The sequence below is a fragment of the Chryseobacterium sp. SIMBA_029 genome (assembly GCF_046535275.1).
Classification (GTDB): domain Bacteria; phylum Bacteroidota; class Bacteroidia; order Flavobacteriales; family Weeksellaceae; genus Chryseobacterium.
In genome coordinates, this window is record NZ_JAWRXA010000008.1 from 173,014 (window position 1) to 288,356 (window position 115,343).

107 protein-coding genes and 1 tRNA gene (2 of these 108 only partly in view) are annotated in these 115,343 nt (G+C 34.4%); 41 read left to right on the forward strand and 67 right to left on the reverse strand.

Translation table 11 applies throughout. From position 1 onward, the window contains the following. Positions 1-704, reverse strand: partial view of a polyribonucleotide nucleotidyltransferase gene (locus SB679_RS15865; RefSeq protein WP_410703257.1) — the beginning only. The gene continues 1,594 nt to the left of window position 1, outside the view; the window shows 704 of its 2,298 coding nt (coding positions 1-704); it begins with the start codon at positions 702-704; the stop codon falls past the left edge of the window. 487 nt (positions 705-1,191) lie between these two features. Here SB679_RS15865 and SB679_RS15870 point away from each other — a divergent pair, with 487 nt between their 5' ends. Continuing rightward, positions 1,192-2,616 (forward strand): sugar MFS transporter, encoded by a 1,425-nt coding sequence (locus SB679_RS15870; protein WP_410703258.1) that lies wholly within the window; start codon positions 1,192-1,194, stop codon positions 2,614-2,616. Positions 2,617-3,159: 543 nt separating this feature from the next. Here the strand turns inward: SB679_RS15870 and rpsO are convergent. Beyond that, complete coding sequence (gene rpsO / locus SB679_RS15875; RefSeq protein WP_034710791.1) at positions 3,160-3,429, reverse strand: 30S ribosomal protein S15; 270 nt, start codon at positions 3,427-3,429, stop codon at positions 3,160-3,162. A 174-nt stretch (positions 3,430-3,603) separates the two neighbouring features. Here rpsO and SB679_RS15880 point away from each other — a divergent pair, with 174 nt between their 5' ends. The 5 genes from SB679_RS15880 (at position 3,604) to SB679_RS15900 (ending at position 7,507) form a co-directional block, all read left to right on the forward strand. Beyond that, a complete protein-coding gene (locus SB679_RS15880) occupies positions 3,604-4,155 on the forward strand; it encodes a pyruvate decarboxylase (protein WP_410703259.1) in 552 nt (183 codons plus the stop codon). Between the two features lie 169 nt (positions 4,156-4,324). Next, on the forward strand, positions 4,325-4,474 hold the full coding sequence (locus tag SB679_RS15885; RefSeq protein ID WP_410703260.1) for a bacteriocin-like protein: 150 nt from the start codon (positions 4,325-4,327) through the stop codon (positions 4,472-4,474). A gap of 605 nt (positions 4,475-5,079) precedes the next feature. Continuing rightward, entirely contained in the window at positions 5,080-5,250 is a 171-nt protein-coding gene (locus SB679_RS15890; RefSeq protein ID WP_410703261.1) for a bacteriocin-like protein, read from the forward strand. A gap of 153 nt (positions 5,251-5,403) precedes the next feature. Continuing rightward, the gene (mgtE, locus tag SB679_RS15895; RefSeq protein ID WP_410703262.1) at positions 5,404-6,750 is read left to right on the forward strand and encodes a magnesium transporter; all 1,347 of its coding nucleotides are present in this window, start codon (positions 5,404-5,406) and stop codon (positions 6,748-6,750) included. A gap of 22 nt (positions 6,751-6,772) precedes the next feature. After that, complete coding sequence (locus tag SB679_RS15900) at positions 6,773-7,507, forward strand: ABC transporter substrate-binding protein (RefSeq protein WP_410703263.1); 735 nt, start codon at positions 6,773-6,775, stop codon at positions 7,505-7,507. A 156-nt stretch (positions 7,508-7,663) separates the two neighbouring features. Here the strand turns inward: SB679_RS15900 and SB679_RS15905 are convergent, their stop codons facing one another. Both SB679_RS15905 and SB679_RS15910 read right to left on the reverse strand, forming a co-directional pair. Beyond that, positions 7,664-8,113, reverse strand: coding sequence for a GAF domain-containing protein (locus SB679_RS15905; RefSeq protein WP_410703264.1), 450 nt, complete (start codon positions 8,111-8,113; stop codon positions 7,664-7,666). Between the two features lie 15 nt (positions 8,114-8,128). Beyond that, positions 8,129-9,556 carry a nicotinate-nucleotide adenylyltransferase gene (locus SB679_RS15910; protein ID WP_034710785.1) on the reverse strand — a complete coding sequence of 476 codons (1,428 nt, stop codon included), beginning with the start codon at positions 9,554-9,556 and terminating at the stop codon, positions 8,129-8,131. A gap of 54 nt (positions 9,557-9,610) precedes the next feature. On the opposite strand from SB679_RS15910, the gene SB679_RS15915 reads away from it, so the two are divergent. The 5 genes from SB679_RS15915 to SB679_RS15935 all read left to right on the forward strand — a co-directional run bounded on the left by SB679_RS15915 (position 9,611) and on the right by SB679_RS15935 (position 17,301). Next, positions 9,611-10,378: an MBL fold metallo-hydrolase gene (locus SB679_RS15915; RefSeq protein ID WP_410703265.1), complete on the forward strand. Its 768-nt coding sequence runs from the start codon at positions 9,611-9,613 to the stop codon at positions 10,376-10,378. A 67-nt stretch (positions 10,379-10,445) separates the two neighbouring features. Beyond that, positions 10,446-10,527: transfer RNA gene (locus SB679_RS15920), tRNA-Leu, on the forward strand. Between the two features lie 533 nt (positions 10,528-11,060). Continuing rightward, positions 11,061-14,939 carry a hypothetical protein gene (locus SB679_RS15925; protein ID WP_410703267.1) on the forward strand — a complete coding sequence of 1,293 codons (3,879 nt, stop codon included), beginning with the start codon at positions 11,061-11,063 and terminating at the stop codon, positions 14,937-14,939. Between the two features lie 384 nt (positions 14,940-15,323). Then, a complete protein-coding gene (locus SB679_RS15930) occupies positions 15,324-16,652 on the forward strand; it encodes an AAA family ATPase (protein ID WP_410703268.1) in 1,329 nt (442 codons plus the stop codon). Then, positions 16,645-17,301 carry an HNH endonuclease gene (locus tag SB679_RS15935; protein WP_410703269.1) on the forward strand — a complete coding sequence of 219 codons (657 nt, stop codon included), beginning with the start codon at positions 16,645-16,647 and terminating at the stop codon, positions 17,299-17,301. The genes SB679_RS15930 and SB679_RS15935 overlap by 8 nt, the downstream gene beginning before the upstream one ends. A gap of 182 nt (positions 17,302-17,483) precedes the next feature. Here the strand turns inward: SB679_RS15935 and SB679_RS15940 are convergent, their stop codons facing one another. The 16 genes from SB679_RS15940 to SB679_RS16015 form a co-directional block, all read right to left on the reverse strand. Further along, positions 17,484-18,623, reverse strand: a complete 1,140-nt coding sequence (locus SB679_RS15940) for a hypothetical protein (RefSeq protein WP_410703271.1) — start codon at positions 18,621-18,623, stop codon at positions 17,484-17,486. 46 nt (positions 18,624-18,669) lie between these two features. Then, positions 18,670-19,725, reverse strand: a complete 1,056-nt coding sequence (locus tag SB679_RS15945) for a hypothetical protein (RefSeq protein ID WP_410703272.1) — start codon at positions 19,723-19,725, stop codon at positions 18,670-18,672. 28 nt (positions 19,726-19,753) lie between these two features. Then, the gene (locus tag SB679_RS15950) at positions 19,754-20,389 is read right to left on the reverse strand and encodes a hypothetical protein (protein WP_410703273.1); all 636 of its coding nucleotides are present in this window, start codon (positions 20,387-20,389) and stop codon (positions 19,754-19,756) included. A gap of 155 nt (positions 20,390-20,544) precedes the next feature. Beyond that, complete coding sequence (locus tag SB679_RS15955; protein ID WP_062676316.1) at positions 20,545-20,781, reverse strand: hypothetical protein; 237 nt, start codon at positions 20,779-20,781, stop codon at positions 20,545-20,547. Between the two features lie 132 nt (positions 20,782-20,913). Continuing rightward, positions 20,914-21,861: a hypothetical protein gene (locus SB679_RS15960; protein WP_410703274.1), complete on the reverse strand. Its 948-nt coding sequence runs from the start codon at positions 21,859-21,861 to the stop codon at positions 20,914-20,916. Between the two features lie 705 nt (positions 21,862-22,566). Next, the gene (locus tag SB679_RS15965; RefSeq protein WP_410703275.1) at positions 22,567-23,778 is read right to left on the reverse strand and encodes a hypothetical protein; all 1,212 of its coding nucleotides are present in this window, start codon (positions 23,776-23,778) and stop codon (positions 22,567-22,569) included. A 62-nt stretch (positions 23,779-23,840) separates the two neighbouring features. Beyond that, positions 23,841-24,017 carry a hypothetical protein gene (locus SB679_RS15970; RefSeq protein WP_410703276.1) on the reverse strand — a complete coding sequence of 59 codons (177 nt, stop codon included), beginning with the start codon at positions 24,015-24,017 and terminating at the stop codon, positions 23,841-23,843. 40 nt (positions 24,018-24,057) lie between these two features. Beyond that, on the reverse strand, positions 24,058-25,962 hold the full coding sequence (locus SB679_RS15975) for a type IV secretory system conjugative DNA transfer family protein (RefSeq protein WP_410703277.1): 1,905 nt from the start codon (positions 25,960-25,962) through the stop codon (positions 24,058-24,060). A gap of 12 nt (positions 25,963-25,974) precedes the next feature. Further along, entirely contained in the window at positions 25,975-26,736 is a 762-nt protein-coding gene (locus SB679_RS15980) for a DUF5712 family protein (protein WP_410703278.1), read from the reverse strand. Then, positions 26,726-27,142 (reverse strand): BfmA/BtgA family mobilization protein, encoded by a 417-nt coding sequence (locus SB679_RS15985; protein ID WP_410703279.1) that lies wholly within the window; start codon positions 27,140-27,142, stop codon positions 26,726-26,728. The genes SB679_RS15980 and SB679_RS15985 overlap by 11 nt, the downstream gene beginning before the upstream one ends. Positions 27,143-27,248: 106 nt before the next feature. Beyond that, a complete protein-coding gene (locus SB679_RS15990; RefSeq protein ID WP_410703280.1) occupies positions 27,249-28,139 on the reverse strand; it encodes a toprim domain-containing protein in 891 nt (296 codons plus the stop codon). A gap of 413 nt (positions 28,140-28,552) precedes the next feature. Further along, positions 28,553-29,641 carry a hypothetical protein gene (locus SB679_RS15995; RefSeq protein WP_410703281.1) on the reverse strand — a complete coding sequence of 363 codons (1,089 nt, stop codon included), beginning with the start codon at positions 29,639-29,641 and terminating at the stop codon, positions 28,553-28,555. 22 nt (positions 29,642-29,663) lie between these two features. Further along, positions 29,664-29,909 (reverse strand): hypothetical protein, encoded by a 246-nt coding sequence (locus SB679_RS16000; RefSeq protein ID WP_410703282.1) that lies wholly within the window; start codon positions 29,907-29,909, stop codon positions 29,664-29,666. 11 nt (positions 29,910-29,920) lie between these two features. After that, a complete protein-coding gene (locus SB679_RS16005; RefSeq protein WP_410703284.1) occupies positions 29,921-30,199 on the reverse strand; it encodes a helix-turn-helix domain-containing protein in 279 nt (92 codons plus the stop codon). 139 nt (positions 30,200-30,338) lie between these two features. Then, positions 30,339-31,763 (reverse strand): hypothetical protein, encoded by a 1,425-nt coding sequence (locus SB679_RS16010; protein ID WP_410703285.1) that lies wholly within the window; start codon positions 31,761-31,763, stop codon positions 30,339-30,341. After that, a complete protein-coding gene (locus SB679_RS16015) occupies positions 31,754-32,977 on the reverse strand; it encodes a phage integrase SAM-like domain-containing protein (protein WP_410703286.1) in 1,224 nt (407 codons plus the stop codon). The genes SB679_RS16010 and SB679_RS16015 overlap by 10 nt, the downstream gene beginning before the upstream one ends. 665 nt (positions 32,978-33,642) lie before the next feature. On the opposite strand from SB679_RS16015, the gene SB679_RS16020 reads away from it, so the two are divergent. Both SB679_RS16020 and SB679_RS16025 read left to right on the forward strand, forming a co-directional pair. Then, a complete protein-coding gene (locus SB679_RS16020) occupies positions 33,643-34,080 on the forward strand; it encodes a transposase (RefSeq protein WP_410703287.1) in 438 nt (145 codons plus the stop codon). Continuing rightward, positions 34,056-34,391 (forward strand): helix-turn-helix domain-containing protein, encoded by a 336-nt coding sequence (locus SB679_RS16025; protein WP_410703288.1) that lies wholly within the window; start codon positions 34,056-34,058, stop codon positions 34,389-34,391. Before SB679_RS16020 ends, SB679_RS16025 begins: the two co-directional genes overlap by 25 nt. A gap of 179 nt (positions 34,392-34,570) precedes the next feature. On the opposite strand, the gene SB679_RS16030 is transcribed toward SB679_RS16025, so the two are convergent. The 3 genes from SB679_RS16030 to SB679_RS16040 all read right to left on the reverse strand — a co-directional run bounded on the left by SB679_RS16030 (position 34,571) and on the right by SB679_RS16040 (position 40,342). Beyond that, on the reverse strand, positions 34,571-35,398 hold the full coding sequence (locus SB679_RS16030) for a glycosyltransferase family 2 protein (RefSeq protein ID WP_410703289.1): 828 nt from the start codon (positions 35,396-35,398) through the stop codon (positions 34,571-34,573). A gap of 730 nt (positions 35,399-36,128) precedes the next feature. After that, positions 36,129-37,628, reverse strand: coding sequence for a tetratricopeptide repeat protein (locus SB679_RS16035; RefSeq protein ID WP_410703290.1), 1,500 nt, complete (start codon positions 37,626-37,628; stop codon positions 36,129-36,131). Positions 37,629-38,131: 503 nt separating this feature from the next. Next, positions 38,132-40,342 carry a fibrinogen-like YCDxxxxGGGW domain-containing protein gene (locus tag SB679_RS16040; protein ID WP_410703291.1) on the reverse strand — a complete coding sequence of 737 codons (2,211 nt, stop codon included), beginning with the start codon at positions 40,340-40,342 and terminating at the stop codon, positions 38,132-38,134. 696 nt (positions 40,343-41,038) lie between these two features. On the opposite strand from SB679_RS16040, the gene SB679_RS16045 reads away from it, so the two are divergent. Beyond that, positions 41,039-41,203 (forward strand): bacteriocin-like protein, encoded by a 165-nt coding sequence (locus SB679_RS16045; protein WP_410703292.1) that lies wholly within the window; start codon positions 41,039-41,041, stop codon positions 41,201-41,203. 130 nt (positions 41,204-41,333) lie between these two features. Here SB679_RS16045 and SB679_RS16050 read toward each other — a convergent pair whose 3' ends face one another. From SB679_RS16050 to msrB, 9 genes are all read right to left on the reverse strand, one after another. Then, entirely contained in the window at positions 41,334-42,536 is a 1,203-nt protein-coding gene (locus SB679_RS16050) for an MFS transporter (protein ID WP_410703293.1), read from the reverse strand. Positions 42,537-42,675: 139 nt separating this feature from the next. After that, positions 42,676-43,251 carry a TetR/AcrR family transcriptional regulator gene (locus SB679_RS16055; protein ID WP_410703294.1) on the reverse strand — a complete coding sequence of 192 codons (576 nt, stop codon included), beginning with the start codon at positions 43,249-43,251 and terminating at the stop codon, positions 42,676-42,678. A gap of 106 nt (positions 43,252-43,357) precedes the next feature. Then, positions 43,358-43,678 carry a hypothetical protein gene (locus SB679_RS16060; RefSeq protein ID WP_410703295.1) on the reverse strand — a complete coding sequence of 107 codons (321 nt, stop codon included), beginning with the start codon at positions 43,676-43,678 and terminating at the stop codon, positions 43,358-43,360. Between the two features lie 52 nt (positions 43,679-43,730). Continuing rightward, the gene (locus SB679_RS16065; RefSeq protein WP_410703297.1) at positions 43,731-44,090 is read right to left on the reverse strand and encodes a hypothetical protein; all 360 of its coding nucleotides are present in this window, start codon (positions 44,088-44,090) and stop codon (positions 43,731-43,733) included. An 86-nt stretch (positions 44,091-44,176) separates the two neighbouring features. Next, positions 44,177-44,932, reverse strand: coding sequence for an SDR family oxidoreductase (locus SB679_RS16070; RefSeq protein WP_410703298.1), 756 nt, complete (start codon positions 44,930-44,932; stop codon positions 44,177-44,179). A gap of 424 nt (positions 44,933-45,356) precedes the next feature. Then, positions 45,357-46,169: a ferritin-like domain-containing protein gene (locus SB679_RS16075; RefSeq protein ID WP_410703299.1), complete on the reverse strand. Its 813-nt coding sequence runs from the start codon at positions 46,167-46,169 to the stop codon at positions 45,357-45,359. A gap of 29 nt (positions 46,170-46,198) precedes the next feature. Beyond that, positions 46,199-46,906, reverse strand: a complete 708-nt coding sequence (locus SB679_RS16080) for a ferritin-like domain-containing protein (protein ID WP_410703300.1) — start codon at positions 46,904-46,906, stop codon at positions 46,199-46,201. Between the two features lie 137 nt (positions 46,907-47,043). Further along, on the reverse strand, positions 47,044-47,613 hold the full coding sequence (locus SB679_RS16085) for a fasciclin domain-containing protein (RefSeq protein WP_034710767.1): 570 nt from the start codon (positions 47,611-47,613) through the stop codon (positions 47,044-47,046). Between the two features lie 117 nt (positions 47,614-47,730). Next, positions 47,731-48,252, reverse strand: a complete 522-nt coding sequence (gene msrB / locus SB679_RS16090) for a peptide-methionine (R)-S-oxide reductase MsrB (RefSeq protein WP_410703301.1) — start codon at positions 48,250-48,252, stop codon at positions 47,731-47,733. Positions 48,253-48,435: 183 nt separating this feature from the next. Between msrB and SB679_RS16095 the strand changes: the two genes are divergently transcribed. From SB679_RS16095 to SB679_RS16120, 6 genes are all read left to right on the forward strand, one after another. Continuing rightward, entirely contained in the window at positions 48,436-48,912 is a 477-nt protein-coding gene (locus tag SB679_RS16095; protein WP_410703302.1) for an RNA polymerase sigma factor, read from the forward strand. A 1-nt stretch (position 48,913) separates the two neighbouring features. Continuing rightward, the gene (locus SB679_RS16100; protein ID WP_410703303.1) at positions 48,914-49,735 is read left to right on the forward strand and encodes an anti-sigma factor domain-containing protein; all 822 of its coding nucleotides are present in this window, start codon (positions 48,914-48,916) and stop codon (positions 49,733-49,735) included. Between the two features lie 583 nt (positions 49,736-50,318). Further along, a complete protein-coding gene (locus tag SB679_RS16105; RefSeq protein WP_410703304.1) occupies positions 50,319-51,830 on the forward strand; it encodes an acyl-CoA dehydrogenase family protein in 1,512 nt (503 codons plus the stop codon). Positions 51,831-52,366: 536 nt separating this feature from the next. Continuing rightward, entirely contained in the window at positions 52,367-53,071 is a 705-nt protein-coding gene (locus SB679_RS16110; RefSeq protein ID WP_410703306.1) for a DEAD/DEAH box helicase, read from the forward strand. Positions 53,072-53,161: 90 nt separating this feature from the next. After that, on the forward strand, positions 53,162-53,590 hold the full coding sequence (locus SB679_RS16115; protein ID WP_034710761.1) for a cold shock domain-containing protein: 429 nt from the start codon (positions 53,162-53,164) through the stop codon (positions 53,588-53,590). A gap of 24 nt (positions 53,591-53,614) precedes the next feature. Further along, positions 53,615-53,812, forward strand: a complete 198-nt coding sequence (locus SB679_RS16120; protein ID WP_034710760.1) for a cold-shock protein — start codon at positions 53,615-53,617, stop codon at positions 53,810-53,812. A gap of 154 nt (positions 53,813-53,966) precedes the next feature. Here the strand turns inward: SB679_RS16120 and SB679_RS16125 are convergent, their stop codons facing one another. The 3 genes from SB679_RS16125 to queG all read right to left on the reverse strand — a co-directional run bounded on the left by SB679_RS16125 (position 53,967) and on the right by queG (position 56,604). Further along, positions 53,967-54,617, reverse strand: a complete 651-nt coding sequence (locus SB679_RS16125; RefSeq protein WP_410703307.1) for a murein L,D-transpeptidase catalytic domain-containing protein — start codon at positions 54,615-54,617, stop codon at positions 53,967-53,969. Between the two features lie 6 nt (positions 54,618-54,623). Further along, the gene (locus tag SB679_RS16130; protein WP_410703308.1) at positions 54,624-55,301 is read right to left on the reverse strand and encodes a TIGR02117 family protein; all 678 of its coding nucleotides are present in this window, start codon (positions 55,299-55,301) and stop codon (positions 54,624-54,626) included. A 358-nt stretch (positions 55,302-55,659) separates the two neighbouring features. Beyond that, positions 55,660-56,604 (reverse strand): tRNA epoxyqueuosine(34) reductase QueG, encoded by a 945-nt coding sequence (queG, locus tag SB679_RS16135; RefSeq protein WP_410703309.1) that lies wholly within the window; start codon positions 56,602-56,604, stop codon positions 55,660-55,662. Positions 56,605-56,706: 102 nt separating this feature from the next. Between queG and SB679_RS16140 the strand changes: the two genes are divergently transcribed. The 3 genes from SB679_RS16140 (at position 56,707) to SB679_RS16150 (ending at position 58,941) form a co-directional block, all read left to right on the forward strand. Beyond that, positions 56,707-57,918, forward strand: coding sequence for a tRNA modification GTPase (locus SB679_RS16140; RefSeq protein ID WP_410703310.1), 1,212 nt, complete (start codon positions 56,707-56,709; stop codon positions 57,916-57,918). A gap of 79 nt (positions 57,919-57,997) precedes the next feature. Continuing rightward, a complete protein-coding gene (locus SB679_RS16145) occupies positions 57,998-58,297 on the forward strand; it encodes a rhodanese-like domain-containing protein (protein ID WP_410703311.1) in 300 nt (99 codons plus the stop codon). A 26-nt stretch (positions 58,298-58,323) separates the two neighbouring features. Further along, a complete protein-coding gene (locus tag SB679_RS16150; protein ID WP_410703313.1) occupies positions 58,324-58,941 on the forward strand; it encodes a hypothetical protein in 618 nt (205 codons plus the stop codon). 160 nt (positions 58,942-59,101) lie between these two features. Here SB679_RS16150 and SB679_RS16155 read toward each other — a convergent pair whose 3' ends face one another. From SB679_RS16155 to SB679_RS16240, 18 genes are all read right to left on the reverse strand, one after another. Beyond that, the gene (locus tag SB679_RS16155) at positions 59,102-59,911 is read right to left on the reverse strand and encodes a GLPGLI family protein (protein ID WP_410703314.1); all 810 of its coding nucleotides are present in this window, start codon (positions 59,909-59,911) and stop codon (positions 59,102-59,104) included. A gap of 97 nt (positions 59,912-60,008) precedes the next feature. After that, positions 60,009-61,097, reverse strand: coding sequence for a peroxiredoxin family protein (locus tag SB679_RS16160; RefSeq protein ID WP_410703315.1), 1,089 nt, complete (start codon positions 61,095-61,097; stop codon positions 60,009-60,011). Positions 61,098-61,217: 120 nt separating this feature from the next. Continuing rightward, positions 61,218-61,415, reverse strand: coding sequence for a bacteriocin-like protein (locus SB679_RS16165; RefSeq protein WP_410703316.1), 198 nt, complete (start codon positions 61,413-61,415; stop codon positions 61,218-61,220). A 455-nt stretch (positions 61,416-61,870) separates the two neighbouring features. Continuing rightward, on the reverse strand, positions 61,871-62,647 hold the full coding sequence (locus SB679_RS16170) for an alpha/beta fold hydrolase (RefSeq protein ID WP_410703317.1): 777 nt from the start codon (positions 62,645-62,647) through the stop codon (positions 61,871-61,873). A gap of 14 nt (positions 62,648-62,661) precedes the next feature. Then, positions 62,662-63,606 (reverse strand): NAD(P)H-dependent flavin oxidoreductase, encoded by a 945-nt coding sequence (locus SB679_RS16175; RefSeq protein WP_410703318.1) that lies wholly within the window; start codon positions 63,604-63,606, stop codon positions 62,662-62,664. A gap of 106 nt (positions 63,607-63,712) precedes the next feature. Continuing rightward, positions 63,713-64,213, reverse strand: coding sequence for a hypothetical protein (locus SB679_RS16180; protein ID WP_410703319.1), 501 nt, complete (start codon positions 64,211-64,213; stop codon positions 63,713-63,715). 149 nt (positions 64,214-64,362) lie between these two features. Beyond that, the gene (locus SB679_RS16185) at positions 64,363-65,730 is read right to left on the reverse strand and encodes a peptidylprolyl isomerase (RefSeq protein ID WP_410703320.1); all 1,368 of its coding nucleotides are present in this window, start codon (positions 65,728-65,730) and stop codon (positions 64,363-64,365) included. An 87-nt stretch (positions 65,731-65,817) separates the two neighbouring features. Next, on the reverse strand, positions 65,818-66,741 hold the full coding sequence (locus tag SB679_RS16190; protein ID WP_034710746.1) for a PfkB family carbohydrate kinase: 924 nt from the start codon (positions 66,739-66,741) through the stop codon (positions 65,818-65,820). Between the two features lie 28 nt (positions 66,742-66,769). Then, positions 66,770-67,327, reverse strand: coding sequence for a gliding motility lipoprotein GldD (gldD, locus tag SB679_RS16195; RefSeq protein WP_410703321.1), 558 nt, complete (start codon positions 67,325-67,327; stop codon positions 66,770-66,772). Between the two features lie 44 nt (positions 67,328-67,371). Then, positions 67,372-68,406 (reverse strand): A/G-specific adenine glycosylase, encoded by a 1,035-nt coding sequence (mutY, locus tag SB679_RS16200; protein ID WP_410703322.1) that lies wholly within the window; start codon positions 68,404-68,406, stop codon positions 67,372-67,374. Between the two features lie 91 nt (positions 68,407-68,497). Further along, the gene (locus SB679_RS16205) at positions 68,498-68,971 is read right to left on the reverse strand and encodes a hypothetical protein (protein WP_410703323.1); all 474 of its coding nucleotides are present in this window, start codon (positions 68,969-68,971) and stop codon (positions 68,498-68,500) included. A gap of 62 nt (positions 68,972-69,033) precedes the next feature. Continuing rightward, entirely contained in the window at positions 69,034-70,380 is a 1,347-nt protein-coding gene (locus tag SB679_RS16210) for a DUF5458 family protein (protein ID WP_410703324.1), read from the reverse strand. Positions 70,381-70,402: 22 nt separating this feature from the next. After that, the gene (locus SB679_RS16215; RefSeq protein WP_410703325.1) at positions 70,403-70,849 is read right to left on the reverse strand and encodes a type VI secretion system contractile sheath small subunit; all 447 of its coding nucleotides are present in this window, start codon (positions 70,847-70,849) and stop codon (positions 70,403-70,405) included. 269 nt (positions 70,850-71,118) lie between these two features. Then, positions 71,119-73,212, reverse strand: a complete 2,094-nt coding sequence (locus SB679_RS16220; protein WP_410703326.1) for a M13 family metallopeptidase — start codon at positions 73,210-73,212, stop codon at positions 71,119-71,121. Positions 73,213-73,380: 168 nt separating this feature from the next. Further along, on the reverse strand, positions 73,381-74,949 hold the full coding sequence (locus tag SB679_RS16225) for a hypothetical protein (RefSeq protein WP_410703327.1): 1,569 nt from the start codon (positions 74,947-74,949) through the stop codon (positions 73,381-73,383). Positions 74,950-75,128: 179 nt separating this feature from the next. Then, entirely contained in the window at positions 75,129-77,186 is a 2,058-nt protein-coding gene (locus SB679_RS16230; protein WP_317741603.1) for a M13 family metallopeptidase, read from the reverse strand. A gap of 76 nt (positions 77,187-77,262) precedes the next feature. Continuing rightward, positions 77,263-80,661 (reverse strand): polysaccharide deacetylase family protein, encoded by a 3,399-nt coding sequence (locus SB679_RS16235; RefSeq protein ID WP_410703328.1) that lies wholly within the window; start codon positions 80,659-80,661, stop codon positions 77,263-77,265. An 83-nt stretch (positions 80,662-80,744) separates the two neighbouring features. Beyond that, positions 80,745-81,995 carry a CinA family nicotinamide mononucleotide deamidase-related protein gene (locus SB679_RS16240; RefSeq protein ID WP_410703329.1) on the reverse strand — a complete coding sequence of 417 codons (1,251 nt, stop codon included), beginning with the start codon at positions 81,993-81,995 and terminating at the stop codon, positions 80,745-80,747. 207 nt (positions 81,996-82,202) lie between these two features. On the opposite strand from SB679_RS16240, the gene SB679_RS16245 reads away from it, so the two are divergent. Beyond that, on the forward strand, positions 82,203-82,589 hold the full coding sequence (locus SB679_RS16245; protein ID WP_410703330.1) for a hypothetical protein: 387 nt from the start codon (positions 82,203-82,205) through the stop codon (positions 82,587-82,589). A gap of 57 nt (positions 82,590-82,646) precedes the next feature. On the opposite strand, the gene SB679_RS16250 is transcribed toward SB679_RS16245, so the two are convergent. From SB679_RS16250 to SB679_RS16265, 4 genes are all read right to left on the reverse strand, one after another. Beyond that, positions 82,647-83,192: a lipocalin family protein gene (locus SB679_RS16250; RefSeq protein ID WP_410703331.1), complete on the reverse strand. Its 546-nt coding sequence runs from the start codon at positions 83,190-83,192 to the stop codon at positions 82,647-82,649. A 73-nt stretch (positions 83,193-83,265) separates the two neighbouring features. Then, positions 83,266-84,000 carry a LytR/AlgR family response regulator transcription factor gene (locus SB679_RS16255; RefSeq protein ID WP_410703332.1) on the reverse strand — a complete coding sequence of 245 codons (735 nt, stop codon included), beginning with the start codon at positions 83,998-84,000 and terminating at the stop codon, positions 83,266-83,268. 36 nt (positions 84,001-84,036) lie between these two features. Beyond that, a complete protein-coding gene (locus tag SB679_RS16260; protein ID WP_410703333.1) occupies positions 84,037-84,759 on the reverse strand; it encodes a hypothetical protein in 723 nt (240 codons plus the stop codon). Position 84,760: 1 nt separating this feature from the next. Then, on the reverse strand, positions 84,761-86,554 hold the full coding sequence (locus SB679_RS16265) for a histidine kinase (protein WP_410703334.1): 1,794 nt from the start codon (positions 86,552-86,554) through the stop codon (positions 84,761-84,763). A 143-nt stretch (positions 86,555-86,697) separates the two neighbouring features. Between SB679_RS16265 and SB679_RS16270 the strand changes: the two genes are divergently transcribed. The 4 genes from SB679_RS16270 to SB679_RS16285 all read left to right on the forward strand — a co-directional run bounded on the left by SB679_RS16270 (position 86,698) and on the right by SB679_RS16285 (position 92,338). After that, the gene (locus SB679_RS16270; RefSeq protein ID WP_410703335.1) at positions 86,698-88,515 is read left to right on the forward strand and encodes an amidohydrolase family protein; all 1,818 of its coding nucleotides are present in this window, start codon (positions 86,698-86,700) and stop codon (positions 88,513-88,515) included. 177 nt (positions 88,516-88,692) lie between these two features. After that, positions 88,693-89,370, forward strand: coding sequence for an SIMPL domain-containing protein (locus tag SB679_RS16275; RefSeq protein ID WP_410703336.1), 678 nt, complete (start codon positions 88,693-88,695; stop codon positions 89,368-89,370). A 149-nt stretch (positions 89,371-89,519) separates the two neighbouring features. Then, positions 89,520-91,124, forward strand: coding sequence for a DUF4139 domain-containing protein (locus SB679_RS16280; RefSeq protein ID WP_410703337.1), 1,605 nt, complete (start codon positions 89,520-89,522; stop codon positions 91,122-91,124). 17 nt (positions 91,125-91,141) lie between these two features. After that, positions 91,142-92,338: a vWA domain-containing protein gene (locus SB679_RS16285; protein WP_410703339.1), complete on the forward strand. Its 1,197-nt coding sequence runs from the start codon at positions 91,142-91,144 to the stop codon at positions 92,336-92,338. A 51-nt stretch (positions 92,339-92,389) separates the two neighbouring features. Here SB679_RS16285 and SB679_RS16290 read toward each other — a convergent pair whose 3' ends face one another. Then, positions 92,390-93,070 carry a C1q-like domain-containing protein gene (locus SB679_RS16290; protein WP_410703340.1) on the reverse strand — a complete coding sequence of 227 codons (681 nt, stop codon included), beginning with the start codon at positions 93,068-93,070 and terminating at the stop codon, positions 92,390-92,392. A 190-nt stretch (positions 93,071-93,260) separates the two neighbouring features. On the opposite strand from SB679_RS16290, the gene SB679_RS16295 reads away from it, so the two are divergent. After that, complete coding sequence (locus SB679_RS16295; RefSeq protein WP_410703341.1) at positions 93,261-93,845, forward strand: Crp/Fnr family transcriptional regulator; 585 nt, start codon at positions 93,261-93,263, stop codon at positions 93,843-93,845. A 12-nt stretch (positions 93,846-93,857) separates the two neighbouring features. Here SB679_RS16295 and SB679_RS16300 read toward each other — a convergent pair whose 3' ends face one another. After that, positions 93,858-95,069, reverse strand: coding sequence for an NAD(P)/FAD-dependent oxidoreductase (locus tag SB679_RS16300; protein WP_410703342.1), 1,212 nt, complete (start codon positions 95,067-95,069; stop codon positions 93,858-93,860). 110 nt (positions 95,070-95,179) lie between these two features. Between SB679_RS16300 and SB679_RS16305 the strand changes: the two genes are divergently transcribed. Both SB679_RS16305 and SB679_RS16310 read left to right on the forward strand, forming a co-directional pair. After that, positions 95,180-95,560: an STAS/SEC14 domain-containing protein gene (locus SB679_RS16305; protein WP_034710729.1), complete on the forward strand. Its 381-nt coding sequence runs from the start codon at positions 95,180-95,182 to the stop codon at positions 95,558-95,560. 42 nt (positions 95,561-95,602) lie between these two features. After that, positions 95,603-96,079, forward strand: a complete 477-nt coding sequence (locus SB679_RS16310) for a Dps family protein (RefSeq protein WP_410703343.1) — start codon at positions 95,603-95,605, stop codon at positions 96,077-96,079. Positions 96,080-96,112: 33 nt separating this feature from the next. Here the strand turns inward: SB679_RS16310 and SB679_RS16315 are convergent, their stop codons facing one another. Further along, positions 96,113-97,309: an MFS transporter gene (locus SB679_RS16315; protein ID WP_410703344.1), complete on the reverse strand. Its 1,197-nt coding sequence runs from the start codon at positions 97,307-97,309 to the stop codon at positions 96,113-96,115. Positions 97,310-97,446: 137 nt separating this feature from the next. Between SB679_RS16315 and SB679_RS16320 the strand changes: the two genes are divergently transcribed. Continuing rightward, positions 97,447-98,307 carry an AraC family transcriptional regulator gene (locus SB679_RS16320; RefSeq protein WP_410703345.1) on the forward strand — a complete coding sequence of 287 codons (861 nt, stop codon included), beginning with the start codon at positions 97,447-97,449 and terminating at the stop codon, positions 98,305-98,307. Positions 98,308-98,600: 293 nt separating this feature from the next. Here SB679_RS16320 and lipA read toward each other — a convergent pair whose 3' ends face one another. Continuing rightward, positions 98,601-99,467, reverse strand: a complete 867-nt coding sequence (lipA, locus tag SB679_RS16325) for a lipoyl synthase (protein WP_034710726.1) — start codon at positions 99,465-99,467, stop codon at positions 98,601-98,603. A 114-nt stretch (positions 99,468-99,581) separates the two neighbouring features. Here lipA and SB679_RS16330 point away from each other — a divergent pair, with 114 nt between their 5' ends. Next, the gene (locus SB679_RS16330) at positions 99,582-100,220 is read left to right on the forward strand and encodes a hypothetical protein (RefSeq protein WP_410703346.1); all 639 of its coding nucleotides are present in this window, start codon (positions 99,582-99,584) and stop codon (positions 100,218-100,220) included. Between the two features lie 36 nt (positions 100,221-100,256). Here SB679_RS16330 and SB679_RS16335 read toward each other — a convergent pair whose 3' ends face one another. Then, positions 100,257-100,817: an RNA polymerase sigma factor gene (locus tag SB679_RS16335; protein WP_034710724.1), complete on the reverse strand. Its 561-nt coding sequence runs from the start codon at positions 100,815-100,817 to the stop codon at positions 100,257-100,259. A 176-nt stretch (positions 100,818-100,993) separates the two neighbouring features. Between SB679_RS16335 and tyrS the strand changes: the two genes are divergently transcribed. Further along, positions 100,994-102,292 (forward strand): tyrosine--tRNA ligase, encoded by a 1,299-nt coding sequence (gene tyrS, locus SB679_RS16340; RefSeq protein ID WP_410703348.1) that lies wholly within the window; start codon positions 100,994-100,996, stop codon positions 102,290-102,292. A gap of 151 nt (positions 102,293-102,443) precedes the next feature. On the opposite strand, the gene SB679_RS16345 is transcribed toward tyrS, so the two are convergent. Continuing rightward, positions 102,444-102,866 (reverse strand): hypothetical protein, encoded by a 423-nt coding sequence (locus tag SB679_RS16345; RefSeq protein WP_410703349.1) that lies wholly within the window; start codon positions 102,864-102,866, stop codon positions 102,444-102,446. Positions 102,867-103,076: 210 nt separating this feature from the next. Between SB679_RS16345 and SB679_RS16350 the strand changes: the two genes are divergently transcribed. Further along, entirely contained in the window at positions 103,077-105,071 is a 1,995-nt protein-coding gene (locus SB679_RS16350) for an ATP-binding protein (RefSeq protein ID WP_410703350.1), read from the forward strand. Continuing rightward, on the forward strand, positions 105,061-105,699 hold the full coding sequence (locus SB679_RS16355) for a response regulator (RefSeq protein ID WP_410703351.1): 639 nt from the start codon (positions 105,061-105,063) through the stop codon (positions 105,697-105,699). The genes SB679_RS16350 and SB679_RS16355 overlap by 11 nt, the downstream gene beginning before the upstream one ends. A gap of 51 nt (positions 105,700-105,750) precedes the next feature. On the opposite strand, the gene SB679_RS16360 is transcribed toward SB679_RS16355, so the two are convergent. Next, on the reverse strand, positions 105,751-106,170 hold the full coding sequence (locus SB679_RS16360) for a hypothetical protein (RefSeq protein ID WP_228384333.1): 420 nt from the start codon (positions 106,168-106,170) through the stop codon (positions 105,751-105,753). A gap of 271 nt (positions 106,171-106,441) precedes the next feature. Between SB679_RS16360 and SB679_RS16365 the strand changes: the two genes are divergently transcribed. The 3 genes from SB679_RS16365 (at position 106,442) to SB679_RS16375 (ending at position 109,064) form a co-directional block, all read left to right on the forward strand. Continuing rightward, positions 106,442-107,080, forward strand: coding sequence for an alpha/beta hydrolase (locus SB679_RS16365; protein ID WP_410703352.1), 639 nt, complete (start codon positions 106,442-106,444; stop codon positions 107,078-107,080). 121 nt (positions 107,081-107,201) lie between these two features. Further along, complete coding sequence (locus SB679_RS16370) at positions 107,202-108,533, forward strand: PDZ domain-containing protein (RefSeq protein WP_410703353.1); 1,332 nt, start codon at positions 107,202-107,204, stop codon at positions 108,531-108,533. A gap of 3 nt (positions 108,534-108,536) precedes the next feature. Further along, positions 108,537-109,064, forward strand: coding sequence for a hypothetical protein (locus SB679_RS16375; protein WP_034710715.1), 528 nt, complete (start codon positions 108,537-108,539; stop codon positions 109,062-109,064). Here the strand turns inward: SB679_RS16375 and SB679_RS16380 are convergent. Together SB679_RS16380 and SB679_RS16385 are read right to left on the reverse strand one after the other, a co-directional pair. Then, complete coding sequence (locus tag SB679_RS16380) at positions 109,057-110,085, reverse strand: L,D-transpeptidase (protein WP_410703354.1); 1,029 nt, start codon at positions 110,083-110,085, stop codon at positions 109,057-109,059. The genes SB679_RS16375 and SB679_RS16380 overlap by 8 nt on opposite strands. Positions 110,086-110,278: 193 nt before the next feature. Beyond that, on the reverse strand, positions 110,279-111,037 hold the full coding sequence (locus SB679_RS16385; protein WP_410703355.1) for a response regulator transcription factor: 759 nt from the start codon (positions 111,035-111,037) through the stop codon (positions 110,279-110,281). Between the two features lie 142 nt (positions 111,038-111,179). Here SB679_RS16385 and SB679_RS16390 point away from each other — a divergent pair, with 142 nt between their 5' ends. Then, on the forward strand, positions 111,180-111,569 hold the full coding sequence (locus SB679_RS16390; RefSeq protein WP_410703356.1) for a hypothetical protein: 390 nt from the start codon (positions 111,180-111,182) through the stop codon (positions 111,567-111,569). Between the two features lie 152 nt (positions 111,570-111,721). On the opposite strand, the gene SB679_RS16395 is transcribed toward SB679_RS16390, so the two are convergent. After that, entirely contained in the window at positions 111,722-112,048 is a 327-nt protein-coding gene (locus SB679_RS16395) for a winged helix-turn-helix transcriptional regulator (protein ID WP_410703357.1), read from the reverse strand. 229 nt (positions 112,049-112,277) lie between these two features. On the opposite strand from SB679_RS16395, the gene SB679_RS16400 reads away from it, so the two are divergent. Continuing rightward, positions 112,278-115,343: the 5' portion of a T9SS type A sorting domain-containing protein gene (locus tag SB679_RS16400; protein ID WP_410703358.1), read on the forward strand. The gene runs 1,587 nt beyond the window's last position; 3,066 of the gene's 4,653 nt are visible here — the first part of the coding sequence; the start codon lies at positions 112,278-112,280; the stop codon falls past the right edge of the window.

Genomic DNA, 115,343 nt, shown 5'->3' on the forward strand with positions numbered 1-115,343 from the left:
TTTGGAAGTGATTTACCTACTTTTTCGGCTAATCTTTCCTGAGCTTCAACTTGTTTTTTGATTTCTACATGAGCGAACTGGATCGCTTCAAGCATTTCCTGCTCAGAAATTTCTTTCATCTCACCTTCTACCATTACGATAGAATCTTTAGTTGCTCCCACCATGATGTCAAGGTCAGCAATTTTAAGATCTTCAAATTTAGGGTTGATAGAAAGTTCACCGTTGATTCTTACTACTCTTACTTCAGACATTGGTCCGTTGAAAGGAATATCTGTAATAGCAATGGCTGCAGATGCTGCAAGACCTGCTAAATCATCAGGAATTGACTGCCCGTCATAAGAAATCAATGAAATCATTACCTGAACTTCAGCGTGGAAATCTTCAGGGAATAATGGTCTAAGAACTCTGTCTACCAAACGCATGGTCAGGATCTCCTGATCTGATGGTCTGGCTTCTCTTCTGAAAAAGTTTCCAGGAATCTTACCTCCTGCGTAGAATTTCTCTCTGTAGTCTACCGTTAAAGGTAGAAAATCTACTCCTTCTTTTGCTTCTTTGCTGGCTACAACAGTTGCTAAAAGCATTGTTCCACCCATTTTTACGACTACAGAACCATCAGCTTGTTTTGCTAATTTTCCTGTTTCAATTGTAATTTCTCTGCCATCTGCTAGAGTAATCGTTTCTGTAATTGCTTGAGGTATACTCATAAATTGTTTTGTGTTGCACTCCGTATTGAGTGCTTTAATTATTGATAGTTCGTCTAAATTTTCGTCTGCAAATATAGCGTATAATAATGATATATTAAATTTTCAAATAAATAAATAATCCGTCAGGTTTTAATACTATAATTAAATATTTCCGGTTAAGGCCTGAAATGTTGACAAAGAATATTAAAGTTTACCCATGAAACGTCTAAAAACAAAAAGACTCTCTTTTAAGATCAATTTAATCACAATAATTTTCGCAGGCTTATCATTATTGTCCCATAAGTAGGCAATAATCTGTAAAAATGAAAAATTATCATAAAAAATGGTGTAAAAAACCTCCGAAAAGTTGCAGAAAAAAAGGTTGTTCCCCTATATTTGCCCTGCTTCTCAAAATATAAATGCAGCTGGCAAAAAAGTTTGAGGATTTCATTAGAAAACCAACTGAAAGAGTCTAATCAATCTCTTTCCTTTTAATAAATAAATGTTTATGAATAATAAAGAAGTAAAACCGCAGAGCAGGAATTATACCATTCCGCTGATCACCATCACTCTTCTATTTTTTATGTGGGGATTCATTACGTGTATGAATGATATTTTAATCCCTTATCTGAAACAACTTTTTAAACTCACATTCTTTGAATCGATGCTGGTACAGTTCTGTTTCTTCGGAGCATACTTTATTGGTTCACTAATTTATTTTTTCATTTCTATTTCCAAAGGAGATCCTATTAATAAGGTAGGATACAAAAAAGGAATTTTATTCGGTATTTTTCTGGCAGCCTTTGGATGTATTCTATTCTATCCGGCAGCTACTTTTTCTTATTATCCGCTGTTCTTAGGAGCTTTGTTTATTTTGGGACTCGGCTTTACCGTTCTGCAGATTACGGCCAATGCTTATGTTTCCTTGCTTGGAAGTGAAGAATCTGCTTCCAGCCGTCTGAACATGACCCAGGCATTCAATGCATTCGGAACAACGATTGCACCGGTACTTGGAGGACATTTGATTTTTGAATTTTTCTCTGCTCCGGACGGATCTTTCAGTGCTGTAGCAACGAGGATTCCTTATCTTATTTTTGCAGGAATACTTTTGTTGGTCGCTTTATTGATCTCCAGAGTAAAACTTCCTTCTTTCCAGACTTCAGAAGAAGAGAAAATCGTGAAAGGTTGGGGCGCATTACAGTTCAGCCATCTGAAATTCGGTGTTTTTGCCATGTTCTGTTATGTAGGTGGAGAAGTAGCCGTAGGAAGTTTTATCATCAGCTTCCTGGAGCAGCCGCAGGTAATGGGCTTTAATGAAATCATCAGTAAAAATTATCTTGCCTTATATTGGGGAGGTGCCATGATTGGCCGTTTCCTGGGGGCTATATCATTAAACCAGTCTTTAAGCCAAGGGAAAAAAGCTTTATATATGCTAGGCGCAGCAAGTGTTGTCTTCCTTGTTATTTTCAGTATTGTAGATCTTACTTTCGCACAGATCAGCTTTTTCCTTGTATTCATTGTTCTTAATTTTGTGGCTTTCTTTATTGGAAAAGCAGCTCCTGCAAGAACCCTGTCTATTTTTGCAGCGGTGAATGCTGTGTTACTGATCTCTGCCATGCTTAATCATGGGGAACTGGCGATGTACAGTATTTTAGGAATAGGAATTTTCAACTCTATTATGTTCTCTAATATTTATACACTGGCGATTTCAGGATTAGGTAAATACACCAGCCAAGGATCATCTTTAGTGGTAATGGCGATCTTAGGAGGTGCTATCGTCCCTATTTTCCAGGGATATCTTGCGGATCAGTTTGGAGTACAGCATTCCTTTATTATCCCGGTATTCTGCTATTTGGTTATTCTGATCTTCGGAGCATACTGTACCAAGTATCTTGCTCATGTAAAGACTACAGAAGCTAAATCAGGACATTAAAATTTTTAATATTCAACTATATAATGAATGAGATACTTACACAGTATCTCATTTTTTTTGTTTTTATTATCCTAGAATTAAGAACTTTTTGCTTGATCTCTCTCGCAGATTAAGCGAATTGAGCAGATTAATAATATAAGCACATAACAACAACGCACAATCAAATCCATCTTACAAAAACCTTTGATTTTTTTACTATGTGAACTTCTCTATGCAGCATCATTTAAACTTTGAAAAGCTAAAGTATCTAAAAACTTTTGTGACTTTTGTGGTTTATTTTTTTGACCACTGATTTCTCAGATTCACACAGATGATTATGCTAAACTCTCGCAGATTGGTCGAATTGAGCATATTTTTTCTCTTATGCTCAATAAAATGCTTAATTTTTCAAGCCTGTATGATCTTAACTTAGACAGTATCATCCACACTTAAAAAATAAAGTGTTTAAAACTTTTGTGACTTTTGTAGTTTAATAACCATCATTATATTCCACAAAAAAAGCAGTCTCTTTCGAAACTGCTCTTATTTGAAAATCTTTGTAGATTATTTTCTTAAACCTAGTTCAGCAATAATTGCTCTATATCTTGCGATATCTTTATTTTTAAGGTAATCTAATAAACTTTTTCTTTTACCTACTAATTTTACCAAAGATCTTTCCGTTGCGAAATCGTGACGGTTAGCCTTTAAGTGTTGAGATAGGTGGTTGATTCTGAAAGTGAAAAGAGCTACTTGTCCTTCAGCACTTCCTGTGTCTGTTGCAGATTTTCCATGTTGTCCGAAAATTTCCTGCTTTTTTTCTTTTGTTAAGTACATTCCAATATTGTTTAATGATTATTATGTAACGGGTGCAAAATTACAACTATTTTCTAACCCGGCAAAACATTATTGATTCCATGTATCAAAATTGATAGAAAAAAATGTTAAAAATTTCTTAATAAATTTTATGTCATCCCATTAAAAGACAGTAATTTTGCATACGAATTACAAATGAGAAGAATACTATTTTTTACAGCATTCAGCACTTTTTTATTGATTGGCGCAACTTCGGTAAAAGCTCAGAAAAATGTCGACAACAAAATAAAAAAAGTCCTATACTTCAATCCTGAGGTAGAACCCGACATTGAAGAAATAAAAGAACCTACTAACCATGCATTCTTCAGCGCTGTTTCTGATAATGTAAGCGGAAGAAAAAACAAAATGCTTAAAACAGAAACCCAGATTTCGTTTGACAGCATAGACAAGCAAACCATTTCCGACTATTGTCTCAATAATGACGCAGACTTTGCTATCGTTCCTAAAGTCCGATATTTCAAAGTAGGAATCGGAAAATATGTTTTTTCCAATCAGGTAGTGGTAAGTATGAAACTTTTCGACGCTGCAGGAAACTTTATTACGGAATCCGACTATGATACGTACCGTAAAAATATGCGTCTTTTAGGTTCTGCTGAAAATTCTATTAAAATTGGGACAAATGGGGCTATAAAAGGTATTCTGAAAAAATTAAAGAAAATAAGACCTTCCTCTGAAACAGAACTTTAATTTCTCTATTCTTTTGGGCGATGAATCTACGTCTACTCCATTGCTATATCGTTAAATGTTATTCACCATATCAATTAAAATCAGTTTTAAAAGTAACAAATACTCATCATGTGGTGAATAATTTAAATATTTTCAGTAATTTAGTGAATACCATTAAAACAGTATTGCTATGAAAAATTCAAACCTGAAAAAGCTCACCAGAAATGAACAAAAAACAGTAAACGGCGGAGCAATCAAAAGATGTACAAACAACTCCCAATGCTTTGGCGGATGGTGTTGCGACATGGTATGCGTAATTTATGCATGCATGGAACTTTAATATTGGGTGGTAAATTTAGCATCCATTTTTAATCTTGTTACCCGCTTTGTGCGGGTATTTTTATATAAAATGTAATTTTTTATCAATAATCTTTTTAAACTTAAAAAACTAGAGTGGTTTAAAATTTTACAATCACAGATTCGCACAGATTCGCACAGATGATTATTTTAAGCTCACGCAGATGAAGCTAATTAAGCAGATTGTTTTCTGTATGATGGATAACAATCTTTCATTTTTTAAATTTAAATGAACTTACTATACGCAACCATTTAACCTTAAAAAACTAAAATGTGTAAAAGCTTTTGTGGCTTTGTGGTTAAAATTAAAAGTTTAAAAAAGTTGAATAAATCAATCCTTAAAAATCACTTCTAAATGAATTATTAAAATATTTTTATTAATTTAGGCTTCACTAAAATCCAAATACTATGAAAAATTCAAATCTCAAAAAACTGAGCCGAATCCTGCTTAAAGAAATTCATGGAGGCAGTTTAGGAATTAAAAAATGTAATTATCATTTTGAGTGCCCAGGTGGTGCATGCTGCCAAAATGTATGCATGTACAATCCTTGTGCTGAAGTTTAATACCAATTCCTAAAACTAAATATCATGAAAAACTCAAATTTCAAAAAAATAAGCAGAAACGAGCAAAAAGAAATCAACGGTGGCGGTCCTATCAAAAAGTGCAGTGTACAAGCGCAGTGCTGGCCTGGCGAATGCTGTGATGGCGGAATGTGCATCCTATCACCGATCATTGAATGCAGACCTGGTATTGAATAAAATATACTCGGATTTATCCTTTTTTAAATTTAATTTTTAGACATCCGTTTTTGCGGATGTTTTTTATTCCAGGATATTGCAAAAGATATAAAAACTTTAATTAATCCTTAAATTTCCCAGTTTACTACCCAGTCTTAAAAATTTGAATTATTTTTGCATAGCCAAAAATTTCATGCTTTGAATTCTAGAGACGAACTTATCTTCAACCCTGCCGATATTGCCGAAACCCTCAGCGAACTTCACGCTGATGAACGGCTTCTGGCATTCTTGAAAGTTCCGAAAGAGTATAAAGCAGAAGTTTTCTCGCATCTCGATCCCGACTTTCAGGAAGAAACCATCAGAAGTATCGGAAGCGACGAGGTTTCCGAAATATTGAATGCAATGACTCCGGATGACAGGACTGCCCTGTTTGAAGATTTTCCGGATGAGCTTATCAAATACTCAATAAACCATCTTAATCCGCAGGAAAGAAGAATTGCTCTGAAGCTTTTAGGGTACAATTCTGATTCTATTGCCCGTCTGATGACTCCTTATTATATCCAGATCCGTAAGGAATGGACAGTAAAAAGATGTCTTCAGCAGATCAAAAAGGTGGGAAAAAGAGTGGAGACCATGAACCACCTGTATGTAGTGGATGAAAGAAACCGTTTGGTGGATGATATTGCGCTAGGAAGCCTTCTTCTGGCTGAAGAGGATACACTGATCTCTGAAATTACCGACAATCATTTTGTGGCCATTACTACGATGACCTCAAAAGAAGATGCGGTTACCTACTTCGAAAAATACGACAGAACTGCTCTTCCTATTATTACGGAAGCTGGAGTTTTGGTAGGAATTGTAACGATTGATGACATTCTTGACCAGATAGAACAGCAGAATACTGAAGATATCCAGAAATTTGGGGGATTGGAAGCATTAGATCTTCCTTATACCCAGACTTCTCTGATGGAAATGGTAAAAAAGAGAGGGATGTGGCTGGTCATATTATTTTTCTCTGAAATGCTTACCGCTTCTGCGATGGGCTTCTTTGAAGATGAAATTCAGAAAGCAGTAGTACTGGCTTTATTCGTACCCCTTATCATTTCCAGTGGCGGAAACTCCGGATCCCAGGCCGCAACGCTGATCATCCGTGCAATGGCCCTGCAGGAAATAGGATTGAAAGACTGGTGGTATGTGATGAAGAAAGAAATATTTACCGGATTATCTCTTGGAAGTATTCTTGGGGTCATCGGTTTTTTAAGAATCATGATCTGGCATAAAATAGGTCTATTCAATTATGGGATTCACTGGGTATATGTAGGCTTAAGTGTTGCCGTTTCCCTAGTGTTAATCGTCCTTTGGGGAACTCTTTCCGGTTCTATGGTTCCGTTTATTCTTAAAAAATTAAAACTCGACCCCGCGACTTCTTCTGCTCCGTTTGTAGCCACTTTGGTAGACGTTACCGGACTTATCATTTATTTTTCCATTGCCGGACTTTTCCTTACGGGAAAACTTTTGTAATTTAGGCTGACAAAGTCTGCATATGAAAGTTATTTCTCTGGTACCCTCAATTACTGAGGCTTTATTCGATTTGGGTTTAACCGAAAATGAAGTGATTGGAAGAACAAAATTCTGTATTCATCCCCAAGAAAAGGTAAAAAATGTTCCTATTATCGGCGGAACAAAAAATATCAATATTGAAAAGATTAAAAGCCTGAAACCGGATCTTATTCTTGCCAATAAGGAAGAAAATATCAAAGAACAGGTGGAAGCATTGATGGACGATTGTAAAGTGGTTGTAACCAATGTAGAAACCATTGAAGACAATTATTATCTCCTGAAACAGCTGGGACATCTTTTTCATAAGGAAGAAAAGGCCCAGATATTTAATCTTAAAACCTATGAGGTATTGAATCAGGCTAAAATTGATTCTGCCATCAAAGTAGCCTACCTGATCTGGAACAATCCTTATATGACCATTGGGTCAGATACTTTTATCCACCGCATCCTGTCAGAAATCGGTTTTGAAAATATTTTCAACCATACTACCCGTTATCCGGAAATTAAAACTGAAGATCTGGCAGCAGCAGATGTTATTATGCTCTCTTCTGAACCTTTTCCATTTAAAGAAAAACATATTGCGGAACTCAAAGAAGTGTATCCTGATAAAAGGATCATGATTGTAGATGGTGAGGCCTTTTCATGGTATGGAACCCATATCGCCAAGTGTGAACATTACTTTAAGGAATTGCTTTCAGAAATGCATTCGTTCAAATAGTTTCAAACTTAAAAATAACGAAGTACTTTACATTCATCAAGGTAAAAATTCGTCGGATCAAAATTCCCCTCCCTTGGAGGGGTGGCAAATCTATGATTTGACGGGGTGGTTCAAAAAAAACTCCAATCTTTCGATCGGAGTCATTATATTTTCAAATTATATAATCTTAGAAACCTCTTTGCAAAGCCATTCTAATAATTCTCTATCTTCATTTGTGAAAGGATCCACTTTATGAGAATCGATATCAATCTGGCCAACGTTTTTTCCGTCTTTAAAGATCGGAACTACAATTTCAGCCTTTGTATCGATGGAACAGCTCAGGTAATTGCTTTCCTGGTTAACATCAGGAACCATAAACGTCTCGTTAGAAACAGCAACCTGACCGCAAATTCCTTTTCCGTAAGGAATAATAGTGTGATCTGTAGGAGCTCCTACGTATGGGCCTAAAATCAACTCATCCTTATCTCCGTTTTTAAAGTAAAAACCGGTCCAGTTGAAATAGGAAATCTCCTGATCCAATAGATGACAAACTTTTTCAAGTTTTTCTTCTGTATTATGTTTTGGGCTTTCAAGAATAGAAGAAAGCCTTTTCTTTAATTCTGACATTGTATATTGTTTTATTTAAGAAAATTGTTTTAACGAAAGTTCTTCTTTAAATCCGAACATTCCGCGCTCTTTTATCATTTCTGCGACACCATCCGGAACCTGGTTTTCCCACCCCTTGATATTGCACGCGATTTTTCTTAATATTTCTCTGGAATAAATTTCCAAAAACTCCGGGTTATAACTGGTAATATCTACAATACGATTGTTATGTTTGAAATATTTATACAGTTCTTTCAAGTTTTCTTCTACTTTAAGGTTTGAAGAATCCAGTAATTCATGGGTTTCCGGATCTTTATAAGGATACAGATACACTCTCATTCCGTTACGGAAGAATTTACCGAATGCTTCCAGAATTCCCCCTGATAAGTTGGTGTAGTATTTCTCATCAAATACCATCAGCATATTATTCACACCCATGGCTACCCCTATATTTCCAGATGTATAGGATGCAAAGTAATCGATCAATCGGTAATATTCTGAGAAGTTGGATACAATAACGGTGTATCCCAGCTTGCCGAGAACATCTACCCTGTCGAGAAAATCCCTTTCATCAATATCTCCGTCTGCCCTAAGGTTTGAGATGGTGATTTCAATTAAAATCTCTGTTTCTTCATGGGTACAAATGGCATCCTTCATAAACATGTCTATACCGTTTTGAAGCATATCAATATTTACTTTGGTAACCGGTCTGAAACTTCCCCTTACAGCAAAAATATTTTTTTTGTATAAAATATCAGCCGGAAGCATGTTGTTCCCCTGAGAATTGAAAATAACCGCATCGGTCATATTATTTTTAACCAGTTGCAATGACATCAGCCTGTTGTCTACATAGGCAAAAGCCGGCCCGCTGAAATCGATCATATCAATTTCAAGGTTATCGGTCGCTACGTCATCATATAAAGATTCGATCAATCGTCTTGGATTGTCATAATACGTAAAAGCTCCAAAAATAAGATTAACCCCTAAATATCCCAGCGTTTCCTGCTGTAGGGTTGCATCATTTTCTTTAAATTTTACGTGAATTACAATTTCGTTATAATCTTCATTTTCTTTTACCTGAAAGCGGATTCCTACCCAGCCGTGGCCTTTTACTGTTTTGTCGAAATTAATGGTGGTAACGGTATTGGCATAAGAAAAAAACTTTCTGTTGGGATTGTTTTCTCTGGAAATCCTCTCTTCAATTAATGCCACTTCGTATCGAAGCATTTTGCGGAGCCTGTTTTGGGTAACATATCTGTTTTTTACCTCTTTTCCGTAGATGGCATCACTAAAATCTTTGTCGTAAGCAGACATCGCTTTGGCAATTGTACCCGAAGCACCTCCTGCTCTAAAAAAATGTCGAACAGTCTCCTGCCCTGCTCCAATTTCTGCGAAAGTACCATAAATAGTAGGATCTAGATTAATTGTTAATGCTTTTTGTTTAGGAGTTAGTTTCTGATACATTATGACATTAAATTTTTCGTAAATTTACCAAAATTAAACCAACCTCAAAAGAAAATGAAGTTGAAATTTTTAGGAACGGGAACTTCCCAGGGTGTACCCGTTATAGGCTGCACATGTGAGGTATGTACTTCGAAAAATCCAAAGGACAGTCGACTTCGGTCTTCTGTGATGGTTACAACTGAAGAAAACAGGAAAATATTGATCGACTGCGGCCCTGATTTCAGGCAGCAGATGCTGGCACATCACGAAAACACAGTAGATGTAGCCCTTATTACGCATGAGCACAACGATCATGTGATCGGTCTTGATGATATGCGTCCGCTTATTTTTAAAAGTGGAAAAAATATGCCGATCTATTGTTACCAGAGGGTTGGCCATGAAATTAAAAACCGTTTTCCATATGCTTTTGCTGATGTACGGTATCCGGGAGCTCCGGCTTTCGACCTGCATGAAATAGAAAATAAACCTTTTTCTGTTTTGGATACAGAAATTACTCCTGTAGAGGTTATTCATTATCAGATTACTGTTTTCGGATATAAATTTAAAAACCTTGCCTACATCACTGATGCCGGCTTTATTTCTGAAACCGAGAAGGAAAAGCTCAAGAACCTGGATGTGCTTATTTTAAACTGCATCAGAAAATTTGATCCGCACCCTGCCCATTTTATCCTTCCGGATGTGATCAGGCTCTTTGAAGAGCTGAAACCTAAAAAATTATTTCTCACTCATATCAGTCATCATTTAGGAATGCATGACATTGAAGATAAGCTGCTTCCCGCCGGAATGCACCTTGCCCACGATGGTTTAGAGATAGAATTTTAAAAAAATTAAGGCAAAAACTTTTGAATAATAAAAAAAGTTCCTATATTTGCACACCAATTTAAAACAAGCCCAGTTGGCGGAATTGGTAGACGCGCTAGACTCAAACTCTAGTATCGAAAGATGTACCAGTTCGATTCTGGTACTGGGTACTAAAAGCCTCTGAAATCATTTGATTTTCAGAGGCTTTTATTTTTTAGGGTGGTCAAAAGGGTGGCTATTATTTTATACATAAAATGATCTTGATCCTTTTCTTTATGCATTATATGGGCTCACGCTATCTCATCAAATAAAATTTCAATTATATTATAAGAATGAAATAAATTACATGTATCTTATTTCCTGATTTTTTTTATTTCTTAAAATAATTTTTTCATTAATATTTTACTCGGTATAAGATAGCAAGGACTTGAAATCAGCCGACTTTGCGGGTCATAAAAAAATATAAACTGTGAAATGAACTTGCAACTATTTTGAGGAAAAATTTATATACTCTTTTATGTTTAAAATCTATATCATTAGTCATTAATTTATTTTTACTGTAGACAAAGACCAATAAACTGATAAAAATATCTTTGAAATCAACTTAAGTTTATTTCAATTACGGATTCCCATAAAAAGTTTATATAAATTCATTTATTTTTGTGTAGATACTATCTCAAATTAACCTTAACTAATACTCAGTATGAACACTTCACAAAAACCACCTACTTTAAATAAATTTACCGAAGAATTAGAAAACTTGTTAAAAAAAAGAATTGGTGGTTCAATAAATTTTAGAGGTATTTATTATCAAATATTATATGCATCTTATTTAATTCTTAACGAGCTTAAAGGAACTTCTGAAAAATCAATAACAATGGAGGGCATTGAGGATATTGACTTAAATACCTCTCAAAATATTCTTAATGGTCAACTATATACTCAGGTTAAATCATCTGTAAATAAAATGGACGCCGGAAGTTTTTGGGATTTAGGAGTATTACAAAATTTCGCTGAAACTTTTGAAATCAATCCTAACAGCAAGTTTAAATTAGTGTATAATATGGAAATCGCTAAAGGCAACCTTCACTCTTTAATTCATAAAAAGGATGTATCTGATTTCTGGCAGACAAAATTCACCACATTAAAATACAATATAAACTATAATGATCTATTATCAAATATCTCATTTGAATATAAAACATCGACAGAATTGTTCAATGATATTCTGATTTCATTATTTAAGGACTGGGGGATAAACAAAGGAACAGAACTTCAATTTTTAAGATCATTATTTTACAATGTATTTATTTGGTCAAAAAATAGGATTACAGTAACCAATACAGATATCACTACCCTATTTCAGGATATAAAAGATTCATACTCCAAAGCACCTGTTAATAATGCAATATTAAATAATTGGATCACCAAAGTTTCATATGATATTACTGAAAGTCATAATGAAGAAGATTTTTATGATGGAAAAGCAGCAAGACCCGCTCATATAAAATTAGGATTACCCGTAAAAAGAAAGATTTGGCAAAAAAAAGTTTATGATAGCGTATTTGAATCAGATGTTACTGTGGTTAGATCTTCAAGCGGGCAAGGAAAATCTACCTTGGCGTGGCAAACGGGATATGATCTAAAAGAAAAAAACAACTATTCTATCTATGAATTACGAAGCTGTAAGGAATACAGTGAAGCCAATTCTATAGCAGAATTTTTGGAATCCCGAATTCAAATTGGTGAAAAACCTCTCTTAATTATAGATGGATTAAATACTTTAGTAGAATCGTGGTTTGAAATAGTTTCGACAACAAGAGATTTTTCCGTAAAATATCTACTTACAACTAGACAGGAAGATTGGTTTAGATTTGGAGCTGACATTTCACGAATTAATCTAGCTACCGTTGATATTTCATTATCAATGATTGAAGCCAGAGAAATATTTGAAGAATTAAAAAGAAAGCACAAAATACATCCGGACATTCAAAAATGGCAACCCGTGTGGGAGCAGATTCACCCTAAAGGTTTATTGATTGAATATACATATTTGCTTACAAGAGGTCAAATGATTGAAGAGCGACTTTCGGCACAAATAAACTACTTAGCAAATTCAGGAGCAAAGTTAGAAATATTACGAATGATTTCTCTTGCGGATTGTTTAAATATTAAATTAAAGACAGCAAAATTACTTAGTTATGTAAAGACGGAAATAGGATTCGAACAAGACCGAGGTGAACTATTAAATGAATTAGAAAAAGAATATTTCCTAAATTTTGATGGTCATTTTGTAGAAGGCTTACATCCTGTTAGATCTCAACATTTAAAAGATTTATTGCACAAAAACATACCTGTCGAGGAATCTCTTAAAAACCTATTCAAGATTATTACTGATGATTATAAACAGGATTTTTTTAATAATATTCCTTTTCTGCTTGATCAAAACTATAAGAATGAATTTTACGAAACATTAGCAGAAATAGTTTCAGAAGACTCATTAGAAAATATTGTAGTCGCTGTTGATGGTATTATGCACGCTGAACCGCATCGATATTTGAATGAAAACAGATTAGAATTTGATGAAGCTTATAATATTGGAGGTATAGAATTATTTTCCGTAGCATCTACTCCATTTTCCGAACTTAATACTTTAGAGGAAATGTCAAATATTCTTGGTGAGCAAGGAGGTAACTTTAGACTATTAGCTGATCTAAAGAAAAGATTACCTAAATATCAATTTGAAAATTCTGACGTAGTCATATTTGCAAACGCTTTAAAATTAAATTTACAGAAACGTACTTCAGCCATTATTTCCTATAAAGGTCTTGGCTTTTTGGTAAAATGGTTTAGCCATTTAAAAATAGCCTTTAATATTCCATCAATAAACAATAATATCAGTATCGGTGAGCTAATAAAAATGGATTTTAGCGAGGCGAAAGAATTAATGTCTTTTTTAAAATTAACTGATCCTATTGGATATAAGGATTTCATAACAAAAAACAAAGAGGCGCTCTTCAGTTATCTTAAAGTCAGCACTAATTCAATTATTGTAGAAGACTCTGGGGATAAGATTAATATTAAATATCTTCTATTTGATCAAGATTCAAAACACGCTAATAATTTGAGTGTATCTAAGATTGAGGATATTTTTGAATTCTTTCCATTTTATGAAGAGTATTGTACTGACGGAATAATGTTCCCGTTTCCTTCCGAAGAAATGACTACTACAGTTAGAAATGATGCACGTAAACAAATGACCCCGGCCTCAATTGGGAATTCTTTTGATATTCACCTCAACCAGATCTGGTATAACGAAATACAGAAAATGTATTTAGATTCTTCTGCTTACAGTTGGCAAGAGAGAATAATAAACATTAGGAAATTAGCTTTGGAATGGATTAAAATTGTTACAAGGATGATCGACGGATTATTAGAAGGCAACAAGAATAAAATCCAAAAAAATATCACTGAATTACAGCAGAAAGGAGAACTTCTTAACAACACTATAAAGCTTAAGAAAAAATATCCTATTTATAAAAAGTATAATGAAAAGAATAATGCTGTTGAAGGCGAAAAAGAAATAGGCTCGTGGATTAGCTCCCTTACAAATATTAATAATCAAATATTCAATATTTTCCTACCAAAAAAAGAACAAGACAGAAGATTGGCATTAATTAATTTCAAAGGTGTTTATTTTGATTTAGAGACACTGCAAAATGCGTTTAGAGTTATTGAAAATAAAACAATTGCTTATTTTGACTCCGAGAGCATATGCTTAGAGGAAAATATATATTATGAAAGATTATATGCTTCAATCTTATATTATTTATCGCAAATACCGTTAGAAGATAAAATGCCTGTTCCGGTTGGGAGAAAGGCTGTTGAAGAATGGTGGATGAAAGCTAAAAACGCTAAGCTTGATGATCTCAATCATTCTTTAGCAATAATTGAGGCTAGTTCTGATTTTAAATTCATTTATCCTAATGGAATAGAAGAAACTGACACTATTACTTATTTGACAATTGGAGTAATCGATTTTGATTTTTCTGATACCCAGAGCTTGGAAAGTTTATTATTCTCATTAGGTATTTTGAGAAATTTGGATTATCAATTAATTACGATTATTAGTATAAAAGATAATATAGCAGTTAGTGGCTTTAGAATAAATAAAGAACTCATTAATGCTTATGATGACCTAATAACCGGCGCTGAAAATATCAATATCAATTTTCCGGCACTTCCTGTTACAATTGAAGAAAAAATAATAAAATATTTGCCTGGAGTTTTACTTCCGGAAAAATTTGTGAACGGCGATCTGGATAAAAAATTTGAAATTTTGATTACGCTATGGAAGTTATCAGAATTTAAAAGACATCTAAACAAAAATTCCTCTATTGAAATGGAATGGTTAAAAGATCTCAACATCGAGTCGGAAATTATAAACAGTTTAAATTCTTTAAACGCCTCATCCGAAAGCTTTACAAAATTCGTTGAGAGAGGCTTACAGCCAAACCATATTTATGAAGTTGAAAACATAATTAACGAATTATATAAACAAATACTTCGCATGCATAATTAAAATTTAAAAGGTTCTAAATACAAGGTGAAGCTAACTATCTTCAAATTCAATAAACATGATTAAATGTCATATCGAAGCTAAAGAAGAAAGCTACAAAGGTTTGCATCAAGAAGATTTAACCTAATCGTGTGTTTAAAGAAAAAATAAGAGCAATATCATGTTAGAACTTTATGAATTTGCAGGAATTTTCTTTAATCAATAATTGTTTTTAAAAGCAATAATACAATCAAAATGAAGAAAATAAACAATAGAAACATATTTTAATTATTTGGTATAAAATATAAATAATTAACATTATTTCTTTTCAATTGCGTAATTTGGATACTAATATTCAATTGAGTAATATTATTTTTTATCAGCATTAACCACGAAAATATCAAATCTATGATTATAAGTTATACTAAAGGAAGTAAAACATATCAATTCTGTAAACCATCCGCTGATTCTAAAAATATCTATACTATAATCGTGGGAAAAAATGGAAGCGGAAAGAGTCGCTTGTTAAATGAGATAATAAGCAATTTCATTCCATCTGATCTTACCAAAAAAATATCTAAGGCAAAAGACGTTTTTTTAATGCGTTCATCTGAACCAACTAAAGTTATAGCTGTTTCAACTAGCCCTTATGATAAATTTCCGCTGACTCGTTCGCTTTTCGGTATACGATTCCACGAGGGAATTTATTCTTATATTGGAATAAGAGAGATTCGTTCATCAGATTTTTCTTTGGGGTTTATTTCAAAAATTATTAAAGAACTTTTACAAGTTAGATTAAGTAATCCCGAGCAGTTTGGTAAAATTATAGAAGTACTGGGCTATTTAGGTTATTATGGAGAGTTACAAATTAAATTTGAAGCTATTATATCATCAGTACAAATTCGCCGGTTTTTAGATAGTCAAAAAACTGAAGATGACTTTAGATATATCTTTTTCAAAAACAATACGGGACGTATAAATTCAACCTTCTTTGAAACAGGTGAAAAACTGGACTTTGAAAAGCTACAATATCTACAGAATATATTTAGGAAATATGATTTTTCTAAATACATGCGATCACCAACAGTTACAATCAACGCTTATTCTATTGAATTACGAATGGATTTAGAGGATTTATTATTTCTTCTTGAAGCTGGTGTACTTCGATTAAAAGATGTTTACATTAGGAAGATTGAAAATAAACAAGCTTATCCCATTAATGAAGCTAGTTCTGGAGAGCAATGTATATTCAATACTTTTTTAGGAATCGCCTGCAAGATTACTGACAATAGTTTAATTGTCATTGATGAACCTGAAATTTCTTTACATCCAGCTTGGCAAGAACGATATCTAACGCTCCTGATGGATACATTTCAACATTATAATGGTTGTCATTTTATCATTGCGACGCACTCTCCACAATTAGTATCTAAATTATCCAATGAGAATTGTTATGTTTTGAAGATGGATGATGGTGAGTTGATGGATGGAGAGTTAATAGCAAACAATTCGGCAGATTTTCAACTCGCAAATGTTTTTAATACCCCAGGCTTTAAAAACGAATATTTAGGTAGGATAGCTTTTTCTATTATTTCCAAAGTGGGTAAAACTAATAAGTTTGACAGTGAGGATCTAGAGAATTTCGCAATTATCCGATCTCAGATCAAGCATATGGAGCATAATGATCCTATAAGAAAATTATTTGATTTAATTAAAGACTTAAAAAGAAATGCCTGATATCGATCAACCAATAGTTTATACTCCAGCAATCAAAAAACGTATTTTAGATTTTCTTAGTAGGTCTGATTTAAAAAGTTCAGATTGGTCTATTGATGACATTAAAGATATAAGAAAGTTCATTCGTGATTATTATAGAAATATAACAAGAAAATGCTTTTATTGCAGAAAGGATATTTCGCTTCGATCTGTAGATAACTGCCATGTAGAGCATATAATCCCCAAAAGTGTACAAATACAATTTATGTTTGAACCAAAAAATCTTTGTATTGTATGTAGTGACTGTAATATTATAAAAAGCAAAAAAGAAGTTTCTGGTCAAATTGAGACAGTGACAAAAAATGGGAAACTCTATACAATGTATCCTAGATCATCAAATGCATTTATAGTTGTGCACCCACATTTTGATAATTATGATGATCATATTCATCATAGTGGTGATATTTATATTTCAAAGTCAAAAAAAGGATCTTATACCATCCATATTTGCGAACTTAACAGAAAAGTACATCAATATGGAATAGATTCAAACCCATTAACACAATCTGAATTATTTGACATTTTTCATAATATAATGAATTCGAATGATATTGTACAACAATCGAAATATATGAATAAGCTAAGAGAACATTTTATTAAAGCGGGATAAATAATTAAGAATTTCATCTCCCTTTGGAAGCCTATAAATGCCAAATTCTCTCTGTTCATTTACTGCCCTGTAAAAATCAGTGAACTCAAAAATATTATACGTGAAAAATTCATGTAGATACTGCTCTACCCTCTCAATTTTTGTCATTGGTTTATTAGTTAGTTTATTTGTAAATTTAGATTTTACCAGTCCATATTTACTGCATTATCAAAGATTCCCTGCAAATGATGACAAAATTTTTCCATTGTGTCATTATCATGCATAGCAGATTCATACATCCCATTGCTTGCATAAGGTAAAATTGTGACCAACCCGTGACCTTGTGTATAGGTGAGAGCCGGTTTTAAATTGGAGCTATTCATATCAGAGATAAAAGACTCTATCAAACTTATTACTTCATTGTCTTTAAATTCCAGTGTGCCTCTAAAAGAAAACCTATTTTTGGTCTTGTTAAAATCCATTCTTACAGGTACATCACCGGCACCTGAATGAAAATAGAATGCATTGCCTTCTTTTCCAAATGCACCGTGAGCCACAAAGTTTCTAACTTGATTTCTAATTAAAAGTAATTCATCATAATATTCTTTTAACATATCGTCAGATATGACAGTATTAAATTTAGCTTTCCATTCAGCATCAATTAATTTTGTAACCTCTTCACCCGTTTTTATTTTTTGTGTAATGACTGCAAGATGAATGAACAAATGTTCTGTCCAACTAAAAAAGGATTCAATTGTGGAAATTGCTAACCATCTGACATTAGGTCTTATTTTATGATATTCTTTCGAGGCAAGTATCAAACGATCATCTTTCCAAATACTTTCCTTCGATAATTTACTCAGCTTTTTATTTGCTACTTTATAAAGCTTCAAAAAATAATTAAACCTTTCAAATAAATATCCATTGTTATTTACAATATTTATCGCAGAACTCATGATAGCCTCTTGAGCTAAATAATTAAAGTATGGTCTGGAAGATTTTATAGCGCCATTAATTTTCTTAGTAATGATTTGGGCATCCTCTTCATCTTCTTTACTTTGAATAAAAATACCCACTCCCATTTTCCTATGCTCAATTAAAAATGCTTTTCCATTGAAATCAATTGGAATAGACCAAGCAAGCTTCTCGAAGCTTCCTGTATCTCTGAAACCTAATAAATTTACAAATAAAAAATAAACTAAGTAATAATCCTGGATATCTCTTCCTGCATCACTTCTTTCAGCAAAAAATAAAAGTTCTTCGTTTGCTTTTGTATTTGCATCGACTGGCTTTATGGGAGATAAAATCTTTAGGGCATTTTCTTTGTATTTTTCAATATCCATATTCTATATTATGTGTAATTAGGTATTTTCAGCTTTCTGCGATTTTTTATTCTATTGCTACATTCATATAATCAAATTCAAGTTTCAAATTCTGTTTTAAAAATTCGATATACTTTATATCATTATCGTTTGCCGGATACTGTCCCACGATAATATGCTTCCTAGGTCTTTCATCTCTATCATTGAGTGAATAAAGTAATATCTGCCCCAGTGCTTCCTTTACGCATTGAGAAGCATATGATGATGACTTGACCTCATAAAAAGAAACATAATCCGGCTGAATAAGTTTTACATCAATGAAATTTTCCTCCATTAGAACATTTTTCCTACCATACGTGTCAGAGAGTAATTTTACTAATGCTTCCTGAATTTTGTTATGCTTTTGCTGTGCCACGTACGAAGCTCCTCCCTTTCTTATCTGCGCTTCAATATTCCTTGATCCTGCTGCCCTCCTCTTTGTCCTCATTTCTTTTATTCGAATGGTTCTTCCTACAATTTCAATTTTATCATCATCAGTACCAAACTCGTCGTATAACTTTCTCATAAAACTATATACATCAAGATCTGCTGGTTTATTCAACATCATTACATTTTGGATGTCTGAAATTTTGGTATTACGATCTACTTTTAGACCAAAACGATGTGCTATTTTAAGCAAAACATCACGTTTAAATATTGGAATAAGCCTTTCATTAGAGTACAAAAACGCGACTTTCCATTTAAACAGATCAGGTAAAAGGATATCATCAATCAGATCAAATTTCCCACTTTCCGAAAATTTGATAATACTAATCAAGTCACTTCTAGTATTCTCAAATGCAGTTTTTCTGCTAACCCCATATCCCTTCAGCCAGGAATATTTTTCATCATTTTTATAGTTTTTTGGTCTTTTAGTTAAATCTTTCCTTTCATATATTCCGAATTTAATAGAAGTCATTCCTTTAATGCTTCCAAGTATTCTCGTTCTTGTTTCTATCCACTGACAAAATGTGTCTTTATTTCCAAGCCCTACATATTCTTCCAAAGTCATATCTAAGACATTTTCAACAGTCCATCTTGCTAAAAAGAGATCAAGAAGTTCTTTACATTCCTCTATGTTCATGTTTCTAATTTTAAAATAATGCATTGCTTTAAAACCTAAGAACGTTCCAATCTAAAGTTATATCTTTGTTTTTATTCAATTTTTCTACCTTATTAATAATTGATTTTCGATGGGCAACGCCACACATAAACACTGCCTTGTCAAATTGGTTGGTTTTACAGTATGAATAAATATTGTCAAGCATCTCATCTTCATACAAATCAATAGAATTGATTGCATCTTTGTTTAATGCGGTATCACTTAAAATAATGTTTTCCAATTTGCGCATATCTTCCTGAAGCTGTATACTTACATCACTATTAAGGAACTGAAAACCATATTTTGCCGATAATACATTAAAGTTTTCTATTTTTCTTTGTAACTCTATATTTTGAGTTGCTATTTCATATTTTTCATTAAATACGTCGGACATTCCACTATCCAGCACAGGAACATATTTAAAGGTAGATTTGTACTGATATTTTTGGATTGCTTCGATCTCAAGTTTATTATGCAAAATCCCAAAGTCGGAAAATAAATGTTCTTGATAGTTCGAATAAGTTTCTCTTAAGGCTTCTAAAAAAATAACTTCAGGATGTATTTGTTCAACTATTTTACAAAGTTCATCCGCATTACACTGTCCATTTTGTTTATGTGTGGTACTGATGTAAGTAATTTCATACATATTCTCCAAGGTTTTAATAATGTAAATTATATTCTAATTAATAAAAAAAGGCCTCGAATGTCTCGAAGCACTAAAAAGCTACTACTTATGAAAGCTATTGCCAACAAAAAGTTAATTTAAAAGAAACTATTTAAAAATATCAGAATTTGATTTGTTTACTTAGAATTCAACAGATTACTGTAAAGATCATTATCAATTGTATATCCTAAATCTTCAAAATGTTTTACATAGTTTTTCGCAGTATCAATTGTATGCATATTCACTTCTGGAAATTTCTTTTGTATTTCTGCAACATTCATTGTAATGTCGTTTTCATAATCTCCCGAAATTCCGATAAAGAATTGGCAGATTTTATTCTTGTTGTCTCTAACGACAATATCATAATTTGGCATATGGATATTTTTTTAGTTATATATCAAACTTAAGAAATATTACAATAAGTCAATTGCGGTTTTCCGTAAAAGAGAAAATGTTTAACATGAATTTTTTAAAAATCACAGTTTAGCCGAAGGCAAGAATCTTTATTATTCCAAGCCTAGTAACGCAAGAAAATCGGTCAACTTTATAGCCTTACCGTCAAAACCACACTTATTGAAAGAATCAATTATATTTTGATCTTCTGTTACTAAAACAACATCCTCACCCTGTGGATTATAAAGAGTTCCAAATATTAAAGAAATATCTAGGATAGTATTCCAGCGTTTATCTTTCAAATCACTAATTGCAATAACTCCGTTTCCGATGTTGTCCAATAATAATTCATTCATTACAAGAGCCGGACAAAAATCCTTCATGAACTTAACAACCGTTCGAAAAAACCCTTCATCTTTTTGATAGGTTTCTTTTGCATTAAAATATGCTCGATCAATCATACTTTGTGCAACTAAAAATGACAATTCCCCTTTTCTCAAACTAGCCAAAAATTTTCGCCTTTGTTCTTTCTTGACTTTGCCTTCAAAGTAAGCCCAATCCACATTTCCTTCATTGATAGATTTGATGTAGTTTTCGTAGTTTTGTCTAATCATCTCTTTTTCAAAATCTAATTGATCGCCAACCGCTTCAATGGCATCATCAATATTATCTTCAGATGAAATCGGATAATTTCCTACCAGTTTTTGTGCTAATGTTATCGCTTCGGAATACATTTCTAAAAAATCTTCTTCTTTACCGAACAGATAGTTCCCTAGAATTACATCCATTGGTGGCGTAAATTTAACATGTAAATTATTGTTTGCTTTTTCCGTAGACAAATTAACTAATAGTGTCAAACCTTTTCTACATTCATCTTTTTCAATTGGATGAGCATCATTATAATGATTTATAAGTTCCATTGCTGGAATAATAGGAAATGTTATAATTATTGATTTAGCTTTAGCTGCGTCGATTATTTCTTTTTGTAATGCCTCAATTTCCTCTGGGGTTTTATCTCTAATCAAGTTTCGATAAATGTTTGTATCTAGTATAATTCTCATAGTATATTACTTGTTTTGTTAATTCTAAAATTACAAAATATTACTTTATAACGAGCATACAATGAAAGCATTAAATAAATGGAGAAGAAGTTATCTTTTACGAATTTACCAAACTTGCGAAAGAAGAACAATATCACTTGGCATTTACTTAAGAATTATTAGTACTCCAAACAAAAATTACATAAAATTTGTATTGAATAAATGTTGATGAAGCCGAAAATTTAGTTAAGATCAGAGCTGTCATCTGAATTTAAATAATAGAAAATCAATTATCCCTTAAATCATCCATAACTTTTTTTAATTCAGGTTTAAATAATGGCTTACTGTCTTTAATTTTAAAAAAAATTCTTATAGCAATATAATTGTAACATTCTAATTTATTTTCAGTTAAAGATAGATATGTTTTGTTTAAGATTTATAACTGGATTTTTTAAAAGTAGCTCTATCATTAATTATAAAGAGATAAATTTTGAACAAAGAAGCAACGAATGACAAGCGTTTTGAAAAAACGAGAAGTCTGAGGAAGTGACAACTGAAAAATTTATTAATAGTTTTAAACCGTCAAAATTATTTTTAAAAGAAAATATACTTATTTTTATCAACGAAAAAACAGGGTAAAAAATCTGAACAGTTTTTTCATTTGAGTTAAAATAAACTCGTAAAAATCCATCTCTAAATTATTTGAGATGGATTTTTTGAATCAGCCTATTTTTCTAGTTGATATCTCTTATTGTCTAAATCTGATAAATAATACAGTTTTCTTTTATTTCCAAGTAATAATTTTTTTAACCTCATTCTCTTCTTTACAATTATAGGAATGTAGTTTATTCTGTAAACATTTAAAAAATTATAATAGTTTTTAAATGAGTGCTCTTGATTATTGATTTTGGTAATAGCATCATCTATTAGGCTTTCCATATTATCATATTCTTTAAAAGGAATTCTCAAGATATTTATTCTATTTTTCAACGCATATCTATTTTTAATCCAGTCACATTTTATTGTTTTTTTAAAGCTTTTAAATCCTTTAAAATAGTCAACCGGATAATAATGCTGATGTCCGTCAAACTCAATTATTAAATTCAGTTTTGGAATAAAAAAATCACATTTTAGTTCCTTTTCATTTTTCAATCCAGGGAATTTTTTTTGCTTTTTAAAAGCTACTTTTAGAAAGTTTAAATATTCTATAACTCTACTTTCACCTGTAGTATCATTTGGATAACAAACTTTACACTTTACTGACGAAACATACTTTTCCCTTTCCCATTCGGAACAGCCACAATTTCTACAAATTAATTCATAGAAAATGATACTTTTATCATTTCGATCTATGGAACCGAAGAATGAGAAAGAATTTTTCTTTTCGCTTAAAACACCATTTATTTTATTGATAAGATCTTCACCATTCTTTTTTTTGTAATCTCTTGTTTTACAACATTCGGGACAGATATTGTTTTTCCCAATCGAGACTGCTGTTTGAGGAAATGTTTCTTTATGGTGACCAAATAAATTACATTTCACTATAACCATACTATTTTTGTCATTATGAAGATGATCTTCATATCTGATCACAATTTGCTTGTCTCGGATAACAGGGTTTTTAGAATTTTTTATTCTGTTATTTAGTTCTGAAACAGGAATACGGTTGTTCCCACTTTGAATGATAGAAAGACACTCAGGACATCTTTTAGAACGTCTTAATATCATTGCATCTTGAAAATCCTGCTCAAAAGGTTCACAATCATGATCATTACAAGTAAGCAAAGCCCATTTTTTAAATTGATCACCTGAAGGCTTATAGTAAACATCTACAGGAGTGTAAAAATGTTGATTTTCAAGGTGTAAAATCTTCAACTCTTCAAGAGAATTTTTACAAATATTTATTTGTTTTTCGGTCATTAGGAATTTATTTTCCATATTAAAAATTTTTATAAAATTATTTCTTTAAATAAATTTTTTAATTTTTGTCAAAAAAGATTTCAATTATTTTCTGTAGTTCCAAACAAAGCCTTGTCAAGTTCTTTATAATCTACTTTCGGCTTTTCTATTGTTGTTTTAACTGAATCTTTTCTTATAGCAATTGAGATCAAAAAGATCATTACTATTAATAGGGTTACAATACCCCAAACTGAAATTTTGCTCTGTAGTATTTTCATAACTTTTTTTGTTTTTATAATTATTTAATGATTGTTTGATTTATAGACTCCTGCTTGAAAACTTAAAGTTTCTTTCATTCTCTTCAAGCTCAGCGGATGAATTAGTTTCTTCATCTTCAATTATATTGATTCCGCTAAACTCTTCAGAACTATTATCGGGAGCCGGATTCATTTGCTTGGATCGGTTTTGCTTGCTTTCTTTTTTATTAATTTCTCCCTTAAAAAGAGAAATAATTTCATTGACTTCATCCCGAACTTTTTCATAATAATCAGTAATAACGAAATCAGGCTGATTTTTAAACTGACTGTCTATCTGATACGCTAACTGTTTTCTTTTAACTGGTAAAAATTTCTCATGAATATAAGCTTCAGAACTTTCGGCAACTCTTCCAATGAACTCACCAACAGGTAGCTCCATAAAAACTGAATTTCTGAAAACGTCTCTTTCCTGTACAGATCGGCCTTGACCAACATTTCTTTTAAATGGATTTAGAAAATGGCGTGAAGTATTATTACTTTCAAAATATTGATCTTTCTTACCAAACTGTTTACTGAGAATATCTGCAGTATGACTACTGGAAACCTGACCGTAAAAATGATTCAAGCAACTTGCAAATAGCACATCTGCTTTTTCTTTCGTGTAACCATCCGTAAGTTGTGAAAGATCCTGACAGAAAAACATACTTGCGATTTTATTACTTCTTCCTGTATTTGGAAGAGTTTGGATATCGTTAATAAAAACAGTTGGAAATTCATCCAGTAATACAAAAGAATGGTGTTTACGAGGTTGATTCAATTGTTTTGCAGCAACTGATATAACCAAACTACACAAAGGAGCTAACGTAGTTGCAATTGAAGGATTATTTCCTACCGTTAAAACAATCGGATTATCCGGATTATTAATATTCAAATCAAAATCCTCTCCTCCGAAAATATACATGAACTCCGGAGTATTAATTTGTGCTACTGCGCCCTGTAATGATCCAACGACTCCCGCCAATTGTGAATTTGCTTCGCTCTCTAGAGCTGTAGCAAGTGACAATATCATTGCCTTGGTTTCGGAATTTGAAGATAGTAAAGCGATTAAATCAGTGTGATTTGTCGCAATCAATGCTAATGTATGTGGAAGATCACAATATTTAGGATATTCTTTCTTCAGAAACCAAATGCAGGCTGTCAGAAGATCTGTTGCAGAACGTGACCAAAAATCCTCTTTTTTGATAGATTCTTTCATTAAATTTTTAGTGATGGCAGAAGCATATTCCCTTGCATACGCTGAATGAGGTAGATATTTTGGATTTAAAGGATTACATCTATGGCTTTTAAGTGAATCATTAAAGTTCAAAACATAATGCTTAATATTCGAATCTGAATAAAAAAGTTCTATATCATTTGCCAGTGCCGGATATTTAAAATCATAACAGATACCTGAAAACTGTTTTTGTGCTAATTCTCGTATAAATGGGACTGCAAAACTTTCAGATTTTCCTGCTCCGGGACCACCTATTACTAAAATTCCACGAAAAGGATTAGGAATTTGAACGGTTCTTTTTTTGGTTTGAAGAGTTAATCCCTGAAATTTTTTCTTTGAATCTGTTAATAATGAAAAACCCGTAAATTGTTTATTAATAAACCCAAAAGGATAAAAAACTAGTTTTCTATAAAAATTGAAAGGTGTTTTCAGTGGTGGGATTAAAGATTTTACAATCCAGAATTGAATCAGAATGTATAAAAGTTCTGCATATCCGAAACAAATTCCCACTACTAAAAATTTTAATCTTGCCAATAAACTTGCTTCAGGAGATACCACTACTGAAAATCCGTGCTGAGATATATTGTAGAAGAATGAATTAATACCTATAATCTTCACTCCCAGCATGTACAATAAAAATAGAGACATTGCGACAATGATAAGTTTTATCATTAAAATTGGATCTTTTTCCATATTTATTATTTTTTATAGGCTTAAGCCCTGGTTATTTTTTTTATTTTGTTCAACAGTTTTTTTAATTTCATATCGTTTTGCAGATTCCTGCTTTATAGCTGTTTCTATTACTCTTTTTCTTTCTTCGATTGTACCGTTTTTCATTGCATTATAATATTCGAAAGTCTGTTTATAGTTTCTTTGAAAGGCAAATTTCTTATCAAAAGAATCTTCGGATTTTTGGATGAAATTTTTACGATCAAAACCTCCTTTAACTTGTCCTCTGGTTGTATTTTTATGGTTCGTCATTGGAGAAAGTTTCATTCTTTTATCTAAAGATTTTCTGCTAACAACTACATGAACATGCATATCAATATTATTTTTCATGTTTCTTTCATGATGGATCTTAGCGTAATACATGATATCTTTTGCCTGTAATCCTTTGCCAAAATTTTCCGCATACTTCTGCATTACTTCGTTTCTTACATAATCTTTCAGTGCGTTACTTCTTTCTTGGGAGGTTGTACCAATATGTTGTAATTCTTTTTCTGAAGGACTCACTGTAATAACAAAGAATTTTGCATCTTCTTTTGTCAGCTTTTGCCTATTGTTGTCAAGGGATTCAATAACTTCAGCTGAAGAAACTCTATCTTGGTAATGAGAAAAAAAGTGTTCAACCTGTTTCCCCTCCTTCATTCTTTCCAGGTCTTCATGTTCTAAATAATCAACCAGGTTTGATGAACTTCCGGAATTTGAATATTTACCACTTTCGCCACCCTGAATTTTAATGTTCATTGTGATTGCTTTGATTTAATAATTTCAAAGAATTTTTTGTTTCCATGGCAAAAGAATTAAACCCTCTAATGAACTCATTAAAATGTTCAATTTTCAGAATTTTTGAAAGATCATTTTTAATTCTTTCCTCACTCGAGACAATTGCTTCAAAACTTGGACGTATAGTTTCTTTCTCCTGAGTTTTTATAAAAGCAACAATCTGATCTATTCTTTTAATCACTTTTTCAAGTTCTGCTTTTGGAGATTCATGTTTAACCGGATCCAGTCCGGTACGTTCAAAAAAATCTAATGAAACTGTAATAAATTCTTTCTTCGAAAGTCCTTTTTTTCTTACAAAACTCTCCAGTCTTTTCAGATCTTGTTGAGAAATAGCAATTGTTGTATTTGGCTTTTTAGTAGATTCCATTATATTGATTTATATGTAATAACTTCGATGAATAAAGCTCTTCAAGAGATTTATATATCCTTGATATATAGTTTTAAAAAGATTTGAAATTCTAATCTATTGAAGGTCAGTCATTTCCCCGAAGGGGCAAGATGAAACAGTGGCTCTGCCCAGTTTCGTCTTGCTGGATAAATCCACCCTTATCAGCCACGAGAAACTCATTAAAATCCTTATAATCCTTATATATAAAACTATAGTCTACTGCGTTGGAAAATGAAGACAATAGTTCATCTTTTGTCTTTTTACCAGAAGGATCATTGTCGAGAAAAAGTAATATTTCCGAATAGTTTTGAAGATAATTTTTGGCTTTGCTTAACATCGAAACTGAGTTCAGAATTAGAATGTCTTCTTTCAATTTTTCTTGAAATTCGATATAAGAAAGCGCATCAAAAAAACCTTCAAAAACAGCAATTTTATTGATATCAATTTTAATTATCGAAATATCTTTTTTCAAAAGTGAACCTTTATAAAATGAATTTCTTAGTTCCCATCCTCCGGATAAATTTTCGAATCCAACAGCATACAATTTTTTATTATTGATCGTAAATTTTATCTCTTTTAAGAATTTAAATGATCGGTGAGTAAGACCTCTTTCAAATAAATATTTTTTAAGATTCCAATTCTGAATTTCCGCAACTTCTGTAATGTTGTAATTTGGCTTCTCAATTTCCGTCTGCTGGTGAAAAGAAGAAAAACTTTTCTCGGATGCCCAGGATAGAATTTCATTGATTGAATAATTAAAATATTTCTTTAAAAAATCGATGTTATTTCCGCCAAAACCTTCTGAGAATAAATACCATTGATTTTTCCTTTTATCTAATTTAAAAGAGGCTTTTGTTTCGCTTCCAAACGGACTTAGATACCATGCTTCATTTTCATTTTCTTTATTGGGAAAGTATCCAAGAGAACAAAGGATTTCTTCCATTAGTATAGAATTGACCTGTTTACAATTTTTCATTTTTTTTTTTTTGATTAGCAAAAATTCCTTTTAATAAAAAAGAAAACTTTTAAATACTTTTAATATATATTTTAGTAATTACCGCAAACCATTTACAGGTAGTCGTTTGAGTTGAAAATGACAGGAGTGTAATACCGCAATTGGAGAGAGCGCAATACCGCAAAAACAAGAGTGCAATACTGCAAAAACATCAATTATTTCCGAGCGCAATACCGCAAACAATTGGTGAATTCACTAAGAATTTTCCTAATTGCTAATTTTCAGCTAAAAATTTGATGTAGAAAAGAGCGCAATACCGCAAACTTTACGGTAAAAACTGAAATTTTAACATTTTCTTAACTTCAGAGAGTGCAATACCGCAATTGGAGAGAGCGCAATACCGCAAACACAGGAGTGCAATACCGCAAACTAAATTATATGATGACTGGATATGCATCCGGAAATCTTTTTCCGGTTTCTGATTCCCGGTAAACTTCAATAAGAAATTCTTGTAATTTCTGAAGGAAATAAATCCCTTTAATATTGGTAGAAGTTTTTCCTCTAATCCTGTTTTCTTTAATGAATCTTTTGTAAGCTTCTTCAATTTGATGCCTTATTTTTAAAATATTAGAATAACTATACAAGAATCTGGTTAAGTCGATATTTTCTAAATAATATCGCTGTCTAAAATATCTCATCCTTCGCTTTATAAACCTAGGATCATTAATTTTCTCTGTTAAGAGTTCTTCTTCACTATTTTTATTTAAATACGGAATAATTGAAATAGCATCATTTTCGTATTTATAATTGAATGATAAATACTTTAATTTATCAAGGTTTAATCTGATTGGTTTCAAAAACTTAATACAGAAATCATTTGAATTTTTATAATTGAGATTAAACTTCTGATTAAAAGTTGAAAGTTTCAGAGTCGTACCGTTCTCAGGAATCTTCGATAACCATATTGCAAACAAAACGTGTTTGTTATTTCTGATTTCATAAACCAATTTATACATAACATGATTATATTCTGTTAAGACAATCAATTTTTTAAGCCAAAAACTACTTATTAAAAAAGAAGTATAGCCTCTTTCTTCATAGCTAGGTAAAGAGATTAGTCCTCCAAAAGTTTTAATATCCTTACCTGCTATATTTTTTGATGTGTACCAACCCATTTTGAATTTTGTAAGATATTCATATGCTTCAACAATTTGTTTACTAGATCTTTTTTCTGAAATCTTTTTATTCCTGATTTTCATAGAGATAAAAACGTTATTTTCAGTTTCGAATTCTTCATCAAAAAGAGTAAGTTGTCTTACCTGCTTTTCAGGCATAAACTGGTCATTTCTCAGAATTGATATTATATTGAAAATAATTCTTAATGCATTTATGGGTATATCCGTTGCTTTATTATCCTGAAACAAAAAGTCATCGGCAAATTGATTACTTATTTTTATATATTCAGCATTCTTAATATCATCATAGCTTTTCTTAACAATTTTTCTACTTTGATCGAAAACCATATGTGTCATTTTTTAATTCTCTTTAACGCTCTAAAAATCCTTTGAAAATTGAAATTGTTTTTGAAAATAATTTCTCAAACGTTTCACTAAAATTTTTTCTGTAATACTTGTCTACGAAATTTTCCTGCACCAGAATGTTACAAGCTAATCTCCGAAGATGGTGTCGTGGTAGTTCCGGATTTCTTTGAATAGAATTCAAAAATTCTTTCCTGGCTGTATTATTAGGTAAAGAATCTAGCTGTTTAATCAGTTTGTGTAATTCGTTCATTACAATTTTGACTATTTACGATTCCTTCTACCATATTCCAGAAGCTCTTTTTTTGAATAGTAAAATCTCCCGCTGAAATTATAATGAGGGAGATTCTTATTTTTTCTCCAGTCAATAATTGTAGGAATAGAAACGTGTAGGAATTTTGAAGCTTCTGTCTGAGAAATTAGATCTTCAGGTTGACTTTCTTCATTTTTTGAAGGAACTATAAAATTATGTGCTTTATTGAGAATAATCTCAACTGCTTTTTCTAAGTCACCCTTAGAATGTGAATAAAGTTGTATCGACATTTTAATAAACTTTTATTGGTTTTTCTAATGCCAAAGTTCAAGTTTAAAAAGACAAAAAAAGAAATTCCGCTAAAAAACGGAATTTAAAAACATTTTAAAACAATGATTATCAGACAAATAATTTTATATAATGAAATTTCTATCGGACTAATGAGTTTAGTTCGTTTTGTATTTTTCTGTCTAATTTAAATCTATCCATACTATGGGCTTTATATATAGAAGTATTTTTTTCATGCTCAGGTTTATTGGCGAAATGAGTTAATAAATATTGTAAATCAGAAATATTATAATCAAACTCTAAACCTTTATAATTATTTAAAAAGCGAATAGTATACTTTATATTTTCAACAGTCAGTTCATTAGTTATAGGAAATATTTTAATAGATTCATCGGTAATAAACTTAAATAAATCCTTAAAATCTCTTTTCAACTGTGTATTACCAGGTAAAATTTTGTCAACTAAACCTTCGAATAACATAATAGCTTTTTTAAGATCAATATTCACTTTAAGTAAATTTTTGTATTTGCTACTAATGAGCATATTTTTAATATCATCTTTTAATAAATTTTCCTTTTTAACTTCATCATTGTAAACAAGTAGATCCTCATAACCATGAATACTATCATAAATATCAATATTATCATCAAAAAAATATTTTTTATCATAGTCTTTTATAAATTCCAAATTAGGCAACTCGAAATCAATTGAAACAATAAAGAAAGTAATATAATATTGAGAATCATATTTATTAAGTTTTCTTGGATAAAAGTATTTATCCAAATATTTAAACAGCTCATAATTTTCATCTGCATACCACAATGCACGTAATCTAAAATCAAGGTAGTTATAACACTTAATATAGTTGTATTTTGTTCTTGCCTTAATTTCTTCAAAATTCAAACTAAATTTGTTATTAATAATTTGAAAATTATCAATAATTTTATTCTTGTCGAAAAAATTGAAGTTCTCTGAAATAGTATTCATATGATTCTCTAATTCTCTCGTGCCCTTGAATAAATAAGGATAAATATTGATTACATCTATGTCATTAAAAGCTATACCATAGTTTAAAAATTGTACTGATCCATATCTAGAACGATCTTGATATCGTTCAACTACGCGTCTAACTATCTTATTAATTTCTATATTAAAAAATAAATCAATAATACATATAGCACTATCATTATTTGTAAGCCTGTATTCAATATTAATATCTTCAGGAAAAGAATTATCTGGAGGGATGACTCTACCATACTCACCGGATGCAGGATCAAATATTGAACAATTTTCTGTAATATAACCATTAGTTTCTATCATAAATAATAGTCCCATGACTGATAATAAATGATTTGAATGCTTATTAAGAATTTCATGGTTCCTATTTATAAATTTTTCATGCTCTTTAAATAAAAAGAAAAATTTCTCTGAAGAACCTAAATATGAAATTTCTTCATATTTTTCTAAAATTGAGTATGTATGTGAGTCCTTTTCTAAATAAGAACTTAAAATATTAACAGATTCAGGTGTGATATATTTTAAGATAGTTAAGTCGTTTATTTCCATGCCTTATCCATTTGATCGTCTGTAAATGCTTCTGTAACCTTCATGTATTTATCTAAGACAGCATCTTTTTTAATATTAGCTATCTTCTTAATTGCTTTAGGTTCCATCCCTAATAAAAGTGAATTTGTGATAAATGTCTTTCTAGCAGTATGGCTAGTGATCAATTCAAATTTTGGGACTGTTTTCGAAACTTTTTTTGAACCTACAAACCAATTTATAGTTGTCAATGTATTAATTTCCGCTTCTTCACAACATTCTTTTATGTAATCATTAAATTTCTGTTGTGAGATTGACGGTAAAGGCTCATAAATTGTACCTTTATATCTACTCAGAATTGATTTTACATACTTATTCATTTTAATTGCATGATTTTGAGTTTTTGTTTTTTGAATTGATAAAACAATATGATCTTCAGAAATATTCGCCAAATGGAGTTTAGACAAATCTGAAAATCTTAATCCTGTAAAACATCCCATACAGTAAAAATCTCGAACATGAGAAAGTCTGTCATTTGCAAATTCTTTTTCATAAAGTTTCATCAGTTCCTCAAAAGTCAAATAAATAATATCAACATCATGTTCTAAAGCCTTAAAATTTTCAAAAGTTCTTTTTTCGTGATATCCCTTTTTAATAGACCACCTAAGCATTGTTTTTAATACTGCAACAATTTTAGCAAAGTAATTATTTTTTATTTGCCTCTCAACAATGCAATACCTAGATAACTCTTCAAAGAAGTGATCATTTATAGAGTCAAATTCAATCAAATAACCCTTTTCATTTTTAAACTCTTTAAGAAAGTTTTTAACTGTATTCTGTGATTTTGTTGTATTGTATGCTTTTGATAACTTACCAATCTCAATAAATTCTTCAAAGCATGTAAAAAAATCAAAAGAAATAGCTTTAATTTCTTCTCCACTATCAAATTTCTTAAGAAAAAGTTCTTTTGAAAACTCTAGTTTATTCGCTCTGAAAAAGAAAAATATATCATTTATTTTTTCTTCTGTGTTTTGTAGCTTATCATTTATAAATTGATAATTATTACTCGTTTCTCGTTTAGCATTAGGCTTAACCCTTGATCCATCCCAATATTTTTCAAGAACAGATGCTCCGACATTCTTTCTAATTCTCACGCCTTCTGCTCTAACTATAAATTGGATCGGTATTAATCCATTTGCACTAATTTTCTCTTTTCTTAATTCAAAACTAACTTTCATTGTAACTTAAAATATATTAATTAAACAAAAGGGTGGTTAAAAAGGTGGTTTATTTTAAAATAAAAAGAATAAAAAAGAATAAAAAATTTATCCTCTAAATCGTCCACAGCTCAAATATACTGATATTTAGATAGTTTAAGATAACTAAAATTAATAAAAAACATATGGTAGTCTGGTACTGGGTACTAAAACCTCTGAAATCATTGATTTCAGAGGTTTTTTTTATGCTCTTTTACCAACATCTTCCCATTTCCTATTCTTAAAAAATAATTTCTAAAAATACCCCTCCAATTATTTATTGATGAGATACTAATATTTACATTTCTTTAAAATCAAATAGATTACTATGAAAGGCTGCGATTAAGAGGTAAAATAAGCTATGTAAATAAGTAAAATATTATTCTGAAATAATTTAGCATATTTTGTCATAAAATGCTAATTGCATATCTCTTCATTATAGAATCTATTATAATAATTTTATCAACTGGAAAAGCACATATGATTATAGTAAAACCAATATAGATTTCACATATTCTAAAACACTTAATTCCTCTCATAATTAGACTTTCAAACTCTAATCTATCATTTGAATACGTAGAAAATTTCTATGATAAAATTTGAATTACAAAACCACAAATAAGTAAATATTAAAATCAAAATTTGAAATGAAAACTTTCGATTTAAAAAATATCCACATAGGTTCAATAATAAAACAAAGAATTATTGAAGCGGAAATAGAAGCATCCCGGATTTGCAACTTTTTGAAATGTACGGAAGAAGAAATAGAAAACATGTATAATGCAAAAAGCCTAGATTCGGAAGTTATTTTAAGGTGGAGTAAATTACTGAAATACGATTTATTTAGAATATATACTCAGCACTTAATATTATTTGCACCGCCAGCAAATGCAAATTACAAGGATACTGCAAATATCCAACAATCTCTCCGAACTCCTTTTCGCAAAAATATTTATACTAAAGAATTAATAGATTTCATTTTAGATATAATTGAAAAAGGAGAGAAAACAAAACTACAAATTATTGAAGATTACAGAATTCCTAAAACAACTTTATACAAATGGTTAAGCAAATACAAGAAATAAAACTACAACCGGATTATGTTCGTATTTATAATGATATTATAAAAAAACATCCACATAAAAAAAAAGCCTGTCAATCTTTATTGAATAAAAATGAACTTACCACTATGGAGGTTATTAAACTCAATAAGCTCATTTTTGATAAGATTAATAAAAGTACAGAAATCTTCAATCAAAAACATCGTAGCTATAATAAACAGGATATTATAGAAGTTCTGGACTATCAAAAAATGAATAATCTTAACAACACTCAACTTTCTATACATTATAAACTTAGTAGAACCACAGTTGCAAAATGGAAAAAACTATTTTAGTTTAAGAATGAGATGAAATTTAAAAAAAAATCACTACACCAGAAGCATAATAAATATCCTAAGAAATTTCATACTATTTGAGATTTTTATTCCCGAACGTTTTTTTTCATTTTTGTTTTTAGGGCCTACTTTTCAGTAGGCCCTTTTAAATATTTATAATCAATACACACAGACATTATTTATCTAAAAATTAATTTTAGCTTATTTATTATTCTGAATAATGGTTTTATTTGGTAATTTAGAAGCTTATAAATTTCTTCTGCATTTGTATACTGATCAGGAACATCTTTATAATGTATCTTTTTTAGTCCTCTTCTTTTCATTGCTTCATGGATTACTTTCGCAAAGGATTCTTTTGCACTCTGCTTTGAACTTTGCTGAGAAATACCCGTAGAATGAAGTCTGTATTTATATAAATCTTCATTGATAAATAAAACTTTTCCAAATTCAAGAATTTTGAGGTATAGATCCTGATCTACTGCGTTTTTCAAATTAGGATCAATTCCTTTTGTTTTAAAGTATACTTCTCTCCTAAAAGTAAAAAAATGCGCTAATTGTATTGGACAATTGAAAAAGTACCTATCATTAACAATTCTTCTTGCAGCACTGAAGGTTTTCTGTAACCTCAAATTTTCATCACACATCATCATTTTGGAGTAGGTGGCTACAATTTCGTTGTCGAATAAGTACTGTTTTACTGAAATTTCTAATGCGACAGGAAATAAGGCATCATCTGGATCTAAATAGGCGCAAATTTCACCTGTAGCATACTTGATACATTCGTTTTTGGTGAAACCACAGCCTTTATTTGATGAGTTTCTATATAATTTAAATCGGTCATCGCTGTTTATGGTTTTTTCAATGATTTTTATTGAGTTATCCGTAGAAGCATCATCTACAATTATAACCTCCCAATTTTTATACGTTTGATTTACGATTGAATTATAGCATTCTAGAAAATATTTTCCGTTGTTGTAATGTGCTATAAGTATTGATAGTTTATTCATATTTAAATCTCCTTTTGCTCTAATAATTAATGTTGTAATGTAGAAGAGCAATTTTCTTTATCTCAAGAAAGTAAAAACCTAATACCCTGAGTCATTTCTAAATTTTATCTAAGATGTATATTGGATTATTGTCTGAAATCTGACCTTTAAAATTTTAGTAATTGCATATCTTTTTTGATTTTACCTGATATAACCTGGAGATTTATAACATATATATAGAAAATAATAATAGCATGTGATTGCAGTATAAAGCATGCCAATTAAATAGTCTCTACAAAATAATAGAGACTATTTGTTTAAACCTAAAGAAAGTAAATATCAGTATTCACTTGATGAAATGATTTATAATCTTTAGTTGGCTCAAATTCCCTCCTAACCGGATAAAATTAAAATATATTCATTTGTGCATTTAGAATCAAAATAGTTAAGCCAAGGGGGAAGCTAGCTTTTACGCATTCTTATTTATCATTTTATTTATACAGTTTAACTTTAAAGTTTTTTATAATTAGATCAGTTTAATTAACCAAGGTGAAAGCAATTCTTATAAATTATTCTAAGGAGTTTATTTAATAATTGCTTATTTCCCAAAAAACAAGTATAATTTTCTAATCGGATGCAAAAATACTAGAGAAAGCTATTAACTGCATAAAATAGGAACTTGCATTTTATGACAAAATATGTCAATACGACCAATGGTGTAGTAATGGGATGTTTTCGGATATTTATATATTTAAATTTTAGTCATCCAAGTATAAATATTTTCAGAATTATTGATATTAAGTTTTTTTCTTATTCTATATTTTCTACTTTCTACAGAACCTATTGATATTTTTTTTAATGTAGCAATTTGTTTAGTATCAAAATTAAGTTTTATTAAAGCGCAGTACTCTAAATCTGTTGGAGTAAGATGAGTACTTATATTTAATAGGGATTGATTAAATGTTGGGAATAAATCTAGAAATTTAATGAGAAACGATTGATCATTATGTTGTGCTAATTCAATAATATCACTTAAATATTTAAAATCAATGTCTTTATTTTTATTATTTTCGCCTGATAGAATTGTAGTTTCAATTTCGGTATCTGTAAGAATTAATTTATCATCCTTCTCGTTATTTAAAATATTCTTTTCTTTTGTATAACGGTTTTTACGAAGTAAAAATGATATAATCATAATGAGCACGACAATTCCTAAAATATAAAAAATACTATAATTAATAACTTTTTCCTTATTTATTGATGAGCCTACCTTCTCTATTATTTTTGTATTGTTCTTCGCAAGACTATCTGATAATTTTTTAACCTTAGCAAGATAGGCAGCTTGATTTTCATAATCATGCATACCTTCGTAAGACTCTGCTATCCCAGAATAACTTTCTATTAATTTAGTCGGTAGTATTTTAAATTCTTTAGAAAGCAGTATTGACTTATTAAAGTACTCAATTCCCTTTTTATAATCTTTCTTTTTATTTTCAATCTGCCCTTTTAATATGAAAAAAGAAATATAGTTAGGATGTCTTCTATTATTCTTTGTCAACGATTCAAATTCATTTAGATATTTTTCAGCTTCTGCAATTTTATTTTGAATGAGATATAGAGAACCTATATTTTTTGCATTTCTTGAGATATACTCTTTTTTCCCTGGAAATTTATCACCCAATTTATTTGCCTCAGCATAAGCCTTTTGATAATAAAACAGTACAGAATCAAACTTGTTCGGCATAACATTTTCTTTGTCTATATTGTATGCTATATGTCTAAAAAGACTCGCTTTTATTAAATGTTTTTCGTCATTTGTTGATATTTTATCGGCAATAAGTAAACATTTTGCGAAATTATTTTTTGCTTTTTCAAAATATCCTAATTCTGTATAAACACCACTTTGCAGTATGAGTAAGTTCGACCAATTTACATAATTTTTCAACTTTTCAGCTAAAATAAGACCTTCCGCAATCTTATTGACACATTCTTTATAGTTTCCCTCGTTGCTATAGATTTCAGACATTTTCATGATGGATCTTAGCTCACCTCGTTCATAATGTATATTTTTAGATTGATAGTACATCTCAGTGTATAACCTCAGCATTTCTTTACTACCTTCTTTATTGTACATAACTTCATTCTTAACCAAACTCCATAAGCTATCAATAGATTTAGGTGTGGAGACTTGCCCATTTATGAAATTGCAAAAAAGAACAGAGATAAAAAAGAAAATAAATTTATTCATCATAAAAAATTATTAAAACAAAGTTAATTAACTATTTGACTGCATAGTAGCGGAAAAAATATAAAAATAAAAAATTTATTCTATTTTATATAGTAAATATTCATTAATTAATATTTACTATTACAATATTCTAAAAACACCATATCAGAATTTAAAATTAGCTTAAGCATTCTGCATCATCATTACAAAGAGAATAACACACGTAATTTAAATAATATCAGCTCCGTATCTATTCCAAAAATTAAAGAAAGCAGGATATTTCTATCCCGCTTTATGCAACTTTCTATTATATTAGTGAATCTACATGAATATCATTCAAAGCAAAATTCATCATTAGTGATTGTATTATTGTGTTTTTAGAATCTCATTCAAATTATTAGAAATTTATTCTATAGTTTTAAAATATTCAGTAATATATAAGCAGTATGTTGTAAAGTATATTTTGTAAAACTTCATTAAAGGCGGCCATCTTTTATCAATGACCACCAGTAATTACTACGTGTCTTTTATTTTACCCAATATTGTACAATTCTACCTTCTCCATTATTGAAACCATGAGGTCTCCAGTTGGCCCATCCAGTATTACAAGAGCTTGCGCCTCCATAATCATCAGTACTGTTTGCACAAGTACCAATGTGGTGGTTTATCTGGTTTTCAGAGTTCATATAGATTCCGAATAAGTCGTTAATATCATATTTATTAAATGTTGCTGAACTACCATTACTTGAAGTATAAGTAAGGTTATTAGCGACATCATTAGTTGATACATAACCACGTCCTCCATAAAACCCGGTAAAGAAACCTGCCTGGCTATAGATTCCCGGAGGATTATTTCGGAAGTCTATACTGTTAAACTTATATACATTGGAACTGGCCACCGGTTTCCCCCAAGGGAAGCCAAACAATTTACCGTCAGATGTATTGTTGTTATTATTATAATTACCTGTTGCAGGATTTCCATCATTAATAGTAACATTCCAGTAATTGTTCAATGTCCAGCTATCATTAATTGGGGCAGTTGTAGTACTTTCCACAATTGAAGGAGTAAGTGTACCTGTATTCTGATGCCCTTTTTCTTTAATGGTAAATCTGAAGTTTTTAGTAGTACCTGTAGAATTACCAATATTATTTACGACTGCAGAAGGTACAGAGAATGCATATTCGTTGAAAATTCCGGTTTGTGTAGTGACTACATTTCTTGCCCCTTGAGAGCCTATAGACTCATTCTGAGTTCTTTCTACTACCAAAACCTGCTTTTCAGATAAAGATTTCACTAAAGTCCAGCCGCCATTGCTCATATCACAATACGTTTTATACTTGTTGCTTGATGCATCTCTTACCCAGTAATAGCCGTCCGGAGCAGAAGGATTTATACTTAATATTTCTGTACATCTGTTAGCAGGATCTGCAAATGATCCTTTTGACGAGATGATTGTTCTGGAAATATTACCACTACAATTAGGTGTAACATTCTGAAGTGTAAAATTGACAACCCCAGGAGTACTTCCAATGCTACCTTGTGCAAACATACGTATGGATGTTGTTGCACTGGTAACTGCAATAGAGCCCGATGAAAATTTAAGGCCGTTCTGAGTATCTGTTTCTAAAGTTATATTCCCGCTTCCTGAAATAGTCACCGCAACATCAATATAATTAGTACTTGTAGGGAATGAGTTTTGTCCGGTTGTGTAAGTTCCCGAGCCATAAGTAATACCACTTGTACAATTAATACCAGTAATAGTTGCTCCCGATGACAACACATTAATAGGCGGCAAAGTACAGCTAGGCGTTACTGGAATTCCATTCAGTTCCAAACTTACAGCATCATCAGGTATAGCCCCTTCATTATGATTAATAGGAGTCCCAGAACCTTCCAGTGCTACCGTATATTGACCTGTCGAATTAAATACCCCTGTCTTGTAAAAGGAATATCCGTTGGTAGTAGAAAGCTTAATTGTATAATTACCCGGTTCACTTACATTTAACACCACATTGTAGGTTGCCTGTGAATTTCCGTTCAAGCTTGTTCCTTGTCTAAAAGTATAAGCAGAATTAGGTCCTGACGGTGCATCGCAATTAAATATGGTGAAAGTAGCAGGTCCAAGATCACCACAAAGACTCAGCCATCGTGTCACCCTTCCATCGTAATAGTTAAAACAGTTAGTAGAAACATTATAAATAAAAAGCCCGTTTGCTAAAGAAGCAGGAATTGCATCTCTTTGATCCGTTGTTAATCTTGGAAATAAAACACCTTTAGAAGAAGAAACGACATCTAATTGAGCATTGTTGTCTATAGAAGAACTTCCAATTCCAATTTGTCCCTGCTGATAAATATTTTCTGTATTAGAGGCTGCTCCATTATTGGTTGTTTTTGAAAACCAAGGCTCGGAAGAACTCCCGAGCGGCTCCCATTTTTCTTCATCAGCATTATAGGAATAATAACCAGCTTTGATCACATTGTTTGTTTTACTGGAAGATACATTCACCGCTTCCGTTACATATACAATAGTGCCATTTTGATCAATCCCATAATTAAGATCCGCCGCCTTAAGATCGTTGCCTGTTATTCGCGGTGCTATAAGCCCCGCAGGAATTGTAGCCGATGGTCTAGACACGACATCCAAAGTCGCTTTTGGAGACTCCGTGTTGATACCAATCTGAGAGAATAAAGAGTTTGTAAAAAGTACAAACCCAATGAAAAATAAGTTTTTTTTCATAAAATATTAATTTAAATTTATAAGAGAAAAATAAATTGATAAATTAAATTGTTGAAAAAGACTGAGCAATTCTATATATAAACCATTACTTTAGAAAGAAGGGCTATTCTGTAAATCTTAATGTAAATAATTGCTGATTTTTCTCCAATTACAATAATATTTCCTTTTCGAAGGCAAAATTATTATATTGAGCTACCAACAACAGAAAGTACAACCTCGTATTTTATCACAAAAAATGACAAAATATTTCAATACAATCACAAACTGTTAAAAACTCTGTTTTTAAAGCATTTAACAGTTGCGTTTCACTATTTTAGTGATACATATTTTCAAGATTATATACCTGTCTTTTCTTATAGTTTTATATTTTCCACATTTGAAATAACTTATTGATGCTTTTTTGGAAGCGGAAATTTGTTTAGTGTCAAAACTAAACTTTCTTAAAGCACAGTATTATAAACCTGTCCGAGTAAGTTAGCCATTACAGGTAATTGATTGAATATTGGAAAACACTTTTAAAATTTAATAAGAAAAGCTTTATTGTTATTTTGTGCTATTCAATTCCTTTTATAATTCTTTTCTTATTTTCTATTTTTCTTTTAAAAATGAAGAATGGTATATAATCGGAATTTATTTTTTCATTGTTTTATTTTATTCATTATCTTAGTTAAACCAATCAAAAAAACAATAATTTCTATGAAAAATTTAAAAAAACTCTCTAAGCATGATTTAAAATCAATCAGCGGAGGAATTCAATCATGCTATTATCTGGCAAATGGGACTCTTGTATGCCCTTGCAACTATCACACTCAATATGACTGCAACGGGGTCTGCATTCCTAAAGGACAAATTTGCATATGATTATAGTTTGAAATAATACTATTGAAAGTCTCATTTAATAATGAGACTTTTTTAATTATTTAGAATGTTAGAGGTAGGTCGTAATTTTCATCTTTAATCTTGCTTTCATCTTTAAAAATTAACGATTTACTTATGACTTATGATTGCTGCGTAAGTTTATGACCGCCAGCAATAAAGCCACTATTACGAATAATCCGCCTATCCATGGGGTAGCATGAAGCGTTAATGGGCTGTCCATCACAAGTCCACCAATAAAAGAACCTGAAGCTGCCCCAATATTAAATGCGGAAACATTTAGAGCAGAAGCAATACTTCCACTTCCCGGAAACTTTTTTTCAGATAGCTGAACGACTAACAATTGCAGAGCAGGAACGTTACTGTAAGCGAAAAACCCGAATATCAACAGAGCAATAATCATGAGAGATTTGCTCATAAGTACAAAAGTGATCATAAACAGCATTACAGCATGAAAAGTAAAAAGGTACACTAATGTCTTTGAGGGATTTCGGTTAGAAATACGTCCACCAGTCATATTTCCTAATGCTACACCAATCCCGAAAATGAGCAAGATGATATTAATCGTATCCAGTGAAAACCCGGTAATCTTTTCCAGTATAGGTGATAGATAGGTAAACAATATAAATGTACCTGTATAAGCAAAAATGTTTGCCAATAACACAACCAGCACGGATGTGTTTCTGAATACTTTAGGCAAATCTTTCAGCTTTAATGTTTCAGTAGCCCTTGTCTGATTGGGAAGTGAAAAACTTAAGATAAAAAGCCCTATCATTCCCCAGACGGCAATCGTCAGGAATGTTATTTTCCAACCGAAATGTGAACCAATATAAGTTCCCAGTGGCACTCCAATAACCGTTGAAATCATAAGTCCTGCAAATACTAATGAAATAGCAGTTGCCTTTCGGTCCTGCGTCACCATATTACTAGCTATCGTAACAGCATACCCAAAAAATACACCATGGGCTGACCCGGTAATAATCCTGCTGAGTTGAAGCATCAGAATATCTTTTGCAAAGAAGGCAGTAGCATTTCCAGCGATGAAAACTATTATAGTGAGTAATAGCAATCTTTTATGCTCTATTTTACCTGTCAATACCGTGAATACAGGACCACCAATGGCTACTCCTAAAGCATACAGAGTGATGAGAGTGCCTGTAGATGAAATAGATATTCCCAAACTGTTGGCAATGGTTGGTAATAATCCAACCAGAACAAACTCCGTTGTACCAATACCAAATGCACAGAAGGCAATGGCCCATATCGCAAATGGGATCCCTTTTTTAACTTGTTTTTCTTTCGTTGTTATTGTGTTCATATATATAATTTTAGAATGATCATTCCAATTAAGTGTAAAAAAATATAGCTTGCTTTCTGCCTTGCTGTAATAGAAAATATTTACAGCTATAAAATCCTTATATTATAGAACGATCGTTCAAATATTAGGCAAAAAAAATTTAATGCAGATAATCCATTAAATTTTCAGCCAGCTGGTCAATCATTTTTCTGTTATCATATAATGACTGCATCTGCCAAAATCCGGCAAAAGTGGCAACAATAAATGCTGCAGCTTCTTTTACATCTCTTTCAGGACTAAACTCCCCTGCTTGCTGTGCTTTTTCTAACAATTCTTCAAAAATACGCATCAATGCATTAGTCGACTGCTGCAATAGTTCTTTAACACCTGTATCAAACGGAGCCAGTTCAAAAGAAGTTTTCACTACCATACAGACTTTACCTTCTTCAAATGATCTTTTAATAGCCTTTTGGATAATTTTCTCAATTGATTTTATTGGGGAAGTTTCGCCGGATACTGCTTTTTTATATTCATCATGCGTTTCTGCAACATAGTTTTTTAAGCTGCTTATGAACAATTTGTGCTTATCGCCAAATGTATCATACATGCTTCCGCGATTTATTTTCATGTCATTGACTAAATCCTGCATGGATGTGGCATAATACCCCTTTTTCCAGAAAAGGTCTCTTGCCTTTTCAAGTTTATCTTTCGGGTCAAATTCTTTTAATCGTGCCATATCTGGTGCAAATATATAATTATTGAACGATTGTTCCAAATTAAAAACATTTTTTTCTCCTTTTCATTCTCCTGACTAATAACTTAAAAGGGATTTAGATATTGTATTAATAGTTTGCCTGCCCAATATCAAGTCTGTCAAATTTCCCTTCTTCATTCTCCTGAAACTTAAAATACGTCTTAAATGTCCCCCATCTTCCTGCGTTGAAGGTTCCATAAATATCTTTCCCTTCATTTTCGATCTTATCAATGCTTAAGAATTTTTCATCCCCAAGTGCTTTCAAAAAGAAAGATCTGAAGTTTACTTTACTTCCATCATCTGTCATTATGGGTTCTTCTGTGAAGAAAGAATACCAGCTTTCATCTCCTGACTGTAATGCTTCTATTGCATTTTTTACTTTTTCATTTGTTATTTTATGTAGATCCATTTTTTTATTTTATAAATTATTCTCAGTAACACCTATTTTCTATACACATTTTTCATAAAGAAAACCCATCTTTAAATGGATACTGTAAATAAATAATCACCAGATTGATTAACAGAAAGGGTATCTCGATAGAAAAACCTTTCAGGCCTTTATCTAATAAATGGAAACACATAATCAGCAGAATTCCTGCGGCCATTAAAAATTTTCCCCAGACAAAAGTTTTAGGAAAAAAAATTAATAAGGCAGCAATGATGGTAATTCCACCATTGATAGCCAACCCCATTTTGCTGAATCCCCATTTTTCAAACATTTCCATCATTTCAGGTTTGGCTGAAATCATTGCATATCCCTGCTTCAATCCCATAGTTATGGCTACAAGAATCAAAATTGAATTTATTACTTTGAGTATCATTGTGTTATTTTTAAATTGAAATAGAAAAATGGATAATTTGATTCTGAAAAAATCAAATTATCCATTTATAAGGTGTTGGTATAAAATTATCTTGTGGTATATCCTCCGTTCGCGAATATGGTTTGACCTGTGATCCACCATCCTTCGGTTACCAGAAATTCAACTAAAGGAGCAATGTCTTTAATATTAGTAAGACCTCCCAACGCTGCTGCTGATTTATGATACGCCACCGCCTCTTCAGATTCCTGTCCATAAAAGAAAGGAGTATCCATAGGGCCAGGTGCTACAGCGGTCACTGAGATCCCTCTTGAGCCAAATTCTTTGGAAGCAGCTCTCGTAAAATGTTCAACCGGAGCTTTTGCACCGGCATAGGTAGAATATAATCCGGTATAAGCCGCCAGCAATGAGGTTACAATGGTACAGATTTTCCCATTATCATTAAGTTTTTTCCCTGCTTCCTGCAAAAAGAAATAGGCAGATTTTGAATTCACGCCAAACATGGTATCATATTCTTCTTCCGTTGTTTCAGCAAATGGCTTCTTCAATACCATCCCTACCGTATTTACTGCAATATCGATTCCTCCAAATCTGGCAACTGTCTCATCGAAAAATTTAGTAATATTTTCTACTTGAGTTAGGTCTCCCTGAAACAAAAATGCTTCAGCTCCCAATGCCTGAACTTCTGCCAGCGTTTTTTCACTTGCAACTCTGGAGCTCTCACTGTTATAATGTATGGCAAGTTTTGCTCCTTTTGAAGCAAAATTCCTGCTTAATAGTCCTCCTAAATTTTTGCCACCTCCGGCAATTAATACTACTTTTCCTTTTACATCTTGTGTTGACATTGTTCTTTTTTTAAAATGTTATTATAACAAAGATGAACAATTAGAATTGATTTAATATGGTGAAGTTTTCGGAATTTATGATTCATTTTGAATTTCAAATTGATGTTTCCTTTTTAATGGACTGGAATTTTTTAAAAAAAATATAAAATTATGCAATGCATATATAGGTGACTATATTTCAGACAAATAAGACTCAAAATCATGCAAAACCCCTGTGTTATAAAGGAAATTTTTGTCACTAAATTGTGGTATGTATACATTTTAGGCACACCATTTGTTAAGACTACTGCATATTATAGCACACCAATTCATTTTATAATATATTATTTTCTACATCCCCGGTTTCCCGGGGATTTTTTATTTTAAAAAAAATCCTTTCCCGAAAGCTCAGAAAAGGATCAACACCTAAATTAAGAAAATCACCTTATACAATGAATAAGGATGCAATTGTCTGAGCATCGCTGCCCGATAAAACTTCGTCATAGGCTGCGGAACCAGCTGCTGCTCCAAAAGCAGTCGCTGTATTGTATCCCGCCTGAGTGGTATTATCTTCTCCGGCATAAACAGCATTGGTAGCCGCAGGCATATTGCCTCCGTCTGCCAGCTCTATCCAGCCTTTATTGGCTCTCATACGTCTTACTTGGGAAGCATGTCTTGCTTCTACGGAGTGGATCTGAAGTGCTGCCTGAAGTACCGCTTTGTTAGACATCACATTTCCAGCCTGTCCTTTATACGCTCTTACTCCGGTATCTTCAAAGGCCTGAGCAAGAATAAGAAATTGATTATAATTGGTAAAAGGGGTAAAACTCCCATTAACCGTAAAATCAAATGTTGGTTTAGTGCCCGGTGTCGTTCCTAAAGAGGTCAATGTGCTTTTCAGGAAATTAACGTGCGCAGATTCGTGTTTGGCAATCTGCATAAAAACAGTACGGTCTACACTAGGAATTAATCCTGCAGTGGAAAGCCCGATCGTATAATATTCACTTTCCAAATATTCCAACACCAATGCGAGTTGCAGTGCATCGGTCAAAGCAGTTTTGTAAGTAGTTCCTGGAACAGTATTTAAGGTTTCTGCTTTTGCAGGTGTGGCCATTAACATACCCAGTCCAAGGGGAGCAGCCGCTACAGCAGCTTGTTTACCCATGGTTGACATATTGGTAATGGTTTCTAATCTTGAAGCTTCCGTGGTGAAAAATTTATCATTAGAAAGTTTATCTAGTATTTTTAGTAGGTTCATAATTGTAGATTTTTAAAATGAATAATTAATTAAATTCCTCTTTCTTTCCATGTAAAAGGAGTCTTAATGAATCCTCCGGCCACCATTACAATGTCTTTCGGCTCTTTTGCTACATCCAATCCATTGGCATCTATCACATCATCTCCTGAAAAATCTGCTGACCCTGGATTAATGATATTTCTGATTGCGGAAGCATGTCTTGCTTCTACGGAAACAATTTTCCCGGCAATCACAAGATAATCCGGATTGGAAATGTATTTTCCGGCTCCATTATAAGCGGCAACTCCTGTATCTTCCAGTGCTTTTGCAGTGGCAAGAACAGAACTTCTGCTGCTAAAGTTTACACCCGGATATTGAAATTCAAGTTTTGGGAGCACATTAGAAGTTACTCCACTGATCGCGGCCTTGAAAAAATCACGGTGGATCAATTCATGATGGTAAAGATCTGTAAAGAGCTCCTGCTCTATACTTGAAATTCCGGAATAAAAATTATTAACTACTTTGGTATAAAAATCTGCCTCAAGCTGTTCAAGCGCATATGCATAATTAAGTACGCCTACATCGCCAGTGCCCAGATCAAAAACTTTATTATTGATAACCTGGAAATCGTCATCGTCATCACAACCTATAAGGGTAAGACCTGCCATCGCAAGACCGATACCGCCTAACTTCAAGAAATTTCTTCTGCTTGTATCCAGAGTAGCTCCCTGGTTAGAAACACTGATTGTTTTTTTCATAATATTAATTTTTAGTGTTGGTTATTGAATTGAAAGAATATCAGTTATATTTATCTATAAATGTGTTTTTTTATTAGGCTGACTGATAAAGAGTAAAAACAGCATAATTTCTTATGCTGCTTAAAACTAATAAACCATTACGGCATCAAAACCGTGTCTATAACATGAATAACTCCGTTTGACTGATTCACATCAGCAATCGTAACTTTTGCATTATTTCCTTTAGCATCTTTGATATAAAGATCTTTTCCTTTGGTCCAGAAGGTAACATCTTCTCCTTCTACAGTTTTCATCATGCTTTTTCCGTTTCCAGCTTTCACAGCTGCCCAGATATCTTTTGCACTGTATTTTCCGGCAAGAACATGATACGTTAATATCTTAGTAAGCGTTGCTTTATTTTCAGGTTTTACCAGATTTTCTACTGTTCCTTTGGGAAGTTTAGCAAATGCTTCATCTGTAGGTGCCAGTACTGTAAAAGGTCCCGCTCCCTGAAGCGTTTCTACCAAACCTGCTGCTTTTACTGCGGCAACAAGAGTTTTGTGATCTTTCGAATTCACTGCATTTTCAATAATATTTTTGGAAGGATACATCGGTGCTCCACCTACCATTACTGTTTTTTCTTTCATCATCTGTGCAGTTACATTTCCACTGAAAGCGAATGATAAAGCTACCATGCTTAAGACTGCGATTTTTGATCTTGTATTCATTGTATTGATTTTTTAAGTTAAAGACTGTTTAATTTTTTGTTCTTACTAGCATTTACGACCTCGGTTTCATTTTAGATTTAAAATATTGATATTTTATTTTAAAATATTGAAAATCAATTATTTAATTTTAGAAACAGGAATAAAATCCAGACAAACAGAGTTCATACAGAATCTTTTGCCTGTTGGTTTTGGACCATCATCGAAGACATGTCCGAGATGAGAATCACATCTTCCGCACAACACTTCACTTCGCACCATATGATAGGACGTATCTTTTCTGTATTTCACACTGGTTTTGCTCACCGGCTGATAAAACGAAGGCCAGCCGCAGGTCATTGCAAATTTAGAGGTAGAAAGAAACAGAGGATTTCCGCATACAGCACAGTAATACATACCTTTTTCGTCCAGTTCATAATATTTTCCGGTAAAAGCGGTCTCTGTAGCCCCTTCCCTCGCTACCTGATACAGCTCCGGGGTAAGTATTTTTTTCCATACTGCATTGCTTACTTTCAGAGGAGTCGTTATGGTACGTGAATAGTATGGATTTTTAGCTTTAAAATTACCTGACTGTGCAAAGCATTTACTGCCTGCAAGGAGGAGGAAACATACCAGTCCTGCTTTTTTGATTACACTATTCATAATTGTAAAATTTTAAGTTATTATCTGAAATTACATACGATATAAAAGATTATTGAGATGTTGTTTGTTATATGTTTTATTTTATTACATTTGAAGTGAAAAATATTCATTATTAAAACAAACTATTCGGAAGAGGAACTTATCGTTTTACTACAAGAAAAAAGCGAGACTGGTTTTCATCATTTGTATGACCATTATTCCGGCGCGCTGTATGGTGTGATCTTCCGAATTGTACAATCAAAAGAATATACTGAAGAAGTAATCCAGGATGTCTTTGTTAAAATCTGGAATTCAATCCATCAATATGACTCCAGCAAAGGCAGATTTTATACCTGGATGATTAATATTGCCAGAAATACAGCAATAGATTATTTAAAATCCAAAGGCTTTCAAAACCAGCTTAAAAACCAACCGCTCCCTGATTTCGTATATAACACTACAGAACTTTCTACGACCAATAAGTCATCTGATTTCATTGGATTCAGCAATGTATTGGAAAGTCTGGAAGTTGACAAGCAGGAACTTATCGACCTGGCCTATTATCAGGGATATACACAAAATGAAATATCCGAAAAACTGAAGATACCGCTGGGTACAGTGAAAACGAAAATGCGTAATGCATTACTAAAACTAAAGGATTTGTTAAAAGATTATCAATAAATTGAACACTAAGGAATACATATCATCCGGAATTATAGAATCTTATATTCTAGGTCTTGCTTCTCATGAGGAAGCAGGGATTTTGGAGTGTGTGATGAAGAACAATGCTGAAGTAAAAGCAGCTTTTGAGGAGGCACAAAAAACATTGGAAGATCTTGCTACAGCTCAGGCCGTAGCACCTCCGAGCGATCTGAAATCTACCATATGGAATAAAATCCAGCAAGAGCAGACCGCTGATGAAACGATACGTTTGGTTCCGGATTCTCAACCGAATCCTACCTTTCAAAAGGAATCAGATGAACCTGTTGCTGCTAAAAGCAACAGCAGCTGGAAGACTTACGCAGTGGCCGCTTCGGTACTATTTTTAGTAAGTGCTGCCGGAAATCTATTCTGGATGAACAGCCAGTCTCAGAACAAAAAAGAGATTGCAAAACTGAATACGGAAAAACAGTTTCAAAACCTGGCGCTTCAAAAAATGGAGCAGAAATGGAATATTCTGTCCAACCCGGATATGCAGATGGTTATGCTGAAAGGCGTGGAAAAACATCCTGATTCTAAAGCCATGGTTTTCTGGGATAAAAAGACCAAAGAAGTCTATCTGAATGCAGAAAGTCTTCCTAAAGCTCCGGAAGGCATGCAATATCAGCTGTGGGCAATTGCAGACGGAAAACCGGTAAGTGCAGGAATGTATGCGGAAGAAAAGGACAGCAAAATTGCTCTATCCAATATCCCCAACGCACAGGCATTCGCCATCACTCTTGAGAAAAAAGGCGGAAGTGAAGTTCCGACTATGGAAAACATGTATGTGATGGGAGCCATTTAATATTAAAAGGCTTATTACGACTGAATTTTAGAGGAATTTTATAGTGTTTTCTTATTTTTTATAGCCTGTTCTGGTTATTAGCCTGAAATTTATCTCTCAAATCATAGAAATATCCGGATTTATTTAAATTATTCTGTATCTATGGTATAAATTAGGGTTTATTACTCTACCTTTAGCCCAGAAATAATGTACTAATAAGAAACACACCACATCCTTTCTATATTTTAAATTTTATCCTTATTATAATTTATTTTTAATCCTCCTTTCGGGAGGATTTTCAGTAGAATATCAGAATGATTTTCTGTATATTACATCTTACCATTTTATTAATTTCATTAAAAATCTTCGCATATTTTGAATTTTTTATTGAAATAAAATCGAAAATACCGACCTGTATCAAACCATCAAAAAGATAAAGTATTCTTAATAAAAATAGCTCAGATCAATTTTTAAGTTCTATATTTGTTATGAATTTACATGAATGTGGAGTGCTGATTTTATTTTTTTTAAGTTCTGTTGCCATTCGCTTCGCTTTATTTTTGGTTGTATAGATGGCATGCAGCATTTAATCTTTTAATTTCATATGAATGAATCTGCTTTTGATGAATCCGGAATGGAGTATTCTGATTTTTTAAATCAATTTAAGACCTCAATCCACCGTCTTTTTGAAAAAGAAGACATCAATACGTTAAGCCTTTCCAGAGGACTTCCTCCTCATGTCTGGAAAGAAATAATGAACCTTAAACCACTTTCAGTAGCGATCCCAAAAGAATTTGGAGGCAGAGATATGAAAGTGAAAGAATGTCTGGGTATTTTATCTGCCGCATCTTACGAATCTCTTCCTCTATCCTTAACATTCGGGATTAATATTGCTCTTTTCCTTGAACCGGTTGCAAAATACGGCCATCAGGACGTTAAAGGAAATATCTTTAAAAACTTCTTGGCGAACGGAGCAATGGGCGGTCTTATGATCACAGAACCTGACTACGGAAGTGATGCCCTTAACATGAAAACTCAAAATGAGCTGAAAGGAGACTATTACTCGGTACAAGGCACCAAACACTGGCAAGGACTGACAGGAATGGCCGATTACTGGCTTATTACGTCAAGAAATATAAATTCCGAGGGAAGCTTATCAAGAGATGTAGATTTCTTCATTGCCGATACACATGTTAAAGAACAGAATGTTGAGGTACTGGAATATTATGATAATGCAGGACTGTATATGATCCCTTACGGATTGAATAAAATAGATATTAAAGTTCCGCAACACAATAAACTTATCCCGGAATCAACGGGTTTGAAAATGATGCTGGATATTCTTCACCGAAGCAGATTCCAGTTTCCGGGAATGGGAATGGGATTCCTGAAAAGGATGCTGGACGAAGCAACAAAGCATTGTAAGGAAAGAATGGTGGGCAATTCCAATCTTTTTGCGTTGGATCAGGTACAGTATCAGATCGCAAGACTACAATCATTCTTTACCCTTTGTTCTGCCATGTGTGCTAAAAGCTCTATCATAAGCAGTATTGATCATGATGTTTCTACCAGCGGAGTGCATGCGAACAGTATGAAGGCATTGGTAACGGACATGATGCAGGAGGCTGCCCAAACTTTGGTTCAGCTTTCAGGAGGAAAAGGATACCGGATTTCTCACATCGGTGGCCGAGGAATCATGGATAGCCGTCCATTTCAGATTTTTGAAGGTTCCAACGAAATGTTGTACACTCAAATTTCTGAGGGGATCTTAAAGGACATGAAAAAGAAAAAGACGCCTCATTTCGGAAGCTATCTTGCTCTTAATGATTTATCTAAAGAAGCTGTAAAAGTATACAGCCAGGAACTGGATTTCAGTATTGATCAGGCATTTTCACAAAGAAAGATGATTGATCTCGGAAAAATTATTGCAAGAATAGTGATTGTAAATGATCTTATTGAGCTTAATAATTTAGGATTTGAACAGGAGCTTACCGACATGACGATTGAAATGGTAAGACAGGAGATCGTAAGTCTTCTTGCTTCCATGCATCATCATAAAGCCCTTACTCCTATCGAAGAAGGTAATGGGAAAAGTGACTGGATGGCATTTTTATAAATTATAAATATAATAAAATCATACTAAAAAAATTGGTACTATTTCCGATAGAAGTGAGTGTTGTTTTGTGTGAAAGTACATGAGAGTAGATGACTGATTTCGGATATTATTGTACTGATATTTTCGCAAAGATCAATCTGACAACGCTCTACAGGATTTAAGCGGAGATAATATATTTTTGATAATCAATCATTTAAAATAGTATTTATTCAGTTATTTGTTGTATATTTGCATAATAATTATTAAACAGGCCACTGCCTTTGCTATCTGTTACAGTTTAGAATACCCATTTTTTTCTTTCAGTTTTCGCTTTTTCAGCTGCCACCCTTTTTAACCTTTAATTTTATAATTAATGAATACATGCGTTGGCAAACTGAATACAGGGACTACAGAGAAACGGCAAGAAAATCTTTTTCACGTCGAAAGCTTATTGTTAAAGCTGCGTAAGGAAATGACGAGTGTCACGATCCTTAATTACACAACTTCAAATTATTAAAAATTTGACAGAAAACACCAAACCCCAGCAAAATACCACAATGAGCTTCAAAAATTTAAACTTAATAAATCCCATCATCCGCGCTGTCACTGAAGCTGGATATTCAAAGCCCACAGAAATACAAAGTAGTGCAATTCCACATATCCTAATGGGTAAAGATATTATTGGATGTGCGCAAACCGGTGCAGGAAAAACAGCAGCTTTTGCGATGCCTGTGCTTCAATTATTAAAAAAGAATGCTCCTGAGCATAAAGAAATACGAACATTAATATTAGCTCCCACTCAGGAACTGGCAATGCAGATAGAGGAAGATTTAAAGCTATACAGCAAATACCTTCCCTTGTCCCTATTCACGGTTTATGAAGGAGTTTCTAAAGGCAGCCAGCTAGCCGCATTAAGAAAAACAGTAGATGTTCTGATAGCCACTCCCGGCAGATTGCTGGACCTGGTTGACCAACGACACATCAATCTCTCTAAAATTGAAATTTTGATTATAGATGAGGGCGATACCTTACTGGAAATGGGGTTTGGCAATGATGTGAAAAAGATTATCAAGATGATTCCTCAAAGAAGGCAGACGCTTTTCTTTTCTTCAACAATGTCTGATGAAACGAAAAAATTTGCAGGAAACATCCTCAATAATCCGGTTGATGTGGATAAACTGACGTATATGGTAGATCATGAACGTCCGAATACAGACTATCTCCATTTGGGAGGAGTAAAAACCCATTTTATCGCAAGATAAATATAGTAAGAGAAATAAACTGATAGGCATAATACCTACAGAACACAATAACAAATATTTAATACAAGAAACTAAATACTACAATAATTTATGGCAGATTCTTCTTCTAAAAAAGAAAATTTCAAGAAAAAAATTCAAAAGCAAAAAGAAAAAGCGATCCGACGTGAAGATCGTAAAAGCAATAACAATAAAGGAAAGGGACTGGAAGACATGTTGACTTATGTAGACGAATTCGGAAGATTGACCTCTACCCCTCCTGAAGAGAGAATGGAAGTAAATCTTGATGAAATTCAGCTGGGAGCAGCTCCAATTCTTGAAGAAGAGATCCGTAAATCAGGTATCATTACATTTTACAGTGAAAAAGGCTATGGCTTTATTACAGAAAATAAAACCAAAGAAAATGTGTTTTTCCACAATAACAACTGTAAAGAGCCTGTAAAAAAAGGGAATAAAGTATCTTTTGAAAAAGAGAAATCTGTAAAAGGATTTTCTGCCGTTAATATCGAACTCGTTAAGTAAAAACAATTTTTTAATACCAATACAATGCAACAAGAAGGCACAGTAAAATTTTTTAACGAAGCAAAAGGCTTCGGATTTATTTCTCCAGCAGACGGAGGAAAAGACATTTTTGTACATTCTTCAGGATTGAGCATCAGAACAATCCGTGAGAATGACAAAGTAGTTTTTGAAGTACAAAAAAGCGACAAAGGACTAAACGCTGTCAACGTAAAACTAGCGTAATTACATATATTACAATAGAATTAAAGCCCCTTGCGGGGCTTTTTTCTGTTATATGAAACTTGATAGGCAATATATTCTTGTCCTGTCATAAATTCCCAAAAAAAACCGCTCTTTGGAAACGGTTTTATATGACTTTAAAGGACTTATTTCTGATTTAGCGGTAAATCCACATCAGGATAGGTTTCGTCGATTTTTGGATAACAGGATCGATTTCCTTCATAGCATTATTCGATATAGTGGGACAGCCCCAGCCTTCCGGCGAACCTTTTGGAAAGATTTCTTCATCACTCATCAGATCCCAGGAGTGAAACACAATAAACCTTTTTAAAGCATTACTGTTCGTTTTCTCCAGGCCATGCATAAGATATTTCACATTGATCCCCCACTCACTATACCCGCGTCCTTCCAGCTTGTATTTTCCCAGGGAGGAAAGATGACTTCCATCTTCATTGCTGAATTCCGGAGCGTCTTTAGAGCCATCCATACTCCAGGGTTGCGAACCGCATCCATGCCCGACCAGATATTGCCTGGAAAGAGTATCGTTCTTAAAGTTCCAGACAAAAAATCTCTTTACTCCTGAATGAAGGCTCATATCAATTAAAATACAGAAATCAGTATTTAATTTATTCGACTGACAAAACTTTAGTGCTTCTTCAGCCTTTTGCCTTGTTTTAGCATGGTTAGCCTCCGGTTTTTTCTCAACAAGAGGTTTGTGATTTTCAATTGAGACCGCCTTTTCTTTCCTTGTTTCTTGCTGGCATGAACAGAAAAGGAAAATCATAAAAATAAAGTGCAAAATTTTCACCGAATTCTATTTATAATGTTGGAAAATTCCAAAATCAGAAGGGGTCCAAAGGGCGGCTTTTTGACCTGCAGCTTTTAGTGCATTATTTGCCCAGGTATTACAGGTGTAAAAAAAGCTGTATGTTCCTTTTGCATCATAGAAAGCATCATTATCACTATAAACAGCATTGGTAGGTATGAACATAAATTTCCCATTTTGATCTGTATCAAATTTAGCTTCAACAAAACTCACTAAACTTTTATATTGATCCTGGCTTATCATGATCATTTTACAGTCACTGTCTTCCGTCATTTTTCCATAATACGTACAGTGCATTGCCGAATCGCTGAGCCAAAAAGCCGCTTTAAAAGCAGTTGAAAATTTGAGATCCGCCCACGTGGGGGTGTCCAGGTAGAAGCCTTTATCACCCCACCCTATTCCTACGTACTGATAGTCTGTCCTTTTAGATTTTATATTGGAAAAAGGAATTTTCGCTCCCCAATCCTGCAGATCATTTTTTACAGGCATTACGATATCAGTGTGTACTCCGTTCGTGTAAATATAGATTGGAATTTCTTTTTTCTGTCCGTCATCTTTAGCTGAAACTTCAATAAAGGGCAGTAAATAGCCCAGTACTACATAAAGAAGAATCAAACCTACCAATACTCCGAGTATTTTCAAGAGGTACATTGCGATCATTTTCACAGTCATGTTTTAATAAAATTTAATGTATAATTTTCCGTAAAAGTATTTGTTTTAATCGGAAAAATGACTACATTTAGTTACGAAATATCACACAAATATGCGTAAAAACATCAAATCCCAAAAAAGATTTAAAGTAAGAGTGAAAACAGCTCCAAAAAGAGTACAAAAAAGGCGTTGATTTTCTGCGGGAATATTTCCCCATGAAAGTCATTTTTTGTTTTCAGGAAAAGATTTTCACGAATTCTTACCTCAATACATCTTTACCTCCTTATATTCAAAAATTAAGGAATGGAAGTTTATCCGCTTTAGTTTTGGAACATAAAAATTCCAAACAGGGACTTGTCACCTCAAACCAAATCTACAAAAGATCAGAAGAAGAGTTTAAAAATTCAATATTACGCTTCAAACCAGCAAATTTCGTCCTTTTCACGGGAGATTTTCTGAAAATTTCAGAGAATAATTCCTGAGTAAGCTCTTTCCACTCGCCTTTTTTAAAGTTTTTCAGAGATTCATTAGGTCTAAATCTGCTTTGAAGATTAGGAGCAGAAAAACGGTTCCATGGGCAAACATCCTGGCAGATATCACATCCGAACATCCAATCTTCCATTTTATCTTTAAAAGAATCAGGAATTTCACCTTTCAGCTCTATGGTTGCATAGGAAATACATTTGCTACCGTCTACAATTTTCTCAGAAACAATAGCGTCAGTAGGACAAGCATCAATGCATTTTCTGCAGGTTCCGCAATGATCGGTTGTTTCATGGTCTGCAGCGAGTTCCAAATCGCATATTATTTCTGCCAGAAAATAGAAAGAGCCGTTTTGTTTTGTAATGAGATTGGCGTTTTTTCCCACCCATCCGATTCCTGATTTTCTGGCCCAGCTTCTTTCCAATACGGGAGCAGAATCTACGAAAACCCTGAAACCGAACTCTCCAATCTCTTCCTGGAGTTCCATAACCATGTCACGCAGAATTTCTTTAACCACTTCATGGTAATCCTCTGCATAAGCGTATTTTGAGATTTTGTAATTTTCTAATGCTGAGATTTTCTCTTTGGGAAAATAATTATAGGAAAGTGAAATCACTGATTTTGAACCTTCTACCAACAGTCTTGGATCAAGTCTTTTATCAAAATGGTTTTCCATGTATTTCATTTCGCCATGAAAATTATTCTGAAGCCATTTCTCAAGGTGGCGGGCATCTTCTTCCAAAAAATCAGCTTTTGAAATGCCACAGCTTTGAAATCCAAAACGGTCTGCTTTGGATTTGATAAGGCGGGCATATTTTTCGGCATTTGAATTCATGATTTCACCTTGCAAAACTAAGATTATTTTATAAATTTGCGCGCTTTACCGCCTGTTTTAACAGACATACTTATTCTAAAGCAAAATTTGAAAATAATAACCATGAAAAAAATCAGTCTGTTTATTGGACTTTTAGCTGCAGGCATGCAGTACGCACAAATCACATTTGAAAAAGGATATTTTATTAATAATGCCGGTGAAAGAACTGAAGCCTCAATTAAAAACCTGGACTGGAAAAATAATCCCACTGAATTTGAATACAAACTTGATGGTTCTTCTGATGTAAAAAAAGAAAACATTAAAAACATTCAGGAGTTTGGAATTGATAGTCTTGAAAGGTATGTTCGGAAAACCATTATGATTGACCGTTCTTCTGATCATTTGAACAGATTGTCTGAAAATAAGGCACCGGAATTTAAAGAGGAAACGTTGTTCCTTAAATATCTGGTAGAAGGCAAATCCAGCCTATTTTATTATGAAAGCGGAGATACCAGAAGGTTCTTTTACAGCACTGATGATGGGAGTGTAAAACAGTTGATTTATAAGCCTTACGCCATCAACGAAAGTCAGATTGGTTATAATGAAGATTATAAAAAACAGCTGTCAGAAAGTTTAACATGTGGTGTAGACCTTAAAATGATCAAAAAAACGGACTACGAACCAGCAGATCTTACAAAAATATTCATCACCTATAACGAATGTTCTACCGGACATTCATTGAGCTACGGGCAGTCTAAAGTAAAGAAAGATTTATTTAATCTGAGCCTAAGACCGGGGGTTAATTTTTCTACGGTGGAAAACAATTATCATTATTACAGTGTAAATGATAAAACAAGATTTGGTTCAAAAGCTGCCTTCAGGATTGGCGCCGAACTTGAATTTATTTTACCTTTCAATAAAAACAAATGGGCTCTTTTTGTGGAACCTACGTATCAGTATTATAAAAACAACACTGAATTTTCCATTGTGGATGGTTCTTCCAGCGGAAAAATCACCAAAAGAAGTGTGGATTATAAATCCTTGGAAATCCCGTTTGGGGTTAGGCACTATTTCTTTATTAATGAGCAATCAAAAATATTTATCAATGCGGCTTATGTTATAGATTTTGAGTTTAATTCTGCTATTACCTATGATCAGACTGAATTTAAAATATCATCGGGTAACAATTTTGCGTTTGGTGCCGGCTATAAATACCAAGATAAATACAGTGTAGAATTCAGAATGGGAATGTCCAGAAACCTCTTAAGAAATTATTTTAATTTTGCTTCTGACTACAGGACAATATCTTTAATTCTCGGATATACCCTATTCTAAAATAAAGCGGCTAAAACCGTTTTTTCAGAAAAAAATTGCGTATTTTCGTTATCATTTTAATGTTTAAAATCAAACAGCTATGTCTTTATCAGAAGTATTACAATCAGGAAATTATGAATTAATAGACGTTCGTGAACCCATGGAATTGGAAATGGACGGCAATATAGAAGGTGCTAAAAATATCCCACTGGGTGAAGTAGAAGATAGACAGGAAGAAATTTTATCTATTGAAAAGCCGGTAGTTATTTTCTGCAGAAGCGGAAACAGAAGCGGAAAGGCTTTAGAGTATCTTACTTCTCAAGGGCTGAAAGACGGTTACAACGGCGGTGGCTGGGCAGACCTGAAAGCAACAATAGAATCAAATCAAGGAACTTTTTAAAGTTCCTTTTTTTATGTACTCCTAATATGGATCTTAAAGAAAACTTTATACAGCTGTGTAGTTCTTTTAGTGAGGAACAGCAGATTATCAAAGGCCTATGGCAGGAAATTGAAAAGAAATATTCTGAAAAAGGCAGGTATTATCACAATATTCATCATCTTGAAAATATGTTTCTTGAGCTGGAGCATGTTAAGGACCGGATTGCCAACTTTCCTGCGCTCTCCTTCTCTATTTTCTATCATGATGTAATCTATGATGCTTCTTCCAAACGTAATGAAGAAAAGAGTGCTGAGTTTGCTGCAATAAGGCTTCAAAAACTGAATGCCGACACAGCAATCATAGCATCTGTTACCTCTCAGATTACCGCTACAAAAGCTCATCTGCTATCGGATGACCATGATACCAATTATCTTTTGGATGCTGACCTTTCCATCCTGGGAAAAGATGCAGAGACGTATCTCGCTTATATCAAAAACATACGGAAAGAATATTCCATTTACCCGGATTTTCTTTACCGGCCTGGAAGAAAGAAGGTTCTTCAACATTTCCTGAATCTTAAACATATCTTTAAAACTGAATATTTTAAAGATCAATATGAGATTTCTGCGCGGGAAAACATCAAATTTGAACTGGACAATCTGTAATCCAACTTTAGGGAAAGTACATAAAAAGAGATGCAGCAAAACTGCATCTCCACAATTAAACATACATTTCCAACACAAACACATGATGGCCACTTCATTAACTTAGCATATACACATCACACTATATTCAAAATTTACCTCCCAATTATTCTTTTTTATTTCATGGATATTGTACAGCCTTATCTAATTCTATAACATTATTATTTTCTTTCAGCTGTTTTTGGATGCCTTTTGAAAGGGTTCTAAGATCCATAGAAATAAGATTTCCATTTTCATCTCCGACCTGATATTTTATATTCCGGGCTTTAATTTCGGCATGTGGATCATTGTAATAGTCTAACTGCATTTTCTGAAATTCTTCCCAAGTAATTTCCTTTCCAGCTCTAAGGGCAAACATATTGTTCTTATCTGATTTTTTAATTTTTATCAAAGTGAAATCATATTCTGAATTTTCATCTGATATTTTCACGATCTGGCCTGGCAAACCATTGAATATATAAGGTCCTTCATGCAAAGGAATACTCTCTGAAAACCACGCTATCCATTTTCTACCGCCATAATTTACAGTTGCCTTTTGGCAATCCATTTCTGCTATTTTTTGCTTATCTGGTTGGATTTGCCATTTAAGTGAACTATCAATTTTTATATAATATTTATCTCCCATAACTGGAGCAGTAATGCTCTTACTTATTGTAGCATTAATGAGATTCTTGTTTATATAAAATTGGTTTGCAAATAAAGGCTTAGTACCAAGTCCGAATCCATTTTTTTGCACTAAAGAATCTGAACGCCTGTCATGTTCTGACCGAAAAACAGATTGTTGACCAAGGACATCAAGATAAAACTGTTCAGTAACAAACTCCACCTTGTTTGAATTAGGCTTATACTTTAGTTCATATATAAATGTTACATTTTGTGCTGACAAAACAGATAAGAAATTAAGCAAACTGATTAAAACAAACTTTTTCATATTCATTATAATGATGATAAAATAAGGATACAGAAATTATATATCTAAAATTAAAAATACCCATTAATTGTTGAGTACAGATGCGGAAATCCATATTCTATCTTAAAGCATTGCTTAAAAAGGTATCCAGATCCTCCAATGAAATATCTTTCTTTATAATTTTACCTGAAGAGTCTAACAGAAAATTAGTAGGAAATGTATTAATATTATAATACTTGGATTTTTCTCCGTTTTCATCTAAATAATGTACCCAGCTTAATTCTTTTTCTTTAATAATTTTCTTCCAGTTTCCTATATCTTTTGTACGGTCTGTAGAGATATTTATTATTTCAAAACCTTTATCCTTATACTTCGAGTATATTTCTCTGTACTTTGGCATCTGTTCAATACAAGGTCCACAATGAGAAAACCAAAAATCAATAATAGTGTACGACTTTCCTAAAGAAGATTGTACTTTTTTACCTTTTAAAATAAGCTCTGGAAATAGATTACCTTCTACTATTTTGCTTCCTTTTTTAAGTTCTTCACTAAAAATAAGTCCAACAGAAGATGTTCTTACTGAAGAATCTAAATTATTGAAAGCCTGAAAATAGGTTTGCTTGAACCCTTTAGCCTCAAATTTTTGGACTAATTTCCAAAATAATACATAAGATCGAGGTGTTTTTTTTGAAAGATTTAATAATAAATTTTCTTCATAGTTGTCTAATTCTGTATACAGCTTTTGTAAACTATCTTTTGTTTTCTGTTCAACCTTAAAATTCTTATTTTTATAAATGTCGCCCTCAATTTGATATAAATGTTTCTTTTGGGAAGAATAGGATTCCATGTCCGCCTTAAATCTATTTATGTCTTTATACAAGCTGTTCTTTTCACTAAATGTTATTTTACCATCTTCAGAATTAAAATTGATTTTGCTGGTTCCCTGCGAAATATAAAAGATCTCAGATGTCTTATAAACTTTATGTTTTTCAGTTTCCAGCAAAAAGTAAAAAGGTCTGGGAATATCATCTATAAATCCTGTGATATTAAAAACATATTGATTGTTTTTTATTGATGAAGAATCCCCGCGAAAATTTTGATAATATTTTTCACTGCATAAACCCACCAGCCGTAATGTCTTTTGATATTTATTTTGAAGATCTTCTCCAATGATGATAGTTTCTTTTCCCTGAGAAAAAAGTTTCATAGAAAAGACAAAATATGTTAATAAAAAAATATGACGTTTCATCTGGAATTGTATCTAAATTATAATGAGAGAAAGGCTATTGTATCACAGCCTTTCTCAAAGATTTTGTTTGGGAATCTTCTAGCAAGATCTCAGCTCGTAACCAACATCACATGCTCCTGGACCACCACATGGCCCACAAGATCCTGTTTGTGTATTACAACATCTGAAAGTATCTCCAGATCCCCCACCTAAACCTGCTCTTGGACCTCCATTAATGATTTGACCACCACTCAAGTTTTTAAGTTCATTTCTCGAAAGTTTTTTTAAATTCTTCATTTGATAATTTTTTGTTTTGTGCCACTGTTGACATTTCAAAACTAAAAATTGATATATCACTTCACGATGATATGTATTGCGTATTTATTGTAATTTTAACTGTAAATATGTATGATTCAAACCTTTGGTAATTTGAATAAAAAGACCATTAATGATTTTAACAGTCTTTTTTGGATTGCTTAAAAATATTCCGAAAGTAAAATTTTAATAAACTTGATTTTAACCAAAAAATAAATGAACCTCAATATTTAATCGGTTGTAAAAACATTATAGAACTTATTTTTACTTTATCCATTTACCTTGAATCTGTACATTACTGTACATTGTAAAAAGTCCACCATTACATGTACACGTTTTAACATAAAAGTGTACACAAGAAAAAGCAGTAAAAAAGATGAATAACCGCTTATTTTTTTGAAAAGCACAAAAAAAGCATCCCGGAAGATGCTTTTTTTTTATGAATTGAATTGTTGTCGTAGAAACTCTACTGATCTCTTGAGTACCAGTTCAGGAACTTCTTTATGAGGTGTATGCCCAATCTCCGGGATAATATAGTGTTCTGAAATTCCACTTACCTGAGCTAATGTTTTTTCAAGCTGGTCTAAAGTTCCGTATTCATCGTTTTCTCCCTGTATAAATAGCAAAGGGCAAGTTATATCTTTCAAAAGGTATTCTATATTCCAGTTTTTAAACTTCTCACTCAACCAGATTTCCGTCCAGGCCCTGAATAGCATTGGCACTTTATCACCATGATATTTCTGAAGCCGTTCTCCAAGGTTCGTGGTATTGTAGGCTTCCAATGCATCCTGAACTCCCTTTACCGTAATATCTTCTACCAAAATATGTCCTGCTTCACAAATGACCGCTTGTATTTTTTTCGGATATTTTGATGCGGTAATTAATGCGATTGTACCACCATCACTGTGTCCAAATAATACAGCATTTTGTACATTCAGTGTACATAAGAGTTCATGAAGCAGATCGGCTTCCAGCTCCATATAATTCATGGCTCTTTCATGGGTTGTCATCATGCCAGACTTTCCATAGCCCAGCCGGTCATAGACCAGAACATTACAGGCTAAGGCAGCACTTAATTTTGCCGGAAAATCTCTCCAAAGCTGGATACATCCTAGTGAATCATGTAAAAAAACGATGGTAGGTTTGTTTTCGAATGTGTTTTCGTACTCTATATAAAGCTTGTTTCCTTTTACATCAATACTCCTTCCTTCCATACATTCAAAAATTTTTATAAGCGTGGATTTTTTATTTCTTCAAATTCCTGCAAAAGATTTTTAAAAACTGTTTCTACGGGAAGGATTTCATCAATCAATGCTGAAACCTGACCAATTTCCAGCTCACCATCCTCCATATCTCCCTCAAACATACCGCGTTTAGCCCTTGCACGTCCTAAAGAAGCTACTAAAGCCTCTGCATTTCGTCCTGTCTGGTAGATATCTTCCAGTTCATTGAAAAACTTATTTTTCACCATTCTTACCGGTGCTAATTCTTTTAGCGTAAGATGGGTATCTCCTTCGTGAAGTTCTGTAATTTTCTTTTTCCAGTTTTCATGAGCGCTTGCTTCAACCGTTGCAGCAAAGCGTGATCCGATCTGCACCCCATCTGCTCCTAAAATCATAGCTGCTTTCATTTGAGAACCTAAAGCGATTCCTCCGGCAGCAATCAAAGGTTTGGATATATGTTTCTTTACATTAGGAATTAAGCAGAAAGTCGTTGTTTCATCCCTTCCGTTATGTCCTCCGGCTTCGAAGCCTTCTGCTATAATAGCATCTACTCCGGCATCTTCACATTTTACTGCAAATTTGGTAGAGGAAACAACATGGGCTACCTTTAATCCTTCTTTCTGAAGGGTTTCAGTATAGGTTTTCGGATTTCCGGCGGACGTAAAAACAATTTTAACGCCTTCTTCCAATATAATCTGGATAATTTCGTCGATATTAGGGTACAGCATAGGAACATTTACCCCAAAAGGCTTGTCTGTAGCCTGTTTGCACTTCTGAATATTCTCTCTTAAAATATCCGGATACATGCTTCCTGCACCAATTAATCCTAATCCTCCGCAGTTAGAAACCGCCGAAGCCAGTCTCCATCCGGAATGCCAGATCATTCCTGCCTGGATGATTGGATATTGTACGTTAAAAAGTTGTGTAATTTTATTGTGCTCTGTCTGCATTTCGTGAAGTTTTTTTGCCGAATTGAAATCTATAAAATTGCTCATGTTGTAAAAATACTAAAAACAACGGTTATCAGACATTTCTATCGATTAAAAAAACTAAATATTACCGGATTTTATACTGATCTAAAACAGTATCAATGATAGGGCTTATCTCCAGAAAACTTTGAATCAGCCTGCATACTTCCTTTTGAATATCTTCAGAGGTAAGCGGTATCCATCCCTGCATAAGTGTAAGCGGGCCATATTGTATATCTGCATTGGGCCAGTCTTTCTTGTGTTTCAAAAATTGATCTCTGAAATTCTGTGCAAAATGTCTGCTGGATATGGCATAGCCTTTCAATTCCCTTAGTTTGAGGGCATGGATATTATAATACATTTTTCCTTCACTTATCGTCTTATCATGTACCCATATTGAAAAAAAAATCCTGCTTACGGCATCTAATGGTGATTGTGGATCTCCGGACCATTCAGGTTTATAAATTTTAAGGGCAGCGGATTCCATAACGATATCTACAGACACTTTCAATCCTTCCCTATCATATTGTTCTTTAGGAATTTTTTCTGCTGCTGACCGAAACGCTGTAAGATACAATTCGTAATCCATTTACTCAATTTTTGTAAAGGTATTAAAAAGACGTGAATTTGGATTGAGGGAATTTATTAAGAGAGCTTGAAGCCACTATTGAAAAGTTAATTTATAGTGTGTGCCTTGAAGCATACAAAAAGCCTTCAGAAAATCTGAAGGCTTTTTGTTTACTTTTTGATTGAATCTTTTTTCCAGTTTGCTTTGAAATTACAAGAATCATAACGTCCGTTTATAGATATGAAGGTTGTCCCTAGTTTTGAGTTGACAAACTTCTCTACCATTTCATTTCGCTTTTTATTAAGCGCCATCTGCTTTATTCTGTTATAATCCGTTTCCATTGTTATCTGGTGAGCCGGAATCACATCTTCAATTTTAATGATTTTAGCAACTTTTCTTTTGTTTTCGTCATCCTCAAAAGCTGTTGTCATATCTCCTTTATTCAATCCTGCCAATTCATAGCTTATTGTTCCAGGGATACTTTCTCTTTCAAGTTTATCGGAACCGTCAGCACCTGAAATAATTCCTGCATTGAACTTGGTTCGCTTGTCATCAGAAAATTTGAATGCTGCATCCTTAAACGTTATTTTCCCGTCAATGATCAAACCTCTGATACTGTCTAATTTAGCTTTAGCAGTTTTCAATTCATCATCTGTAGGAGTTGCTTTCAGAAGGATGTGTCTTGCATCGTATACTTTACCCGATTTTTTAATCAACTGGATAATATGGTATCCGAATTCAGATTCGATAGGGTCTGATATTTCTCCTTCCTGAAGGTTTAAAGCAGCAGCTTCAAACGGCTTCACCATCTGACCTTTATAGATATTCTTGTAGAGTCCACCGTTGGCTGCAGAACCTTCATCTTCAGAATAGATTCTTGCCTGGCTTTCAAAGGTTTCTCCTCCCTGAACATCTTTCTTGATCTTATTCAATTTGTTGATCAATTCCTGCTTGTGGGCTTCCGTTAATTTAGGATACATCATAATCTGTCCTAAAGAAATCTCGTCCTTCACTTGTGGAAGCTGCATTTTATACAAATTATAAAAATCCGTTACCTCATTCGGCGTTACGTCGGCTTTATCAGTAATTCTCTGATATTTTGCCTGTCCGTAATAAGTATCGGTATCTATCTTTTCGATAGCATTTTTCATTTCGTACCCATTTCTGAACTTGTAAGCAAGTAACATCGCTTTCTCGTCCGGGAACTGAGAAAGAAGCTGACGGTATTTTGCATTAGCCTGCTCTTTAATAGAAGCAGAACGGTTTTCAATTAATGTATCTTTTTTAGCTTCGTAAACAAGAAATTTATTGTTGATAAGGTTTTCCAGGAACTCACATTTGTCTGTGTTGGTAGCTCCCTGCTGTTTCCCGTAATTCATTTGCTCATCTACATCAGACTCCAAAACAATTTCATCTCCGATAACAGCAGCAATACCATCCACCAAATCTCCTTGTTTTAGCTGGGCATTCATCATGTTTGAAGAGAATATCATTATGAAAATCCCAAGAAGAAAAGTGATTTTTAGTTTATTTGTCATTTTACTATTTTAAACAAGTTGCAAATTTAGAATTCTTAATGAATTTCCCTAAATTTTTTATTATAAATATTTCTTAAAAAGACTTATTTATTGCAGTTCCACATCGAATGTGGTCAATTCTTTAAATTGTCTCAATCTTTCGAACATATCTGATTCGCTAACTTCCTGAATTCTTTCAGTCCCGAATTTCTCAACAGTGAAAGAAGCCATCGCAGATCCTACGATCAAAGCAGACTTCATGGTTTCGAAATCGATCTTTTCTTTTTTAGCAAGATAAGCAGCGAAACCTCCTGCAAAAGTATCTCCAGCACCCGTCGGGTCAAAAACTTCTTCCAATGGAAGCGCCGGGATCGCGAATACTTTATTGTCATGGAACAGTAAAGCTCCGTGTTCTCCTTTTTTGATGATCACATAATCAGGACCCATCGTATGAATTTTTTTTGCTGCTTTTACTAAAGAATATTCTCCGGAAAGCTGTCTTGCTTCTTCATCGTTGATCGTAATCACGTCCGTTTTAGCAATCATGTCCATTAAAATATCCCAAGCACTGTCCATCCAGAAATTCATTGTATCAAGAATTACCAGTTTAGGACGAACATTCATTTTTTCAAGAACAGATAACTGAACACCCGGGTGTAGGTTACCCAATAATAAAATCTCTGAATCCTGCATAGAATCTGGAATTTTCGGATCGAAATTTTCCAAAACATTCACTTCAGTAGCCAGCGTATCTCTTGTATTCAAGTCATTATGATATTTTCCGGACCAGAAGAATGTCTTACCTTCTTTTACGATTTCAATTCCTTCAATATTTACCTCTCTGTCGGTAAACATATCAAGATGTTCTTGCGGAAAATCTCCTCCTACTACAGAAACGATACCGGATTTAACACCCAAAATAGATGACGTGATGCCAATATATGTGGCAGCACCTCCCAAAATTTTATCTGTTTTACCAAACGGCGTCTCGATTGCGTCAAATGCAACACTTCCTACAACTAAAAGTTTCATATATTTTTCAATGTATTTTAAAAGTAATTTATTTTTTCCATTCGAAAGTATCCAGCATGTGTTTCATATCATTTTTGATATAGTCTATTGCCGGGGCCAAAGAATCGGGTTTTGGCCTTGTATTAAAGTATAAATAAGCAGTTACGAAATGTTTCGTACTGTCTGTAACGTAAAATTGAAGATTGGAAGCGCTCTGTCCTTTGAGTTCGTAGAAGTTCCCATATACCTTTTTTTCAGGGTATTCAAAGGATTTCGTGTCTATGGAGCTGGCTTTTACAGTGTGCTCGTACACCATTTTTTCTGCTTCTCTGATATGATCGGCAAAGTCATTCTGTATAGGATAATATGTAACGAAGACCTTTGCTTTCATCTTAGGATAGTTCATATAGTACCAGCAAGGCTTTTTAGCATCGGTAATAAGCGCAAAGCCAGAATACTCAAAACTGTATCCACAATTAGATTCGAACTTTTGATATTTAGGGGTCGGATATTCCAGACGAAGCTCCCCATAAGGCTTGGGAGCAGGGTCTTTCCCGCATGAAATTAAAAGCAGTGATACGAAAATAAAAATGACGTTTTTAATCATTTTGCAAAAGTACAAATTAGATTTCAGATTTCGGAAGACAAATTTCAGTCTTTCAACGAGTTTTGGACATAGTTTTCCAAAGGTTTGGGAAAAGATTTATGATGGAAGCCTTCCAGGTCGGTAATGAGGTATTCATTTTGAGCTATAAAATCATTCCATACCATCTCTGAAACTACCTCAACATCATAAATTTCAATACTCACATTCTTATGGGTAAGTTTATGGCTGATTGTTTTTGAGCTTTTTATAAAGGGTTCCAGTTCTGCAGAAATGGCAGGTAAAAATTCAAATAATTTTTTCCAGATGAAGTCGTCTTTTCTCTGCTGTATCAGAAACTGACCGTTCCGATGGACAAAATAATAGGTCAGATCAAGGTTTTCAGTCTTCACTTTCTTTGTTTTTACTGGAAATTCTGAGATTTTATCTAAAGAAAATGCTAAGCAGTCTTTGCTGAGCGGACATACTCCGCACAGAGGATTTTTAGGTTTACAGATTTCAGAGCCCAGATCCATCATCGCCTGGTTAAAATCCCCGACATTTTCCGGCATTACCAGATTTGCCAGTTCAGAGAAATAAACAAATGCCCTGGAATTGGAGATATCAAAATCATCTGCAAAAACACGGCTTAATACTCTGTAAAAGTTTCCGTCCACAGCCGGCATTTTTCCTCCAAAACAGATACTTGAAACGGCTGCTGCCGTATATTTACCAACACCTTTTAGCTTTAGGATTTCATTATAATCAGAGGGAAAAGTACCTTGATACTCATTTATGATCTGGCGGGCCGCTTTATGGATATTGATAGCCCGGGAATAGTACCCTAACCCTTTCCAATACAGCAAAACCTCATCTTCTTCAGCAGCTGCCAAAGTTTGTACATCTGGAAATCTTTTGATAAAATTATTGTAATGATTCAATCCCTGATTAATTCTCGTCTGCTGAAATACAATTTCGCAGATCCAAATTTTATAAGGATCTTTCGTCTGTCTGAAAGGCAGATCTCTTGCATTTTCCTTATACCAGTCCAGAAGCTTGTTCCCTACTTGAAGAAAAGCTGCATCTCTATTATTCTTTTCCAAAAACCTTAGCCTGTTTTAAATATTTAAAAGAATTCCCTCCGGCTATTATTTTCTGAATCCACCGGGGTTATTCTATGATGCAAAGATAAGCTTATTTATCTTTTTGTACGGAATACACAGGCGCAGTCTTCAGCCACTGATAATTAATTTTTCTCTCTTTAGCAATAAAACGATAACCATCAAGCTTTTTCAGGTAGACATATATGGGGCCTTCTTTCAATTTTAACCGTTGATTGGAAAGAAACTGAAACGGATAATCCAATACGGTATCCCGTACGGTTTTCATCATCTCTCCAGAGCTTACTTTATAGATGTAAAATGGTCTTCCATGACCAACTGAGCTGTCAGCAAGCTTTACTGCAGAACTTGTAATGACCATTTCGCTGCCATCAAAGCATTCTTCTGCATTCATGATGTAAGCTTTTCCTTCTTTGCGTTCCTTTGCAAACAGGTCTACTTCATAATGATCGGGTCTCTCATATTCCTTTTTACAGCCTGTCATTAGAAAAAGTAAAAGTATGGGTACAGCACAGGCAAGTCTTTTTTTAATCACATTAGTTTTCATATAATTTGGTAGAAAAAAACCGATGTATGATGCATCGGTTTTTATTTTTAATTGGGTGTGTATTAATCCTGAATGTACTCTGCATCCCATTCGTTACCATCATCTCCTTTGTGCCCGTCAAGTTTAATAACGAAACTCTTTGTAGGGAAATAAGGGGTTAAACGGATATCCAGCCATACTCTGTCTTTGTTTACTTTGTCCTGCTCAAAACGAACGATCTTGAATTTTTCGATCAGTTTGTCTGCTCCTTTGATACCATCCAGGAATGTTACAATCTGTCTTCTTAAATCGTCTTCATTTTTTGCATTCCAGTTTTCGAAAGCTCTTCTGTTTAGGAAATCTAATAAAACTTTTGTTACATAGTCAAATACACGAACTACAGAATAAGTCTGAAGACCAATGTTATCTCCTGTAAATAATGTTTTGGCTGAGAACGCCATAATTTTACCATATTCATTAACCATCGGTACAAGTCCCATTTTTTCCAACTGAGAAATCTCGCTTTTCTTCAATTCGAATTTTACGGCATCTACTTCATTGATGTTTCCGTGCTTTTTACCTGCAGCTACCTGAGACATCAATGTTTTGTGGATTTTTCCGGCTAATGAAGTGGAAGGCGGAAGTTCTACATTCTCCTCTTCTCCTACTTCTTCAGCTCTTCCGCGGCCTACCAACCAGTTACATGTCATGATCACATTACTTCTGTGAAGTTCTCCACCTGTAAGGTTTGCAGAATGGAATAAATCTACGACATCATCCGGTTTATCCAGATTCGCGAAATCCGTCACCATCATGACTTTATTTTCATTACAGATCTTCGCCCATTTTTCAATGACTTTATTGGAGCCTAAGTATCCGGGAATGGCAAGGATTGAATAGTTGTCTCTAAGGTCTAAACGATCGTAATAGCTTTTGAATTCTTCTGCGATCGCATCGATAAAAATAGGGTTATCCAAATCTGAAACCTGTTCCAGACTTGCATTGACAATGCTTACATTGTCTACTTTATCCAATTCTGTATTTTTGTAGAACTGCGCTACTGTTCTGTAGCTTGTTTCCAGCTGGCGAACTGAATCCAGCGTATTTTTTAGATTTGTTTTTAAATTCTGGTCAGCCTGCTGTGCTTTATTTTTGCAGGTATCGGCCATTTTATCTGCAGATTCACCACCTTCTAAAAGATTCATCCAAAGATTGATCTTTTGAAGAAGTTCTTTTCTTTCATCTGTTTTATTGCTGTCGGTAAGGAAGATTTCTTTCCTAGCCTTTCTTGTAGGGTTCATATTGGCGATGCCATCTACAACAGATTCAACAAATCCGAAACCTCCAATTTTATTGAGTTCGGCAAGAGGATTCCCTTTCGGTTGTCCTGAATGTTGCTGGCTTTCAGCCGCCTGTAATTTGCTATCCATGATTTAGTGTAATGTCTTTAAATTATTTTTCAAGTTCCTGGGCCACATCTTTCAATACTTCGATAAAAGCAGCTCTTGTCTGCTCATTCTCCAGCATATTACGCAGAATTTTATTTGTTTTCAGCTGGCGTACAATCTTGTTATATTGTTCCTGCTCTACGCTGAGTTGCTGCAAATAATTTGATTTCTGAGTAAGATTTTTTGGAGTGAAATCCGCAAGATTTTGAAAACGGAATTCTTCTTCCACTACACTGCCGTCTTCCGTTTCGTGCTGTACTGCAACAGAAGGCTGGAAATGTTTGAAGACGTCGTCCACAGTCTTTAATCCTGTTACAATTTCAGGGCTATACGTTTCGTCAGTAGTAAGCTGACTCACTATCAGTGACTTGTTCTCCTGTATTTCCTGAATAGCTTCATTAGCGTCTACTTTTACCTCGTTGCCGCCAACACCATAATTAAACATTGCCATATTATTATTATTTTGAGATTTTTGATTTTGGTTAATATCTGTACCTGAGTAATTTGCAGATGAATCAAACAAATTACCAATCCAGTGTTTAAATTTAAAAAAAAACTGTAACATACAAAATTTTGTCAAGATTTTTCTTGTACTATTTAATTTTCCTTACAAAAAACAGGTTTACATTACTATTTTATGATATCACTAAACTATGAAAAATAAATAACAAAAACGCATCATTTCTGATGCGTTTTCTTTTCTAACAATTTTTGGTTATGTTACCAAATTTTTATTCTGTCCTGAGGCGCTTTGTACATTTTGTCCCCAGGTTTTATATCAAATGCTTTGATGAAAGAATCCTGGTTTACCAAAGGGCCGAACGCTCTAAAGTATCCCGGAGAGTGAGGATCTGTCTTCACCTGATTCACCATATACTGGTCTGTTGCTTTTGTTCTCCACACGGTTGCCCAGCTCATAAAAAACCGCTGATCTTGTGTAAATCCGCTGATCAATCCCGGATTTCCATGGTCTTTAAGATACATCTGAAGAGCATCATATGCTACGGCTACCCCTCCAAGGTCACCAATATTTTCTCCACTTGTAAATTTACCGTTTACAAAACTTCCTTTTACAGGCTCGTAGGCATTATACTGAGCCGCCAGTTGTCCTACTTTTGCGTCAAAGTTCTTACGGTCCGCATCTGTCCACCAGTTGTTCAGATTTCCGTCACCGTCGAAACGGGAACCGCTGTCATCGAAACCGTGAGAAATCTCATGCCCGATTACGGCTCCAATTCCTCCAAAATTAACTGCTGCATCTGCTAATGGATTATAGAAAGGCGGCTGAAGGATGGCTGCAGGAAATACAATTTCATTATTGGAACCGCTATAATACGCATTAACTGTTTGTGGAGTCATTCCCCATTCTGATTTATCAACAGGTTTCCCCACTTTATCTAAGCTTCTCTGATACTGCCATGCGGCTACATTCTGCAGATTGGAGTATAAAGTAGCGCCTTTAGCAGGGGCTTCTACTTTTAGCTGTGAGTAGTCTTTCCACTGATCAGGATAGGCTATTTTTACTGTGAATTTGGACAGTTTTTCCTGTGCTTTTACTTTGGTTGCTGCAGACATCCAATCCATGTCATTGATATGGGTTTTGAATGATTTCAGGATATAATCAATATACGTTTCCATCTGCTGTTTTGCTTCCGGAGTGAAGTACTTTTCTACGTATAATTTCCCGAAGGCTTCCCCAAGAACACTGTTAACAAGAGTTAAACCTCTCTTATCCATCGGACGTTGTTCTTTTTGGCCCTGAAGATATTTTGAATAGAAATCAAAACGGATCTGTTCCAGACTGGCATCCAGGTTACTGGCATTACCATTGATAATATGATATTTTAAATAGTCTTTTAATAACAATAGGTTCTTTTGAGTAAGAAATTGATCCATATTCTGATAGTATTTCAGCTCTCCTATGATTACTTTATCCGTTTTCACACCGGCGTCTGAAAGATAGCCTGCAAGGTTTACATTCTTAACCAAACCGGATAGTTCGGATACATTTTTAGGGTTGTATCTCAGGTTAGCATCTCTGTTTTGTTCAAGCGTTAGAAGATAGTTGGCCAGCTGTTTTTCAAAAGCCACTACATTTTGTGCAGCTTCTGTAGAGTTTTTATATCCTAAAACGCCAAATAACTTACCTACATACAATTGATATTCAGCTAATGTTTTGGTATTGGCTTCGCTTACTTTCTGATAGTAATCTCTTCCCAGTCCAAGGTCCGGACCGCCAAGGTATACGGCATTCATTTTAGAATCTTTCATATCGGCGCTTACTCTCCATCCATAGAAAGAATTATCTCCAAGTCTTGTGGCATCCAGCAGGTATTTCTGAAGGTCATTCAGGTTTTTAATGGCATCTACTTTAGCCAGATCTCCTTTAATCGGAGCCAGACCATCAACGTTTCTTTTGTTTACATCCATAAAAGATGCATACAGGTTCTGAATTTTTTGTCCTTCGGAGCCGTCGGTATATTTTTCAGATAAAATTTTATTTAAGATATCCAGGGAGGCATCATCCACATTTTCTCTCAATGCATTGAAAGATCCCCAGCTTGCTTTATCGGAAGGAATCTGAGTGGTTTTCACCCAATTCCCGTTCACGTAACTAAAAAAATCATCTTGCGGACGAATGGTTTTATCCATGTAGGATATATTGATCCCTTCTTCTTTCACTTGTTTTGCAGAGGATTTATCTACCATAATTTCAGGTTTTTTTTCAGTGGTTGCAGTATTCTTTGCACTGCCGCATGATTGTAAAAACACGATCCCCGAAAGGGCGAGTATCCCGATAGTCAGCTTTTTCATTAAGATAATTTTTTTGATTGTACACAAACTTATCAAATATACAAATTAATGTTTATCATTATTTAGTTTATTTCAAGATCATATTTTACATTTAACTTTATGATTATCAAAAAATTAAACCTGAATAACTATTCTTATTCAGGTTTAATAAACTCAATATAATATACTTTAGATTAAACGTACTTCACCTTTTACACTAATTACATCTCCACTTTCATAGCTCCCTCCTTGTATATTAATAAAGCCATCAGAATTAACAATAGATTCCAATCCTCCGGTAACAGATATTCCACTGTTTCCAAATTCATAGAATACATTTCCTATAAAAAACCCTTTATAATACTTTACCACTGAATCTACATATACTTCTAAATTGACATATACAATCTGAGTCCAAGTATGCCTAATTTTAGTTTTAAGATATACTAAATTAGCTAATGACGAGTCTACTTCAAATCCAGAGGTACCATCATATCCGCGGGTATATTGTCCTGAGTAGTTTCCAGGAATTAAACCTTTTGCATTTTGGATATTTGCTAAATAGGTTGGGAATTTTGCTTTACCTTCTATATTGTAATTAGCCCCAAAATCATTTAATAAAAGATTATTTATGGAACTTCCATAGCTTGTATTCAAGCCAATTTCTACTCCATAGCCATAATCATTTTCAATATTTTCGAATAATTGATTATAACCTAACATATGAACAAAAGTATTGTTTGGAAGTAAGTGAATATTATTTATAGGTAAACCAACATAGCTTATAAGTTTAGAAACCGGTCTACTTAGAAAATTAATATAATTATTATCTATAGTAAAATTATCAATATAACTTTTAAATTCAAATGCTTTTTCAAAACCTTCTATGTATGAATTAACAATTGAGCAGTTATTAACTTCAGAATTAAACTGAATACCTGTTGTAACTCCTTCTATAGAAATTGCATCAAAATGACAGGCTCTCATAGGTCCATCAAACTTATATCCAACTAATGAATTTGCTGCAACTAAAGCCCTAAAAACATTTAAATTCATTTCTCCCGAAAAAATAAATCTCTCCCCCAACCTAGAATCACCTATATGACTAGTTCTCAAATCATTAAATACGGTATAATAATTATTTACCGATTCTAATAATGTCGAAAACTGGAAAGAAGAGATATTAGATATTTCACAGCCCTGATGCCAATCTTTAATCACTAATGCAGGCGAGGTCACATTAACTAAGGTTGTTTCAAAAGAAAAATTTCCGAATTTAATTCCTACTGAATATCTATAATCCGGTGCAGTTCCTATTGCACTCACTAACTTTCCAAAACTATCATAGTAGCCTGATTCAAAAACTGTTATGTCAGAATTTATTAAAAACACAGATTCGTTAAAATCATATGTTTTCGAAAGCATACTATAAGTATGGTTCTGAGGAATATAGATCGTTTTAGTAACCAGATAAGTACCTTTACCTGCAGTTACTGATAATTTAAATTGATCTGCCGAAATAAAAGCCTGCTGAATTGCATCTGAGCAATCTGTGATACCATCCGGTAGTGCCCCAAACCATCTTATATCTACCCTACTGTCTTCCAAAACTCTTCTGTAGTAGACACTTCCTACCTTTTTATAAAGAATGTCATCACAATATGCATCCGTAATAGCATCGCCATTATAGGTTTTATCCGTTTCTATAAAAGTTGTCCACTCACCTGTGTAAGGATCATTAATTTCAATTGTATTCATTTTTGTTAAATTTTAAATATTAGTAACATTAAATATATTCTTGCAAGAACTTTCTGAAATCAAAGATATAGGAGTGTAGCGACAGAACACGTCGTGTAATAAACTATATGGATACAACCATTTTCTAAAACAAAAAAAACCGCTCATTGCTGAACGGTTTTACTATTTTTTGGTAATTATTACCAGATTTTAATTCTTTCTTCCGGTTTTTTGTATAATTTATCTCCGGCTTTCACATCGAATGCTTTGTAGAATGCATCAACGTTAATAAGCGGTCCGAAACTTCTGAAATATCCAGGAGAGTGCGGATCTGTTTTTACTTGGTTTACCATGTATTTCTCACTTGATAACGTTCTCCAAACGGTTGCCCAGCTTAAGAAGAATCTTTGATCCTGAGTAAATCCACTGATTTTCCCAGGGTTTCCTTTATCTTTCAGATACATTTGAAGGGCATCGTAAGCAATGTTTACTCCACCTAAGTCTGCAATATTTTCTCCGTTTGTGAAAGTTCCGTTAACGAAAGTTCCTTTTACAGGCTCATATTTGTCATATTGTGAAGCAAGCGCTTTTGTTGCTTTTTCGAAGTTTGCTTTATCTTCAGGAGTCCACCAGTCTACCAGGTTTCCATCAGCATCAAACTGTGCACCTGAATCATCAAATCCGTGGCTCATTTCGTGTCCGATTACAGCACCGATTCCACCAAAATTAACCGCAGCATCAGCATTCGGGTTAAAGAATGGCGGCTGAAGGATAGCAGCAGGGAATACAATTTCGTTGTTTACCGGGTTATAGTAAGCATTTACAGTTTGAGGAGTCATTCCCCATTCTGATTTGTCAACCGGTTTTCCGATTTTAGCAAGGTCTTTGTTGTACTGCCATTGACTAATATCCTGAAGGTTTTTGTACAACGTTCCTCCTTTAGATTCAGGAACGATATCTAATTTAGAATAATCTTTCCATTTGTCCGGATAAGCAACTTTTACCGTGAACTTGTTCAGTTTGTTCATTGCTTTTTCCTTTGTTGTAGAAGACATCCACGCTAAGTTATTGATGTGAACTGCAAAACTTTTCTTTAAGTAGTCGATTAATTCAACCATCTGAGCTTTTGCTTCAGCCGGGAAATATTTTTCAACATATAATTTACCGAAAGCTTCACCCAAAGTACTATTGATTACTTCAAATCCTCTTTTATTAAGTGCTCTCTGCTCTTGCTGACCTCTCAGGTATTTGCCATAGAAAGCAAATTTCATGTCTCCTAATTTTTCACTCAAGTAAGAAGCACTTCCGTGAATCATGTGAAATTTCAGATAGTCTTTAATTACAGGAAGATTCTGAGCGCTTACCAACTTATCAAAGTTTTTGTAGTATCCAAGTTCCCCGATAATTACTTTATCTGTGCTTACGCCTACTTTTTTCAAATACGCAGGAATATCAACCCCTTTTACCAAAGCAGAAAGTTCTGTCATTGTTTTTGGGTTGTATTGAAGGGTATTATCACGGCTCTGCTCATTCGTCAGATAGGTTTGAGCAATGCTTTTTTCGTAATTAACGATATTTTTTGCTGCTTCATCAGCATTTTTATATCCTATTTCTTTCAACATAGAAGCTACATATTTCTGATATTCAGCAAGAGCTTCTGTGTTTTTTTCGTTTACTTTCTGGTAGTAGTCTCTTCCTAACCCTAATGAAGCATTCCCTAAGTAAACGGCATTCATTTTAGAATCTTTAAGATCCGCATCTACACCCCATCCATATAAAATATTTTCTCCATCTTTCGTTACTGAAGTAAGATAGTTCTGAAGGTCAGCAAGATTTTTGATGGCATCAATTTTATTCAGGTTGTCCTGAATAGGCTTAATTCCGTCTGCATTTCTCTTCTGCATATTCATATAGTTCGCATACAGATCCTGGATCTTTTTCCCTTCGCTTCCGTCAGCAAATTTATCTTTCAAAAGAGAGTTCAGGATTGTCATTGAATGGTTGTCTGTATCGTCAGCCAATTTATTGAAACTTCCCCAAGTTGGTTTATCGGAAGGGATTTTGGCAGTTTTCATCCATGTTCCACTCACGTAATTATAAAAATCATCCTGCGGGCGAACAGAGGTATCCATCAGGCTAAGGTCTAAACCTTTATCTGAGGCATTTACTGCTGTTTTAGTTACTTTAGACTGAGCACTCACTGTATTTAGTGAGCAAACTCCAGCTAGTAAAAACAAAGAAAGCGTTAGTTTTTTCATTATGATAACAATTTATACAATATGTATATTCTTTTAATTATTTGTTACTTTTTAACGAAAACAAATTTACATAAAATTAAGAAACCACCGTCTCTTTTACATTTCCGGTTCTTTTTAAGAATCCCCAGGCCTGCATTTCTCCCTTCAATGCCTTTCTTAAACTTCTGAATAGCACGATATACATCAGCCATCTATACCCAAATCTTTGGGGAAGAATGTAGAAAAGGTTACTTAATTTCTCTTTCTGCATGATGAAAGCTGCGAAAGCCAGAGATGCATCTACAAAAAGAAACAGGAGATAATACGTAAATATTTTCGATCCGTTTCCTGATAAAATCCCAAAGAACATCAGCACATCCGCCAACGGTGAAAAGAAAGGAATAATATATTGAAACAATAAAATATTCGGCATAGCCCAAAGTCCCAATCCTTTGTATTCGGGGGTAAGAAATGTCTGTTTTTGTTTCCAGAACATCTGCATAATTCCATAGGTCCATCGGAAACGCTGTTTCAAAAACTGCTGTACGGATTCTGGAGCTTCAGTGATCGCCACTGCTCTGTTTTCATTGGCTACGGTATATCCTTTTCTTAGAATTTTCACCGTAATATCACAATCTTCCGCCAGGGTATCGGATGAATATCCACCTACTTCTCCAATGACTGATCTTTTGAATGCACCAATAGCCCCCGGTATTACGGTAATGGCATTGATGTATGCGTAGGCAAGCCTGTCAAAATTCTGGCTGGTGGTATATTCAATCGCCTGCCATTTGGTAAGCCAGTTGACTTTATTTCCAACTTTTACGTTTCCTGCCACGGCGGCTATTTTTTCTTCCGGATCAGCATTCAGGAACCTGCCAATCAGATATTGTACGGCATCCTGCTGCAGTTTGGTATCAGCATCGATACATACTACATATTCTGCATCGGTATGGGAAATTCCAAAATTTAAAGCGGTGGCTTTTCCGCCGTTTGATTTGGTGAAAATCTTTAATTTAGGATGATCCGGAAATGCAGCTTTAGCTTTTTCATAGGTTGAATCTTTACTTCCGTCATCCACCATGATGATATCAAAATTAGGATATGCCTGTTTTAAGAGGCTGTTTAATGAGGATACAATATTGACTTCTTCATTATAAGCAGGTACGATGATAGAGACTTTCGGGTAAGAAGCCAATACCGGAAACCCACCCAATTTATTCTCTTTTCTTTTTTCTTTAAACGCCCAATATCCCATTAAAATCAACCGAATCAATCCCAAGGCAATAAAAATGGTAAAAAGAGCAACCAGGAAATGGCTTATCCCATAGATGGCTGTTGCCAGCACAAGATTAAGCTGCATAACATAATATGACTTTGTTTTGGGAACAGCAGGCATCAGCTCTGCTTTCGATTTATGTAAAATAGTCGCCAGGTTAGTGAATTGATAGCCTTGTTTCTGCAGCATCGGAATAAGAATTTTAAGTGCTTTTACCGTTTCTGCTCTTGTATCTCCTCCGGCATCATGCAGCAGGATAATATTTCCTCTCTCCTGCTTGATTCCTGCCAGTACACGTCTTATAATTTCATCTGATTTGATTCCAGGCTGCCAGTCTTCAGGGTCTATACTTTCCCCGATATCCAAATAGTTCTGCTGTCTTGCCAATGCCACAGGAATAATCTCTTCTGAAGTTGTAGGCTCAGAATCCGCATTATAGGGAGCTCTGAACAAAATTGTGCTGTGCCCGGTAATACATTCGATAAGAAGTCTGGTCAATTTCAGTTCGAGTAAAGCTCTTTCAGGACTTACTTTGGCCACATTCTCATGGGTAAAAGTATGATTTCCGATCTCATGTCCTTCGCGGTAGATTCTTTTAACAAGCGGAAGATTTTGCTCTGCATTCAGGCCGACAAGAAAGAAAGCGGCTGGTACATGGTATTTTGATAATACATCAAGAATTTGTGGTGTATACGTCTCATCTGGTCCGTCATCAAAAGTCAGTACCAATTGTTTTTGAGGCGCTGAACCATATTTTTTCACTTCATAGGAGCTGGGATAAGTCACATAATTTTCATCAGTGATAATCTTTTCTTTAACATCTGTTTCCAGTGCTATTTTCCCGTCATGAGGCGTATTCAGTACATCCAGCACTTCTCCGTCGCCGATGTAATCCACCATCGTCTGGCCTTTCACATTTTCTAAACTTTTAAAATTAAAGTTGGAAAGTCCGGCAGAGCTAAGGTCTTTATCATAGAAATTCCAAACCCGGCTGTCTTCACTTCCGAGTCTCCAAAGCGCTGTTCCAGCCAATGGATATTCTGAAGAAAAACGCATGGTATTGAAAATAGAAGCTGCATCATTAAAAAATACATTATGCAGTTTATTATTAGAATCCGTATAGGAATAATCAAGATTAAAAGTATCATCATTAAAATTGATAACCGCCTTACTTGCGTGAGCTTTAGTAATAGCCTGCATGTAGGTCACTGAGGTGTTTTCATCTTTATTGACGCTCCAGTCATATCCATAGGCGCCTAATCCCAGAATAATTTTATTTGGAGTTGTTTTCTTTAGAATTTTAGAGGTTTGGGCCTCAATCCATTTTTGAGATGAAATAGGACCCGCATCACCGTCGGCAGAATACTCGTCATAGGCCATCAATACAAAATAATCAACGTATGGATTAAGTTTTTCGATATTATAATCGTCGTTATCGGTCATGATATCCATGGAAACCAAAAGCTGATTCTGCTTGAAAGTTTCTGAAAGCTCTTTCATAAAAGCAATGAGGTTTTCATCAGAATCAAGATTCATGCTTTCAAAATCGATATTGATTCCTTTGAAATTAAGTTTTTTACACTGCTGGGTAATTTTCTGGATAAGCTGCGTTCTTTTTTTCGGATCCTGCAGTACTCGGGCCAACCCTTCTGAACGGAATTCTCTATCGGAGTTGTTACTCAAGATAGGCATTGCTGCGATTCCGGTTCTTTTGATGACCTTGTAGCCTTCCGGGTCTACATTCGTTTTCAAATCTCCTGTTTTAGGATCTAAGAAAAACCATTCCGGAAACACCAGGTTAATATGTTTGATATTTCTCTTCAGAGACATTAAAGACTGTGGATCCCAGGCTACATAAAACGCAGAACGGATTCCTCCCGGAAACTGATTCCAGTTTTTGTTTTGATTTTTAAGCCTGGCTGCTCTGGCTATTTCAATTTTAGAGAGGTTGGTATGGATCGTTTTTTCAGAAATAAAATTTCTGAACCCTTTATATTCTTTAGAAATTTTATTCTCCTGTAGATACGGTTTACTCGCCGTGATTACGGCTTTATAGTCTTCTTTGAACGGGATTTTCGGACTTCTGTCCAGTTTCATCATTAAACCTAATGCCAGAAAAAGCAAGACAGCGACGAAGATAAAAATACGGCTTCCCCACTGTACATTTCTCCAGCGTTTTTTATTATTGGTTTGAAAAATCTGTTTTGAATTTTCCACTTTTTTTATATTTTTTCGAAGGGTGTTCAAAAAGCATGAAAACCCGGGTAAGATTTAATTAAAATAAAATTAAAATAAAAAACTTAATCTTTTATAAGTATGCTTACCAAATCCTGGATTATTTTTTGCGAAACAAAACCTACAAAGTCATTTCTTTCTAAATGAGGCATATACAGCTTATAATTATAAACTTCTTCATTGATTTTGATGGTATAAAATACCGTTCCTACTTCATTTCCGTCCTCTCCTTTCCCCGGACCTGCAACTCCAGTTGTAGATAAGGAAATATGGGTTCCGAACAACTGCTGGCATCCCGCTGCCATTTCCTGAGCCACCTGCTCACTTACTACAGTATACTCATCGACAGTTTTTTTAGAAACACTCAGGATCTGGATTTTCTTTTCCGCCGCATAAGGTACAATACCACCCACAAAATATTTTGAACTTCCTGAGTTTGAAGTGATCAGTTTTGCCAGTTCTCCTCCGGTACAGCTTTCTGCGGTGGAAATCGTTAATTTTCTTTCTGTTAATAATTCGCCCAGGATTTTTTCAATCTTATCTTCAACGGTTGCGATGATATGATTTCCGATTAATGGAAATAATTTTTGAATCTCCTCTTCAAGCTGCTGCTGCAGCACCTGATCGTCTTCACCTGTTGCGGTAAGCCTTAGTTTTACACGGGTACCGATCGGAAGATAAGATAGTGCAATATGTTCAGGAAGAGCAAGCTCCCATTCTTCAATAGTATCTGATAATATACTTTCGGGAATGCCCACCACAGAAATTATTCTTGTCGTAATATAATTAAGGTTGAATTTCTCTTTTAAATAGGGTACGATCTGATCCTTAATCAGGGGTTTTACTTCATAAGGCACGCCTGGAAGGCTGAAACATAGTTTTCCGTCCTGCTCCATCATCATGCAAGGCGCCGTGCCGTACTGGTTTTGGAAAACAGTGGATTTGGTGGGCACAAAAGCCTGCTCCCGGTTTCTCTCCAGGATCTCAATGCGTCCTCTTCTTTCCATATAATCTTTAAGATGATTAAAAGTAACCTCATCCAAAGCAAGTTCATCATTGAAAAACTCGGCAAGTGCTTTTTTTGTTTTATCGTCTTTAGTAGGCCCGAGACCGCCTGTAGTAATGATCAAGCTTCCCATTTCAAAGGCTTCCCTCAGGGTATTTTTAATGGTTTCTATTTCATCGGAAATCGTAAAGATCTGGGTGACTTTTACGCCAATATTTTTAAGTTCGGTTGCAATAAAATTAGAGTTGGTATCTATTGTATTTCCGGAAAGGATTTCGTCACCAATTGTAATAAGAACAGCATTTTCCATAGGTCGTTTTTGAAAAAAAATCTTTTTACAAATGACGGAAAAATCTATGGTTACAGCAACATAAAACGATTTTTTATATCTTTGGAGTATACTGTTTAAAACTATCATTAAAAACTCTAGAATGGCGAAATAGATGATGCCTCCTGGCATTACGGCGGAGAATATCCTGAAAATCTATCTGAAGAAAACGCATCCACTCATATTGGAATGTTTCTTACCTGGTGCATTAATAATAATTTCTTATCTAAGGAACTGAATGAAGATACCACTGATGAAATTGAAAGGGTAAAAAGAAAAGAAATGACCGGAGCAGAGTTTCTGATCGATCTGTGTGATGAAAAATTTTCTGAACATGATCTTAATGAACAGGGAAATCATTTTGCCCGCGACTATTATACGGATGATACCAGTTTCGCGAAAAAATACAATTCTTTTGGCGATGATTATTCAGCTGTTTTTGATAAAAAAGCTGAGGAACATAATTTTGAATATGAAAGTTTTTATCACGTTGAGGATACTTTCGAAAACTATGAATTGATCAAACCTATCATCGACCAGCGTTTTGAAGAATGGAAAGAATACAAGAAAATATAAAAACAAAAGGGCAAATCTGTTGAATCCAAATTTGCCCTTTTGCCTTTTTGCGTATCATTATTTATCATGTTTCACCCAGATCAATTCATCTGTGCTATATCCGATTTTTTTTGCTTTTTCCAGAAAACGCTGTTTAATACTTTCAGGAATGGTATTGGTACGGGATAAGATCCAAAGATATTTCAGACTGCTTCCGGCTACTAAAGCATATTGATAGTCTTCATCAATGTCTATCACATTATAACCGGCCCAAATAGGTTTAAAAAAAGAAACTTTTAATCTGGCTTCTGTTTTATCTTTTACAAATCTAGCCTCTCCTATGGATTCTTTCCATTCTTTTTTGACGTAATCGTATCCTTTATTATCTACACGAATGGTTCCATCCGCATTTTGAGTATAGGTGGCCGTAACATTATCCATATTTTTCTCGAATCTATAGTCGAAACGGGCAATTTCATACCATCTTCCCAAATATTTTTCAGCATTGAAATTCGAAACAGCCGTTGCCCCTTTTGTAATGCCTCCTGAAGAACATGAATTGAAGATCACAAGACCTAAAATACCTAATGAGACGGGAATGGCAATTTTGTGAAGATTTTTCATAATAATATAAGTTTTTGTGGTTATTATAAATCTTCAAAAACAATGCCTTTATGATGTTAATGAAAGATAAATTCTAGGAAAAAACTTTCAAAAACTGGTCTTTAAAACTACCTGAAACTTCAATTTCGGTCTGGTCGGAAAGCATTGCCGTTCCGCTTTTATGGTAGGACCTCACAAAATTAGTATTGATGATATGAGACCGGTGAACTCTTACAAAGGGAACCTCAAGCAGATCATCAAAATATTTCAGGAACCGGCATACCATTTTCTTTGAACCGTCGGTAAGATACACTTGGGTAAAGTTTCCATCTGCCTGCAATCTCACAATATCTTCTATTTTTACCACATCAAAACCCTGTAATGTAGGCAGAATCAGCTGTTGCTTTTCGGGTTTTAATTTCAGATTTTCAAGTAAAATCTTGTTTCGGTTAAGTTCTTTTTTCTTTTCAATGCTGTCTGCTACCTTATTAACGGCCAAAATAAGCTCCTGAATATCAATAGGCTTTAAAATATAATAGCTTGCAGATTTATTAAGCGCCTGCAGAGAATATTGAGAAAATGCCGTAATGAATATGGTTTCATAGGAGAATTCACTGGTTGCTTCCAGCACATCAAAGGCATTTCCGTAAGGCATTTCCACATCCAGAAAAACGAGCTGTGGCTGTATTTCTGCAATGAGAGGAACGGCTTCTTTACTGTTTTCTGCTTCGCCCAGGATTTCAATCTGAGGACAGTATTTGGTGAGGTAATTTCTTAACACTTCTCTTGCAATGACCTCATCGTCTACGATTACTGCTTTTATCTTCATTTTCAGGGTATTTGAGGGTATATAACGGATGATATTTTATTGATACTTCCCATTTTTAAATCGTAAAACCTGATAACCGGTTTTTGAGGTTTGAGTGTCTTTACAGTCACCATTCACCACTTTATTCTTTGTGGTGGTAGATATCGTTTTAATTTTAAGATCCGTAAAACTGTTCGTTTTTGCCTTATCTACAATAATCACAGAATGGCTATCTTCAAATTCGCCGGCACAATTGGTATCCCATTCTCCGCCACTTGAATATAGGCTGAACTTATTAAGAACTTTTTTTAGACTTTTACCTTCAGGATAATACATGGAGATTTCTTCTGAAGAATACGGATTGGGTCTGCTGCTGCCTTCAAAATTGGTTTTCACCCCAAAAGCACGGATGCCGTTACTAATGCTGTACAATCCTGTATCTATGGTAATTCCACGCAACATAATAGCATCAGAAGTAATTTCTTCAGGATCGAAGTATTTATTTTTAATACCCCCATTTTCATCTGTAATCAAAATAAAATTTTGTACGGTGAAAAGATCCTCTTCTTCTTTTCCCTGTAAAACAGGAATAACGATGATATAAGAATCTTCTGCATTGGGCATTTTCTTTTCTGTACAGAACTCTTCTTTAATTTTTGTTTTGTCAAGCTTTAAATTTTCCAGCACTTTTTCAAGGCGTACAGGATTGATTTCCTGTCCGGAAACAATACCTGCTAATGAGGATAGTAATAAGATGAATACCAATATATTTTTCTTCATGTTAGTGTTTATTTGATGTTAAATTAATAGTTATGGTCACTAAAACCCCGCTATTATGATCTTTATCTTTGATCACGCAGGTAATATTGTTTTTATACAGATCATTAAGCAGCTGAATTCTTTCCAACGTATTTTTCATTCCTCTTCCTTCTCTGGCTTTTTGATGCTGCGTTTTCTGTTTTTTACTTTCTTCAATTCCTATTCCATTATCTTCAACCGTGATTTTTAAATCAATCGCATCTTTTTCAAAAATCAATTTTAGAAATCCTTTTTCTGTTCTGTAGCGGAGCCCGTGCCAGATAGCATTTTCAAGAAACGGCTGTACCAGCATGCCTGGAACCAAAAGACTCTGCATATTCAAATGTTCATCGACCACAATTTCATAATCGAATTTATCGGCAAAACGTGTTTTTTCCAGAGCGAGATAATTTTCAAGCAAATCCAGTTCCTGCTGGAAAGGAATGAAATCCTGTGTTGAATTTTCCATCACCCCACGCATCAGCTTTGAGAATTTCGTTAAATACTGGTTGGCTTCCAATTCGTTATTGGTGGCGATGAAATGATTAACGCTATTTAAGCTGTTAAAAATAAAATGAGGGTTCATTTCCCTGCGAAGCGACTGCAAGGCAATTTTTTTATTCTTGATCTGAACTTTTTTGAGTGTTCTGAAAATAAAAATAATCAATCCTGTCAACAGGATTAAGACTCCAATTAAGCTGTAGTTGAAGACATTTTTCTTACGGATGAGTTCATCTTTTAATCCTTTTTCTTTTTCCAGCTGCGAAATTCGCTGTTCGGTATCTTCCAGAATTTTATTGTCAATCAGACTTCTGTCTTTGGAAACAATATCCGGCAATTTTCCAAGAAAATCACGGTATAACTTCATCGAAGCATCGGTATTTCCGGAAACATTGTATAAACTGTCGAGTCGTTTTACACTTTTCTGGGCTTCCAGTGTATGTCCTTTCTCCAGAGCGATATCGTAGGCATTTTTCAATAAAACAATTGCTTCTCCTGCATCATCTTTTTTAATATAAATATCTGCCAGTTCCTGGATCTGATTCACTTTTTCCTGAGAATCATCTTTGACGAAATCTTCTTTCAGTACTTTCTTTTTTGCTTCAATCGCTTTGTCGAAATTCTTGTTCGTCACATAAAAATTAGTCAGCTTCTGATTAATTTCCAGTGCCTGCTGCGGTGCTTCTTCTTTTGAGATCTTGTAGGCATTATTGAGATTTTCTTCAACTTTAGGCGTGTTTTTCTCCTGAATATTAATATCCGCCATCTGACTATAACTTGCTGCCAGGTCTGCTTTTTTATTATCTTTCAGTCCAATGTCTATATTACTTTGAATGGCTTCCGCCTTTTGTTCCTGTGTAGGAGAAGAGAGCCGGGTAGCATCATTGATATTGACTGCCCTGCTTTTTTCTGAGTGATTCATGTCAGCAGCCATGTTGTAATTAATAATGGCTGGTGTTATTTTATTTTGCTTTTCCTGTGACTGAGCTAATTTCCGGGTTACTGTTTCAAGATTTTTTTTATCATTTAAACGTTGATAAATACTCTTAGCTTTTACCAGGAACTCTTCGCTCTTTGCATAGTTTCCCTGGTTGTAATAATCATTTGCAATGCCTACATATGTATCAGCAACTCCTTTATTATCATTATTATCAACCGCTTTTTTAAGTCTTGAAGCAGATTTAAGTACTTTATCCACCTGCGTAGAATCCTGTGCAGAAGAAAAATTTCCAGCCGCAAGGAGCACAATGAATAGTATGTTGAAAAGTGATTTCACAGAATTTCAGATCTTTACTGCAAAGTAACTAAAACTTTGGATATAGTGTCCCATTCTTTACCAAGTGAAAGCTTCCTTTCACCAAGTTTCAGATTCAAAATATTTAAAATGCTTCTTTGAAAATATAGCTTTAAAATTCTGACATGATGCAAATTCTTGCTTTTATTATCTTTGTAACATCACCGAATAAAAACTCGACCGAAACCATGAATAAGAAACTACAACTCCTGCTGATTACGTTTCTCTGTATTACTCTTACCGATGCACAAATGTATATTCAAAATGTCAATATCGTGGATGTACTCCATCAGAAAATCATTCCTGCCCAAACAGTAATGATCAGTAACAGCGTTATTACGTCCATCAAACCCGGAAAAAAAATGAAAATTCCGCAGGGGGCTGATATTATTAATGGAGAAGGCAAATTCCTGCTTCCCGGTATGACGGATTCTCATGTTCACTTTTTTCAGAGCGGTGGTCTGTATACACGGCCTGATGCATTGGATCTTAGAAAACAGGTTCCTTATGACAAAGAGATCGCCTGGACACAATCTCACATGGAAGAGATGCTCCTGCGTTATCTGAAATCCGGAATTACCACTGTGATTGACCCCGGCGCCACTTACCATTTTCTATCGCTTAGGGATTCATTTAAAAATAAAAAAAATCTGCCTACCGTATATATGTCTGGTCCGCTCATCACCACCTATGAGCCTGAAGTATTTAAAAACCTTGGTAACAATGAACCTTTTAAACTGGTATCAACGGTAGAAGATGCTAAACAACTGGTTCAGGAACAGCTTCCTTATCACCCTGACTGCATTAAAATATGGTATATCGTATTTGGTGAAGGCAAAAAGAAGGAAGAGCAGGCTAAAAAACTGGAACCAGTGATCAAAGCTATTATTGATGAAGCTCATAAAAACAATCTAAAGGTAGCCGTACATGCCACTGAACGCTTTACAGCACAAATTGCAGTACAAAACGGGGCTAATTTTCTGGTTCATGATATAGAAGATGAAGTGATTTCTGACGATTTTGTAAAACTTTTGAAATCCAGAAACGTTATTGTAAGCCCTACCCTTACGGTAATGGATAATTACTACATTACTTTTGGACAGCATAAAAACTATACGACCTACGAACTGGAAAACTCCAACCCGAAGACCATCGGCTCAATTGATGACCTGAAACATCTGTCGCATTCTGATGATTCAGTGATGATTCAAAAGCTAAAAGCACAGGTGACTTCCCCTAAAGTAATTGATCATGTAAATACAACCAATGAGATAAGAAGAATTAATCTAAAAAAATTAATGGATGGCGGTGTTACGATTGCAGCAGGTACCGATGCCGGAAATATTGGCACCCAGCATGCCACTTCATTGATCGAAGAATTGAAAGCCATGAAAGCAAGCGGTCTCACCAACTGGCAGGTTTTACAGTCTGCAACAATTAACACAACAAAGATCTTTAATTCAGAAAACAGTTTGGGAAGCGTCACTGAAGGTAAAACAGCTGATCTTGTCTTGCTGCGCTCTAACCCGGTTGAAAATCTGGACCATCTTACCGATATTGATATGGTCTTTAAAAACGGACAGGCAATGCCCGCTGACAACATCCTAAAAGTAACCGCAGAAATGCTCGTACAACAGCAGGTAAACGGCTATAACGAAAGAAACATTGACGCTTTTCTGGAACCTTATGCAGAGGATGTAGAATTATACACTTTTCCCGGCACTTTGCTGAGTAAAGGAAAAGAAGCTATGCGCAAAACCTACACCGGTATGTTCAGTTCATTGACTGATCTTCACTGTGAGATCAAAGAAAGAATTATCAACGGAAATTTTGTGATTGATAAGGAAATAGTTTCAGGATTAGACCGCCCCGGAAAAATGGAAGCCACAGCCATCTATGAAATAAAGAATGATAAAATTTCGAAGGTTTATTTTCTGCCTTGATGGTTTTTGGTTGTTAGTGTTTGGTGTTTAGTTTTTGGATCTTGATTCTTTCCTCTTTACCATCATCTCTTGCTCACCCCTTCAATCCTCTACCAAGTGAAAGCTCTGTTTCACCAAGTCTTCCTGCTTCCGGTTCTGAATCTTCCTAATTTTACAGTAGAATTTAAACCAGAAATTATGAAATTGAGACATTTTTTATTGATCGGATTATTAACTGCAGGAAGTTTTATCAACGCGCAGGAAATAAAGAAAAACGCAATTGAAGTAACAGGCGTTGCCGAAATGGAAGTAGAACCGGATGAAATTATCTTTAGCATCGGAATAAAAGCAGACAACAAAAACCAGCTGGCCGATAATGAAAAACTGTTATTTGAAACACTCAAAAATAATGGGGTGAAAAATGAAGACATCAAATTCAAGTCGATGTACCAGAATGTATATGCCAAAACAGGCAAGTTTACAAAAGGATTTCAGTTTAAAGCAAGTGCAAAAACCAATATCAGTAAGCTTTTTGAGGAACTAAACCAGAAATGGGTAAGCAACCTGAATATTGCTGAAATCAAAAACACCAAAATTGCAGACTTTAAGAAAGCAGTTAAAATCAACGCTTTAAAAGCCGCAAAAGAAAAAGCGGATTATCTGTTGGAAAGCATCGGCAAAAAAACCGGAACTCCTCTGGAGATCGTAGAAATTGAAGACTACACCAGTGATACTGTTATGCCGGTTGCCTACAGAAAAGGAGCAATGGCCAATGTACAATTGGAAGCTGCGGATACGGCAGTAGACTATTCGTTCGATACTATAGAAAACATCAAGCTGAAATACAGCATCAAGACAAGATATGAAATTCTTTAAATCATAACATGATAAGAGGCAGTTCGAAAGAGCTGCCTCTTTTTTTATCTATTATAAGCTTCACCAAGCCAAAATGCCCTTTCACCAAGTCTTCAAAAAGGCAGTCTTTAATTCAGATAATTTTACTGTAGAATTTAAAACAATATACTATGAAACGCTATATTTTACTATTCGTAATCGGTTCAGTTTCTCTCTTCAGAGCTCAAGCTCAGGAAATCAAAAAGGAAATTGATATCAAACAGGCCACCGTATTCCTTCAGGGTGCAAAAGTGTTCGGTACCACGAATGTGAGTCTCCAAAAAGGCAGAAATAAGATCAAGATAGTGAATCTCCCTAATGATCTTGATGAAAATACCTATAAAATCAATCTTGAAAAAAGCACCACTCTTCTTTCCATTACCCCTCAGAATAATCTTTTAAAAAATGATGAATTGACGGATACAGAAAAGAACCTGGATAATGAAAGAAAAAAGCTGCAACGGCAGATCAATATTCTGAATATCCAAATCAATAATTTATCCGGAGAACAGAAAATCATTAATGACAATCTGAAAATTTCTACCAACGACAGATCTACTCCTCAGGAACAGCTGATCAAGCTGACTGATTTTTACAGGAAAAGAATGCTGGAGATAGACAACCAGACCTTTCTGCTTAATGAACAGAAAAGTGTTTTAGATGAGAGCATCGCCAGGATCAACAAAGATTTTGCAGAAGAGCAGAAACATAAAAATCCCAACACCAAAGAGCTTGTTCTTGAAATTCTTTCAGATCGTGAGACCAATCTGACGTTAGGTATAAGCTATATTGTCGCCAATGCAGGATGGGTTCCTTCTTACGACCTGCGCGCAGAATCTGTGAAAAAACCGCTGGAAATGGTTTACAAAGGCAAAATTTATCAGAAAACGGGCCAGGACTGGAACAATATCAAGCTGTTCGTCTCTACATACAGGCCTTCTTACAATCAGAACAGACCTGTTTTGTCACCATTGTATGTCGCTGAATATTCAGGATATAATTCACAATCAGAAGCTGACGGTTACAAATTGAAAAAAGTCTCTGCAGAAGTTAATTCTTACCAGATGAGAGCAGATATAGTACAACCCAGTCAGGTACCTGTCGCTGTAGTTTCCGACAACCAGATGAATATGATGTATGAACTGAATTACAGCCAAACGATTGTAAGCCAGGAAAAAGAACAGTATGTGATTCTTGATAAAAAGCAGATCGATGCAACATATAAATACCATACCGTTCCAAAGCTGAATAATCAGGTATTTCTGATGGCGTTTGTGAAAAACTGGCAGACTCTAAACCTGATTTCCGGGGAAGCCAATATTTATTTTGAAGATAACTATATCGGAAAAACTAATATCACCAGCAATTATGTAAAAGATGAATTCCCGATTTCCCTAGGGGTTGATGAAAGAATTATTGTGAAAAGAATAAAGCTGGAAGACAAAACCTCTCAGAAAACCATGAACACCAACAAATGGGAGACAGAATCTTATCAAATCAGTATCAGAAATAACACAAAAGAAAGTATCGAACTGGAAATCCTGGATCAGCTTCCGATCAGTGAAAATTCCAAAATTCTGGTAAAAGCATTAGCTATCGACGACGGAATCCTTGATGCAAAAACCGGAAGTATCCTTTGGAACAGAAAACTCAATACCGGAATCACAGACACCGTCACCTTCTCTTACGAAGTGAAATATCCAAAAGAAATGCATATTCAATATTACAGCAGATAACCTTAAACAATAGAATTATGACAACTTTAAAAATCCTTACCCTGGCTGCAGGTACTGCTTTTTTAAGCGCCGGCAACCTTTCAGATGTACGATGCTCTTCCAAAAGCAGTATTACACAGCAAAGAGTATCTATACAAAATGCTTCTTTAACTCCGATTCCTGCGGCAGCAAAAGACAATAAGATACAGGTTGCCCTTTTACTGGATACCTCAAACAGTATGGACGGACTGATTGATCAGGCGAAATCCAGACTGTGGAACATCGTCAATACATTAACCACTTTAAAGTACAATGGCCAGGCTCCACAGATTGAGATCGCTCTTTACGAATATGGAAATGACGGCATCCGTGATGAAAACTACATCTGTCAGGTGACTCCCCTTACCCAGGATCTGGATCTGGTATCCGAAAAGCTTTTTGCATTAAGAACCAATGGCGGAAGTGAATATTGCGGCGCCGTAATCCGCGATGCAGCAATGAATCTTAACTGGGACAGCAATGAGAAGAGTATGAAACTGATCTATATTGCCGGAAATGAATCGTTTGATCAGGGAAGAGTCAATTATAAAGAAGTGATCGAAAAAGCAAAAAGTAAGAATATTTATACCAATACCATTTTTTGTGGAGACAAACAGGAAGGAATCCAAACGTTCTGGCAGAACGGAGCAACTCTGGGAAGCGGAAAATATTTTAATATCGATAGTGACAGAAAAGTACTCTTTGTTGAAACTCCTTATGATGTCCTGATCTCTAATACGAATGCAAAACTGAACAGCACCTATCTGTATTATGGAAGCCATGGCTCCGAATACAAAAACAAACAGATGCAGCAGGACAAAAATGCGGAAGTGCAGTCTGCAGCCACATTTGTGGAAAGAACCGTAGCAAAATCCAAGAAAAATGCTTACAACAATGAACATTGGGATTTGGTGGACAAGGCAGAACAGGATAAAGATTTCATAGCTTCTGTTAAAGAAAGTGAACTTCCTGCAGAACTGAAAGGAAAAAGTAAGGAAGAAATACAGAAAGCTGTTGCCCTAAAATCTTCTGAACGCGGAAAAATTCAAAAAGAGATTGAAGTCTTGTCCAGAAAACGTCAGGAGTATATCGATCTTGAAATAAAAAAACGGGGGAATTCAGATTCCGAAGATCTGGGAAAAGCGATTGAGCGATCTATTCTGGAACTGGCAAAAAAGAATGGGTATAGTTCGTAATTATTAAAAAAAACCGTCTCATATTTTGCAGACGGTTTTTTGTGATTCACATTATTTTATCTGATAAATTGTAAATAATGATGAACTTCCTGATATCAAACTTAAAGACGGGAGTGTTGTCTTCACACAGAAAAATATCTGATCACCCGCATTTAATGCTACTATAGTTTGAGCTTTCCTGGTAGATGATGATACATTAACTCCCACAACATTTATATTAATAAAGCTTTCTTCTGCAACCACTGTTGGAGCACCAGCTCCTTTTTTCACAACAATCCCTACACCTAAATCTTCAGCAGAAACCAATGAAGAGGCTTTCATCTGTACATATACTTCATAAATCCCATTATGCGGTGCGGTGAATGTGTTATTGGATATATCAAAATCATTATGCTCGTCTATAATTGTATTATCAAATATGATTTTTAACCAATTGGTAATTCCTGAAACAGTTAATAAAATGGTACTGCTCTGACCAGTACCGGAAACATAAGATTTTTCACTTAAATTCAATATCTGATCTCTTGAAACAGTCTGAACATATCCACCACTATTCCTTACTAAAAGAGAGTCTCCACAGGATGTACCTAAACACTTCTCAGCTATGCCAAGTCTAAAATTACCATTTAAATCCAACATTGCTGTTGGGTTCGCCGTATTAATCCCAACCTGAGACCAAGTTACTGTCCATAAAAAGAACAGCAACACAAAAATAACTTTTTCACTTTTCATAATTTGTAGATTTTGTAGATAACAAATTTAAATTTTAGAACCTATAAAATCCCTATTTAACTCTACATGAAAGTGATTTATTATCTAAAGCTAATCTATTTATTAACTCATGTTAAGAATAAAATTAAAATAAATTTATAATCTCAATAAGTTAAAATAATATTTATAAATTCCTGTCTAAAAACACAATATGAACCACAATGAATTTATAAAAAAATATTTTGATCAAAACAAATTTTTAAATGAAAACGATAAACAAAAGTTGCTTGAATTGATGAAAATAATAAACTATCCCGCAAATAAAATAGTATTATACAAAGGAGAGCAAACTGAGCAGGTTGGCATTATTGAAAAGGGATTAATACGAGTTTACGACAAAAACAACAAAACTATCTGGTTTTTTCATGAAAATAATGTTTACGGATCTCTAGAAGTTTTAATGCAGAAACGTCCCTCATCGTTTACTTATGAAACTTTAGAAGAAACAACAATATTTTTATTTGATTACAATGATTTAGAAAATACAATCAATGAGTATCCCAATATTTCCTCATTACTGCTCATGTTTTGGCAAAATACGGCTATGGAAATTTATCTTAACTTTTCTGCTCTTCTTCATTTAACTCCCGAGAAAAGATATCTTCATTTACTGAGTCAGAATTCAAAGCTAATTTTACGAGTAAAATCTAAAGATCTTGCTACTTATTTGGGCATGCATCCTGTATCATTAAGCAGAATGAAGAAGCGATATTTCAACTCAAATAACAAAAAATAACCTTCTGCCAGACTACCTTCCAAATTTAAAATACTTTGACAAAAGATGCTTTTTATTCTGCATAAACAGGGAAACCATTTCCATTCCGGTTACGGAAAAAGTAATGCCGTTGCCTCCAAACCCCAATACAAAATAGGAGTTTTTAAATTTTTTATGCTCCCCAATGTATGGCAAACCATCATTTGTTTCTCCAAAAGTTCCTGCCCATACAAAGTCTGTATAGAATTCATAATCGGGTTTTATCTTCTTCAAAGATTTTAAAATCGATTTTTCTTTTGTATTCAGAAGGCTGTCCCGTTTTTCAGCATCATAAAAATCTTCATCTCCGCCTCCGATCAGCAGTCTTCCGTCATCTGTTGTACGCATATAAATGTAAGGATCATCGGTGTTCCAGACCAGTGTACCCGTAATATTTTTGAATTTATCATGGTCAATTTCAGATACTACCGCATAGGTACTTTTTAACATTACAAAATGTTCTTTGATCATATTTTTGCTTTCATAGCCAACACAGTAGATGATTTTCTTCGCTTTAATTGTAGGCCCGTTGACTGTAGAAACCAGATTGTAATCTCTACTATATTTCACAGACTTCATTTCTGTTTTATCAAAAACCTGCAATCCTTTTCTGACATTATATTCCAATAGTTCATGGGCAAATTTAAAAGCATCAATACTTGCCCCTTGTTTCGAAACAATCCCGCCGTACGTCGTTTCAAAACCAAATTTCTCAAATATTTCATCCGGTTCAAGCCATTTCACCTCAAAACCTGTAATTTTTCTCGCAACAAACTCTTTTTTCAGCCAGTCAACATCTTTCTTTTTAGCCGCAAAATACAGTGATTTTTTTCTTTTAAATCCTGCATCAGATCTGATTTTTTTCGCAAGTTCCTCAATTGTATCAATTGCTTTTGAACAGGCTTTATAACTTTCAACAGCTCCCCTCTCTCCTATTTGTTCTATTAATTCAAAAAGCGGAACATCGATCTCATACTGCAGCATGGATGTCGTTGCAGAAGTACTGCCGTTGCAGACTTCCCGTTTATCAATAAGAATTGTATTATATCCGTCTTCTACCATCTGATGGGCAATAAGACTTCCGGTAATCCCACCGCCAATGATTAAAACATCACATTCTTCATCTGCTTTTAATGAGGGATAGGACTCTATAAGTCCATTTTTCAACAACCAAAATGGCTCATTCGATTTAAGATCCATATTCATATTTTACACTAAAGTAGGAATATTTATGAATATTTTAACGATCTCTCACCTATTCATGGTGCACTTCTTGTTGGTTAACATAATATAAATCACATTAAAAATATAGTACTATGATAACGATTATACCAGACGCTCCGGAAAATGTTGCCGCTTTTAATGCAACGGGAGAAATAACGAAAGAAGATTTTGAAAAAGTTGTTATTCCATGGGTGAAGGAAAAAGTAGAACAGTTTGATGAACTGAATTACGTATTGTATTTGGACACGGATCTGGATAATTTTACCATGGGAGCCTGGCTTCAGGATGTCTTCTTAGGATTAAAAAACTTAACCAAGTGGAACAGAACTGCAATTGTAACCGATAAAGAAGGCGTTCAGAATTTCACTGATATTTTCAGTGTGTTAATGCCCGGAGAGTTTAAATCTTTCCCGAAAGAAAATTTATACAATGCGCTGTACTGGTGCAAAAACGGCAATGAAGTAGAAGCATAAATTTCATTTTCACTATTCAATAAACACCTAAAAAATAATAACATGAAACCTAACTTAGGAATTACAGATAAAAACTTAAAAGCCGTCCATACCATTCTAAATACTGTTCTGGCAGACGGAAATATTCTTTATATTAAGCTGAGAAAATTCCACTGGAATTTATCCGGTGATAATTTTATGGAACTCCATCTCCTTTTTGAAGAACAGTATACTGCGGTTGCAGAAAGTATTGATGAGGTTGCAGAAAGAATAAGCACCTTGGGAGGAACCGCTATAGGAACGACTTCAGAATTTGCTAGTGGTTCCCAATTAAAAGAAAATCCGGGAAAAATACCTACCAATCAGGAAATGCTGAAGGAGCTCGTAGGCGATCATGAAGCGATCGTAAGAGCATTGAGAAAATTTGTAGATGATACGGATGAAAAATATGGGGATGCAGGAACTTCAGATTTCCTTACAGAACTGATGCAGAAACATGAAAAGATGGCCTGGAAACTTAGAAAATATTTCAAGGATTAATATAAAAAAAGAGAAGCAATTGCTTCTCTTTTTTTATTTGTCACATGGAACACATTCCACTTCTATTTCATTTACTTTAGATGATTTGTACAGGTACATATACCGCAGACTGATCAGCAGTCCTATAAAGGTCATTCCCATTCCTACTAACGAAGGATAATTGTAAGGCAATCCGTGTTCCAGAGGAATTCCCCCGAAAAATGCTCCCATTGCATTCGCAATATTAAAAGCGGCCTGCATAAACGCAGCTGCCATCATTTCACTTTTTGGAGCAGCTTTCATCATCATGATATTAATCGGTGCAGCAACAGACATGGATAAAGCACCGCAGATAAACGTCAGTCCCAAAGATATACTCTGATATTCCGAAAGGAAAAATACTCCACCTAAAGAAATCATCATCAGGAAAAGCAATAATGAACAGGTTTTTTCAGGTCCCAGTTTATCTGATAAGAATCCACCCGCTAAATTTCCTACCACCATACCCGCTCCGGCCAGGATCATTACGTAAGCCATCTGACTGGTTTTTATCCCGGCTACTACCGTCATTAAAGGGGTAATATAACTGAACCAGGTAAAAAGACCTCCAAATCCTATCGCTGTAATCATCAGTACCAGCCAGGATTGTTTCCCTTTCAGGAATTTCAACTCTTCCAGAAAATGACTGTCTTCATTTTTTTCCAACGGAGGAAGCCAGAGTTTTAAAAATAAGAGGGCAAATAATCCGATCACCGCTACAATGGCAAAATACCACCGCCAGTGAAAAGTGTGCCCGATATACGTTACCAACGGAACCATCGCCAGATTGGCAACGGTAAGCCCGGTAAACATGAGTGATATATAAAATGCTTCTTTTCCTTTTCCAGCCATTCTTGCAGCCACTACCGTTCCTACTCCAAAAAATGCTCCATGAGGAAGCCCGGACATAAACCTGATGATCAACATTGTGGTGTAATCAGGAGCTATAGCAGACAATGCGTTGAATATGGTAAAAATAACCATCAATGCAATTAGTACTTTTTTAGGCGGGAATTTTACAGAATATCCTATCAACAGCGGTGCACCAATTACTACTCCCAAGGCATATGCAGAGATCAGGTGTCCCGTTTCCGGAATAGTGATCTGTAATGTCTTGGCAATATCAGGCAGCAAGCCCATTACCGTAAACTCCGTTGTTCCAATCCCTAAACCACCTATGGCAAGCGGGATTATCCTTTTATCAATCTTCATATTATTTAACCTTTCATTTGAAAGTGCAAAATTCGATAGAAAAATTCAATTTTACTGCTCCTCAAATGATAAAAATTTGCTCCATATTAACCTTTTTTTGTAATTTTAAATCTATAAACAATCAAATCAGAACCTAAATGAAAATTCAGAAAGAAATTATAGCTTTTGAAAAAGAAACTTCTTTCAAGCTGTTTTCTCCGTCTTTGAAAAACTGTTTTTTCTGGCATTATCATCCTGAAATAGAATTGGTTTACGTAGAAGCCTTAAACGGAATACGCCATGTAGGAAGAGATATTTCCGGTTTTACAGAAAGTGATTTACTGCTAATAGGTTCCAATGTTCCGCATCTTAACTTTGATTATGGCATCCAGACTGAATGCAGGCAGATGGTGGTTCAGATGAGAGAAAACTTTCTTCAGGACATTATTCTTCCCGTTCCTGAATTCGAAAATATTAAGAATCTCCTGGAACGATCTTACCTAGGATTATCATTTTCCGGAGAAACGAAAAAAATCGTCGTAGAAAAACTTCATATGATTAAGGATAAAAGTCCTTTCAATTCTTTAATGGGACTGATTGAAATTCTACATATTCTAGCAGAATCCAACGAAGTGAAAGAACTCAATAAAGAGGATACGAGAATAAAATGGTTTCTCAATGACAAGATCAGAATGGGAACCATCTATGATTATATCCACGAAAATTACGATAAAAAGACCAACGTCAATGAAATTGCAAAAGTTGTAAGCTTAAGTACTCCTGCGTTCTGCCGGTATTTTAAAAAGCAGACTAATATGACCTTTACCGATTTTGTGAATAATTACAGAATTAATCAGGCTAAAATATTCCTGCTGAAGGATTATTCTGTGACAGAAGTCTGTTTTCAGGTGGGTTTTGAAAGCCTTTCTTATTTTAATAAACTGTTTAAACATCATACTGGTGAAACTCCATCGGAATTCAAGAAAAAGCATTTGAGGAATACTGAGGTGCGGAACTAGACTTTCTTTCCTACGAATGTTTCTTCCTATTATTTAACCACCCCGTCAAAAATTCTTTGAATTTTCGCCACCCCTCCGCCGGAGGGGAATTTTGATTCCCCAAGGTTGAAAAATTACTCCGTGATGGGAGTCTTTTGATATTATCTCTGCGTAATCAGCAAAATCTGCGAGAGATACTATTTAAATGAGATTGCTTCTTCGCTTCGCTCTTCGCAATGACAACACACTGAATTTTGTTATATATAAAATTCAGATGCTTAACAAAAAACGCTCCCATTGGGAGCGTTTATATATTAATGAATATGTTTTTCTGCGTGATAAGAACTTCTCACAAGCGGTGAACTTTCAACATGTCTGAAACCTAAACTTCTTGCGAAATCTCCAAATTCATCAAACTCTTCCGGTGTAATGAATTTTTTCACAGGAAGATGTTTTTTGGTAGGCTGCAGATACTGGCCCATCGTAATGACATCTACATTAGCATTTCTGATGTCTTCAATGGTTTGGAAAACCTCATCTCTGTTTTCTCCCAACCCCAGCATTACTCCTGTTTTTGTTCTTCTTTGTCCGGCTTCTTTCAGATACCTTAATACATCAAGGCTTCTTTCATATTTTGCCTGAATTCTTACTTCTCTTGTCAGTCGTTTCACTGTTTCCATGTTGTGAGAGATCACTTCAGGTGCTACTTCAACCAATCGGTCAAGATGCTTTGTAAGGCCCTGGAAATCCGGAATCAGAGTTTCCATCGTGGTTCCCGGAGAAATTCTTCTCACCGCATTCACGGTTTCTCCCCAAAGAATCGATCCCATGTCTTTCAGATCATCACGGTCCACAGAGGTAAGAACGGCATGTTTGATTTTCATCAGTTTGATAGAACGAGCTACTTTTTCAGGTTCATCCCAGTTAACATCCATTGGTTTTCCGGTTTTTACTCCGCAAAATCCACAACTTCTTGTACAGATATTTCCTAAGATCATGAACGTTGCGGTTCCTTCTCCCCAACATTCACCCATGTTCGGACAGCTTCCACTCTGACAGATCGTATTTAACTTATATTTATCTACCAAAGTTCTCAGTTCTCGGTAATTTTTCCCGGTAGGAAGTTTTACACGAATCCACTTTGGTTTTTGAACGGTAGTGTCTTGAACTAAATTTTCCATTTCTAAAATTGAAGTTCAAAGTTAAGGAATTTTTAATGGAAACCATCTAACGGATACATTGATGGAACGTATAATTAAAATAATAATCGTAAATTAGATGTATAATTTCCCCCAATGAACAAGCTATTTTTCTTATTATCGGTCGCTATCAGTACATTTTGTTTTGCTCAAAAAGAATTTCAGCCTGCAGGTTCTGAAATCATTGAAACAGCAGACGGAGATCTGGACGGCGATAAAATCCCTGAAAAAGTAATTATCTACAATACAAAAGATACTACCGATATGGGAAATATCCGTGAAATTCAAATCTTAAAAAAGGTCAGTGGAAAGTGGACGATGCTGGAAAAATCGAGAAATGCAATACTGGAAAGTAATGGTGGCGGAATGATGGGTGATCCTTATCAGGGAATCATTATAAAAAATAATATTTTAGAAATCACCCAGGCAGGCGGAAGCAGCTGGAAATGGGGATATTCGGATAAATACAGATTCCAGAACGGACATTTCGAGTTGATTGGCTATTCTTCAACTTATGGAAAGCCCGAAGAATACTTTACAGATGTAGATTTTAATCTTTCTACAGGACAGCTCGTGTATAACAAAGAGGTGGAAAGTACAGGCAGCTCCGACAATGGAAAGTCTGAAAAAGAAGTATACATTAAAAAAGGATTGAAAATTAACCTGCAAAACAGAAATCAAAAGGAACAACGAAAAATAATCCTTCCAAAAACAAAAGCTACGGTATATATATAATCGTAAGTTTTTGATCTCTACAAGTAAAAGACACTATTAATTATCTTCATATTCGTTATTTTTGAGTAATTCTGCTAATACTTTTTTAGCACGCATTACCCTTACTTTGGTATTGGCAACGGAGATTCCCAATTCTTCTGCAATTTCTTTGATGCTCTTTTCTTCAAAAAACCTCAGCTTAATAATATCCTGATAGTTTGCATCTAACGATTCTATGGTTTTAATGATTTTTTTCTGTTCTTCGGCAGAAATCATCAGCTCTTCCGGAGATTTGGCAAATTGGTTTTTTACTTCATCAAGGGTTTCCGTTGGATCCTGGTTTTCACGGCTTTTCTTTCTCCAAAAATCAATAATCGTATTTTGAGCGATCGTTAAAATCCAGGTTTTAAACTGAAAATGAGGATCATACATATCCAGTTTGGACAGAACTTTTGAAAAGACATTCACGGTAATTTCATCTGCATCATTTTCATCGCCTACTTTTTTCATCACAAAGGAGAAAACATCCACCCAAAAAACATTAATGAGTTTAGTCTGTGCTTTCTGGTCTTTTTCCTTTGCTTTTTGGATGAGCAGGAATAATTGTTCGTCTTTCATTACTAACAAATATAATTTATTTTAGGGAAAAGGCAAGAAGCTGTCATCACTAAAAAACAAATTTGTAGAATACTTCCGTAACAGCAAATTTTCAAATACGCTAATCTTCCCTTTTTACCATTCGTTATTTCTGAATTTATTATCTTTGCACCGTTAAATTCTAAAGATAAAATATAATGAATTCCTTTATTGAAGAACTAAAATGGCGTGGTCTGTTTGCCGATATGATGCCCGGAACCGATGAACAACTGAATAAAGAGGTAACCACTGCATATATTGGCTTTGATCCAACTGCTGATTCTTTGCATATTGGAAGTCTTATTCAAATAAAAATTCTGGCTCACTTCCAGCAGCACGGTCATAAACCAATTGCTTTGGTAGGAGGTGCAACCGGGATGATTGGTGATCCTTCAGGGAAATCTGCGGAAAGAAACCTGTTGGACGAAGCTACTCTGCTCCATTATGTTGAATGCCTGCAAAACCAGCTTTCAAGATTTTTGAATTTTGACGGCAATGAGCCCAATAAAGCTGAGCTGGTGAACAATTATGACTGGATGAAGAACATCTCTTTCCTTGATTTTGCTAAAAATGTTGGAAAGAACATTACGGTAAATTACATGATGGCGAAAGATTCTGTAAAGAAAAGATTCTCCGGGGAATCTGGTGCCGATGGAATGAGCTTTACAGAATTTACGTATCAGCTTATTCAGGGATATGATTTCCTTCATTTATACCAGAATAATAATGTAAAGCTTCAGATGGGGGGTTCTGACCAGTGGGGAAATATCACTACAGGAACAGAATTAATCCGTAGAAAGGCTCAGGGAGAAGCTTTTGCCTTAACCGTACCATTAATCACTAAAGCTGATGGTTCTAAATTCGGAAAATCTGAAAGCGGAGAAAACTATTGGTTAGATAAAAAGAAAACTTCTGCTTATAAATTCTACCAGTTCTGGCTGAATGCTACTGATGCAGACGCGGAAAGATTCATTAAGTTTTATACTTTCTTAAGTAAAGAAGAAATTGAAAGTCTGGTGGAAGAGCATGCTACCGCTCCTCACGAGAGAAAACTTCAAAAGAAACTGGCTGAAGAGGTAACGGTTTGGGTTCATGGAAGAGAAGAATATGAAAAAGCGCTGAAAGCATCTGAAATTCTATTCGGACGTTCTACTGCTGAGGATCTTGTAAGCCTTGATGAGGAAATTTTCCTTGAAGTTTTTGATGGAGTTCCACAGAAAGAACTTGCAAAAGCTGATGTATTGGAAGTATCCATCATTGATCTTCTTTCTGAGAAATCAGGTTTCCTGAAATCTAAAAGTGAAGCCCAAAGAGAAATGAAAGGAAATGCCATTTCCGTGAACAAACAAAAAGTAGATGATACTTTTACCGCTCAGGAAAGTGACCTTATTGACGGTAAATTCTTACTGCTGCAAAAGGGTAAGAAAAGCTACTTTATTGTAAAAGTACTATCATAAAAATAATCCGGCGGCTTCTTACGAAGCCGCCGGATTTGATATAAAGGAAGACTAAAGTTCTGTTTTAGTCACTTTGCCAAACCTATTTTGGAAAATAGCAAAGCAATAAAAAAACCGCCACTGCGGTTTTTAATAAGCATATAAGAATAGGCTAGAAAGTATGATTAGCCGATGCCGACAAGTATTGTCCGCTTGAGGTTCCTTCTTTTTTCAATACACCATCTACGTAGATCTGTACTTTTAATGTAGAAGAGGCATTAGCCCCTGTTGCATTAACAGCTGCGTTTAAAGTAAGAGCTCCAGCCGGAACTGTAATTTCCGGACTTGACCATGAAGTTCCGTTAAGGCTTGTGGCAGTAGTTGCATTCGCATCATACCCATACACCGCTATACTGATATTACTTCCGGAAGATGCTTCCGCTTTAAAAACTACTTTGTGTGTTCCATTAGATCCTGCAACATTGTTGTCATCGTCATCATCTTTGCTGCATGAGAACGTTATTCCCAATAACATAGCCATTGCAAACACATAAAAAGTCCCTTTCAATAGTTGGCTTAATTGCATTTTTTTCATAATCTTTTTTGTTAAAATTTTACTGATATTAATTAATTCTATGATTCAATAGATTTGGTAGCTGCAAAGCTATTGCTGTAGGCAAATAGTATCAATCCTGAAAATTGAGTATTTATTTTTACCTAATTCCAGGTATTTTTTAATATTAAAATTTTTAATTAAATTGGACGTTTTAATTAAAATCACCAATCACCTTCTGAACTGATCACCATGAAGCCATTACTTATTGTAGTAAGTATTTTACTGTCCTTAATTTTACGATCCCAACAAATTATTCCGCTTAATGAAAAACCTTATTTAGACAGCCTTAAGAATGTTGCTAACGGCAAAACGGGGAATGAGTCCAGGGCCAACGCCTATTATCTTTTATCGAATTATTATCGGAATACCGATTCTATTGTAAGCAAAAAGTATCTGATGGCTGGAAAAATATTGGGCAAAAACAATTCTTTTCTTACTGCCAAACACTCTTATTATGAGGGACAGTATTATCTGGATAAAAACAAAGAAAAAGCCGCTTTATCCTATCAGCAGAGCATTAAAGCACTATCAAAATTCAAAACTGAAGAGTCGGATTTTTTACAATCTTTAGCCTGGTATAATTACGGTGTCAGTCAAAAAAACAAACAGGGATATCCTTTCTTAGTTAAAATAATACTTGAAAAGAGTATTCCATTAGTAAAAAAATATGAGAACAGCAGGAATTTAGGTTTTCTGTATACTCAATTCGGAATCATCCTTACCTATAATGCCGAGTTTGAAAAAGCACAGCATTACAACGAAAAAGCGATTGCTATTCTTGAGAAAAATGCACCCAATTCTTCCGAACTGTTTTTTGCCTACTTCAATACGGCCAGCAATTTCTGTTATCAGAAAAAAGGTGATGAAGCCAAAAAATTCATGGATAAGGCTGAAAGATTGATCAAACCTTATCCTGAATCTTCCGCCAATGCATTCTACTATTACGGTAGAACTTTATACTTTATTACTAAGCAGATGAACGTCGAAGCACTGCCAATGATTGAAAAAGGATTGGTTTACGCCAATGCATCCAGACAAAATCTCCTTGTTCAAATGTTTTATTTAAATAAATATGATATTTTGAGAAAACTAAAAAAATATCCTGAAGCTAAAAGCATACTGGAAAATATTCTGGTAGAAAAAACACTAATTATTGATGCCAACAACAGAAAGGCAATTTATAAGCAGCTTGCCAGCCTTAATGAAGAAATGGGGAATCCATCACAGGCTTTGGACTGGGAACGAAAATATTCAGCGCTTAATGACAGTTTGCAGACTGAAAATGTAAAGCTTGAAATCAATCAACTGGAGACTAAATTCAATACGCTGGAAAAGGAAAGAAAAATAATAGCCCTGAATGCCGAAAAAAAACAAAAAGAATTTGAAGTCAGCAAAAAGAACTCGTATTTATGGGGATTGAGCCTGATTTTATTATTGATTGTAAGTCTTTTAATTTTCCTGATGCTGATCTACCGAAAAAATAAAAAGCTTTCTGAACAAAAGGAAATTAACTTTCAACAGAAGATAAAAGACAGCAAGCAAAGAGAAGAACTGACCCTCACAAAAGCTATTCTGGAAAGTGAAGAACGGGAAAGGGAACGTATTGCAAGAGATCTGCACGACGGTTTAGGCGGTATGCTGGCAGGCGTAAAAATTAATTTTTCAGTCTGGTCCTCCAACCATGTGGATGCTTCAAAAGACAAGGATTTTAATAAAATTTTAGGACAGCTGGACCGTTCTGTCAGCGAACTCCGGCATGTAGCAAGGAATCTGATGCCTGAATCGCTTCTTACATTTGGTTTGGAAACCGCTTTGGATGATTTATGTGAATTTTACATCAGAAAAGATCTGGATATTAATTTCCAGCTTCTTAATATCAAAAAAAACAGTCCCCTGGCTGTACAGCTTAATATTTACAGAATTATACAGGAATTACTAGCTAATGCAGTAAAACATGCCCAAGCTACCAATATTCTGCTACAGTGCTCACAATCTGGAGATCAATTTTTCATTACGATTGAAGATAATGGAAAAGGGTTTGAAAAAGATGTTGAAAATTCTACGAAAAGTATGGGACTTCGCAATCTTAAAAACAGGGTTCAGTATTTAAAAGGAAAAATGGAAATCAGCTCAGACAGCCAGGGAACAACTATTAATATAGAACTTACTATTCATGGAGAATGACATCATCAACATTGTGATTGTAGACGACCACCCTATCGTGATCGAAGGATTGAAAATGATGCTGAAGAACCAGCCTTTTCTCAGGGTTTCCGGAAGTTTTACATCAGGTTCAGCAATCGTGGAATATCTCCGTTCCCATGAAGCCGATATTGTTCTTCTGGATATTACATTGCCTGATACCAGCGGAATAGAGATATGCAAAGAGATTAAAAAAATGTCAGTGGATACTTCTGTCATCATGTTCAGTAACCGTTCTGAACGCAGTATCATCATGCAGTGTATTCAAAACGGTGCCAGCGGATATCTTCTTAAAAATACATCCATTGATGAATTGACAGAATGTATAAAAGGTGCACTTTCAGGAAATATTGTATTCTGCAACGAAACCAAGCAGATTATCAGTAAACCCTCTCAAAACCACCTGACGATTCCAAGGCTTACGAAAAGAGAAAAACAGATTCTACAGCTCGTTGCTCAGGGAAAAACCAGTATGATGATTGCAGATGAATTATTCCTCAGTCCTCTGACGGTAGATACTCATAGGAAAAATCTTATTCAGAAATTTCAGGCAAAAAACTCTACAGAGCTTATTCATCTGGCAGTTCAGTACCATATGATTGAAATATAAACACAAAAAGACCGCTTTAAAAGCGGTCTTTTTTTATGTAGTGAATGTAACTTATAATTCTAAGAAGCTATAATCAATTGAAGCTACCATTGGACCAGCTCCTTTCTTCTTGTCAGTCTTTGCAATTTCTCCGTCTATATAAAGGTTAATTACCAATTCTGAATCTGCACTTGGAAGTACTGCATTGGCATCCAGATTTAGCTGTGCCTGACTTGAGTTCACAAAAAACTCATCACTTGTCCATGTAGTTCCTACCGGATCAAATATGGTATTCTGAGAAGTTCCCACTTGCGTTACTACTGTTTTAATAACCCCTCCTGTCGTTGTTTTTACTTCAAACTTAACCACATGGTCTTTGAATTCTTCATCGTCATCTTTTTTACAAGAATTAACAACAGAAATCACAGAAAATAGTAAGGCGAATAAAAAAGAAAGTCTAAGTAAACTTTTTGATTTGTAAAATTGCTTCATTTCTCCAAATAGATTTTTTAATGTTCCAAATATAGGTTTTTTATTAATATAAAAATAACTTTTATGAAAAATTTCCAACAAAAATTTACAAACAATATCAAATCAATAAAAAACACAAATTCTGTTTTTATTCCTGCATACTGACGTTGAATAGCCCAAATTCGTATCCTTAATTATAGAGAAAAAAAACAGGTGCTAAAATGGTATTTTCAACATGGATTATTAAGAGTGCAAGATTTCAACATGAGCTTTTATTATTTATATTTGCTGTATGAATTTAGATTATATAGTAAGAGAACCGGAGACTATCAGTTCCACTACCCCTATACTTTTTATGCTTCATGGTTATGGAAGCAATGAACAGGATCTTTTCAGCTTTAGAGAAACGCTTCCCGCCGACTGGATTATCGTGAGTTTCAGGGCTCCCAGAGCTACTCAGTTTGAAGGATATTCATGGTTTGATATCGATTTCAACAATCCTGAAAATTTCATTGATGTCAGCCAGGCAAAGGAATCGCTGAACAGCATTCTTGAAAATATTTTAAAAATCATCAACCATTACGGGCTTACGGACAGCAAAACTCATTTATGCGGTTTCAGCCAGGGAGGAATGTTATGTTATGCCCTTGCGCTTAAATATCCTGAATTATTCAATTATGTAGCCTGTTTAAGCAGCTATCCTGAAGAAAAACTACTGGATAGTATTGTAAAAGATAAAAAGAAACTGGAAAAACTGCGCTTTTTTGTGTCTCACGGTACAGATGACGCTGTAATCCCTATGGAATGGGGAAGAAAGGCTGCAGATCTGCTTTATGACCTAAGCTGCTATTTCACGTTCAGGGAATACATGAGCGGACATGGCGTGAATCAGAAAAATTATATGGATCTGATGGAGTTCTTCTCAAAGTAAATCGGAACAAATTTTACGAAAATCACGGTAATTAATTTGATTTCAAGCATTATGTATACGGATTCGCGTATTTGATGATGTTTTTCATGGAATATGCGAAATAAATCGCTATATTCAGTAGATGAAATTCAAGGTTTTTTTATTGGCATTTTTGATAAGCATTGTAATGAATGCTCAAAATATTTTTGAAATCAAAGATGCCAAAAAAGTGATCATTCCTTTTAAACTTATTAATAATCTGATTTTCATTCCTATCACCATCAATGGTGCTGAACTGACCTTTCTTCTGGATACCGGAGCATCGGAAACCTTGCTTTTCAGCTTAGACAATAAAGAAATCAAACTCGGAAATATTGAAAAAATAAAATTTTCCGGATTGGGAGGAGACGTAAGCTTTGACGGCTATAAATCGGTAAGAAATGTAGCCCGGATCGGTGATCATATGATCAACACTTCTCTTTCTGCCTATATTATCCTGGATCAGGAATTCAATATCTCTTCACATGTAGGAATTCCTGTAAACGGGGTTATCGGATATCATTTTTTCAAAAATCATCCTGTCCTCATCGATTATACGGCAAAAAAAATAACAGTGTATGAGGATTTTGAACTGTTTAAAAAAAAGGTTAAAAGATTTGAAGAAATTCCTTTAACGATTGAAAAAAGCAAACCCTATCTTTACGCCGGAATAGAGATGACCAATGAAAAGAAAAGTTCAAAATTACTGGTTGATCTTGGAAACAGCGACCCAATCTGGCTTTTCCCTGCTTTAATTAAAGATTTCGTGTACAACCGTCCCAATATTGATGATTTTCTGGGCCGCGGATTCAATGGAGATATTTACGGGAAAAGAAGCAGGATCCACAATTTTTATCTGGGCAGTTTCAAATTTGAAAAACCGCTTACCGCAATGCCTGATGAGTTTTCTATCCAGCATGTGAACCTGGTGGAAGACAGGAAAGGTTCTGTAGGAGGTGAAATTATAAGACGTTTCACAACAGTTTTTGATTATACTCACGAAAAGCTTTATTTGAAAAGAAATAAAAACTTTAATGATTCGTTTCATTTTAATATGAGTGGTCTGGATTTCCAGCAGGATGGCCTGCAGTGGGAACAGGATGTGGTAAGAATAGAAACAAGCCAGATTCCCGGAACATCCAATGATCTGATGAACAGCAATAACAAAAACAGTCTTCAGTATAAATTTGTCCTTAAACCTGTATTTTCTATTTCAGGAGTAAGAAAAGATTCTCCCGCAGATAAGTCCGGTTTTAAAAAAGGTGATCAGATCCTAACCATCAACGGAAATAAAACTTCTGATATGACGTTGGAAAAAATCATTGAACTGATGAAGTCTGATGAAGGAAGAAATATAACGATGGTTATTCAACGAAAAACTGAAAAACTAACGCTAAGCTTTGCATTAGAAGATCCTATTCCCTATCAAGAATAACATATGAAAACAGAAGAAACTACTTTAGATAAGATAAGGACCCGTCCAAGATTCAAAATGCTTACGCATCTGACTAAGGAAGAGTATGCCGAAAATTTAAAGAAATACCTTGCTGCACACAAAGATGAATTTGCAGGCAATATCAATAAAGAAATCGCTACGATCTGGGTAGAAACGCCTTATGACAATTATTCGAAACCCAGATTGTCTTTACGCATAGAAATTGAGGATGAACATACGACGATACGGGGTGTATTTGGTCCCAGTTCTGCCGTCTGGACGTTTTTCATGTTCCTGTATTTTTCTTTTTCTATTTTCTGGATGGTTTTTTTCACAATGTACTACGTGGAAAAACAAATAAAAAGCGCCGAGTTCCCGTGGGCTCTCAACGCTTCTTTTGTGATGTTATTTTGTATTCTCCTCACGTATATCGCCGCAAGATTCGGGCAACATAAAGGAAAAGAGGAAATGCTTAAATTAAGGAGATTCGCTGAGGAATCTACCCTGCAGTTTGAAAAGAAAATTAATTAGCAGGAAGTTCTTCATTTTGCACAGGTGCAGCACTTGCTTTTGCTGTTTTAATGGAATCTGCCACTTTTTCTCTGTTATCCTGTTCTTTGATCATTTTGTCGATATTCGGCTGCAGAAGCTTCGTCATTTCTTCAACAGAGATATTATTGGCATTGGGATCATCTAACAGTTTTTTCCACGGCTTTCTCCCCCCCCATTTATAATCTCCAAAGACCATTACCGGAGTTCCTTTTGCTTTTGTGGTAGCTCCACCAGGATTCAGGATCCAGGTATCTGCATAAGAATACAGCCATTGCGCATCTTTCATCAGCAACCTTAAACATGAATGTGAGGCCGGGTAACCGGGCAGATCATACTGGTGCCAGCCAATTCCTCCTATATTGTGGATATTAAAGTTATAAGGAAGTTTCCATTCGGTACTTACGGTAGAGATAGACAATTTCTTTTTCCAGTTGGCGAACGTAAGACCTCTCGTTGTCTGAGCCGCTTTTTTACCCATACTGGTAGGTCCCCATTTCACAAGACTTCCGTTAGAATATACTCCGTACGCCTGAATTGGATAGGAAAAAATCACAAACTTCTTCACGCCACTCAATATATCAAGCTGCATGGGAAAAGGAGAATATTCCATCAATGTGGTATCTATTTTGGCAGGAACCACTAATGTATCAGCATTCCATTTATTCTTTGAATCCAATCTGTTTAAAGCCAGAATTGCATAACGTTCGCGTTCATTATATTTTTTACTGAATTCTGCATATACAGAATCCCGCATTTTTTTATCTTTCGGTAAAATAAAAGCATTATAGAAGCCATTTTCCTGCATGGCCGGCGGAACAGATTCTTTTTGTACAACTGAATCTTTTTTTACTGAATCTTTTTCAGCAACCGGAGCTTCTGATGAAGAAGTAGTATCTTTAAATGTATCGCTTACTTTTTCAATTTCTTTCTTACATGAAACCATGAATAATGCAAGCACGCAGGTATACAAAAATGATTTTTTAACAACTATGTTTTTCATAAATAGAATAGGCCGTTTAGTTTCGCTATCCACTACAAATATCAGACCTAAAATTGAATCATCAAAACTATTGTTACAAATACCGTAAAAACCCGGATACTCCCATCCCAAGCCTATCAGGCGCTTTTTCCATCGTCTTTATAAAAAATCAGGAGTAAAGACGACAAAAATGTAAGATTTCAGTGGTATCTTTTTATAGTAATTTATTTGTTTTTGCATAGGCAAGCGCCTCTGCAATATTGTTGGTACCAATTCTTTCAAAGAGTTTTTTTCGGTGGAATTTTACCGTATCTGAAGTAATAAACAATTTTCCGGCAATTTCATTAATCGTTAATCCGCTGGCATACAAGCTCAGGATTTCATATTCTCTTTGTGAAAGCTTTATTTTTTCTTCCTGCTCCCATTTCTGGACAACAAGATCATATCTCCAGATCTCATCAGAACCGTCTTTACTTATCAACATATTTCCTGCTGTACTGCCGTTAGACAACGAGACAATGCACATGGCCATCCATATTTTTCCGTCCTTGGTAAGGAATACCGGAGTAAGCTTATGATTAATCAATACAGCATTCTTTTTCTCATTAATGATGTGAAAATCATATGAAATACTATACTGCTTTCTTTCTTCAACGGGCAGTTTTTCATAAAATTCAAAACCTTCTTCGTTAATTTTAATCAGCATTTCCAGATCTTCTGGTTTCACAAACTGGAAGTAAAATCCATAGCCAAGTTCCTTTACCTCTTCAGCTGATTTTCCGCAAAGAAATAAAGGATTATCGGATACGTATTCAAAAGATTTTTTCTGATAATCTATAATGTATATGCTCTGATAGGTTATTCTTGAAAATGCTTTGACGATTTCCAAATAATCATTGGTTTGTCCAAAATCAATTTCCGCGTTGCTGCTGACTTCATTTTTATCGTTAAAGAATCTTTTTATTTCTTCCATAGATCTATCAAAAAAGAGACTACCCTAAAGTGTAGTTTTAATTGCTGTACGGCAAATCTACACAAAAGTGTAGCGCTTTCCAATAGGGACGATTATACCTTTACAAAAAAATAAACAAGATTAATCTACATCACTTATAACCATGAAAACTCCTTATTTTTATCCCTTAACATTCCTCTTCGGAGTACTGATTCTTATTTTATACTCCTTTTCATTAGAAAGAGGAAGACATATGTACCGTAATCAATGGATGATCCCAGCTCAAAAGAATTTGACCGTGAAAAATTCATCAAAAGAAAATCTGAACGTAGTCCTTTACAATCCTTCCATGACAGATGTTCTACAGTACATAGCCCTTAACGATGAAATAAAAGAGATTCCTAAGAATGATTCAGTGGTGACCAAGATCAATTTTAAAAATAAATTGCAGGTTGTTAACAATTCTGATCATGAAACTCTTTTCAAATTGAAAATTTTAAATAACAGCGGTCGAATTAAAGCAGCGGTAAGCAATACTATCGCTAAAAAATAGAGTTCAAAAATAAAACACAGATTGAAACTCCATATCAGTACTTTGATTATCGTTATTACTATCCGCCAGGATAGTAATTTTTTTATGTCCGATTTGTAAGCTTGTTTCTTTTGAGTGAATCCGGAAAAAGAACTTTTCAGAAATTTATTTCATTACAGCAAACCCTCCAACTGCTGGAAAACAGGAAGCAATGCTTTTCCTTTTTCAGTAAGATAATATTCTATATGCAGGGGTTTTTGCTTAATAACAACCTTCTCTAATAAATCGGTTTCCTGCATTTCTTTTAATGCAATTGATAATGATTGTTTATTAGAACCCTCTATTTCCCGTAACAAACTGCTGAATCGCAGGTTAGATTTAGCTGCAAGGCAGAATATTTCAGGTTTTAATTTTCCGGAGAGTAATCTTAAAAGCTTTTGGGCAGGGCAAATTTCCGTAGTATCGGCTACAGTTTTAGCAGTCACATTTTTCTGACTCATTGTGTGTTTTTTTTTAACCTTGTATTTTTGCAAAAATAACCATTATTAATAAATATAATCTCACACTATATTTATTAAAAAAACACAAAAAAACTTAATAACCATCCTCTATAAAAAAAACACCTTTTATTGTATTTTCTAATTTACACTGATTGCAAGCCTGCAATACTGTGAGATTTGATTATCAATTATTCTTAAACATACATACTAACTAACAAAAAACATGCGTATGAAAAAAAAACCTTTATTATCGACTTTGATGGTAATATGCTCTATTACCTCAGTCTATGCTTCATCACGAGGTGATACGAGCCTGCGGCTCTATCATGATCGTCCTATATTGGAAAGCGTTATTCCGGTAACGACTTACACCTTTGATCTGGATCCCCTTATCGTGATTTCACAAAACGTGAATGAAAAAGGAGCGGTTGTAATGAGCGGCCAGCTCGTAAAACCTGTTACAGACAGTGACATTCTCATTTCTGTAAAGTATCAGAATACCCAGGGAGAATGGATCACCGCCTGGTGTAAAACTTTATACTCTTCCAGTCAGTATAATGAAAATCTTAATGCTACTTTTGAGCTTCCGGCATCACTTCAGAGTCCATACAATCTCAAAGTACAACTAAGTTCGGATTCAAATAATTTCTCCAATGTCACATGGAATAAAACTGTAACGCATTACAAGTTTGGAGATTATTCGGCAGGCAACTGTGAACTGGATGAGAATGAGTATACTATTTTATTTACGCCTAAAAAAAGCGGTACCGTTTTATATAATACAGATGGAAGTGTTTCAGGAGTAAGAGACAGGGTAAAATCACAGCATTTGTATAAGAAACTGGATGATATTGTTTTATCAGTCAATGCAAACGGTACATTGGATAACACGAATGCCAATGCACCTGTGATCAACATTGAAAATCCTAATAATCTCGGTACGATTGTCAGTTCACAGAAATATATCTATCAGGGTAGCGATACGAGCCCTTTTGAATTTTCTTATCATGACCCTGTTTATGTGTTTGCGGGTAAGTTTTCAAGTTCTGGTTTCTTTATTAACTTCAGTAACTGGTTTTTACCTCCTGAAGAGGGCGGAGAACCCTGGGGCAGAGGATATTTAGATTTTACAAATCCTAATGCTTTAGTTAACAGGTATTACAACCTTTACAATTACATCAACGAAAAACTGACCGACATCATTGCGGATCAGGAACCTGTAGTAATTGTTGTAAGCAAAATAACAGGTTTCAGAGTATACAAATCTACCGGCCAATATATTACTGTCAATGCATTAAGCAATTATAATACAGTAAATGATTTCGGTTACCCTCCTTTGTATGAAAAACAGAGAGGACCCGGATCTGAAAATTTCTCATTGAGTAATACTTCTAAAGCTTCATTATATGGAATAGGAGCCATCAGAAACAGAAAGGTGCAGGCTGACTGGAACGGTCCGATGAGACCGCTTCTGGAAGTAGAAGCTGAGATCAAAAAATTTATAAAGTACGTAGGTGTTTTTGGAAATTCAACAGCATATGATTCAACAGATTGTTCAAGCGGATGCGTTGCGATTAATGCCGGAGCACAGCCTGATGATACCGTAAAAGACTGGACTAAAGCTCCTAACTCTTATATTTTCACAGGAAAAGATAAAAATGGCAATAATGTAGACGGATTATATATTCCCGTAAAAAAAGCATACGAAATGTGGAAAAACGGAAGTTATATGAAAGGCCAGGATCTGCCTGCCGGAGCCATCACTGCTGATGTATTATGGGAAGATAATATGGGACTGATAAAATCTAAAGAAAATTACACTTTAGATATTATAGGGACTGATGCCAATGCAGAAATAAAAGTACCTGTAAATAAAGTAAAAGAAGGAAATGCCGTCATAGCTTATAAAGTAAACGGCGTGGTTTTCTGGTCTTGGCATGTATGGGTGACTGATGATCCCACCAACGGTTCCACGTATAAAAGTTATGATGATGTAAAAAGAGAATTAAGTAACGGTACCGTAGAAACTATTCCTAATTCTGAATGGGGATGGATGGATAGAAATCTTGGTGCTTTAGGGGGATCTCTTAACGGCGATGGCTGGAATAGAAGCGGTGGTCTTATGTATCAGTGGGGCAGAAAAGATCCTTTTCCTTCGTTAACCACTAATGACGACAACTATTATCAGGTAACCGGAAGTATGGGGAAAATTATATATAATGAGGCAATACCAAGGCTACAACAATTCGCAAACACTCCATTTAGTGATTATAAAAACTTTTATGATTTAAGACTTTATACCAATAAATCCACAGCCAATATAACAGACAATATCAGAGCATCGGTAAAAAATCCTTTAAGTTTAATCTATGTAAATGATGATGGTACTTCTACCCCTTCCACATATGGTACTGCTAGTGGTCTTCCGTACTATTACAATTGGTTTGGGCAAGTACCAGGACTGCAAACCGGCGAATTAAGTAAAGTTAATTTATGGTCAGATAATTCCAAAGGAATAGAAGCAACAGATATTGCAGTTCCACAACCATATAGAAATAAATCTTCTTATGATCCATGCCCTAACGGATGGAGACTACCTTCAGTTTTAGTGGCATCGGCAACAAAAAATGTAAGGATGGATTTTACCCCTTTCGGCCCTAAAGTAAATAGCCCACTTTCAGCTTTGAATGGAACTCAACCAGACGGTTCAATTTCAAATATTCGTCCGGGATTATCAAATCTGAAACCCTATCTTGCAGGTATAAAAGTATATCCTCAGGTTGGTTTTGATATGACTAATGTAGGAGGTAATAACATCGGTATATTTCCGGGAACGGGTTGGATAGGAAGAGGAAAAAGTGGAGATGGAAGATATCATACTAAGGCAGCATTTACAGACCAGCTTGAAACGTATTTATGGACTGCAACGATGACTACCTTTGGAGGTTATTCATCAGTAGCCAGTGCATTAAGATTAATTCCGTCTTCAGATCAGATCGTAAATGGATATCAACCGGACGCAACTAATTACCCTAATGTATATGGTTTGTATAGTTATAAACCTGCCGATGATTACCCGACTAATAACGCACATGCGTGCAGATGTATTAAAGACCCATTATTTACAAAAAATAATTACGATTTCGAAACTAAATTTTTTAGTGAAATTGAAACTTACAAAACGGGATTAGATAACCCTAACAGCTATGTGGTTACACAATCTACTACAGATCAGATAATTTCAATACCGGTGAGTAAAGCTTTTTCTGTACAAAGTAATTATTTAGGGAATACT

Bases quoted from the DNA above. Each gene is read 5' to 3' on its own strand.
- SB679_RS16120 (WP_034710760.1), top strand. From the start codon at position 53,615: ATGCAACAAGAAGGCACAGTAAAATTTTTTAACGAAGCAAAAGGCTTC.
- SB679_RS16270 (WP_410703335.1), top strand. From the start codon at position 86,698: ATGATGCAAATTCTTGCTTTTATTATCTTTGTAACATCACCGAATAAA.
- SB679_RS16010 (WP_410703285.1), bottom strand. From the start codon at position 31,763: ATGGAAATAAACGACTTAACTATCTTAAAATATATCACACCTGAATCT.
- SB679_RS16300 (WP_410703342.1), bottom strand. From the start codon at position 95,069: ATGAATATGGATCTTAAATCGAATGAGCCATTTTGGTTGTTGAAAAAT.
- SB679_RS16390 (WP_410703356.1), top strand. From the start codon at position 111,180: ATGAAAACTCCTTATTTTTATCCCTTAACATTCCTCTTCGGAGTACTG.
- SB679_RS15880 (WP_410703259.1), top strand. From the start codon at position 3,604: ATGAGAAGAATACTATTTTTTACAGCATTCAGCACTTTTTTATTGATT.
- SB679_RS16105 (WP_410703304.1), top strand. From the start codon at position 50,319: ATGAATGAATCTGCTTTTGATGAATCCGGAATGGAGTATTCTGATTTT.
- SB679_RS16045 (WP_410703292.1), top strand. From the start codon at position 41,039: ATGAAAAATTTAAAAAAACTCTCTAAGCATGATTTAAAATCAATCAGC.
- SB679_RS16275 (WP_410703336.1), top strand. From the start codon at position 88,693: ATGAAATTGAGACATTTTTTATTGATCGGATTATTAACTGCAGGAAGT.
- SB679_RS16050 (WP_410703293.1), bottom strand. From the start codon at position 42,536: ATGAACACAATAACAACGAAAGAAAAACAAGTTAAAAAAGGGATCCCA.
- rpsO (WP_034710791.1), bottom strand. From the start codon at position 3,429: ATGTACTTAACAAAAGAAAAAAAGCAGGAAATTTTCGGACAACATGGA.
- SB679_RS16220 (WP_410703326.1), bottom strand. From the start codon at position 73,212: ATGAAAAAGCTGACTATCGGGATACTCGCCCTTTCGGGGATCGTGTTT.
- SB679_RS16380 (WP_410703354.1), bottom strand. From the start codon at position 110,085: ATGAAAAACATAGTTGTTAAAAAATCATTTTTGTATACCTGCGTGCTT.
- SB679_RS16215 (WP_410703325.1), bottom strand. From the start codon at position 70,849: ATGGCAATGTTTAATTATGGTGTTGGCGGCAACGAGGTAAAAGTAGAC.
- SB679_RS16240 (WP_410703329.1), bottom strand. From the start codon at position 81,995: ATGGAAAATGCTGTTCTTATTACAATTGGTGACGAAATCCTTTCCGGA.
- lipA (WP_034710726.1), bottom strand. From the start codon at position 99,467: ATGGAAAATTTAGTTCAAGACACTACCGTTCAAAAACCAAAGTGGATT.
- SB679_RS16040 (WP_410703291.1), bottom strand. From the start codon at position 40,342: ATGAAAAAAAACTTATTTTTCATTGGGTTTGTACTTTTTACAAACTCT.
- SB679_RS15980 (WP_410703278.1), bottom strand. From the start codon at position 26,736: ATGAACATTAAAATTCAGGGTGGCGAAAGTGGTAAATATTCAAATTCC.
- SB679_RS16205 (WP_410703323.1), bottom strand. From the start codon at position 68,971: ATGAAAACTAATGTGATTAAAAAAAGACTTGCCTGTGCTGTACCCATA.
- SB679_RS16165 (WP_410703316.1), bottom strand. From the start codon at position 61,415: ATGAAGAATTTAAAAAAACTTTCGAGAAATGAACTTAAAAACTTGAGT.
- SB679_RS16280 (WP_410703337.1), top strand. From the start codon at position 89,520: ATGAAACGCTATATTTTACTATTCGTAATCGGTTCAGTTTCTCTCTTC.
- SB679_RS16070 (WP_410703298.1), bottom strand. From the start codon at position 44,932: ATGTCAACACAAGATGTAAAAGGAAAAGTAGTATTAATTGCCGGAGGT.
- SB679_RS16330 (WP_410703346.1), top strand. From the start codon at position 99,582: ATGAACAAGCTATTTTTCTTATTATCGGTCGCTATCAGTACATTTTGT.
- SB679_RS16210 (WP_410703324.1), bottom strand. From the start codon at position 70,380: ATGGATAGCAAATTACAGGCGGCTGAAAGCCAGCAACATTCAGGACAA.
- SB679_RS16080 (WP_410703300.1), bottom strand. From the start codon at position 46,906: ATGAAAAAAACAATCAGTGTTTCTAACCAGGGAGCTACTCTGGATACA.
- SB679_RS16320 (WP_410703345.1), top strand. From the start codon at position 97,447: ATGAAAATTCAGAAAGAAATTATAGCTTTTGAAAAAGAAACTTCTTTC.
- SB679_RS16075 (WP_410703299.1), bottom strand. From the start codon at position 46,169: ATGAACCTACTAAAAATACTAGATAAACTTTCTAATGATAAATTTTTC.
- SB679_RS15960 (WP_410703274.1), bottom strand. From the start codon at position 21,861: ATGAGAATTATACTAGATACAAACATTTATCGAAACTTGATTAGAGAT.
- SB679_RS16060 (WP_410703295.1), bottom strand. From the start codon at position 43,678: ATGGATCTACATAAAATAACAAATGAAAAAGTAAAAAATGCAATAGAA.
- SB679_RS16385 (WP_410703355.1), bottom strand. From the start codon at position 111,037: ATGGAAGAAATAAAAAGATTCTTTAACGATAAAAATGAAGTCAGCAGC.
- SB679_RS16305 (WP_034710729.1), top strand. From the start codon at position 95,180: ATGATAACGATTATACCAGACGCTCCGGAAAATGTTGCCGCTTTTAAT.
- SB679_RS16350 (WP_410703350.1), top strand. From the start codon at position 103,077: ATGAAGCCATTACTTATTGTAGTAAGTATTTTACTGTCCTTAATTTTA.
- tyrS (WP_410703348.1), top strand. From the start codon at position 100,994: ATGAATTCCTTTATTGAAGAACTAAAATGGCGTGGTCTGTTTGCCGAT.
- SB679_RS16395 (WP_410703357.1), bottom strand. From the start codon at position 112,048: ATGAGTCAGAAAAATGTGACTGCTAAAACTGTAGCCGATACTACGGAA.
- SB679_RS16315 (WP_410703344.1), bottom strand. From the start codon at position 97,309: ATGAAGATTGATAAAAGGATAATCCCGCTTGCCATAGGTGGTTTAGGG.
- SB679_RS15900 (WP_410703263.1), top strand. From the start codon at position 6,773: ATGAAAGTTATTTCTCTGGTACCCTCAATTACTGAGGCTTTATTCGAT.
- SB679_RS15970 (WP_410703276.1), bottom strand. From the start codon at position 24,017: ATGAAAATACTACAGAGCAAAATTTCAGTTTGGGGTATTGTAACCCTA.
- SB679_RS15885 (WP_410703260.1), top strand. From the start codon at position 4,325: ATGAAAAATTCAAACCTGAAAAAGCTCACCAGAAATGAACAAAAAACA.
- SB679_RS16085 (WP_034710767.1), bottom strand. From the start codon at position 47,613: ATGAATACAAGATCAAAAATCGCAGTCTTAAGCATGGTAGCTTTATCA.
- SB679_RS16255 (WP_410703332.1), bottom strand. From the start codon at position 84,000: ATGAAGATAAAAGCAGTAATCGTAGACGATGAGGTCATTGCAAGAGAA.
- SB679_RS16025 (WP_410703288.1), top strand. From the start codon at position 34,056: ATGGTTAAGCAAATACAAGAAATAAAACTACAACCGGATTATGTTCGT.
- SB679_RS16310 (WP_410703343.1), top strand. From the start codon at position 95,603: ATGAAACCTAACTTAGGAATTACAGATAAAAACTTAAAAGCCGTCCAT.
- SB679_RS16290 (WP_410703340.1), bottom strand. From the start codon at position 93,070: ATGAAAAGTGAAAAAGTTATTTTTGTGTTGCTGTTCTTTTTATGGACA.
- SB679_RS15915 (WP_410703265.1), top strand. From the start codon at position 9,611: ATGAAGTTGAAATTTTTAGGAACGGGAACTTCCCAGGGTGTACCCGTT.
- SB679_RS15910 (WP_034710785.1), bottom strand. From the start codon at position 9,556: ATGTATCAGAAACTAACTCCTAAACAAAAAGCATTAACAATTAATCTA.
- SB679_RS16245 (WP_410703330.1), top strand. From the start codon at position 82,203: ATGTTTCTTACCTGGTGCATTAATAATAATTTCTTATCTAAGGAACTG.
- SB679_RS16115 (WP_034710761.1), top strand. From the start codon at position 53,162: ATGGCAGATTCTTCTTCTAAAAAAGAAAATTTCAAGAAAAAAATTCAA.
- SB679_RS16260 (WP_410703333.1), bottom strand. From the start codon at position 84,759: ATGAAGAAAAATATATTGGTATTCATCTTATTACTATCCTCATTAGCA.
- SB679_RS16370 (WP_410703353.1), top strand. From the start codon at position 107,202: ATGAAATTCAAGGTTTTTTTATTGGCATTTTTGATAAGCATTGTAATG.
- SB679_RS15985 (WP_410703279.1), bottom strand. From the start codon at position 27,142: ATGGAATCTACTAAAAAGCCAAATACAACAATTGCTATTTCTCAACAA.
- SB679_RS15890 (WP_410703261.1), top strand. From the start codon at position 5,080: ATGAAAAACTCAAATTTCAAAAAAATAAGCAGAAACGAGCAAAAAGAA.
- SB679_RS15935 (WP_410703269.1), top strand. From the start codon at position 16,645: ATGCCTGATATCGATCAACCAATAGTTTATACTCCAGCAATCAAAAAA.
- SB679_RS16020 (WP_410703287.1), top strand. From the start codon at position 33,643: ATGAAAACTTTCGATTTAAAAAATATCCACATAGGTTCAATAATAAAA.
- SB679_RS16285 (WP_410703339.1), top strand. From the start codon at position 91,142: ATGACAACTTTAAAAATCCTTACCCTGGCTGCAGGTACTGCTTTTTTA.
- SB679_RS16190 (WP_034710746.1), bottom strand. From the start codon at position 66,741: ATGAAACTTTTAGTTGTAGGAAGTGTTGCATTTGACGCAATCGAGACG.
- SB679_RS16375 (WP_034710715.1), top strand. From the start codon at position 108,537: ATGAAAACAGAAGAAACTACTTTAGATAAGATAAGGACCCGTCCAAGA.
- SB679_RS15925 (WP_410703267.1), top strand. From the start codon at position 11,061: ATGAACACTTCACAAAAACCACCTACTTTAAATAAATTTACCGAAGAA.
- gldD (WP_410703321.1), bottom strand. From the start codon at position 67,327: ATGATTAAAAACGTCATTTTTATTTTCGTATCACTGCTTTTAATTTCA.
- queG (WP_410703309.1), bottom strand. From the start codon at position 56,604: ATGAATTCAAATGCCGAAAAATATGCCCGCCTTATCAAATCCAAAGCA.
- SB679_RS16230 (WP_317741603.1), bottom strand. From the start codon at position 77,186: ATGAAAAAACTAACGCTTTCTTTGTTTTTACTAGCTGGAGTTTGCTCA.
- SB679_RS16225 (WP_410703327.1), bottom strand. From the start codon at position 74,949: ATGAATACAATTGAAATTAATGATCCTTACACAGGTGAGTGGACAACT.
- SB679_RS16000 (WP_410703282.1), bottom strand. From the start codon at position 29,909: ATGAACGAATTACACAAACTGATTAAACAGCTAGATTCTTTACCTAAT.
- SB679_RS16355 (WP_410703351.1), top strand. From the start codon at position 105,061: ATGGAGAATGACATCATCAACATTGTGATTGTAGACGACCACCCTATC.
- SB679_RS16345 (WP_410703349.1), bottom strand. From the start codon at position 102,866: ATGAAAAAAATGCAATTAAGCCAACTATTGAAAGGGACTTTTTATGTG.
- SB679_RS16335 (WP_034710724.1), bottom strand. From the start codon at position 100,817: ATGAAAGACGAACAATTATTCCTGCTCATCCAAAAAGCAAAGGAAAAA.
- SB679_RS16180 (WP_410703319.1), bottom strand. From the start codon at position 64,213: ATGGATTACGAATTGTATCTTACAGCGTTTCGGTCAGCAGCAGAAAAA.
- SB679_RS16150 (WP_410703313.1), top strand. From the start codon at position 58,324: ATGGATCTTAAAGAAAACTTTATACAGCTGTGTAGTTCTTTTAGTGAG.
- SB679_RS15930 (WP_410703268.1), top strand. From the start codon at position 15,324: ATGATTATAAGTTATACTAAAGGAAGTAAAACATATCAATTCTGTAAA.
- SB679_RS16065 (WP_410703297.1), bottom strand. From the start codon at position 44,090: ATGATACTCAAAGTAATAAATTCAATTTTGATTCTTGTAGCCATAACT.
- SB679_RS16160 (WP_410703315.1), bottom strand. From the start codon at position 61,097: ATGAAACTTTTTTCTCAGGGAAAAGAAACTATCATCATTGGAGAAGAT.
- SB679_RS15955 (WP_062676316.1), bottom strand. From the start codon at position 20,781: ATGCCAAATTATGATATTGTCGTTAGAGACAACAAGAATAAAATCTGC.
- SB679_RS16360 (WP_228384333.1), bottom strand. From the start codon at position 106,170: ATGAAGCAATTTTACAAATCAAAAAGTTTACTTAGACTTTCTTTTTTA.
- SB679_RS16030 (WP_410703289.1), bottom strand. From the start codon at position 35,398: ATGAATAAACTATCAATACTTATAGCACATTACAACAACGGAAAATAT.
- SB679_RS15950 (WP_410703273.1), bottom strand. From the start codon at position 20,389: ATGTATGAAATTACTTACATCAGTACCACACATAAACAAAATGGACAG.
- SB679_RS16155 (WP_410703314.1), bottom strand. From the start codon at position 59,911: ATGAAAAAGTTTGTTTTAATCAGTTTGCTTAATTTCTTATCTGTTTTG.
- SB679_RS15965 (WP_410703275.1), bottom strand. From the start codon at position 23,778: ATGGAAAATAAATTCCTAATGACCGAAAAACAAATAAATATTTGTAAA.
- SB679_RS15995 (WP_410703281.1), bottom strand. From the start codon at position 29,641: ATGGTTTTCGATCAAAGTAGAAAAATTGTTAAGAAAAGCTATGATGAT.
- SB679_RS15940 (WP_410703271.1), bottom strand. From the start codon at position 18,623: ATGGATATTGAAAAATACAAAGAAAATGCCCTAAAGATTTTATCTCCC.
- SB679_RS16170 (WP_410703317.1), bottom strand. From the start codon at position 62,647: ATGGAAGGAAGGAGTATTGATGTAAAAGGAAACAAGCTTTATATAGAG.
- SB679_RS16035 (WP_410703290.1), bottom strand. From the start codon at position 37,628: ATGATGAATAAATTTATTTTCTTTTTTATCTCTGTTCTTTTTTGCAAT.
- SB679_RS16365 (WP_410703352.1), top strand. From the start codon at position 106,442: ATGAATTTAGATTATATAGTAAGAGAACCGGAGACTATCAGTTCCACT.
- SB679_RS16250 (WP_410703331.1), bottom strand. From the start codon at position 83,192: ATGAAAAATCTTCACAAAATTGCCATTCCCGTCTCATTAGGTATTTTA.
- SB679_RS16140 (WP_410703310.1), top strand. From the start codon at position 56,707: ATGAAAAAAATCAGTCTGTTTATTGGACTTTTAGCTGCAGGCATGCAG.
- SB679_RS16015 (WP_410703286.1), bottom strand. From the start codon at position 32,977: ATGAAAGTTAGTTTTGAATTAAGAAAAGAGAAAATTAGTGCAAATGGA.
- SB679_RS15990 (WP_410703280.1), bottom strand. From the start codon at position 28,139: ATGAAAAATTGTAAACAGGTCAATTCTATACTAATGGAAGAAATCCTT.
- SB679_RS16110 (WP_410703306.1), top strand. From the start codon at position 52,367: ATGAGCTTCAAAAATTTAAACTTAATAAATCCCATCATCCGCGCTGTC.
- SB679_RS16185 (WP_410703320.1), bottom strand. From the start codon at position 65,730: ATGACAAATAAACTAAAAATCACTTTTCTTCTTGGGATTTTCATAATG.
- SB679_RS15945 (WP_410703272.1), bottom strand. From the start codon at position 19,725: ATGAACATAGAGGAATGTAAAGAACTTCTTGATCTCTTTTTAGCAAGA.
- SB679_RS15870 (WP_410703258.1), top strand. From the start codon at position 1,192: ATGAATAATAAAGAAGTAAAACCGCAGAGCAGGAATTATACCATTCCG.
- SB679_RS15975 (WP_410703277.1), bottom strand. From the start codon at position 25,962: ATGGAAAAAGATCCAATTTTAATGATAAAACTTATCATTGTCGCAATG.
- SB679_RS16145 (WP_410703311.1), top strand. From the start codon at position 57,998: ATGTCTTTATCAGAAGTATTACAATCAGGAAATTATGAATTAATAGAC.
- SB679_RS16055 (WP_410703294.1), bottom strand. From the start codon at position 43,251: ATGGCACGATTAAAAGAATTTGACCCGAAAGATAAACTTGAAAAGGCA.
- SB679_RS15905 (WP_410703264.1), bottom strand. From the start codon at position 8,113: ATGTCAGAATTAAAGAAAAGGCTTTCTTCTATTCTTGAAAGCCCAAAA.
- msrB (WP_410703301.1), bottom strand. From the start codon at position 48,252: ATGAATAGTGTAATCAAAAAAGCAGGACTGGTATGTTTCCTCCTCCTT.
- SB679_RS16005 (WP_410703284.1), bottom strand. From the start codon at position 30,199: ATGTCGATACAACTTTATTCACATTCTAAGGGTGACTTAGAAAAAGCA.
- SB679_RS16295 (WP_410703341.1), top strand. From the start codon at position 93,261: ATGAACCACAATGAATTTATAAAAAAATATTTTGATCAAAACAAATTT.
- SB679_RS16175 (WP_410703318.1), bottom strand. From the start codon at position 63,606: ATGCAGACAGAGCACAATAAAATTACACAACTTTTTAACGTACAATAT.